The 113910-nt window shown below is 70.4% G+C and carries 100 protein-coding genes and 4 pseudogenes (1 of these 104 only partly in view); 45 read left to right on the top strand and 59 right to left on the bottom strand.

The annotated features are described in order from the left end of the window. The 5 genes in view from ACF1B9_RS25340 to ACF1B9_RS25320 are tightly spaced (at most 36 nt apart) and all read right to left on the bottom strand, a layout consistent with a single transcriptional unit that may run on beyond the window. Window positions 1–879: the 5' end (the start) of a 3-hydroxyacyl-CoA dehydrogenase NAD-binding domain-containing protein gene (locus tag ACF1B9_RS25340; RefSeq protein ID WP_391744124.1), read on the bottom strand. Its footprint begins 1329 nt before the window's first position; 879 of the gene's 2208 nt are visible here — the first part of the coding sequence; the start codon lies at window positions 877–879; the stop codon falls past the left edge of the window. 36 nt (window positions 880–915) lie between these two features. Continuing rightward, a complete protein-coding gene (locus tag ACF1B9_RS25335) occupies window positions 916–2130 on the bottom strand; it encodes an acetyl-CoA C-acetyltransferase (RefSeq protein ID WP_391744125.1) in 1215 nt (404 codons plus the stop codon). Between the two features lie 36 nt (window positions 2131–2166). Further along, on the bottom strand, window positions 2167–3309 hold the full coding sequence (locus ACF1B9_RS25330) for an acyl-CoA dehydrogenase family protein (protein WP_391744127.1): 1143 nt from the start codon (window positions 3307–3309) through the stop codon (window positions 2167–2169). 16 nt (window positions 3310–3325) lie between these two features. Then, window positions 3326–3472 (bottom strand): hypothetical protein, encoded by a 147-nt coding sequence (locus tag ACF1B9_RS25325; RefSeq protein ID WP_391744128.1) that lies wholly within the window; start codon window positions 3470–3472, stop codon window positions 3326–3328. After that, window positions 3472–4614 carry a CaiB/BaiF CoA transferase family protein gene (locus ACF1B9_RS25320; RefSeq protein WP_391744129.1) on the bottom strand — a complete coding sequence of 381 codons (1143 nt, stop codon included), beginning with the start codon at window positions 4612–4614 and terminating at the stop codon, window positions 3472–3474. The genes ACF1B9_RS25325 and ACF1B9_RS25320 overlap by 1 nt, the downstream gene beginning before the upstream one ends. A 390-nt stretch (window positions 4615–5004) precedes the next feature. Between ACF1B9_RS25320 and ACF1B9_RS25315 the strand changes: the two are divergent. Then, window positions 5005–5584: pseudogene (locus tag ACF1B9_RS25315) on the top strand (saccharopine dehydrogenase); the annotation flags it as partial. A 56-nt stretch (window positions 5585–5640) separates the two neighbouring features. Here ACF1B9_RS25315 and mmpA read toward each other — a convergent pair. Together mmpA and ACF1B9_RS25305 are read right to left on the bottom strand one after the other, a co-directional pair. After that, the gene (gene mmpA / locus ACF1B9_RS25310) at window positions 5641–5784 is read right to left on the bottom strand and encodes a morphogenic membrane protein MmpA (protein ID WP_376283779.1); all 144 of its coding nucleotides are present in this window, start codon (window positions 5782–5784) and stop codon (window positions 5641–5643) included. Between the two features lie 57 nt (window positions 5785–5841). Continuing rightward, complete coding sequence (locus tag ACF1B9_RS25305) at window positions 5842–6519, bottom strand: endonuclease V (protein WP_391744131.1); 678 nt, start codon at window positions 6517–6519, stop codon at window positions 5842–5844. A 96-nt stretch (window positions 6520–6615) separates the two neighbouring features. Here ACF1B9_RS25305 and ACF1B9_RS25300 point away from each other — a divergent pair, with 96 nt between their 5' ends. Further along, a complete protein-coding gene (locus ACF1B9_RS25300) occupies window positions 6616–6915 on the top strand; it encodes a YciI family protein (RefSeq protein ID WP_391744133.1) in 300 nt (99 codons plus the stop codon). A gap of 66 nt (window positions 6916–6981) precedes the next feature. Here ACF1B9_RS25300 and ACF1B9_RS25295 read toward each other — a convergent pair whose 3' ends face one another. After that, window positions 6982–8097, bottom strand: a complete 1116-nt coding sequence (locus ACF1B9_RS25295; RefSeq protein WP_391744135.1) for a WD40/YVTN/BNR-like repeat-containing protein — start codon at window positions 8095–8097, stop codon at window positions 6982–6984. Between the two features lie 184 nt (window positions 8098–8281). On the opposite strand from ACF1B9_RS25295, the gene ACF1B9_RS25290 reads away from it, so the two are divergent. Continuing rightward, window positions 8282–8698: an SsgA family sporulation/cell division regulator gene (locus ACF1B9_RS25290; RefSeq protein WP_391744136.1), complete on the top strand. Its 417-nt coding sequence runs from the start codon at window positions 8282–8284 to the stop codon at window positions 8696–8698. Between the two features lie 124 nt (window positions 8699–8822). Here the strand turns inward: ACF1B9_RS25290 and ACF1B9_RS25285 are convergent, their stop codons facing one another. Next, window positions 8823–9227, bottom strand: a complete 405-nt coding sequence (locus ACF1B9_RS25285; protein WP_391744138.1) for an ATP-binding protein — start codon at window positions 9225–9227, stop codon at window positions 8823–8825. A gap of 221 nt (window positions 9228–9448) precedes the next feature. Between ACF1B9_RS25285 and ACF1B9_RS25280 the strand changes: the two genes are divergently transcribed. From ACF1B9_RS25280 to ACF1B9_RS25265, 4 genes are all read left to right on the top strand, one after another. Further along, the gene (locus ACF1B9_RS25280) at window positions 9449–10300 is read left to right on the top strand and encodes a helix-turn-helix domain-containing protein (protein ID WP_391744140.1); all 852 of its coding nucleotides are present in this window, start codon (window positions 9449–9451) and stop codon (window positions 10298–10300) included. 11 nt (window positions 10301–10311) lie between these two features. Further along, a complete protein-coding gene (locus tag ACF1B9_RS25275; RefSeq protein ID WP_391744142.1) occupies window positions 10312–10503 on the top strand; it encodes a hypothetical protein in 192 nt (63 codons plus the stop codon). Between the two features lie 165 nt (window positions 10504–10668). Further along, window positions 10669–12960, top strand: a complete 2292-nt coding sequence (locus tag ACF1B9_RS25270; RefSeq protein WP_391744143.1) for an ATP-binding cassette domain-containing protein — start codon at window positions 10669–10671, stop codon at window positions 12958–12960. A gap of 237 nt (window positions 12961–13197) precedes the next feature. Continuing rightward, complete coding sequence (locus ACF1B9_RS25265) at window positions 13198–14172, top strand: acyl-ACP desaturase (protein WP_391744145.1); 975 nt, start codon at window positions 13198–13200, stop codon at window positions 14170–14172. A gap of 86 nt (window positions 14173–14258) precedes the next feature. On the opposite strand, the gene ACF1B9_RS25260 is transcribed toward ACF1B9_RS25265, so the two are convergent. The 10 genes from ACF1B9_RS25260 to ACF1B9_RS25215 all read right to left on the bottom strand — a co-directional run bounded on the left by ACF1B9_RS25260 (window position 14259) and on the right by ACF1B9_RS25215 (window position 22053). Beyond that, window positions 14259–14759: a tetratricopeptide repeat protein gene (locus ACF1B9_RS25260; RefSeq protein ID WP_391744147.1), complete on the bottom strand. Its 501-nt coding sequence runs from the start codon at window positions 14757–14759 to the stop codon at window positions 14259–14261. Between the two features lie 114 nt (window positions 14760–14873). Beyond that, window positions 14874–15128, bottom strand: a complete 255-nt coding sequence (locus ACF1B9_RS25255; RefSeq protein WP_351072723.1) for a WhiB family transcriptional regulator — start codon at window positions 15126–15128, stop codon at window positions 14874–14876. Window positions 15129–15201: 73 nt separating this feature from the next. Beyond that, window positions 15202–16002, bottom strand: a complete 801-nt coding sequence (locus ACF1B9_RS25250; RefSeq protein WP_391744149.1) for a VOC family protein — start codon at window positions 16000–16002, stop codon at window positions 15202–15204. Between the two features lie 171 nt (window positions 16003–16173). Further along, entirely contained in the window at window positions 16174–17247 is a 1074-nt protein-coding gene (locus ACF1B9_RS25245; RefSeq protein ID WP_391744151.1) for an LLM class flavin-dependent oxidoreductase, read from the bottom strand. Between the two features lie 4 nt (window positions 17248–17251). After that, window positions 17252–18139 (bottom strand): ABC transporter substrate-binding protein, encoded by an 888-nt coding sequence (locus ACF1B9_RS25240; protein WP_391744153.1) that lies wholly within the window; start codon window positions 18137–18139, stop codon window positions 17252–17254. Beyond that, complete coding sequence (locus ACF1B9_RS25235; RefSeq protein ID WP_391744154.1) at window positions 18140–18904, bottom strand: ABC transporter ATP-binding protein; 765 nt, start codon at window positions 18902–18904, stop codon at window positions 18140–18142. Continuing rightward, window positions 18901–19731 carry an ABC transporter permease gene (locus ACF1B9_RS25230; protein WP_391744155.1) on the bottom strand — a complete coding sequence of 277 codons (831 nt, stop codon included), beginning with the start codon at window positions 19729–19731 and terminating at the stop codon, window positions 18901–18903. Before ACF1B9_RS25230 ends, ACF1B9_RS25235 begins: the two co-directional genes overlap by 4 nt. After that, window positions 19728–20750 carry an NrtA/SsuA/CpmA family ABC transporter substrate-binding protein gene (locus tag ACF1B9_RS25225; protein ID WP_391744157.1) on the bottom strand — a complete coding sequence of 341 codons (1023 nt, stop codon included), beginning with the start codon at window positions 20748–20750 and terminating at the stop codon, window positions 19728–19730. The genes ACF1B9_RS25230 and ACF1B9_RS25225 overlap by 4 nt, the downstream gene beginning before the upstream one ends. Window positions 20751–20771: 21 nt before the next feature. Further along, on the bottom strand, window positions 20772–21794 hold the full coding sequence (locus tag ACF1B9_RS25220) for an ABC transporter substrate-binding protein (protein ID WP_391744158.1): 1023 nt from the start codon (window positions 21792–21794) through the stop codon (window positions 20772–20774). Between the two features lie 148 nt (window positions 21795–21942). Next, window positions 21943–22053: a putative leader peptide gene (locus ACF1B9_RS25215; RefSeq protein WP_391744159.1), complete on the bottom strand. Its 111-nt coding sequence runs from the start codon at window positions 22051–22053 to the stop codon at window positions 21943–21945. Between the two features lie 198 nt (window positions 22054–22251). On the opposite strand from ACF1B9_RS25215, the gene ACF1B9_RS25210 reads away from it, so the two are divergent. From ACF1B9_RS25210 to ACF1B9_RS25195, 4 genes are all read left to right on the top strand, one after another. Further along, window positions 22252–23034, top strand: a complete 783-nt coding sequence (locus tag ACF1B9_RS25210) for an IclR family transcriptional regulator (protein WP_391744161.1) — start codon at window positions 22252–22254, stop codon at window positions 23032–23034. Window positions 23035–23131: 97 nt separating this feature from the next. Beyond that, window positions 23132–25345: a DEAD/DEAH box helicase gene (locus tag ACF1B9_RS25205; protein WP_391744162.1), complete on the top strand. Its 2214-nt coding sequence runs from the start codon at window positions 23132–23134 to the stop codon at window positions 25343–25345. A 35-nt stretch (window positions 25346–25380) separates the two neighbouring features. Then, window positions 25381–25524, top strand: a complete 144-nt coding sequence (locus tag ACF1B9_RS25200; protein WP_391744163.1) for a hypothetical protein — start codon at window positions 25381–25383, stop codon at window positions 25522–25524. 188 nt (window positions 25525–25712) lie between these two features. Then, a complete protein-coding gene (locus ACF1B9_RS25195) occupies window positions 25713–26072 on the top strand; it encodes a DUF6204 family protein (RefSeq protein ID WP_391744165.1) in 360 nt (119 codons plus the stop codon). Between the two features lie 194 nt (window positions 26073–26266). Here ACF1B9_RS25195 and ACF1B9_RS25190 read toward each other — a convergent pair whose 3' ends face one another. Continuing rightward, the gene (locus ACF1B9_RS25190; protein WP_391744166.1) at window positions 26267–27340 is read right to left on the bottom strand and encodes a multicopper oxidase domain-containing protein; all 1074 of its coding nucleotides are present in this window, start codon (window positions 27338–27340) and stop codon (window positions 26267–26269) included. A gap of 287 nt (window positions 27341–27627) precedes the next feature. Here ACF1B9_RS25190 and ACF1B9_RS25185 point away from each other — a divergent pair, with 287 nt between their 5' ends. After that, window positions 27628–30120, top strand: a complete 2493-nt coding sequence (locus ACF1B9_RS25185) for a ThuA domain-containing protein (protein ID WP_391744168.1) — start codon at window positions 27628–27630, stop codon at window positions 30118–30120. Next, window positions 30117–32348: an OmpL47-type beta-barrel domain-containing protein gene (locus tag ACF1B9_RS25180; protein ID WP_391744170.1), complete on the top strand. Its 2232-nt coding sequence runs from the start codon at window positions 30117–30119 to the stop codon at window positions 32346–32348. The genes ACF1B9_RS25185 and ACF1B9_RS25180 overlap by 4 nt, the downstream gene beginning before the upstream one ends. A 12-nt stretch (window positions 32349–32360) precedes the next feature. On the opposite strand, the gene ACF1B9_RS25175 is transcribed toward ACF1B9_RS25180, so the two are convergent. Further along, window positions 32361–33440: an ABC transporter permease gene (locus tag ACF1B9_RS25175; protein WP_391744172.1), complete on the bottom strand. Its 1080-nt coding sequence runs from the start codon at window positions 33438–33440 to the stop codon at window positions 32361–32363. Further along, window positions 33437–34447: a non-homologous end-joining DNA ligase gene (ligD, locus tag ACF1B9_RS25170; protein WP_391744290.1), complete on the bottom strand. Its 1011-nt coding sequence runs from the start codon at window positions 34445–34447 to the stop codon at window positions 33437–33439. Before ligD ends, ACF1B9_RS25175 begins: the two co-directional genes overlap by 4 nt. A 98-nt stretch (window positions 34448–34545) precedes the next feature. Between ligD and ACF1B9_RS25165 the strand changes: the two genes are divergently transcribed. After that, window positions 34546–35613 (top strand): ATP-dependent DNA ligase, encoded by a 1068-nt coding sequence (locus ACF1B9_RS25165; protein ID WP_391744174.1) that lies wholly within the window; start codon window positions 34546–34548, stop codon window positions 35611–35613. On the opposite strand, the gene ACF1B9_RS25160 is transcribed toward ACF1B9_RS25165, so the two are convergent. From ACF1B9_RS25160 to ACF1B9_RS25080, 17 genes are all read right to left on the bottom strand, one after another. Beyond that, window positions 35596–36822, bottom strand: a complete 1227-nt coding sequence (locus ACF1B9_RS25160; RefSeq protein WP_391744176.1) for a lytic murein transglycosylase — start codon at window positions 36820–36822, stop codon at window positions 35596–35598. The genes ACF1B9_RS25165 and ACF1B9_RS25160 overlap by 18 nt on opposite strands. A 22-nt stretch (window positions 36823–36844) precedes the next feature. Beyond that, window positions 36845–37609 carry a hypothetical protein gene (locus ACF1B9_RS25155; RefSeq protein ID WP_391744178.1) on the bottom strand — a complete coding sequence of 255 codons (765 nt, stop codon included), beginning with the start codon at window positions 37607–37609 and terminating at the stop codon, window positions 36845–36847. Window positions 37610–37647: 38 nt separating this feature from the next. Then, window positions 37648–38178, bottom strand: coding sequence for a nuclear transport factor 2 family protein (locus tag ACF1B9_RS25150; RefSeq protein ID WP_376561107.1), 531 nt, complete (start codon window positions 38176–38178; stop codon window positions 37648–37650). 53 nt (window positions 38179–38231) lie between these two features. After that, window positions 38232–38876: a hypothetical protein gene (locus ACF1B9_RS25145; RefSeq protein ID WP_391744180.1), complete on the bottom strand. Its 645-nt coding sequence runs from the start codon at window positions 38874–38876 to the stop codon at window positions 38232–38234. A gap of 23 nt (window positions 38877–38899) precedes the next feature. Further along, window positions 38900–39421: a hypothetical protein gene (locus ACF1B9_RS25140; RefSeq protein WP_391744182.1), complete on the bottom strand. Its 522-nt coding sequence runs from the start codon at window positions 39419–39421 to the stop codon at window positions 38900–38902. After that, window positions 39418–40680: an MCE family protein gene (locus ACF1B9_RS25135; protein ID WP_391744184.1), complete on the bottom strand. Its 1263-nt coding sequence runs from the start codon at window positions 40678–40680 to the stop codon at window positions 39418–39420. The genes ACF1B9_RS25140 and ACF1B9_RS25135 overlap by 4 nt, the downstream gene beginning before the upstream one ends. Further along, the gene (locus ACF1B9_RS25130) at window positions 40680–41822 is read right to left on the bottom strand and encodes an MCE family protein (protein ID WP_391744186.1); all 1143 of its coding nucleotides are present in this window, start codon (window positions 41820–41822) and stop codon (window positions 40680–40682) included. Before ACF1B9_RS25130 ends, ACF1B9_RS25135 begins: the two co-directional genes overlap by 1 nt. Beyond that, window positions 41819–42940, bottom strand: a complete 1122-nt coding sequence (locus ACF1B9_RS25125; protein ID WP_391744188.1) for an MCE family protein — start codon at window positions 42938–42940, stop codon at window positions 41819–41821. The genes ACF1B9_RS25130 and ACF1B9_RS25125 overlap by 4 nt, the downstream gene beginning before the upstream one ends. A gap of 1 nt (window position 42941) precedes the next feature. Beyond that, the gene (locus tag ACF1B9_RS25120) at window positions 42942–43961 is read right to left on the bottom strand and encodes an MCE family protein (protein ID WP_391744190.1); all 1020 of its coding nucleotides are present in this window, start codon (window positions 43959–43961) and stop codon (window positions 42942–42944) included. Beyond that, window positions 43958–44989, bottom strand: coding sequence for an MCE family protein (locus ACF1B9_RS25115; RefSeq protein ID WP_391744192.1), 1032 nt, complete (start codon window positions 44987–44989; stop codon window positions 43958–43960). The genes ACF1B9_RS25120 and ACF1B9_RS25115 overlap by 4 nt, the downstream gene beginning before the upstream one ends. After that, window positions 44986–46299 (bottom strand): MCE family protein, encoded by a 1314-nt coding sequence (locus tag ACF1B9_RS25110; protein WP_391744193.1) that lies wholly within the window; start codon window positions 46297–46299, stop codon window positions 44986–44988. The genes ACF1B9_RS25115 and ACF1B9_RS25110 overlap by 4 nt, the downstream gene beginning before the upstream one ends. Then, the gene (locus tag ACF1B9_RS25105; RefSeq protein WP_376274672.1) at window positions 46299–47102 is read right to left on the bottom strand and encodes an MlaE family ABC transporter permease; all 804 of its coding nucleotides are present in this window, start codon (window positions 47100–47102) and stop codon (window positions 46299–46301) included. Before ACF1B9_RS25105 ends, ACF1B9_RS25110 begins: the two co-directional genes overlap by 1 nt. Before the next feature lie 3 nt (window positions 47103–47105). After that, window positions 47106–47966, bottom strand: coding sequence for an MlaE family ABC transporter permease (locus ACF1B9_RS25100; RefSeq protein WP_391744195.1), 861 nt, complete (start codon window positions 47964–47966; stop codon window positions 47106–47108). Further along, window positions 47963–48958, bottom strand: a complete 996-nt coding sequence (locus ACF1B9_RS25095) for an ABC transporter ATP-binding protein (RefSeq protein ID WP_391744196.1) — start codon at window positions 48956–48958, stop codon at window positions 47963–47965. The genes ACF1B9_RS25100 and ACF1B9_RS25095 overlap by 4 nt, the downstream gene beginning before the upstream one ends. 708 nt (window positions 48959–49666) lie before the next feature. Further along, a complete protein-coding gene (locus ACF1B9_RS25090) occupies window positions 49667–51148 on the bottom strand; it encodes a DUF6801 domain-containing protein (RefSeq protein WP_391744197.1) in 1482 nt (493 codons plus the stop codon). Between the two features lie 333 nt (window positions 51149–51481). After that, window positions 51482–52150 (bottom strand): hypothetical protein, encoded by a 669-nt coding sequence (locus ACF1B9_RS25085; RefSeq protein ID WP_391744199.1) that lies wholly within the window; start codon window positions 52148–52150, stop codon window positions 51482–51484. Between the two features lie 503 nt (window positions 52151–52653). Continuing rightward, window positions 52654–53586, bottom strand: coding sequence for a hypothetical protein (locus tag ACF1B9_RS25080; RefSeq protein WP_391744201.1), 933 nt, complete (start codon window positions 53584–53586; stop codon window positions 52654–52656). Between the two features lie 863 nt (window positions 53587–54449). Between ACF1B9_RS25080 and ACF1B9_RS25075 the strand changes: the two genes are divergently transcribed. The 4 genes from ACF1B9_RS25075 (at window position 54450) to ACF1B9_RS25060 (ending at window position 59436) form a co-directional block, all read left to right on the top strand. Continuing rightward, window positions 54450–55664 carry a helix-turn-helix domain-containing protein gene (locus tag ACF1B9_RS25075; protein WP_391744203.1) on the top strand — a complete coding sequence of 405 codons (1215 nt, stop codon included), beginning with the start codon at window positions 54450–54452 and terminating at the stop codon, window positions 55662–55664. Window positions 55665–55880: 216 nt separating this feature from the next. Continuing rightward, window positions 55881–56144 carry a hypothetical protein gene (locus ACF1B9_RS25070; RefSeq protein ID WP_376209000.1) on the top strand — a complete coding sequence of 88 codons (264 nt, stop codon included), beginning with the start codon at window positions 55881–55883 and terminating at the stop codon, window positions 56142–56144. A 291-nt stretch (window positions 56145–56435) separates the two neighbouring features. Then, complete coding sequence (locus tag ACF1B9_RS25065; protein ID WP_391744205.1) at window positions 56436–56966, top strand: hypothetical protein; 531 nt, start codon at window positions 56436–56438, stop codon at window positions 56964–56966. A gap of 394 nt (window positions 56967–57360) precedes the next feature. Then, complete coding sequence (locus ACF1B9_RS25060) at window positions 57361–59436, top strand: MDR family MFS transporter (protein WP_391744207.1); 2076 nt, start codon at window positions 57361–57363, stop codon at window positions 59434–59436. A 24-nt stretch (window positions 59437–59460) separates the two neighbouring features. Here ACF1B9_RS25060 and ACF1B9_RS25055 read toward each other — a convergent pair whose 3' ends face one another. Beyond that, complete coding sequence (locus tag ACF1B9_RS25055) at window positions 59461–59916, bottom strand: YchJ family protein (protein WP_391744209.1); 456 nt, start codon at window positions 59914–59916, stop codon at window positions 59461–59463. 29 nt (window positions 59917–59945) lie between these two features. Next, on the bottom strand, window positions 59946–60911 hold the full coding sequence (locus ACF1B9_RS25050; RefSeq protein WP_391744211.1) for a GlxA family transcriptional regulator: 966 nt from the start codon (window positions 60909–60911) through the stop codon (window positions 59946–59948). A gap of 52 nt (window positions 60912–60963) precedes the next feature. Here ACF1B9_RS25050 and ACF1B9_RS25045 point away from each other — a divergent pair, with 52 nt between their 5' ends. Beyond that, complete coding sequence (locus ACF1B9_RS25045) at window positions 60964–61380, top strand: cupin domain-containing protein (protein WP_391744213.1); 417 nt, start codon at window positions 60964–60966, stop codon at window positions 61378–61380. A gap of 80 nt (window positions 61381–61460) precedes the next feature. Beyond that, window positions 61461–61829 (top strand): annotated as a pseudogene (locus tag ACF1B9_RS25040) (membrane-associated oxidoreductase); the annotation flags it as partial. Between the two features lie 80 nt (window positions 61830–61909). On the opposite strand, the gene ACF1B9_RS25035 reads toward ACF1B9_RS25040, so the two are convergent. The 3 genes from ACF1B9_RS25035 to ACF1B9_RS25025 form a co-directional block, all read right to left on the bottom strand. Continuing rightward, window positions 61910–62719 carry an SAM-dependent methyltransferase gene (locus ACF1B9_RS25035; RefSeq protein ID WP_391744215.1) on the bottom strand — a complete coding sequence of 270 codons (810 nt, stop codon included), beginning with the start codon at window positions 62717–62719 and terminating at the stop codon, window positions 61910–61912. Between the two features lie 93 nt (window positions 62720–62812). Then, window positions 62813–63049: a DUF397 domain-containing protein gene (locus ACF1B9_RS25030; protein ID WP_351072796.1), complete on the bottom strand. Its 237-nt coding sequence runs from the start codon at window positions 63047–63049 to the stop codon at window positions 62813–62815. Beyond that, the gene (locus ACF1B9_RS25025) at window positions 63049–63909 is read right to left on the bottom strand and encodes a helix-turn-helix domain-containing protein (protein ID WP_376208989.1); all 861 of its coding nucleotides are present in this window, start codon (window positions 63907–63909) and stop codon (window positions 63049–63051) included. The genes ACF1B9_RS25030 and ACF1B9_RS25025 overlap by 1 nt, the downstream gene beginning before the upstream one ends. Window positions 63910–64116: 207 nt before the next feature. Between ACF1B9_RS25025 and ACF1B9_RS25020 the strand changes: the two genes are divergently transcribed. The 8 genes and pseudogenes from ACF1B9_RS25020 (at window position 64117) to ACF1B9_RS24985 (ending at window position 75790) form a co-directional block, all read left to right on the top strand. Continuing rightward, complete coding sequence (locus tag ACF1B9_RS25020) at window positions 64117–64575, top strand: ATP-binding protein (RefSeq protein ID WP_391744218.1); 459 nt, start codon at window positions 64117–64119, stop codon at window positions 64573–64575. After that, on the top strand, window positions 64569–65012 hold the full coding sequence (locus ACF1B9_RS25015) for a hypothetical protein (RefSeq protein ID WP_391744219.1): 444 nt from the start codon (window positions 64569–64571) through the stop codon (window positions 65010–65012). The genes ACF1B9_RS25020 and ACF1B9_RS25015 overlap by 7 nt, the downstream gene beginning before the upstream one ends. Before the next feature lie 68 nt (window positions 65013–65080). Further along, window positions 65081–65329, top strand: a pseudogene (locus ACF1B9_RS25010) (NAD(P)-dependent oxidoreductase); the annotation flags it as partial. Between the two features lie 124 nt (window positions 65330–65453). Continuing rightward, a complete protein-coding gene (locus ACF1B9_RS25005; RefSeq protein WP_391744221.1) occupies window positions 65454–69092 on the top strand; it encodes a DUF4132 domain-containing protein in 3639 nt (1212 codons plus the stop codon). Next, window positions 69089–70228, top strand: a complete 1140-nt coding sequence (locus ACF1B9_RS25000; RefSeq protein WP_391744223.1) for an AAA family ATPase — start codon at window positions 69089–69091, stop codon at window positions 70226–70228. Before ACF1B9_RS25005 ends, ACF1B9_RS25000 begins: the two co-directional genes overlap by 4 nt. Then, window positions 70225–72567: a DUF5682 family protein gene (locus ACF1B9_RS24995; RefSeq protein ID WP_391744225.1), complete on the top strand. Its 2343-nt coding sequence runs from the start codon at window positions 70225–70227 to the stop codon at window positions 72565–72567. The genes ACF1B9_RS25000 and ACF1B9_RS24995 overlap by 4 nt, the downstream gene beginning before the upstream one ends. Next, on the top strand, window positions 72564–73769 hold the full coding sequence (locus tag ACF1B9_RS24990; RefSeq protein ID WP_391744227.1) for a VWA domain-containing protein: 1206 nt from the start codon (window positions 72564–72566) through the stop codon (window positions 73767–73769). The genes ACF1B9_RS24995 and ACF1B9_RS24990 overlap by 4 nt, the downstream gene beginning before the upstream one ends. Further along, complete coding sequence (locus ACF1B9_RS24985) at window positions 73766–75790, top strand: hypothetical protein (RefSeq protein ID WP_391744229.1); 2025 nt, start codon at window positions 73766–73768, stop codon at window positions 75788–75790. The genes ACF1B9_RS24990 and ACF1B9_RS24985 overlap by 4 nt, the downstream gene beginning before the upstream one ends. Here ACF1B9_RS24985 and ACF1B9_RS24980 read toward each other — a convergent pair. The 6 genes from ACF1B9_RS24980 to ACF1B9_RS24955 all read right to left on the bottom strand — a co-directional run bounded on the left by ACF1B9_RS24980 (window position 75772) and on the right by ACF1B9_RS24955 (window position 81845). Then, on the bottom strand, window positions 75772–77118 hold the full coding sequence (locus ACF1B9_RS24980; RefSeq protein ID WP_391744231.1) for a 6-phospho-beta-glucosidase: 1347 nt from the start codon (window positions 77116–77118) through the stop codon (window positions 75772–75774). The two genes, ACF1B9_RS24985 and ACF1B9_RS24980, sit on opposite strands and share 19 nt — an antisense overlap. A 109-nt stretch (window positions 77119–77227) precedes the next feature. Then, a complete protein-coding gene (locus tag ACF1B9_RS24975; protein WP_391744233.1) occupies window positions 77228–78793 on the bottom strand; it encodes a cytochrome P450 in 1566 nt (521 codons plus the stop codon). A 65-nt stretch (window positions 78794–78858) separates the two neighbouring features. Then, window positions 78859–79473 carry an ATP/GTP-binding protein gene (locus ACF1B9_RS24970; RefSeq protein WP_351085927.1) on the bottom strand — a complete coding sequence of 205 codons (615 nt, stop codon included), beginning with the start codon at window positions 79471–79473 and terminating at the stop codon, window positions 78859–78861. Next, complete coding sequence (locus ACF1B9_RS24965; protein ID WP_351085929.1) at window positions 79454–79825, bottom strand: DUF742 domain-containing protein; 372 nt, start codon at window positions 79823–79825, stop codon at window positions 79454–79456. Before ACF1B9_RS24965 ends, ACF1B9_RS24970 begins: the two co-directional genes overlap by 20 nt. Then, window positions 79822–80229, bottom strand: a complete 408-nt coding sequence (locus ACF1B9_RS24960) for a roadblock/LC7 domain-containing protein (protein ID WP_093896207.1) — start codon at window positions 80227–80229, stop codon at window positions 79822–79824. Before ACF1B9_RS24960 ends, ACF1B9_RS24965 begins: the two co-directional genes overlap by 4 nt. Then, the gene (locus ACF1B9_RS24955) at window positions 80226–81845 is read right to left on the bottom strand and encodes an ATP-binding protein (RefSeq protein WP_391744236.1); all 1620 of its coding nucleotides are present in this window, start codon (window positions 81843–81845) and stop codon (window positions 80226–80228) included. Before ACF1B9_RS24955 ends, ACF1B9_RS24960 begins: the two co-directional genes overlap by 4 nt. Window positions 81846–82539: 694 nt before the next feature. On the opposite strand from ACF1B9_RS24955, the gene ACF1B9_RS24950 reads away from it, so the two are divergent. Continuing rightward, window positions 82540–83343 carry a DUF4344 domain-containing metallopeptidase gene (locus ACF1B9_RS24950; RefSeq protein WP_391744238.1) on the top strand — a complete coding sequence of 268 codons (804 nt, stop codon included), beginning with the start codon at window positions 82540–82542 and terminating at the stop codon, window positions 83341–83343. 150 nt (window positions 83344–83493) lie between these two features. Continuing rightward, complete coding sequence (locus ACF1B9_RS24945; RefSeq protein ID WP_391744240.1) at window positions 83494–83616, top strand: hypothetical protein; 123 nt, start codon at window positions 83494–83496, stop codon at window positions 83614–83616. A gap of 63 nt (window positions 83617–83679) precedes the next feature. Here ACF1B9_RS24945 and ACF1B9_RS24940 read toward each other — a convergent pair whose 3' ends face one another. Together ACF1B9_RS24940 and ACF1B9_RS24935 are read right to left on the bottom strand one after the other, a co-directional pair. Further along, window positions 83680–84186, bottom strand: coding sequence for a MarR family transcriptional regulator (locus tag ACF1B9_RS24940; RefSeq protein ID WP_351085938.1), 507 nt, complete (start codon window positions 84184–84186; stop codon window positions 83680–83682). After that, window positions 84183–85892 (bottom strand): FUSC family protein, encoded by a 1710-nt coding sequence (locus ACF1B9_RS24935; RefSeq protein ID WP_391744242.1) that lies wholly within the window; start codon window positions 85890–85892, stop codon window positions 84183–84185. The genes ACF1B9_RS24940 and ACF1B9_RS24935 overlap by 4 nt, the downstream gene beginning before the upstream one ends. 173 nt (window positions 85893–86065) lie before the next feature. Between ACF1B9_RS24935 and ACF1B9_RS24930 the strand changes: the two genes are divergently transcribed. Together ACF1B9_RS24930 and pcaB are read left to right on the top strand one after the other, a co-directional pair. After that, window positions 86066–86833: a VOC family protein gene (locus tag ACF1B9_RS24930; protein ID WP_391744244.1), complete on the top strand. Its 768-nt coding sequence runs from the start codon at window positions 86066–86068 to the stop codon at window positions 86831–86833. A 133-nt stretch (window positions 86834–86966) separates the two neighbouring features. Further along, a complete protein-coding gene (pcaB, locus tag ACF1B9_RS24925) occupies window positions 86967–88355 on the top strand; it encodes a 3-carboxy-cis,cis-muconate cycloisomerase (protein ID WP_391744246.1) in 1389 nt (462 codons plus the stop codon). 159 nt (window positions 88356–88514) lie between these two features. Here the strand turns inward: pcaB and ACF1B9_RS24920 are convergent, their stop codons facing one another. Further along, a complete protein-coding gene (locus ACF1B9_RS24920; protein ID WP_391744248.1) occupies window positions 88515–89123 on the bottom strand; it encodes a GNAT family N-acetyltransferase in 609 nt (202 codons plus the stop codon). A gap of 144 nt (window positions 89124–89267) precedes the next feature. On the opposite strand from ACF1B9_RS24920, the gene ACF1B9_RS24915 reads away from it, so the two are divergent. From ACF1B9_RS24915 to ACF1B9_RS24900, 4 genes are all read left to right on the top strand, one after another. Next, window positions 89268–89696 (top strand): hypothetical protein, encoded by a 429-nt coding sequence (locus ACF1B9_RS24915; RefSeq protein ID WP_391744250.1) that lies wholly within the window; start codon window positions 89268–89270, stop codon window positions 89694–89696. Between the two features lie 84 nt (window positions 89697–89780). Further along, a complete protein-coding gene (locus ACF1B9_RS24910; protein WP_391744252.1) occupies window positions 89781–90431 on the top strand; it encodes a DUF3105 domain-containing protein in 651 nt (216 codons plus the stop codon). Then, on the top strand, window positions 90428–91072 hold the full coding sequence (locus ACF1B9_RS24905) for a DUF305 domain-containing protein (protein WP_391744254.1): 645 nt from the start codon (window positions 90428–90430) through the stop codon (window positions 91070–91072). Before ACF1B9_RS24910 ends, ACF1B9_RS24905 begins: the two co-directional genes overlap by 4 nt. Window positions 91073–91281: 209 nt before the next feature. Continuing rightward, window positions 91282–92529: an ROK family protein gene (locus ACF1B9_RS24900; protein ID WP_391744256.1), complete on the top strand. Its 1248-nt coding sequence runs from the start codon at window positions 91282–91284 to the stop codon at window positions 92527–92529. A 116-nt stretch (window positions 92530–92645) separates the two neighbouring features. Here ACF1B9_RS24900 and xylA read toward each other — a convergent pair whose 3' ends face one another. After that, the gene (gene xylA / locus ACF1B9_RS24895) at window positions 92646–93815 is read right to left on the bottom strand and encodes a xylose isomerase (RefSeq protein WP_391744258.1); all 1170 of its coding nucleotides are present in this window, start codon (window positions 93813–93815) and stop codon (window positions 92646–92648) included. Window positions 93816–94097: 282 nt separating this feature from the next. Between xylA and xylB the strand changes: the two genes are divergently transcribed. The 5 genes from xylB (at window position 94098) to ACF1B9_RS24870 (ending at window position 100214) form a co-directional block, all read left to right on the top strand. Beyond that, window positions 94098–95579, top strand: coding sequence for a xylulokinase (xylB, locus tag ACF1B9_RS24890; RefSeq protein WP_391744260.1), 1482 nt, complete (start codon window positions 94098–94100; stop codon window positions 95577–95579). A 134-nt stretch (window positions 95580–95713) separates the two neighbouring features. After that, window positions 95714–96991: a VWA domain-containing protein gene (locus ACF1B9_RS24885; protein WP_391744262.1), complete on the top strand. Its 1278-nt coding sequence runs from the start codon at window positions 95714–95716 to the stop codon at window positions 96989–96991. Between the two features lie 2 nt (window positions 96992–96993). Next, a complete protein-coding gene (locus tag ACF1B9_RS24880) occupies window positions 96994–97848 on the top strand; it encodes a hypothetical protein (protein ID WP_391744292.1) in 855 nt (284 codons plus the stop codon). 263 nt (window positions 97849–98111) lie between these two features. Next, complete coding sequence (locus ACF1B9_RS24875) at window positions 98112–99479, top strand: cytochrome P450 (protein ID WP_391744264.1); 1368 nt, start codon at window positions 98112–98114, stop codon at window positions 99477–99479. Between the two features lie 198 nt (window positions 99480–99677). Then, window positions 99678–100214: a DUF4232 domain-containing protein gene (locus tag ACF1B9_RS24870; RefSeq protein WP_391744266.1), complete on the top strand. Its 537-nt coding sequence runs from the start codon at window positions 99678–99680 to the stop codon at window positions 100212–100214. Here ACF1B9_RS24870 and ACF1B9_RS24865 read toward each other — a convergent pair. The 4 genes and pseudogenes from ACF1B9_RS24865 to ACF1B9_RS24850 all read right to left on the bottom strand — a co-directional run. Continuing rightward, a pseudogene (locus tag ACF1B9_RS24865) lies at window positions 100214–100531 on the bottom strand (SAM-dependent methyltransferase); the annotation flags it as partial. The gene ACF1B9_RS24870 and the pseudogene ACF1B9_RS24865 sit on opposite strands and share 1 nt — an antisense overlap. A 179-nt stretch (window positions 100532–100710) precedes the next feature. Beyond that, window positions 100711–101772: an alpha/beta fold hydrolase gene (locus tag ACF1B9_RS24860; protein WP_391744268.1), complete on the bottom strand. Its 1062-nt coding sequence runs from the start codon at window positions 101770–101772 to the stop codon at window positions 100711–100713. Window positions 101773–101796: 24 nt separating this feature from the next. Further along, window positions 101797–103092 carry an esterase/lipase family protein gene (locus tag ACF1B9_RS24855; RefSeq protein ID WP_391744270.1) on the bottom strand — a complete coding sequence of 432 codons (1296 nt, stop codon included), beginning with the start codon at window positions 103090–103092 and terminating at the stop codon, window positions 101797–101799. A gap of 179 nt (window positions 103093–103271) precedes the next feature. Then, on the bottom strand, window positions 103272–104921 hold the full coding sequence (locus ACF1B9_RS24850) for a hypothetical protein (protein WP_391744272.1): 1650 nt from the start codon (window positions 104919–104921) through the stop codon (window positions 103272–103274). Window positions 104922–105393: 472 nt separating this feature from the next. Between ACF1B9_RS24850 and ACF1B9_RS24845 the strand changes: the two genes are divergently transcribed. Beyond that, the gene (locus ACF1B9_RS24845; RefSeq protein WP_391744274.1) at window positions 105394–107223 is read left to right on the top strand and encodes a hypothetical protein; all 1830 of its coding nucleotides are present in this window, start codon (window positions 105394–105396) and stop codon (window positions 107221–107223) included. Between the two features lie 28 nt (window positions 107224–107251). On the opposite strand, the gene ACF1B9_RS24840 is transcribed toward ACF1B9_RS24845, so the two are convergent. Continuing rightward, window positions 107252–109870, bottom strand: a complete 2619-nt coding sequence (locus tag ACF1B9_RS24840; protein WP_391744277.1) for a tetratricopeptide repeat protein — start codon at window positions 109868–109870, stop codon at window positions 107252–107254. 350 nt (window positions 109871–110220) lie between these two features. On the opposite strand from ACF1B9_RS24840, the gene ACF1B9_RS24835 reads away from it, so the two are divergent. From ACF1B9_RS24835 to ACF1B9_RS24825, 3 genes are all read left to right on the top strand, one after another. Beyond that, on the top strand, window positions 110221–110946 hold the full coding sequence (locus tag ACF1B9_RS24835) for a response regulator transcription factor (RefSeq protein ID WP_391744279.1): 726 nt from the start codon (window positions 110221–110223) through the stop codon (window positions 110944–110946). Next, a complete protein-coding gene (locus ACF1B9_RS24830) occupies window positions 110933–113053 on the top strand; it encodes a sensor histidine kinase (protein ID WP_391744281.1) in 2121 nt (706 codons plus the stop codon). The genes ACF1B9_RS24835 and ACF1B9_RS24830 overlap by 14 nt, the downstream gene beginning before the upstream one ends. Before the next feature lie 123 nt (window positions 113054–113176). Continuing rightward, window positions 113177–113584 carry a hypothetical protein gene (locus ACF1B9_RS24825; protein ID WP_391744283.1) on the top strand — a complete coding sequence of 136 codons (408 nt, stop codon included), beginning with the start codon at window positions 113177–113179 and terminating at the stop codon, window positions 113582–113584. Window positions 113585–113910: the final 326 nt, after the last annotated feature.

The raw sequence follows: 113910 nt of genomic DNA, 5'->3' as shown, positions 1-113910 counted from the left end.
GTTCTTCGCGACCTGGCCGGTGACCAGTTCGGTGAAGTAGCGGGCCTCGATGGTCAGCGCGGTCTCGAAGTCGACCTGCGAGCCCTCGACGGCTGCGGCCAGGATGTTGCGCGGCGCGGGCATCGGGGCGCCCGCGATCTGCTTCTTCAGATTGGCCGGGAAGGCGGGCAGATTGGCGGCGAACTTCGGGTGGGAGGGGGTGCCGCCGGGGATCTTGTATCCCTTGACGTCCCACGGCTGCTGGGACTCGGGGTTCGCATCGATGAAGGCGCGGGCCTTTTCGAGCATTTCCTCCCGGGTGGCGGCGACCTCGTGGACGAGGCCGTTCTCCTGGGCGCGCCGCGGAGTGTACTGAGTTCCCTGGAGGAGGACCTTCAGCAGCGCGTCGGCGATGCCCATGAGGCGTACGGTGCGGGTGACTCCGCCGCCTGCGGGCAGCAGGCCGAGGGTGACCTCGGGCAGACCGATCCGGGAGCCGGGGGCGTCGAGGGCGATGCGGTGGTGGGAGGCGAGCGCGATCTCGTAGCCGCCGCCGAGCGCGGCGCCGTTGATGGCGGCGACGACGGGCTTGCCGAGGGTCTCGATGCGACGCAGCGAGTTCTTGATGGCGGTACCGGTGTCGAAGGCCTGCTGGGCGTTCTCGGGACCGACCTTGATCATGTCCTTGAGGTCGCCGCCCGCGAAGAAGGTCTTCTTGGCGGAGGTGTAGATGATGCCGCGGATGGAGTCCTTCTCGGCCTCGGCGCGGTCGGCGACGGCCGCGATGGAGTCCTTGAAAGCCTGGTTCATCGTGTTGGCGGACTGGTCGGGGTCGTCGAGTACGAGGGTGACGACGCCGGTCTCGTCCCGTTCCCAGCGGATGGTCGTGCTCTCGGTCATTGCTGTTCTTCTCCGTAAGTGAGGGCCGGGGAACGGTCAGAGACGCTCGACGACGGTGGCGACGCCCATGCCGCCGCCGACGCAGAGGGTGACGAGGCCGTAGCGCCCCTCGCGCCGTTCCAGTTCGTCGATGAGGGTGCCGAGGATCATCGCGCCGGTGGCACCGAGCGGGTGGCCGAGCGCGATGGCGCCGCCATTGACGTTGATCTTGTCGAGGGGGAGCCCCATGTCCCTGGCGAAGCGGAGCACGACTCCGGCGAACGCCTCGTTGATCTCGACGAGGTCGATGTCGTCGATGGTGAGTCCGGCCTTGGCGAGGGCCTTGCGGGTGGCGGGCGCGGGGCCGGTGAGCATGATGGTGGGCTCGGAGCCGGAGACGGCGGCGGAGACGATCCGGGCGCGCGGCGTGAGTCCGTACCGCTCGCCGATCTCCTGGTTGCCGATCGCGACGAGCGCGGCGCCGTCGACGATGCCGGAGGAGTTGCCCGCGTGGTGGACGTGGTCGATCTCCTCGACCCAGTGGTACTTCTGCAGGGCCACCGCGTCGAAGCCGCCCATCTCACCGATCGCCGCGAAGGAGGGCTTGAGCGCGGCGAGCGAGTCGGCGGTCGTGCCGGGCCGCATGTGCTCGTCGTGGTCGAGGACGACGAGGCCGTTGCGGTCCTTGACGGGGACGACGGAGCGCGCGAAACGGCCGTCCTTCCATGCCTCGGCGGCGCGTTCCTGGGAGAGCGCGGCGAACTCGTCCACGTCGCGGCGGGTGAAGCCCTCGATGGTGGCGATGAGGTCGGCGCCGACACCCTGCGGCGCGAAGCCGGTGTCGAAGTTGGTCATCGGGTCCATCGCCCAGGCGCCGCCGTCGGATCCCATCGGGACACGGGACATCGACTCGACACCTCCCGCGAGGACGAGGTCCTCCCAGCCCGAACGGACCTTGGCCGCCGCCAGGTTGACGGCTTCCAGGCCCGAGGCACAGAAGCGGTTCTCCTGGACGCCCGCGACGGTGTCCGGGAGGCCCGCCGCGATGGCGGCGATCCGGGCGATGTCGGAGCCCTGGTCACCGAGCGGACTGACCACGCCGAGCACGATGTCGTCGATGGCCGCCGGGTCCAGGCCGGGGAAGCGGTCGCGGATCTCGTGGATGAGGCCGACGACGAGGTCGATCGGCTTGGTGCCGTGCAGGGCGCCATTGGCCTTGCCACGGCCGCGCGGGGTGCGGATCGCGTCGTAGACAAACGCTTCGGTACTCAAGTCAGCAGCCTTTCGAGGGTGGTTGTGCGAAAGAGGTCAGGCGAGCAGCGAGCGTCCGATGATCTCCTTCATGATCTCGGTCGTGCCGCCGTAGATGGTCTGGATACGGCCGTCGGTGAATGCCTTCGCGACCGGATACTCCGCCATGTATCCGTATCCGCCGTGGAGTTGGAGACAGCGGTCGGCGACGCGCTTCTGCAGTTCGGTGGCCCACCACTTGGCCATCGAGGCATGGACGGCGTCGAGCCCGCCGTCGGAGTGCTCGACGATGCAGCGGTCGACGAAGGTGCGGGTGACCGTGCACTCGGTGGCCATCTCGGCGATCTCGAACCGGATGTGCTGAAGCTTGGACAGCGGCCGTCCGAAGGCCTCGCGCTCCTTCACATAGCGCGTGGTGATCTCCAGCAGGTGTTCGGCGGCGGCGATCGCGGCGACGGCTATGCCCATCCGTTCCTGCGCCAGATTGGTCATCAGATGGATGAAGGCACCGTTCCGCTCGCCGAGCAGATTCTCCTTGGGGACGCGGACGTCATGGAAGAACAGTTCGGCGGTGTCCTGGGACTTCTGGCCGATCTTGTCGAGGTTGCGGCCCCGCTCGAAGCCCTCCGCGCCGCGTTCGACCACGATCAGCGACAGCCCCTTCGCACCGCCCTCGGGGGTGGTCCTGGCGACCACCACCACCAGGTCGGCGAGGATGCCGTTGGAGATGAACGTCTTGGAGCCGTTGAGCAGCCAGTGGTCGCCCTTGTCCTCGGCGGTGGTGCGGATGGCCTGCAGGTCGGAGCCCGCGCCGGGCTCGGTCATGGCGATGGCGGTGATGGTCTCGCCGCTGCAGAAGCCGGGCAGCCAGCGCCGCTTCTGCTCCTCGGTGCCGAGGCCGGTGAGGTAGGGGCCGATGATGTCGTTGTGCAGCCCGAGTGCGAGTCCGGGTGCACCGGCGCGGGTGAACTCCTCCGCGAGGACGGCGCTGTAGCGGTAGTCGGTGTTGCCGCCGCCCCCGTACTCCTCGGGGACGGCGAGGCCGAGCAGTCCCTGCCGGCCGGCCGCGAGCCACGCCTCGCGCGAGACGATGCCGTCCTTCTCCCACTGCTCGTAGTGCGGGAGGACCTCCTTGGTGAGGAAGGTGCGGACGGTCCCGCGGAACGCTTCGTGCTCTTCGGTGAAGATCTGCCGCTGCACTGCGGGCCTCCTGGAGTCAGTTCCTGACGTCGGGTCCCGCACCGGTCCGGGCGACGAGGGGCGGGGTGCGGGAGTACGGGGCACGGACGGCCGCACCGGTCGCGCCCCGGTCACAGGCTTCGCGCGGGCCGCCCGTGGGGTTCGGCGGCGAGGTGGTTGCCATCAGCCGGTGGTGTCCTTCCGGGGCTCGGCGAGGCCGGGTACGTCCCAGTCGGCGGCGACGGACCCGGTGTCCGCGCCGGGCCGCGCGGGCCCGCTGCGTACGGAGACGGGGGTGGCGGAGAAACGGGGCGCGGGGGCGGGCTGGGTGAGCCCGTCGTGCTCGACGAAGGTGGCACGGGCCGCGACATGCGGATGACCGGGCGCTTCACGGAGCGAGAGGACGGGGGCGACGCAGGCGTCCGTGCCCTCGAACACCTCGGTCCACTCGGCGCGCGTACGGGTCCTGAAGCGGTCGGCGACGAGCGTGCGCAATTCGTCCCAGCGGGCGGTGTCCCCCCGGTCCGGGGCCTCGTCCTCGATCCCGAGGAGCCTGCTGAACTCCTCGTAGAACCGCTGCTCCAGCGGGCCGACCGCCATGTACTGCCCGTCGGCGGTCTCGTACGTGCCGTAGAACGGGCAGCCGCCGTCCAGGAGATTGGAGCCGCGCCGGTCCTGCCAGCCCCCGGCCGCCAGCATCCCGTGGACCATCGTGGCGAGATGGGCGGCGCCGTCCACGATCGCCGCGTCCACGACCTGACCCCGGCCGCCCGGGGTGCGGGCGTGCTGGAGGGCGGCCAGGACACCGACGACGAGATAGAGCGAACCGCCCGCGTAGTCGCCGACCAGATTGGCCGGGACGGTGGGCGGCTCCCCGGGCCTGCCGATCATGGAGAGAGTGCCGGTGAGGGCGATGTAGGCGATGTCGTGCCCGGCCCGTTCGGCGAGCGGTCCGTCCTGGCCCCAGCCGGTCATCCGTCCGTAGACGAGTTGTGGATTGCGGGCCAGCGCGGCGTCCGGCCCGACACCGAGGCGCTCGGCGACGCCCGGCCGGTAACCCTCGATCAGGATGTCGGCGCGCTCGACCAGATCGAGCACTTTGGCCGGGCCGTCCCCGGCCTTGAGGTCGACGAGCACGGAGCGTTTGTTGCGGTTGGTCAGGTCGTACGCGGGGTCGATGCCGAGCCCCGGGCCGCCGGGCCGGTCGACTCTGACGACATCGGCGCCGAGGTCGGCCAGGAGCATCGCGGCGAACGGGCCGGGTCCGATACCTGCCAGCTCGACCACGCGCACGCCTGCGAGCGGGCCGTGCTCCGTCGTTGCCATCTAGCCCCCAGCGGTATGACACAACTGATGTAACAGCGATGATGCTAAGAACGCGTCAGGCTCCGCACAACCCCTTTGGCCGAGCAAGCGCTTAGACCGACCGGCGGACGGGGTGGGAGAGGGAGCGGGACCGGTACTCGTGATTGCAGGGCACAGCGGGGAGGCACCGCGGAGCCTCGTCGGCCGACGACAAGGCCTGAAGGGCCCACGACCCCTGGCCCTTCAGGCCCGGAGAGAGAGCGTGATCGGCCCCACGACACCGCCTCTCTGTGCCGGTCGGTCCTGGTTCCTTCTCCGGGATCCTCCCCCACGATCGCCGCCCGGCGGCACACCGCCACGAACGCCTCCGCCAAGGGCTGTCCCGTAATCCGTGGTGGATCAGCGCGCGGCTCGGTACCGCACGACCTCGGGGTGTACTTCACCGTCCGGCAACTGCCGCGGGACGTTCCGCTGACGATCGACGGATTCGTCCGCAGCAACGCCGTCTTCTCCGGCGGTACGTTCGCGTCCGCGCTCACGGCGATGGGCCGCGGCCCCCGGATGCTGCGTGCCGCGCGGGAACGCGGACTGCACGAACCCCGCCTCCGTGAAGCATCTGCCGGTGGCGCTGGGCGGTACGGCCATGCTCGCCGCTCTCCTGGGCGCGGCGAAGATTCCGGCGGCACGGTCCTGGCTGATGGACCGGTACGAGCCGGGGCGGGGGCCGGACGCGGAGCGCAGGCGGCGCAGTTGGTTCACCGTGCGCTTCGTCGGCGAAGGCGGCGGGCACCGGGTGTTCACCGAGGTGTCGGGGCGGCGACCCCGGCTACGACGAGACGGCGAAGATGCTCGCACAGTCCGCGCTCTGCCTCGCCCTGGACGAGCTCCCGTCGACATCTGGGCAGGTCACGACAAGCCGTCGCGATAGGTGACGCGCTGCTGGGGCGGCTGCGCGCGGCGACTGCGGTTCCGGGTCGCGGCGGCTCGCTGAGCGGGACGGGGCGGGGCGGTCCGGGCGGTCGGAGGGCGGCCGCGCCCAGGGGTGGCTCAGAGCGCCCAGGCCACCAGTGTGCAGATCATCGACACGGCCCACACCACTCCCGCGAGCATGCCGAGAGTCATTCCCACCGCCACCCGGCGCTGGGCGAGATAGACGGTTCCTGGTCGCGTGGACGTTCGATGTTCGGTCATGTGTACCAGTCTGCCCGTCATGATCGGTGGGCGTTATCCATACACATACTCAGATACTCAGGCGGTCGCTTCCCCGAGGGCCCGGCGGCAGAGTGCGTCGGCCCTCCGGGTGGTCTCCGGCTGGCGGAAGTCGCGGGCCAGGAGCAGGGTGTGGGCGCAGGCGTTGTCGAGGCCGATCCGGTGTCCGACGGACACGAAGACCGGCTTGACACCGTCCTGGGTGCGCAGTGCCCGGCCCACCTCCTCCTCGCCGTCGAGCAGCGGCGACCAGTCGCCCCGGCGGCTGCCCGGCTGCTCGTACGAGAAGGTGAACGGGTTCTTGGCGACGCCGATCACCGGGAGTCCGGTGAGCACCCCGAGATGGCTGGCGAGTCCGAGACGACGCGGGTGCGCCTGCCCGTAGCCGTCACAGATCACGAGTCCGGGGTCGACGGGAAGCGATTCCAACGCGTCCAGCACGGTAGGGATCTCTCGGAAGGCGAGGAGTCCGGGGACGTAGGGGAAGGTGATCCGGCCGACCGCGGTGGCCTCGGCCACCACGTCGAGCGTTGCCGCGTCGAGCACGACCGCTGCCGCCACGACGACATCGCGCGCGTCGTCGTAGGCGACATCGACCCCGGTGACCCTGCCGGCGCCGGGCGGCGGGCCCGTTTCGTCGAGCACCACCCGCGGGCGCAGGGAGTCCTGGATCGCGCGGGCTTCGACTTCGTCGGCGGGCGCCTGGAGGGTTGCCATAGTGCTGTCGAGTCTAGGGCCTCTCGTTCGGATCACGCCGGGCTCGCGTGCCTCGGGGCCGGATCGGCTTCGCGCTCGTGCCGTAGCCTGACGATCATGTTCGTACTGGAGCTGACCTACACCGCACCCGTCGAGCGCGTCGACGCGCTGCTGCCGGACCATGTCGCCTGGCTGGACGCACAGTACGCGGAGGGGGTGTTCATCGCGTCGGGCCGCAAGAACCCGCGCGACGGCGGGGTGATCCTGGCGGTCGGGGGTGATCGCGCGCGGATCGAGCGGATCGTGGCGGAGGACCCGTTCACCGCGCAGGGCGTGTGCGCCTACCGGATCATGGAGTTCATCGCGACGAAGACCTCGGACGAACTCGCTCCGTACCGCGAGCAGTTGCCCGGGTAACGGATACCCGGGCCCCGCCCTTCCCGATCACCGAACGGGTCACTGCCGCGACCCGACCGGCCCCGTTCAGCCGCCGGCGCCCCGGATCCCCCCGCGCGCCACTCGTCCCTTCTCGCCTGCGGCCCAGCAACCGCCGTCCGATGTGCAGTCGACCGTGTCGTACGACCCCGTGTCGACCGTGCGCCAGGTGTGACCACCGTCCGCGGTGAGGTCCGTACCGGTCGGACCGACCGCCAGCGCGCCCGACCTGCTGTGCGGCAGCCAGGCGACGCCCGAGCGGTAGGCGGACGGCGGGTTGGCGGACGGCTGCCAGCTGCGACCGCCGTCGCCCGTCACCGCCGAGGCGTGCGGGGACGGCAGGTCGGCCCGGTAGTCGCCGCCGACCGCGATGCCGTGGCGGCGGTCGCGGAAGGCCAGTCCGAACACACCGCGTGCCGGGTCGCCGGCGGGGATCGTCGATTCGGCCGCGGTCCAGGTCAACCCGCGGTCGGCGGAGTGCAGCACCCGTGCGGTGGCGGCGCCCCCGGTCGCCAGCCAGGCATCCTTGGGCCCCGATGCGACCAGGCACTGACCACTGGCGGCGAACGCCGCCTCACCGGCCTGGGCGTCCGGCATGCCCGCGCTGGGCAGCACCCGCCAGCTCCGGCCGCCGTCCTCGGTCGACAGGATGCGGTACTTGCCGTCCACGGGATCACTCATCGCGAGTCCGTGCCTGCTGTCGAAGAAGGTGAGGCAGTTGTAGAAGGCGCGGGCGTCGGTGTTACGGAACGACTCCGTCCAGGTGGCTCCCCCGTCGTCCGTGCGGAACACCCTGGAGGCCTCGCCCTCCCCGATGGCCAGCGCCACCGCCCGACGGGTGTCGAACGCCTCGATGTCACGGAACTCCAGCGCCTCCTGGGACGCGCCGGGCGGTGACACATCGCGCCAGTGGTGGCCGCCGTCGGTGGTGCGCAGCACCGTCCCCTTCGAGCCGGCGACCCAGGCGGTACGACGGCTGACGGCGGCGAGTCCGCGGAAGCGGGCGTCGGTCCCGGTCACGGTGAGCTTCCAGGCCGTTGGACCGCCTGGCCGGCGCCACTCCCCCGGTGTCGCCGCGGCTGCCGGCGTGGCCAGTGCGGTGGCCAGCGCCACGGCACTGAGCCCCCATGACATCAGTCGTCTCGTCTTTCCCTTGGCCCTCATGGCGCTGGAAGCTAGCCCACGAGCCGCACGCCGTCCAGCGTGCGTCGGCCGGATTCGGGCACGTGACCGGTGCGACGGCATGCGGTGATGCAACTCACGCCACCCTCCGGTGCACGGATGAGGCGATTGCGTCGTCTCCATCAGTGCCGTGAGCCGTTCGTCCGGCCGAGAAAGGGAGCAGGTCTTGTCCACCGTCATCGAGCAGTCCGTGCAGGCCCGCATGGTCGCATCCGCACCGCGGATGGAGACCCTTCCCGCCACTCTGCAGTACGACCGGAGGGATCCGTTCGCCGTGCGCATGGCGTTCCCCGCGACGGCGACCCTGGAAGGCACCGAGGTGTCGTGGGAGTTCTCCCGCGAACTGCTCGCCGCCGGAATGGACACGGCCGCCGGTGTCGGGGACGTGCGCATCAGGCCGTTCGGATACGACCGGACCGTCCTGGAGTTCCATGCCGACGAGGGAATCGCGATGGTCCACGTCCGCACCGCGGAGCTGCGTCGTTTCCTTGAGCGGGCGCAGGAACTGGTGCCGGCCGGCGACGAGCACCGGTTCCTGGACCTCGACCGGAGTCTGACCCATCTGCTCGACGGGTCCTGCTGACCGGACGTCGGGCGAGGAGGCGTTGTCATGCGGCGCCGGTGACGCTCTCACCCGGCGGGAGTGGTGGTGACATCGCGGCCGAGGGGCGCCGGGCACGCACGGTGAGAAACGGTCGGCGACGGGGTCAGTGGTGGAGTAAGGCCCAGGTCTTGCAGCCGCCGGACGGGGTCAGCGCCGGGGCCAGTCCCCAGTCCCCGCCGTGCGCATCGACCGCGGCCGCCAGCAGCCACATGCTTTCGCTCCGGCGTTCCCGGCATGTCTCGGACTTCTCGGTCGAGCCGTGGGACGGATGCTGGTCGTAGAGGGTGACGCGCAGCGCGTCGAACTGCCAGTGCACCCGTAGCAGCATCTCCCGGTCCGGGGTGAACCGATAGGCGGCCGCGACCAGTTCGGAAGCGGCGAGGACGGCTGTTTCACGGAATTCCGCGAGCCCGTGCCGGGTGAGGAGCTCACCCACGGCACCTCGTGCGAGACCGGCGCAGAAGGCGCCGCCCGGCAGTGCGAACGAATAGCTGAGGTTGTCCGCCACCGGAGGATGGGGGCCGGCCGACGTGAGGGCCGGAAGACAACGCAGTGCGCCCTTCATCAAGATGCTCACATTTCCGGTAATTGTGTTAACGATCACACATAGGCATGGTCGCCCCGTGTGAGACTTGCGCTACCGACCGTAGCGCACACCGGAGCACAGTGCTACTACTTGTGTCTTTCCGGTCGTTTCGCTCAACCCACCCCCTCGGAAGGACATTTGCCGTGCCGCCCAGAAGCACCCCGACCGCCCGGCAGCAGCGCCTCGGGCACGAACTGCGCAAGCTGCGCGAGCAGTCGGGAATGTCGGTGCAGCAGGCCGCCGCCCTGCTGGGCGTCGACCGCACCCGCATCCCGAACATCGAATCCGGCCGCTTCGGCATCAGCGCCGAGCGGGTCCGCACCCTCGCCTTCAACTACGGCTGCCCGGACACCGGCCTGGTCGACCTGCTCGCCGAGATCGCCCAGGAGCGGTCCCGGGGATGGTGGGAGGAGCATCGTGGAATGCTGCTGCCCGGACTGCTCGACATCGCCGAACTCGAATATCACGCAGTGGAGTTGACGACATCGACCACCACGCACATCCCCGGCCTGCTGCAGACCGAGGAACACGCCCGAGCGGTGTTCGACACGGCCGATCCGCAACTGCCCGGACCCGACCTGATGGCCCGGCTCTCCCTGCGGCTGCGCCGCAAGGAGGTGTTGAGGCGGGACCGGCCACCGCTGTACGAGTCGATCGTCCACGAGGCGGCGCTGCGCATGCAGTTCGGCGGGCCCAAGGTGGCCAGAGCGCAGCTGGACCACATCGTCGACCAGTCCGAGCGGGACCGGATCACGGTCCGGGTGATCCCGTTCACCGCCGGCGGCTTCCCGGGCGCCGGCCAGTCGTTCACGTATGTGGGCGCCGCGGTACCCCAGCTCGACACCGTGCAGCTCGACTCCTCACACGGTTCGATGTTGCTGGACTCGGACATGCAACTGCGGCGGTACCGGGGCCTGTTGGAGCGTTTGCGTACGCTGGCGCTGCCGGTCGAGGAATCGCGCGACTTCATCCGATCCATAGCACAGGACCTCTGAGGAGAGAGAACATGACCGACATCTGCTGGGACGATGCCTTCTGCAGCGAAGGCGCCAATTGCTTCCGCTTCGGGCTCGACGACCAGGGCAGGGCGTACATCGGCAGCACCACGGACACCGGAGCCTATGTCAGCGACTCCATGGAGGCGCTGCGGGCGCTGATCTCCGCGGTGAAGTCCGGCGCGGCGGACCATCTGCTCTGACCGTTCCGCCCCGCCGTGCCCCTGTCCCCGCACGCGTTGCTCCGAGTACGCCGACAACTCTGAGCGCTCCGCCGGCGGGGCCCGCGCGTGCGGTCCTGGAGAAGATTCCACCCGCCCGGCAAATCCGGACAGAAGCTGTCGGGTATCGCCGTTAGCTTCGGGCGCATGGATCGGAAACAGGACCGGAGCATCGTCATCACCGGGGCACGCGCGAACAATCTGCGCAATGTCTCCCTCACCGTCCCCAAGGAGCGGATCACCGTCTTCACCGGAGTCTCCGGGTCGGGTAAGTCGTCGATCGTCTTCGACACGATCGCCGTGGAGTCGCAGCGCCAACTGAACGAGGCCTTCCCCTGGTTCATCCGTAACAGGCTGCCGAAGTACGAGCGGCCCCATGCCGATTCCATCGACGACCTCTCCGTGGCGGTGGTCGTCGACCAGAAGCCGATCGGCGGCAACGCCCGCTCCACCGTCGGCACGATGACCGACATCTGGTCGGTGATCCGGGTGCTGTTCTCGCGGTATGGGACACCGAGTGCGGGCCCTGCGACCGCGTACTCCTTCAACGATCCCGCGGGAATGTGCCCGGAGTGCGACGGTGTGGGGCGCACGGTCCGTCTCGACATCGACCGGGCGATCGACCTCACGAAGTCGCTCAACGAGGGTGCGCTGCTGCTGCCGGGGCTCTCGGTGGGCAGCTGGGAATGGCAGCTGTACGCGGGCTCGGGACGCTTCGACAACGACAAGCCGCTCGCCGACTTCACCGAGGAAGAGCTCCGGCTCCTGCTCCACGGAGGAGGATTCACCGTACAGCTGCAGCTGAAGTCGAAATCCGCCGACATGCGGTTCGAGGGGATCGCCGAGCGGTTCACCCGGCTCCATCTGAAACGGGACACCGAGGCGCTCTCCGAACGGCGGCGCGAGGCCGCCCTGCGATTCACCACGGAGTCGGTGTGCGCGTCCTGCGGTGGCGCGCGGTTGAACGCCGCGGCACTCGCCACCCGTGTCGATGGGCTCACCGTGGCCGACTACGGGCACATGGAGGTGGCCGATCTGGTGGAGGTCCTGGCCCGGATCGACGATCCGGTGGCCGGTCCGATCGCTTCGGCCGCACGCGAACGGCTGGAGCGTCTGGTGGGCATCGGCCTCGGCTATCTCAGCCTGGACCGGGAGACCACCACCCTGTCGGGCGGGGAGGGACAGCGGCTCAAGATGGTCCGGCACCTGGGCAGTTCGCTGACCGGGCTGACGTACGTCTTCGACGAGCCGAGCGTGGGCCTCCATCCGCGCGACGTCGGCAGGCTGAACGATCTCCTGGTACGGCTGCGCGACCGGGGCAACACGGTCGTCGTCGTCGAGCACGACCCGGACGTGATGGCCGTCGCGGACCACATCGTCGACATGGGGCCGGGAGCGGGCAGCGACGGCGGACACGTCGTGTTCGAAGGCCCGGTGGACCGGTTGCGCGAGGCGGACACCCTCACCGGCCGGTGCCTGCGCCGCCGGATGCCGCTGAAGGAGACCGTCCGCTCCCCCACCGGGTGGCTGCCGGTGACGGGCGCCGCGCTGCACAACCTCAAAGGGGTGGACGTGGCGTTCCCCGAGGGCGTGCTGACCGTCGTGACGGGGGTCGCCGGATCCGGGAAGTCGACACTGGTCTCCCGGGTGTTCACGGCGGCGTACCCGGACGCGGTGGTGATCGACCAGGGCGCGATCACCGCGTCGTCCCGCTCCACCCCGGCCTCGTACGTCGGCGCGCTGGACTCCATCCGCAAGATCTTCGCCAGGGAGAACGGCGTCGATCCGGGTATGTTCAGCTTCAACTCCTCCGGGGCGTGCGGGCATTGCGCGGGACGCGGCATCATCTGCACCGATCTCGCCTTCATGGACCCGGTGACCACCACCTGCCAGGTCTGCGAGGGGCGGCGCTTCCACGACGACGTGCTGAAGCACCGGGTCGGTGGCGCGTCCATCGTCGATGTGCTGGAGATGACGGCTGCGCGGGCGGCCGAGCTCTTCGACGACCCGGCGCTGCTGCGGAAGCTGCGCACGCTCGACGACGTCGGCCTGACCTATCTGACGCTGGGGCAACCGCTCAGCACGCTCTCCGGCGGTGAGCGCCAGCGCATCAAGCTCGCCACCCGGCTCCACCGCACGGGCAGCGTCTACGTCCTGGACGAGCCGACGACCGGACTGCACATGGCGGACACCGGCACGCTCGTCGAACTGCTGGACCGGCTGGTCGAGGGCGGCAACAGCGTGATCTGCGTGGAGCACAACCTCGATGTGCTCAAACGCGCGGACTGGGTGATCGACCTCGGCCCGGAGGGCGGCAGGAACGGCGGCGAGCTGGTCTTCGAGGGGACCCCGACGACGCTGCTCGCCCATCGCACCTCGTTCACGGCCGAACACCTGCGCCGGGACCTGGGGTCGGCGCACCCGGGCGACGGCGGGTGAGAGCGCCTTCGCGGGTCCACCCGCCCCGGCGCGCCCCACCATCCGTGCATCCGAGGGAGATCCGGCACGCCCCACAGTCGGGCGGAGTGACAGCCTCCGCCCCTCACGACCTGCGTACATAACGATACGTAATCGGGCATCGCGGGGGCCGGCTTGGCGGTGGCCTTACTGCCGCTTTAACCTACGGTCTCGTAACCTACGTTCCCGTAGGTACTTCTCCCGTCCCCAGGAGTCCCCGTGACGATCACCGCTCCCCACCTCGGCAGTCCCCGGGCGTGGACCGACGCCCAGCTGCTCCACGCCCTGGAAGAGGTGGTGGAGAAGGAGCTCGACCGCCATCTCAAGGTCGCCAAGGACTGGATGCCCCACGAGTACGTGCCGTTCTCCGACGGGCGGAACTTCCCGGGCGTCTTCGAGGACGGTGAGGCCTGGCGGGCCGACCAGTCGAAGGTCACCGACATCGGCAAGGTCGCGCTGGTCGTGAATCTGCTGACCGAGGACAATCTCCCCAGTTACCACCACGAGATCGCCTCCCTCTTCGGCCGTGACGGCGCCTGGGGCACCTGGGTGCACCGCTGGACCGCGGAAGAGGGCCGGCACGGCATCGTGATGCGCGACTATCTGCTCACCTCGCGCGCCGTCGACCCGGACAAGCTGGAGCAGTTCCGGATGGCGCACATGGCGGATGGCTTCGAGTCCGACAACCGTCACTCGATGCTGCACTCCGTGGCGTACGTCGCCTTCCAGGAGCTGGCCACCCGCGTCTCGCACCGCAACACCGGCCATCAGTCGGGCGACCCGGTCTGCGACCGCATGCTGGCGCGGATCGCGACCGACGAGAACCTGCACATGGTCTTCTACCGCAACCTCCTCGGCGCGGCCTTCGAACTCGCCCCGGATCTGACCATGCAGGCCGTACGTGACGTCGTCGTCAACTTCCGGATGCCCGGTCACGGCATGCCGGGCTTCGAGCGGGCCGCGGCACAGATGGCGATCGGCGAGATCTACAACATGCGCATCCATCACGACGACGTGATCCAGCCGGTGCTTCGCTACCTGAAGGTCCTCAGCATCGACGGTCTGGGCCCCGAGGGGCTGCGGGCGCAGGAGGAGCTGGGCCTGTACATGGGCGGTCTGGACAGCGAGGCGGCGAAGTTCGACGAGAAGCTCGCTGCCCGCAAGGCACGGATGGCCGCGCGCGCCGGGGCCTGACGCCCCGTCCGTCGCTCCCGGGCCGCTGGACGGGCCATATGTCGGCCATCCTGTTCAGCGGCCGGGGCCGGGCGCCCGGGGCCGGCTCACATCGTCGCGTGCAGATCCTGCGCGTAGTGCTCGATAGCGCGTCGATACTGGCGCACGTGCGGGTCCTCGCTGGTGGCGGCGAGCAGTTCCAGCAGCAGCCGGCTGGATTCGTGATGCTCGCCGGTGTTGAAGAGGGCCATGGCGAGGAAGGTCCGCAACGCCCCGTCGTCGGGGAACTCCGCGACACCGCCGCGCAGCACCTCGACGGCTCTCTGATGGTGTCCGAGCACCCGATGCGTACTCCCGAGACCGAGCAGCGCGCCCCTGCGGTCCTCCTCCGACAGGCCGGTCCCGTCCAGACAGCGCTCGTAGAACGGCACAGCCTCCGCTTCCAGACCGAGCACATCGTGGGCCCAGGCGGTCTGGTAGGCCACTTCGGTATCCGTGGGGAAGGCGGCGCAGAGGACGAGCAGTCGCTGTCGCGCTTCTTCGGCACGCCCTTCGGTGCGCAGGCGTACGGCCGTCGCGAGCAGAGCGGCCCTGTCGTGATCGTTCATGCGGACATTCTCCCAGGCCGGCGCGGCCTGTCCGGCTGCGGGGACCGGCGGCCCGCACGCGTGGGTGCGGCCGGTGCCCCGGTCGCGGCGGCCCGTTGCGCGGTCGGGGCGGGTTCAGGCCCGGTCGCGACCCGTTCTGCGCAGCCGCTCCCGCTCCTTCTCGGAGAGGCCGCCCCATACGCCGAAGCGCTCGTCGTTGGCGAGGGCGTACTCCAGGCACGCCTCGCGCCCCTCGCAGGCATTGCAGAGCTGCTTGGCCTCACGTGTGGAGCTGCCGGGAGCAGGAAAGAAGAACTCGGGCCCCGCCTGCGCGCACAGCGCCGTCTCCTGCCAGGCGAGCGCGGGGTCGGCCGCGGTGTTGATCAGCATGGACCCCACCGTGCCCGGTCGCGATAAACGACTGATCAACGCTTCATCAATGCGGCGCGCCGGTGGCTTCCGGTCACTCTCCCGGCGCGGGCGCACTCTTGATCAGGGCGAATTCCGCACCCTCCGGATCGGCGACATCGGCGAAAGTGCCCACGCCTGCCACCTCCAGCGGTTCCAGTGTCGATTTGCCGCCCAGCCGCTCCACGTCCGCGACGGCGGCGTCGCAGTCCTCGACCTCGAAGTACGGCAGCCAGTGCGGTCCGGCGACCGCGCGTGTCGCAACGGTGTTGAGCGGTACCAGGCCGCCGAAACCGGCCTCCTGCCCGCCGGCCCCGGTCCGGATCACCGTATAGGACCCGCCGCCTCCCGGGAACGGTGTCAGCCCGGTCTCCCATCCGAACACGGCGCCGTAGAACGCGGCGGCCGCCGGGACGTCCGGGGTGTACAGCTCGACCCAGCACAAGGAGCCCGCGACCCCCACGGTGCCGAGGCCGGGCTTCTCCTTCGGCTGCCAGACACCGAAGAACGCCCCCGACCGGTCCTTGAAACCGGCCTTCCTGCCGAAGTCCAGAACGTCTCTCGGGGCGAACGGGACGCTGCCGCCGGCCCGCTCGACCGCCTGCGCCGTGGCATCGGCGTCCGGTGACCGGAAATACACCGACCAGGACGGCTTCGCCTGCTCCTCGGTGACCTCCCTCGCGCCCCCGACCGTCCTCCCGTCCAGGGTGAACATGCCGTAACCGCCGGTCTCCGGGCCCCCTGCCAGGAACTCCCAGCCGAACAGGCCGGTGTAGAACGCGATGGCCCCGGCGAGGTCGGGCGTGCCCAGATCGATCCAGTTGGGCGCTCCGGTGACAAAACGGGTGGTGAGCATGGTGAGCTCCTTCGATGCGGCCCGTTCTCGCGGCGCAGGCGCGTCGTTCCCGACGTTCCGAGTCTCGCACCGGGCACTGACGACCGCAGCCCGCGCCCGCCGGACGTGCCGCGGTGCCTTACGCCGTACGGTGACCCGTCGGCCACCGTACGGAGCGCAGGCCGCCGTGTCTCAGCTCTTCACCCCCAGTGCCGGAAGCACGGTCTCCGCCACCCGGTAGGCCTCCTCCAGCAGCGGGTTGCCGGAGAGGATGAAAGTGTCGACGCCCAGCTCCTCGAACTCCTTGAGGCGCTCGACCACCTGGGCCGTCGAGCCGACGACCGCGGTGCCGGGGCCGGGACGGAAGAGGCCCATGCCCGGCCACATGTTGGGGTGCGCCTCCAGTTCCCGGGCGCGGGCGGGGACCCTGCCGCCGTGCTGGCGGAACTGGCGCTGCCAGCCCACGCCGTCCTCTCCCGCGCGGTCGCCCGCCTGGCGCGCGTACGTCGCGTCGCTCGTCACGTCGAGGAGCCGGTCGGCCGCCGCCCATGCCTCGTCCTGCGTGTCGCGGACGATGAGGTGGAGACGCAGTCCGATCCTGAGCGTGCGGCCGTGGGCGGCGGCGCGTGCCCTGACCCGCTCCAGCTTCTCCCTGAGCAGGTGCGGGGGCTCGCCCCACGTCAGAAAGACGTCGACGTGTTCGGCGGCCATCTCGATACCGGGGGCGGAGGAGCCGCCGAACCAGAGCGGGACATGCGATTCCTGGACCGGTTTCAGCTCCCCGAAGGACGCACCGGCGTTCTTCAGGTCGTAGAAGCGGCCCTTGTGGTCGAAGACCTCGCCGGCGGTCAGCCGCTTCACGATCGACCAGTACTCGGCGCTCAGCTCGTACCGCTCGTCGTGCTCCACGTGGAGGCCGTACTCCTGGAGCGATTGGGTCGAGCCGTTGACGACGTTGAAGCGGAGCCGGCCGCCGAAGAGGGTGTCGAAGCTGAGGGCCATCTTGGCGAGCAGGGTGGGTGAGATCAGGCCGGGGTGGACGGCCAGCAGAGGCTTGAACCTGGTGCTGGTGGAGGCGGCGAGCGCGCTGCCGAGGGGCCAGACGTCGTACAGGTCGGTGGCGAGCAGCGCACCGCTGTAGCCGAGGCGTTCGACCGTACCGGCGAGCTGGGCGAGGTAGCCGAGATCCACCGGCCGCCGCCCTTCGGGCTCCCAGGGGTAGGCGCCTTCGCGCGGGATGATGTACCAGAGGACTTCGGTCGCCATGTGGTCACGCCGCCTTGTCGGCGAGGGCACCGGCGCGGGCGTGGGCGACGGTGACCGGCCGGTCGATGAAGCCGGTGCGGTGGAAGATGTCCGCCGCCTCCTGCTGCTCGGCGATGAAGGCGTCGGTGACGGGCTCGATCCTCCAGGGCAGGGTGCGCAGCGCGGTCTCCCAGTCGTCGGCGGATCCGCCGAGGTCGGCGGCGGCGATCTCGGCGGCCTGTCGGGGATGGGCCGCCGCCCAGTCGTCGGCGCGCCGCAGGGCGCGGGTGAGCGCCTCGATGATCTCGGGCCGGCTTTCGGCCAGGTCCCGGCGGGCGAAGAAGACGGAACGGTCGGTGATGACGTCGCCGGTACGGATCAGGGTGCGCAGCCCTCCGGTGCGGCGGGCCGCGGCGAGCCGGCCGCCCTGCGCGACCCAGGCGGCGATGGCACCGGTGCGCAGCAGCTCCTCGCTGTCGTCGCCGCTGCGGGCGGCGGTGATGTCGTCGGCGTACGAGAGCCCGGCGTCGTCGAGCGCCTTGGCGATCAGATGGGTCTGCCAGGAGCCGATCGCGAGGTGGACGGTGGCGCCCTCGAGGTCGGCGACGGTCCGTACGGGGCTGTCCTCGGGGACGAGGAGCGCGCCGTGTTCGGGGCGCGGGGCGGAGACGGCGGTGTACACGATGTCGTGGCCCGCCGCCTGGGCGGTGACCGGCGGGGTGGAGCCGGTGCCGCCGAAGTCGATGACGCCCTGGCTGAGGAGCTCGCCGGTGCGGACGCCGTTGGTGTACGGGTGGAAGACGACGCTCTCGCCGAGCGGGGCCAGTTCCTCCTGGGCCGGGCCCAGCCGGGAGAGGTGGTACAGGTGGTAGAGGGACGGATTGCTGCTGTGCACTCCGATGGTGATGGTCATTCAGATCACTCCGGCTTCGGTGCGTTCGGGTGGGGTCGAGGGATGTGAGGGGCGCGGGGTCGTCTCGACCCCGAGATCGTCGAGGAGTCGTCGGCGCAGGGCCGAGAACCCGGGTTCGCCGGGGTCGCGCGGCCGGTCGACGGTGACGGGCTCGTCGGTGACGAGCCGGCCGTCGCGCAGGACGGCGACCCGGTCGGCGAGCCGTACCGCTTCGTCGACGTCATGGGTGACGAGGAGGACGGCGGGCCGGTGTCTGCGGCACAGCTCCCCCACCAGGTCCTGCATCCTCAGCCGGGTCAAGGCGTCGAGTGCGGCGAACGGCTCGTCCAGCAGGAGCAGTTCGGGTTCACGGGCCAGGGCGCGGGCGAGTGCGACCCGCTGGGCCTCACCGCCGGAGAGGGTGGCGGGCCAGGCGTCGGCGTGCCGTTCCAGACCGACTTCGGCCAGGGCCCGCAGCCCGTGCCCAAAACGGCCGCGCGGCAGCGCCACCGTCACATTGGCGAGGACCTTCTTCGACGGCACGAGCCGGGGCTCCTGGAAGACGACGGTGCGTGCCCGGGGGACGAGGACCTCTCCCTCGTCGGCGCCGTCGAGTGCGCCCAGGATGCGCAGCAGCGTCGTCTTGCCGCTACCGCTGGCGCCGAGCAGGGCGACGAACTCGCCCCGTGCGATGTCCAGTCCAAGGCCGTCGAGCACGGCGCGGTCGCCGAACACGCGGCGCAGTCCGCGTACCCGTACCGCCGGTGCAGGGGTCAAGTCGGTCATCGGCGGGCTCCTTGCGGGGTGCGCCAGGGCATCAGCACACACTCCAGCAGCCGCACGACGATGTCGGCGGTGAGGCCGAGCAGCCCGTAGAGGAGGATGCAGACGGCGAGGATGTCGGTGCGGGCGTAACTCTGTGCCTGGGACATCAGGTAGCCGATGCCGGCCGTCGCGTTGATCTCCTCGGCGGCGATCAACGCGATGACACTGAGCGTCATGGAGAGCCGCAGTCCGGCGAGCAGGGAGGGCAGGGCTCCGGGAAGGACGACTTCGCGTACGAGGGCGAGCCGGCCCATGCCGAAGCTGCGCATGGCTTCGACGAGCTTGGGGTCGGTGTTGCGCACTCCGCTCGATGTCGACACGTACATCGGGAAGGTGGTGGCGACGGCGATGAGCAGGACCTTCGCCGTCTCGTTGATCCCGAACCAGACCATGAACAGGGGAACCAGGGAGAGGAAGGGAATGGTGCGCAGGGTCTGGAGGGAGGAGTCGAGGAGTTCGTCGCCGAGGCGGGTGAATCCGGTGGTGATCCCGAGGGCCAGCCCGGCGGCGAGCCCGATGAGGAGTCCGAGTCCGGAGCGGGTGAGGGAGGTGGTGAGCGCGTCGGGCAGCTGCTCGTTGCCCCACAACTCGCCCACGGCGTGCAGCACTTCGACGGGGGATGCCAGTACGTCGGGGGTGAGGAGCCCGGTGGCTGATGCCACCCACCAGAGTGCGAGGAGGGCGACCGGGCCGAGTACCCGGACGGTCAGGGAGCAGGTCCGGCTGCGTGCCCGGCGCCGCTGGGGGCGCGGTCGGACGAGGCCCGGATGCAGGGCGGCGTCGCTCATTTCAGCTTCTCGATGTCGAGGAGGTGGGCGGCGATGTCGACCTTGGTCGTGGTGACCTTCTGTTCGGCGCAGAAGGCGGCGACGGCCTCGAAGCGCTTGATGTCCTCGGGGCCGATGGGCCCGACCGTGCCGCCCTTGCGGGTGAAGTCGGTCTGGACCTGCTTCGCCCTGCCGGTGACGGCGGTCGGTCCCACGTCCGTGAAGACATTGAGGTACGCGTCCGGGTCCTGTTTCTCCTTGGCACTGGCGTCGTGGAGGTACTGGTAGAGCGCCTTCACGACCTTCGGGTGCTGCTCCGCGAAGCCCGTGCGTACGGCGTTGAGGCTGTAGTTGTCGGAGCCGATCGCGGCGCCGTCGGCGACGAAGTGCGCCTTGCCGGTGCCGATTTCGGCGACGGCGTAGGTCGCCCAGACGGCCCAGGCGTCGACCTTGCCCGCGTTGAAGACGGCGGCGGTCTGGTCGGGGCGCAGATGGACCCGCTCGACCTTGTCGGCGGGGACACCGGCCTCGGCGAGCGCCTTCAGCAGCAGGTATTCGCCGGTTCCCCCCTGGTTGACGGCGACCTTCCTGCCGACCAGGTCGGCGACCGATGCGATGCCGGAGCCGTTCTTGACGAGGATGCCCTCGCCCGCCGCATCCGGGTCGACGGCGGTGAAGAACTTGAATCCGGGGCGCTGGGCGAGCGAGGTGATGCCCGAGGTGATGGAGCCGGTGGCGATGTCGAGCTGGTCGGCGTTCATCGCCTGGGCGGCCGGGGCGAAGGGCCCGGCGCTGCCGGTCCACCGCACCTTGGCACCGACCTCGGCGAGCGCCTTGTCGAGGCTGCCGTCCTTCTTGCCGAGGGCGAGCACGCCGGAGTTGCCGGGGTCGGGGATGCGAATGTCCACCGTGCCCCCGGCACCGGATCCTCCGCTGCCGCTGTCGGCCCCGGAGGTTCCGCACGCGGTCAGGGCGAGGAGTGCGGTGGTGGCGAGGAGCGCGCGGGCGACGGCCGTACGCAGTGGTCGGGGAAGCTTCATGGCGTTGGGGGTCCTCGTGGCTCAGGGGGCGGGACGTGCGCAGGCGGCGGGGTGCCTGCGGGCGAGTGCGGTGGCACGGCGCAGCGGTTCGGGGTCGGCCCAGTCCGTGACGTCGACGGGTTCGGGCAGGAAGCCGTGGGCGCGCAGCCCGGCCTCCTGTCCGGCGAGGAGGGCGAGGCGTTCCGGGGAGAGATCGGGATGGAGGGTCAGGTGGGTGCCCGGCCGGTAGGCCCCGGCGACACCGTCGGCGCCCGCCCCGGTCTCGGCGCCGAGGATCCGGGCGACCTCGCGGGGCTGTCCGGCGGCCCAGTCGGCAGCCCGGAGCAGGACGGCGAGGAAGCGGTCGACGAGATCGGGGTGGTCGTCGAGGAGCTGCTGATGGACGGTGACGGGGCGCGGGGTGCCGTTGTTGATCCGGAACCGGCGGTCGGGCAGTTCGTCGAGCTCGACGGCGATCTCGGCGCCCGCCCGCCGTGCGGCCTCGACGGCCAGTGCGCCCTTCACGTACACGGCGTCGACGTCACCGCGTCGCAGCGCCGCCAGCTCGGCCGCCCACTGACCCTGGTGTTCCGCCGCGGGGACGTCGACGAGTGTGGCGTCGTCCAGTGCGAGTCCGGCACCGGCGAGCGCGCCCTCGAATCCACGCAGGGCCATGGCCCGCCAGAAGTCGATGGCGATGTCGTGCGCGGGAACGGCGAGCCGTAGCCCGCGCAGGGCCTCGACGCCCCTGATGCCGGAGCCGGGCCCGACGAGTACGGTCTGCCGTTCCTCGATCCAGGTGAGACCGATCAGCCGTGTCCGCTCGCCGCGCGAACGGGCCCACAGGGCGGGAACGTTGCCGCCCTCGCGGAAGAGGCCCGGCAGGGCATGGGTGAAGTGGGCGGCCCGGTCGGCGTCGGGTGCGGAGTCCTGGAGGGAGCGCACCGTGATGCCTTCGGGGGCGAACTCCTCGGTGAGCCACTGCCGGTCGGCGGCGATGCCGGTCGCGGTGGGGACGGGACAGCGGGTGAACCAGAGCGTCCTGGGCAGGACGGCATGCGTCATGGAGTCTTCCCGAGAGGTCGGTGAAGGGGATGGAGTCAGGGCGTGCGGAGGTACTTCGGGGATGTGGCACCGCGTACGGCGACAGGACCCGGGCCGCGTCGAGGACGCGGCGGGGCATGGGAGAAGAAGCGCGGGGAAGGGAGGAGGGTCAGCGACAGACGGCGCTGGAGACCCGCGCCAGGTCGATGTGACGGCGCAGCGTGAGGGCGAGCAGGACCAGAGCGGCGGGCGCGGAGGTCGCGGTTCGGCGGCCGGTCATGGCACTGCTCCCTTCTGCTCGTCGGTGGTGACGGGCAGCAGCCTGCCACGGACGCGCGTCGGCCTACAACATGCTTCCCATGATGTGGGATTGAGTATGAACGGAGTGTTTCATGGCAGCGTTGTTCGGGCTCTCAACTCCCGTAATGTGGCAACCATATGTCCCACCATCCTCCTCACGAGCGGAGAGTGACCCGATATGACCGAGGCCGCGACGGCGCGTGCTCCCGGCGGAGCGCAGGCGGTTCGGCGTGCTCTGGACGTACTGCACTGTTTCCACGACAACGGCCCCGACCTCAGCGCGTCCGACCTCGCCCGCCGCCTCGAACTCTCGGTCTCCACGGCGCACCGGCTGGCCCGGACACTGGTCGGCGCCGGCTTCCTGGAACAGGACGCCCGCACGTCCCGCTACCGGCTCGGCCCCGCCGTGACCGAGCTGGGCCGGCTCTCGTACCACCAGCGCGGTCTGCATCTGGCCGCCCCGGAGCTGGCGGATCTCGCCGAACGCACGGGGGCCACCGCGGACCTGGCGCTGCGCAGCGGGCCCCATGCGGTGATCGTCGCCGGTGGTTCGGTCACCCCGAGGACCGGGCTGCGCAGGCCGCTGCACTCCACGGCTCTCGGCAAGGTACTGCTGGCCTGGGCCCGGCCGGGCGAGGGCGGGCCCTCCTCCCTTCCCCCGCTGCCCGCGTTCACCGACCGCACGATCGTCGAACCTGCCGCGCTGGAGGACGAATTGGCGAAGGTCAGGTCCGACTGCTACGCACTCAACGACGGCGAGTCGGCGTACGGGGTGCGGACCCTGGCGGTCCCGGTGCTGGACGGGTCCGGGTACGCGCGCTTCGCCCTCGCGGTCCGGGCCACGCCGTCCGTGATCACGGACGCGCGCACCGAGTGGTTCCTGTCGCAGGCCCGCTCCTGTGCGCGAGCCCTGGAGATCCTGCTGCTGTCCCCGGCGGAACGCCGTCCTCCGGCGCCCTGACCCGAAGGCGCTGTCGGTACCGCGTGGCACGATATGAATCGCCCGGGGCAGGTGCCGGGCGGGACGGCAGCCGGGCTGCGCGGACAGAGGAACGTACATGACAGAGGCCGGACCGACGGAGGCCGGGGCACCCACGGGAAAGGCGGCCCGGGAGCTGCTGGCGCAGGCCGAGCGTCTGCTGGACACGGCGCGCACGGTTCGGGCCGATCACGCCCGCGCCGTCGAAGCCGTGCACACGGCGCTGGCTCCGCTGCTCGACTCCCTCATCCGTCGCGAACTGTCGGCGATCCCCGTCTCCCGGCTCAAGGACGTCACCGAGGGCCGACTGCGCCTCGGCGCGGTCGAGCAGGCCGGCTTCACGAACGTCGGCCAGGTCCACGAGGCCAATCGCTACGAACTCCGCCAGATCCCGGGAGTCGGCGCGCAGACCGCCGACCAGGCACTGGCAGCGGCCGGGCAGATCGCCCACGCGGTACGGGACACGGTCGCGCTCCGGATAGACGTGGAAACCCCGGACGACTCCACGACCGCACTGGTCACCGCGTTGCACCGGCTGGTCGAGGCCGGCCCCGACGTCCGCCGGGCGGTGGACGCGGCGGTCCGGCTCATCGGGACTCTTGAGCCGCTGCTGACCGCGGCGGGACCGGCTCGGGGACGGCTGCGCATGCTGTTCGCCCGGCGTCCGGCCCGCGCCGAGGCACTGGCGGCCATCGCCTCGGTACGGACCGTCGTCGCCGAAGCTGTCGCGCGCGAGCTTCTCCTGCTGTTCGGGCAGGTGTCCGTCGATCTGCTGCGGGAGGCGGAGTCGGACGTCACGGCATGGGTCGACTTCGAACTGCGGTCCGCCGAGTACTACAGCCTGCTCGCCGAGCTGTCGGGCACCGGCCCCGACCGGGCCGCGGCCGAGGGGTTCCTCCCGACCGGGATCGCGGACCGAGTGCGCGGCCTGCGGCTCGACGATGCCCATCTGCGTGTCTCCCTGCGTGGCTACCAGTCGTTCGGCGCACGGTTCGCGCTCGCGCAGAAGCGGGTGATCCTCGGCGACGAGATGGGGCTCGGCAAGACCGTCCAGGCCATTGCCGCGCTCGCGCATCTCTCCGCACGGGGCGAGACCCACTTCCTTGTGGTCTGCCCGGCGAGCGTACTGATCAACTGGGCGCGCGAGGTCCGCGCCCGGTCCACCCTGCGCGCGCTGCCGGTGCACGGCCCCGAGCGGCAGGGCGCGTTCACCGAGTGGCGGGAGTCCGGCGGGGTCGCCGTCACCACGTTCGACGCGCTGCACACCCTTCCGGCCGCCCGGGACTGCGGAATATCACCCGGCATGCTCGTGGTCGACGAGGCCCACTATGTGAAGAACCCCGCCACCCGCCGATCCCGGGCGGTGTCCGGCTGGACGCAACGCACCGAACGCGTGCTGTTCCTGACGGGCACGCCGATGGAGAACCGTGTCGAGGAGTTCCGCAGCCTCGTCCGCCACCTCCAGCCCGAACTGGCGCCCTCGATCCACACCACCCATGGAGCCGCGGGTTCGCACGCCTTCCGCAAGGCCGTCGCCCCGGCCTATCTGCGGCGCAATCAGCAGGACGTCCTGACGGAACTCCCGGCGCTGGTGCAGGTGGACGAGTCGGTGGAGTTCAGCGAGGGCGATCTCGACGCCTACCGCGAGGCGGTGGGCGCCGGGCACTTCATGCGGATGCGTCGGGCCGCGTACGCCCGGCCCGCCACGTCCGCCAAGCTGCACCGGCTGCGCGAACTCGTCGCGGAGGCCGCGGACAACGGCCTCAAGGTCGTCGTGTTCTCGTACTTCCGGGAGGTGCTCCTCACTGTCGAACAGGCCCTGGGAAAAAGTGCGTTCGGGCCTCTGGCGGGGGGTCTCCCGGCGGCGCGGCGCCAGGAGATCATCGACGACTTCGCCGCCGTGGAGGGCCATGCCGTCCTGCTGAGTCAGATCCAGGCCGGCGGTGTCGGGCTGAACATGCAGGCCGCCTCGGTCGTCATCATCTGCGAACCGCAGATCAAGCCGACGATGGAGCACCAGGCGGTCGCCCGCGCCCATCGGATGGGGCAGATACGGACCGTCCGGGTGCACCGGCTCCTCGCCGCCGACAGCGTCGACGAGCGGATGCTCAACATCCTGGCCCGCAAGGAGCGGCTGTTCGACCTGTACGCACGGCGCAGCGCCGTCGCCGAGACGACGCCGGACGCCGTGGACGTGTCGGACGGGGCTCTCGCCCGACGCATCGTCGAGGAGGAACAGCTGCGCCTGGCCACCGGAGCGGAGGGAACGGTCGCGGCGGCACCGGACAACTGACCGGTCAGGAGCCGGCGCCACGTGACGGCGGCTTCGTGAAGCGGACGCTCGCCGACCGGGCTGTGGAGCAGGGTGCGGCCGTGGGCGTTCTCGGCGCGACGGACGCCGGGCGCGCACGGTACGAGGCGCTGGGCTGGAAGAAGCACTCGACCCTGGCGGAGTGCATCTACCGGCCCTGATGAAGGAAATATGGGCCGCGCGAGAGGTTGGCGCGCCGCCCACCACTCGCGCTCCCCCGGCGGGCGTCCGGAACCGTCTCCCATCACTCCGGCCGGCCCGGTTCTCCCGGATGAACCGGGTCCGCCCCCACCGTGCGCCGCGGGAATCGCGGTGGAGCCGAGCCGATCATGCTGGTTAGGGTCGTGGGATGCGTACTCATACCTTCCGTATCACCGTCCGCGGCGTCTTCGACGGACTCGGCACCGATCAGCGCGCCGAACTCCTGGCCCGCGCCGCGGAGCATGACATCCTGCGCGCGGCCTTCACCCCTGAGGGGCACCTCAGCTACGACCTGGCCGCGCGCTCCGCCTTCACCTTCCGCTTCCTGGACTCGGGGGAAGAGGAAGAGGACATCCTGGAAGCGACCGAACGCGCTGAGGACGCGGCGAAAGCGTGGCTGGCCGAACGCGGCTACGGCTACAAGAACCTCAGGAGCAACGCCGAGGACCTCTCCCAGGCACCACTGGGCAAACGACAGCGCCGCGCCGCAGCCCAGCAGAACGGCTGACCCCGCAGCGACACCCCTCCACCCGTCCGCCGGGGATTCCTCTCCGCGCGATCCGTCCCGGAAATCACCTCATCGGCGATCTTCGGCCTGGTCTCGTCCCTCTTGGCCGTCCCGGTCGTGTGACGGGGCGGCCGAGTGGATTCGCCGACAGTCCGGCACCGCTCAGCCGCTACCCACCGGCCGACCCGATCGCCTCACCCCGAAGCGGCCTTGTCCGTACCGGTCTCGCCCATACCGGCCATGCCCTTACCGGTCGTTTCCTTGCCGGTCTTGTCCGGAGCGGCCTTGTCCGGAGCGGCCGTGTGGGTCGTCATGTCGTGCGGGTCGTACCCCGGCACGGTGCCGTCCGGCTTGGCGACCAGCAGCAGTCCGGCCATGCCCATGTCGGAGTGGCTCTGCACATGGCAGTGATACATCCAGGCACCGGCGCCCACGTGTTCGCCCGCGATGACCTGGAAACCGAAGGAGTCCGCCGGGCCCACGATCTTCGTGTCGATGACCCGGCTCGGATCGTCGGGGCCGGTGAGCAGTCCGGTCCGGTTGTCCGCCCAGCGATGGCCGTGGATGTGGAACGTGTGGTAGTACTCGCCGTGTGTGATCATGACCACTTCGAGCCGGTCCCCCACCGTGGCCTCGAAGTTGGGGCTCTCATGGGCCGCCTTGTTGTTGATCGTCATGTCGTTGAAGACGATCGTGATCGTCTTGTCCGGCAGGATGTCTCCCTTGCGCCGGACGATCACCGGACCGTACAGGCCCTTCCGGATGCCGCCGGTGCCGTGGTCCGTGCCGACGACATGGTCGTGGTAGTGCCAGTAGCCTGCACTGCCCGGCTGCCAGGTGCCGTCCTTGCGCCGGCCCGGCGCATGGGTGCGCCAGGTGTAGGTGCGGGTGTCGCCCGGCTCGACGATGCTCTTGTTCATCCGGGTGCCGTCGCTCGCGATGTCGTAGTCGACGCCGTGCGCGTGAAGACTGGCCGGCACGTCCATCGCGTTCTCGAACTCGATGTGCAGGGTGTCGCCCTCGTTGATCTCGATGAGGGGTCCGGGCACCGACGCCTTGCCCTTCTCCAGGCCGTACCCCATCCGGCCGTCCGCCAGCTTCTCCGCGTACAGCTTGAGATGGCGGACGACGCCGCCCGCCGGGGCGGTCTTCGGTGGAGGCTCTGCCGAACTGGCCTCGATCGCACCGAGCGACAACGATGTCAAGCCGGTCGCGGCCGCCACCCCACCGCCTACCAGCAATCGCCGATTGAAGCTCCTTCTGTCCATGTCGAACTCCCCACTGCACTAAGGAATTTACGGAGTCTTTGCGAACGCGCCCGGCTCTCGGGGACTGCGGAGATACGGAGGTTACGGGGATCGCGGCGGCTTCAGCGGGCGCCGGGGTGGGCGGGGCGCGGGCGCCCCCCGGACGGCCCACACCGTAGCCGGGGGATCTTCGTTTATCCACACCCAGGACAAAGTTCGTGCCATTACTGCCATAGCTATTGGCGAGTCGCGAAAAGAGGTCTAGCTTCATCCGCTGTTGCAGTGACCAAAGAGGGGTGGGTGACCACATGCAGCGCACACCACATCACAGGTCCAGATCGCGACGCGGACTTGCGGCGGCCCTGGCGGCCGGCGCACTGACCGCCTCCTTGCTCGGCGCCAACACCGCCGCCGCCAGGCCCTATCCGGAGCCGCCGCGAAATATGGCGACAACGTTGTCCCTCCCGTCGCCGCCGGGCGGCGCCAACGTCAAGGTGCTGGTGTTCCACGCCTCCGCCACCGAGGAGTCCCCGACCGTCGACGCCGGAATCGCGGCGATCGAGAAGATCGGGCTCACCGGGCCCGAGGCGGGCCGGTTCCGCACCGTCGCCACCGACGACCCGGCCGTCTTCACCAACGGCAAGCAGCTCGGCAAGTACAACGCCGTCGTCTTCCTCACGGGTGGCGGCGATGTGCTCGACCCGGAGCAGGAGGCCGGTCTGGAGGCGTACATGGAGGCCGGCGGCGGCTTCCTCGGCATCCATGACGCGGCACGCACCGAGCCGTACTCGGACTGGTTCACCGGTCTGATCGGAGCCCGGCCGGCCGCCGGCAGCCCAACCGGCGTACAGCGTGCGACGGTTGAGATCGGAGACCGGCAGCATCCGGCGACCAAGAACCTGCCGCTGGAATGGAAGCGCCCGGACAAGTGGCTGAACTGGACGAAGAACCCGTCCGGCGATGTGCACACCGTGGCCCGCGTCCGGGAGATCACGTACAAGCCCGGCGCGAGCGCCAACGGCTGGGACCATCCGGTCTCCTGGTGCCGGGACTACGACGGCGGCAGGTCCTTCTACACGGCGATGGGCGGTACGGTCGACAGCTTCGCGGAGACCGATTTCCGCGACCATCTGCGCGGCGCGCTGAACTGGACGACGCGGATCTCGCAGGCCGACTGCAGGGCGACGATCACCTCCAACTACAAGGCGGAGCGCGTCACCCAGCCCAATCAGCCGGGCCAGAACGACCAGATCGGTGAACCGCACGGCCTGGTCGTCGCCCCTGACGGGCGGGTGCTGTACATCGGTCGCGGCGGCGCCGACAGCAGCAAGCCGGTCGTCACCGACTGGAACAACCCCGACATCGGCAAGGGTCTCGGAGAGATCCATGTCTACGACCCGAAGAGCGGGAAGGTCACCCTCGCCGGCGCGCTGACGATCTTCGGCAACAAGGGCGGCGGCGACGAGCTGATCAAGGTCGAGGAGGGCTTGCTCGGGATCGAGCTGGACCCGGACTTCGAGAAGAACGGCTGGGTGTATCTGCATTACACACCCCATTCGAAGATCGACCGCGACAAGCAGATGGCGGTGCGTCAGGTCTCCCGCTTCACCCTGGACCTGGCCACCAACAAGCTCGATCTGTCCTCCGAGAAGGTGCTGTTGCACTGGCCGGTCCAGATCCACAGCTGCTGCCACGCCGGCGGCGGGATGGCCTGGGACTCCAAGGGCAACCTGTACATCGCCACCGGTGACAACAACTCCTCGGGCTTCAGCGACGGTTACTCCGGCAACAACCCGGCACCCAGCTACAAGGGCGTCTCGTTCGCCGATGCCCGACGCACCGCGGGCAACACCAACAACCTCAACGGCAAGATCCTGCGGATCCACCCCGAGGACGACGGTACGTACACGCTGCCCGAGGGCAATCTGTTCACCGGCAAGGAGCCGGACGAGGGCGGCGGCAAGACCCGCGGCGAGATCTATGTGATGGGGGTCCGCAACCCGGCCCGCATCTCCGTCGACAAGGCGACCGACACGCTGTACGCGGGCTGGGTCGGCCCCGACGCGGGCTCGCCGTCCACCACCTGGGGTCCGGCCAAGTACGACACGTTCGCCGCGATCACCAAGGCGGGGAATCACGGCTGGCCGTACTGCATGGGCAACAAGCAGCCCTACCGGGACCGCAATCTGCCCGACCCGAGCAAGCCGCTCAACTGGTACGACTGCGACCACCCCAAGAACGAGTCCCCGAACAACGACGGCCTGGTGAATCTGCCGCCGATCACCTCCAACACCATCTGGTACTCGCCGCAGGGCGGTGGCGTGGACTACCCGCGCGACGCGAACGGCGTCCCGAGCTACAAGGCGGAGGAGCAGAAGCAGTTGCTGCCGTGGCTCAAGGGCGGCGGTCAGGCCACGATGAACGGTCCGGTCTACCGGTACGACGCGGCGAGCACCAGCGCCGACAAGTGGCCCTCCTACTGGGACGGCAAGTGGTTCGTCGGAGATTTCTACGACGACACCCAGCCGCGGCACGCCGTTCTCACCGACCCGAAGACGGCCGGCAAGGGCGGTCTGCCCACGCACGCAGAATCCCTGAAGAAGATCATCCCGGTCGGGGCCGACGGCATCCGCAACCTGATGGACTGGAAGTTCGCCCCGGACGGTTCCCTGTACGTCCTGGACTACGGGCGAGGCTTCTTCACCTCCGACTCCAAGTCCGCGCTGTGGCGCGTGACGTACAAGGGCGGCGGTCCGACCCCGGCCGCCGCGGACCTGGCCAGGAAGGCGGCAGTGGGATGAGACACCGTTCGGTCTTCTCGCGACGGCGCCACCGGCCCGTCCGGTTGTGGCTCGCCCTGCTCGGTTCGCTCCTGATGGTCCTGGGGCTGACCTCGACGGCGGCGTACGGCCGCACCGCGGCTCCCGACACCGCTGCGGCCGACCAGGTCCTCACCTGGACGGCGGGCGACCCCATCGACCACTATCTGTCCGCTCCGAAGACCGCGGTGGCCGGCAAGGCGACCATCGTCTTCGAGAACAGCGCGGCGACCGGGAACACCACGGGGATGCCTCACACCCTCACCTTCAGCGTCTCGGACCCGGAGTTCAACAACGACGTCTCGCTGAACATCCTCGCCAACCCCGCCGACGACCAGGGCGGCAAGCACACCGCCGAGGTCACGCTCTCCCCCGGCCGGTACTTCTACCACTGCACCATGCCGGGGCACGAGGCGATGCAGGGCATCCTCGTCGTGACGGACGGCGGCGGTGCGGACACCACCGCGCCCGAGACCTCGGCGAAGGTCGACGGCGACAAGAACGCCGACGGCGCCTACGTCGGTCAGGCGACGGTCACCGTCTCGGCGACCGACGACGGTTCGGGTGTGGACACCGTCGAGTACGCGGTCGGGGCGGACGGCGCCTGGCAGCCGTACACCACACCGATCGTGGTGAGCGAGGTCGGAACGCACACCATCCGGTACCGCGCCACCGACAAGGCGGGCAACACGGCCGCCGAGAAGTCCGTCGACTTCGCGGTCGCCGCACCGCCGACGGACGACAGGACGCCGCCGGAGACCTCGGCGACCGTCTCCGGGGAGCAGGACGACCAGGGGCGTTACCTCGGGATGGCGACGGTCACCGTGACCGCCTCCGACACCGGGTCCGGCGTCAACACCATCGAGTACGCGATCGGGGCGGACGGTGCCTGGAAGCCGTACACCGCACCGGTGATGGTGCATGAGACCGGGACTCACCAGGTCCGCTACCGGGCCACCGACCGGGCGGGCAACACGGCCGCCGAGAAGTCGGTCGACTTCACCATTGTGGCGCCGCCGACGCAGGACAAGACGCCGCCGGAGACCTCGGCCAAGGTGGAGGGCGACAAGAACTCGGACAACGCCTACATCACCAGCGCCAAGGTGACCATCACCGCGACCGACACCGAATCGGGCGTGGACAGGATCGAGTACTCGCTCGACGGCGGTCCGTACCTCGCCTACACCGGCACCGTCATCGTCGACCGCGTCGGCTATCACACCGTCGCCCACCGCGCGACGGACAAGGCCGGCAACACCTCCCCGGCGAAGCAGGTGTCGTTCACCGTCGCGGAGAGCGGGGGCGTACCGGCACCGAACTGCCCGGAGTTCGACGAGCGGCTCACCGTCATCGTCGGCACGGTGGACACCGGGGTTCCCAACCGGATCACCGGCAATCGCTGCACGATCAACGAACTGATCGAGGACGAGAAGGACTGGTCGTCGCACGCGCTGTTCCTCAAGCACGTCGACACCGTCCTGGACAAGCTGCTCACGGCCGGTGTGATCGACGCCCGCGAGCACAAGAAGATCTACCGGGCGGCCGAGCAGTCCGGGATCGGCAAGCCGGGCCAGGACGAGGGCTACAAGAAGCTCTTCGACGGCACGGCGGCGTCCTTCGCCAAGTGGCAGCAGGTCGGTGGCGGCAGGTTCGGGCTCAACGCCGACGGCACGATCACCAGCTCCACGTCGGTGGACGGCATGGGCATGCTCTGGTTCCCGGGCCGGCAGTACGGCGACTTCTCGCTCAAGCTCCAGTGGCGGGACGACGCCCCCGGCACCGGCAACGCCAACAGCGGTGTGTTCGTCCGCTTCCCGAACGTCCATGACAACCCGGAGGAGTCGCGCCCGGAGTGGGTCGCCATCAAGTACGGCCACGAGGTGCAGATCCTCGACCGTCCGGACGGCGACATGTACAAGACCGGCTCGATCTACGGCTTCGACCGGATCGGTCTGGCCGGCGCCGGGGTCACCCCCAAGGGCACCTGGAACGATTACGAGATCCGGGTGGTCGACCAGCACTACTCGGTCTACCGCAACGGCGTCCTGCTGAACGAGTTCGACAACAACGGCGGTCAGGTCTTCGAGCCGCCGCGGGGTGACGACCCGGGAACCGACGGCCGGCGGTACGCCTCCGGCTACATCGGACTCCAGGTCCACAGCACCACGGACGTGGTCTCGTACCGCGACATCCGGATCAAGGAGCTGTAGCCCGAACGGGTGTCAAGTGGCCGTGACCGCGTGCTGGGGCATGTGGTCACGGCCTCCCGGGTGCCGGTGGCGCCACACCCAGAACACCGTGCAGGAGACCAGCAGCCACCCGGCGAGCACCAGGTACGGGAAGACCCGCTGATGGCCCTGGTAGTAGACGGCGGCGTGCTGGGCGTTGACCGAGGCACCCGGGGGGAGCCAGCGGCCGATGAAGCCGAGCACCGACGGCAGCAGCGGCCAGGACACCGCGCCGCCGGACGACGGGTTGCCGAGCATCACCATGAGTCCCCAGGTGGGGAGCATCGCCCAGCGCCCGATCAGGGTGTTGAACATGGTGAAGACCATGCCCGTGGTGAACATGGTGAAGGCGAGGATCAACCACGACTGGACGAACGGCAGGTCGACGGAGCCGAGCAGCCAGTCGACCACGGCGGCGATGGCGAACCCGCCGAGCAGGGAGTAGGCGATGGTGAACCCGATCCGCTCCAGAGGCCGCAGCGCCTTGGCGTGCACGCTCAGCTGGATCGCTCCGACGAAGCCGACGATCACCGCCGCGAGCGAGATGTAGAAGAGCGCGAGGCCGCGCGGGTCGCCCCGCTGCAGGGGCTTCACGTCCATGACCTTCACCGGCACATGGGTCGCTTGCCCCACCTTCAGCGTGGACTCGGTGAGCAACTGGGCGACCGAGGCCCCGGACGCGCTCGCGACGTCCAGGCCGACCCCGTCGTCCTTCGACCGCAGGACGGCGAAGACCTTCTGTTCCTCCAGCGCGGTGCGGGCCCCGGCACCGTTCGCGTACTCGTACAGCACCAGCGAGGTGTTGAGCGCGCCCTCCAGCCGGTCGAGGAAGACCGCGTCACGCGGTGTGTCGAGCCGGCCGACCACGGCGACCGGGATGTTGCGCGGGGTCGGATTGGCCATCGCATACGTGTAGGAGCCCGCGAAGAGACCGGCCGAGGCCGCGATGATGAACAGAAGCACGACGGCGGGCAGATACGGGGACGCCTTGAACGCCGCCCACCGGTCACCGCGGCCCGGCGGGCGGCCGTGTGCTCCGTGCGGGGCGGAGGGCTCCAGGTCGGGTGCGCTCATTCATCGCCGTCCTCGTCGCGCCGGGCCCGGCTCGGCTGGACCCGTTTCGGCTCGCCGGGCATCTTCGGGTACTCCGGCGGGTACGGCAGTTCGCCGAGCCCGTGCTCCCGCTCGTCCCGGTCGGCCAGCTCCAGCAGCCCGTCGAGCCGGAACTCGTGCTCGTCCATGTCCGCGTGCACGTCACCCGCCTCGGCGTAGCGTCCGGGCATGGTCCGGATGTCGAAGTCGCGGGGTTCGGCGTCGTCGATCTCCTCCCAGCGCAGCGGGGCGGAGACCGGGGCGTGCGGGAAGGGGCGTACGGAATAGGCGGAGGCGATCGTGCGGTCGCGGGCGGTCTGGTTGTAGTCGACGAAGATCCGCTCGCCGCGTTCCTCCTTCCACCAGGCGGTGGTCACCCGGTCCGGCATCCGGCGTTCCAGTTCCCGCCCGGTGGCGATGGCGGCGCGCCGGACCGCGGTGAAGGTCCACTTCGGCTCGATGGGGACGAAGACATGGATGCCCCGACCGCCGGAGGTCTTGGGCCAGCCGCGCAGACCGTGCTCGTCAAGGACGGACCGCAGCTCGTGGGCGGCCCTCACCGCGTCCGCGTAGTCCGTTCCGGGCTGTGGGTCGAGGTCGATGCGCAGTTCGTCCGGGTGGTCGGTGTCGGCCCTGCGGACGGGCCAGGGGTGGAAGGTGAGCGTGCCGAGGTTGGCCGCCCAGATGACGGCGGCGAGTTCCGTGGGGCAGATCTCGTCGGCGGAACGGCCGCTGGGGAAGTCGATCCTGGCGGTGGGGATCCAGTCGGGGAGGTTCTTCGGGGCCCGTTTCTGGTAGAAGAACTCGCCCTCGACACCTTCGACGAAGCGCTGGAGCGTGGTCGGCCGTTCGCGCAGGGCGCGTGTGATGCCGGGGCCCACGGCCAGGAAGTACTCGGCCACGTCCCTCTTCGTATAGCCCTTCGCCGGGAAGTAGACCTTGTCCGGACTGGACAGCCGTACGGCCCGTCCGTCCGCTTCCAGCTCCACCGCTTTTCCCGCTGCGCCCATGGAGGTCACGGTAGGCCGGGCTCACATATGCCGCATATCGGGAGACTTACGGGCACCCATGGACAAGAATCGGAGCCATGGATCTGCCGGTGATGCCGCCTGTGAAGCCGATGCTCGCCAAGTCCGTCTCGAAGATCCCGCCCGGTATGCAGTACGAGGCCAAGTGGGACGGCTTCCGTGCGATCGTGCACCGGGACGGCGAGGAGGTGGTGATCGGCAGTCGCACCGGAAAGCCGCTCACCCGCTACTTCCCCGAGCTGGTCACCGCCGTCCGGGAGAATCTGCCGCCGCGCTGTGTGATCGACGGCGAGATCGTGATCGCGTACGAGGGCCGGCTCGACTTCGACCGGCTCAGCGAGCGCATCCACCCCGCCGAATCCCGGGTCCGGCTGCTCGCCGAACGGACCCCGGCCAGTCTGGTCGCCTTCGACATCCTGGCGATGGGCGACGATTCACTGCTCTCCACCCGGCAGTCCGACCGCCGTGCCGTGCTGGAGGCGGCCCTGTCCGGCGCGTCGGCCCCGGTGCATCTCGCACCTGCGACCACGGACCCGGCGGTCGCCCGGGAGTGGTTCGACCGGTACGAGGGTGCGGGGCTCGACGGTGTGGTCGCCAAACCGCTCGACCTGCCGTACCGCCCCGACACCAGGGCGATGTACAAGATCAAGCACGAGCGGACCGCGGACTGCGTGGTGGCGGGCTACCGCTTCCACAAGAGCGGTCCGGTCGTGGGCTCGCTGCTGCTCGGCCTGTACGACGCCGAGGGCGTCCTGCAGCACGTCGGGGTCTGTGCGGCCTTCTCGATGAAACGGCGTGCCGAGCTCCTGGAGGAGCTGGAACCACTACGCATCGAGCCGGCCGACCACCCGTGGGCGGCCTGGACGGACGCGGCGGCGCACGAGGGGTCACGACTCCCCGGGGCACCGAGCCGCTGGTCGGGCAGGAAGGACCTGTCCTGGGTGGCACTGCGCCCGGAGCGGGTCTGCGAGGTGGCGTACGACCACATGGAGGGCGACCGTTTCCGGCACACCACCCGGTTCCGCCGGTGGCGGCCGGACCGCACCGCTGACAGCTGCACCTACGCGCAGCTGGAGGAGGTGGTGCGGTACGACCTGGCCGAGGTGCTGTCAGCCGGCGGAGGCTGAACCCGACGGCGTGGTACACGGGTCCTCGCTCGCACTCGGGTCGGGCGACGGGGACTCGGTGGCTGCGGTCGAGCCGCTCGGGTCCGGTGACGCGGAGTCCGTCGGACAACCGGGGCTCGTGCCGGGTTCGGGGGCCGAGGTGCTGGGGTCGGGACTCGTCCCGGGGCCCGGGGTGGCCGACCCGTTGTCGGTCGGATCCGGGGAACCGCTGCCCGGATCGGTGGGGTGCGGGGAGCTGCTCGGAAGCGGCGAACCGGTCGGTGAGCCGGAGGGCTTCGGCGACGTCGACGGCGAGGGGCCGGGCGAACCGCCGGGCTGCGGACCGATGACGATACCGCCGCCCGGGGCGCCGGGACCGCCCACCGGATGCGTCGGCCTGTTCGGTCCGCCCGCGCCGGGGCTCTTCGGCACGATGCCCTTGCCGTCGGCCACCGGGTGGATGCCCTTGCGGTAGAACTCCAGCCAGGACAGCACGGTGCGCAGATAGGTGTCGGAGTGGTTGTAGCTGAGAATCGCCCGGTCCAGATCGCCCTTCACGGACAGATCGCGCGCACCGGCACAGAGGTAGTACCCGGCGGCCAGGGCCGCGTCGTAGACGTTGTTCGGATCGCGGCGGCCGTCGCCGTTCCCGTCCCTGCCCCAATGCGCCCAGGTGGACGGGATGAACTGCATCGGGCCGACCGCCCGGTCGTAGGTGGTGTCACCGTCGTACACGCCGTTGTCGGTGTCCGGGATGTTGGCGAAGCCCGCGCCGTCGAGCACCGGTCCGAGGATCGGGCTGAGCGTCGTGCCGTGGGCGTCGACCCGTCCCCCGCCGGCCTGGCCGGACTCGACCTTACCGATCGCGGCGAGCAACTGCCACGGCAGGTGGCATCCGGGGTCGGTGCGCCCCAGGACGCCCTCCGCCCTGCGGTAGGCGGCGAGCACCGTGGCGGGGATGCCCGCCTCGGCCCACGAGCGGGCGGCGGCCGGACTCTGTTTCACACCGCGCTGCGGCGGTTCGGGCGAGACCAGCGGTGGCAGTTCGGTGTGGTACGAGTCGTCGTTGGGCACGTGCGTCCAGATGACCTCGTCGGCCTCCTGTCGTTCCTTCGCGGTCTGTTCGTGGCGGACGTGTCCGGGCGCCTGGGACGCGGTGAGCGCGGCCATCGCGGCGACCGCGGCCGCCGTGCCGCCGAGTCCGCGGCGCATGGTGCCGATGAACCTCATGCGTGCTCCCCTCTCGCCCGGGTCAGTGGGTGAACGTGTCGATGGCGGAGATCCGCCAGGTGTCACTGCGGCGAACGGCGTCCACGGCGAACATGGCGGCCGCGTAGGTCGTCTCGTCCGACTTACCGGTACGGGTGTTGCTCTGGTCGGCGAAGATCAGCAGCCGGGCCCGGTCGCCGTCGAGGAGTTCCACACCGCTGTCCGTGACGGTCGTGGTCAGCACGAGCTTCTGCTTCTGCCCCTCGGCCCGTACCTGGGCGAGCATGTCCGCGTGCTGCCTGACCGCCTTGCCGACGAGATAACTCCGCACCGCGCGCTCGGACTTGCCAGGTGCGGCGTAGTTGTACGAGAACACCGCACCGACGGCCTCGGAGATCTGTCCCTTCACCTCACTGGTGCGACCGATGTCGGTGAGGGCTGTGTTCCGGCGGGCCGGGTCGTCGCGCAGGCCGGCGGCCGAGCTGAACGCCCAGGCCGCGAAGGCGCCGAGCAGCACGGTGAGTGCGCAGAGGACGGCGGGCAGCCGGACAAGCGGGCGGGATGTCCGCCTGCCTCGCGGTTCCGCCTCCTTCTCCTTCCTCCTCTCCTTCTCCGGCTCCGGTGCACCGGTGTCGTCCGTGGCCGCGTCGTCCGTGGGCGTCCGCTCCGCGGCCGGGGTCTTCCCGGGCGCCTCGGACGAAGGGTCCGGTGCCGTGGGCTCGTGCGGTGGGGCGGTGGCGGTGGCGCGTTCCGCGGCGACGGTGGCCAGTCGGCGCTGACGGTTGACGAGGTGACGGGTCGTCGACATGTCCGGGGTCCTCTCGGTGGCGGGGTGGTGTCGGTGGCTCAGCCGGCCGTGTTGCCGACGGGCGCCTGGCCGAGGGCGCTGAGCTTCCACCCCTCGGAGGTACGAGTGAGCTGCCCCAGCATCCGGCTCTCCTTCACCGCGGGCTTGCCCTTCGGCGCGGTCACGGTGACCCGGAGCGCCACCATGACCCCGGCCTTGCCGGCCCGGTCGTCGAGTTCCGTCACCGCCCCGGACAGGACCTGGGCCGTGCTGACGGTCTTCGCCTGCTCGATCTGCTTCACGAACGCGTCCCGCCCGTCGACGAGTTGCTTGTGCAGATCACCGGTGGTGGAGTCCTCCCAGCTGTCGAGGCCCTTCGCCAGCTTCCGGTGGTCGAGCGTGTTCATGTTCTGCACGGCCTGCTCGCCCGCGGCCAGTGCGTCGTCGCGGGCCTGCGCGTACGCCGCCGATTCGTCGTGCGCGGCGTCGTACCGGGCCACTGCGCCCCAGCCGGCCGCGCCGGCCGCCGCGACGGTCAGCACGATCGCCACCGCCACCAGCGGGTTGCTCGTCATCCGTACCCGTGCCATTGCTGTCTCTCCCCTACCGGCCGATCCGTGCCGATTCGCGCGTGTGGGCTCTGCTATCTGGAGGTGATCTCGACGACGGTCCAGTGGCCGTCCCTCAACCGGGCCGTGACGGAGAGCTGTGCCGCCGCCGTGGTGGCCGGCTTGCCCTCGCGTTCGTAGACCTGGTCGAGGAAGACCAGCAGATGAGCGCTGTCGCCCGTCAGCCGGGTCACTCCGGCGCGTACGACATGGGTGGTGAGCGTCAGCTTCTGGTCGGCGGCCTGCTTCTCGACCTGGCCGAAGAGGGTCGCGTACTGCTGGAGCGCCTTGCCTGCCAGGAGTTGCTTCGCCGACTCCTTGGTGACGGCGGTGGCCTGCGGGCTGTACGAGAAGACCTTGCCGAGCGCGTTGCTGACGTCGCCGGCGACCCGGGTGGTGGCCCCGCTGTCGGTCAGCGCGCGGTTCGAGGTGGCCGGAGTGTCCCTCAACTGCCTGCCCTCGGCGAAGAGTGTGCCTCCGACCGCGAGGAGCACGACGACCAGTGCCGCGGCCACGACGCGCGGCCAACGGCTGCCCGTCCCGGGCGGTTCCGTGCCGTCCTCGTCCGAGGCCCTTTCGAGTCCGTCGGATCCGTCAGATCCGTCGGATCCATCGACGGACTCGGCCTCGTCGACCTTCTTGACGTCCTCGGAGTTCTGCGCCTCCACGTGCGTGCTCACGACCGCCGTCCCTCCGCGCTGTCTCATGCGCCGCCCCCGACCGGTATGGCGGTGAGCGCCTTGACCTTCCAGCCGTCCGGGGTCCGTTCGAGCGTGGCCCCGAAGCGTTTGCGCTCGGTGCCGCCCCTGCCGGTGCGCGGGGTGACCTCGACGTCGACGGTGGCGATCAGCTCCGCCGTGCCGGTCCGCTCGTCGAGCGCGGTGAGCGCCGCGTCGGTGACCTTGCCGCGTGCCGTGGATCCGGACTTCGTCAGTTCGCCCGCGTCCTTCGCGCGGGTGCGCCTCAACTGGTCGTGCAGTGGCCCGGTCGAGGAGTCGAGCCAAGCGCCGAGGCCCGCCTCGACGCTCTTGGCACTCTTGCCGTCCAGGCTGTTCAGCCGGGCGAGGCGGTGCTTTCCGTCGGTCAGCGCGGCATCGCGCGCCTTCGCGTACGCCAGGTCCTCGTCACCGCGCGCGTCGGCGTAGGACCAGCCGCCGAGGGCGCAGACCAGCGCGGCGGCGACCAGCGCCGCCCAGACGCTCAGGCTCTTCGTACGGGACGTCATGCGCCGCCTCCCGCTCCGAGTCCGAGCAGACCGGCCATGCCGCCGTCGGTGGTCGAGGTGTTTCCGGCGACGCCGAGCGCTCCGGGCAGCCGGTCCGCCGAGCCGTGCCCGAGGAGCATCGAGCCGGGCTTGGCGGGCGCGGGCACGGCGCCGCCCTTCGGCGCGTTGGCGCTGCCTCGGACGTTGATCCCGGTACCGGGCGACGAGGTGCAGCGGGCCTTGCTGTTGAACGGTGGGCCGGCCGAGGTGTCGAGGCCGCTCCGGTAGAGCGTGGAGCCGTATCCGGCGGTGCAGGGCAGCGGTTCGAAGAAGGTGACCGACATGCCGAACCGGGCGCCGTTCCCGTCCACCGCGCTCGATCCCGCCGCTGCCACCGCGGGCAGTTTCACCAGGAGTTCCTCCAGTCCGCGCTGCCGGGTGACGGCGACGTCGGAGGTGGTGAGGAGATTGGCGACGACGACGCCGAAGCTCGGGTCCAGGTCCCGCAGCAGTCCACTGATCTGGCCGGTGGCGTCGGGGGCGACCGCGATCAGCCTGCGCAGGTCGTTGTCGGATCCCTTGAGTTCGGCGGCCAGTTGCTCGGCGCCCGAGGCGAAGCCCTTGAGCGCGTCGCCCTGTTCGGCCTGGGTGCGCAGCACGGTCTCGCCGTCGGCCATCAGCCGGGTGTTGACGGGCAGCGCGTCGTCGGCCGCCTGCACGAAGTCGCTCCCGGTGTCCAGCAGCACCTGGAGGTCGTCGCCGCGCCCCTCGAACGCCGTACCGAACTCGTCGACGACGATGCGCAGGGATTCCGGATCGACGGAGCCCGCCAGGTCGTTGACGCTGGTGAGGACGTTGGTGACGGGGGCCGGGACGGTGGTGTCGGCCTGGTCGATCACCGAGCCGTTCGCGAGGTACGGGCCCTCGGTGCGGGTGGGCCGCAGATCCACGTACTGCTCGCCGACCGCGGAGAGGTTGGCGACGACGGCTTTGAGGCTGTCCGGGATGGGCGGGGCGTCGTTCTCGATGCGCAGTTCGGCCTCGACCCCGTCGTCGGTGAGCTCGATCGGCCCGACCCGGCCCACCGACACGCCTCGGTAGGTGACGTTGGAGTGGGTGTACAGCCCGCCGGTCCGTGGGAGTTGCACCGTGACGGTGTAGTAGCCCCGCATGCCGATGTAGCGGCCGAGGTCGGCGTAGCGCACCCCGAGACAGCCGAGGACGAGCACCGCGATGATCAGGAAGGCGATGTTCTTCAACCGGATGGCGAGGGTGATCATCAGTTGGTCCCCTTCGTGCCCGACGGGGCGACCGAGGGCAGCGGCAGCGGCAGCGCCGAGCCGGATTTCGCGTTCGTGGGTGCCGGGGTGGCGTCCGGGTCCAGTGCGGGGATGACCTGGGTGCCGGGCATGGCCGTCACATCCAGGTAGACATTGAGGTAGTCGCCCTTCACGCCGCGCAGCACCTCGTCCGTGAACGGGTAGGTGAGCAGCACCTGGAGGGAATCCGGCAGGTCCCTGCCGGAGTCGGCGAGCGCCTTGAGGCTGGGGGCGATGGCCTTGAGGTCGGCGATCATGTCGGCCTTGCTCTTGTTGATCGTGTCGACGGCGACGGTCGAGAGGGTGTCGAGCGAGCGCAGCATGGTGAGGAGCGAACCGCGCTGCTTCTCCAGGACCTTCAGGCCGGGGCTGAGCCCGGTGAGGACCGTGCCGACGTCCTGTTTGCGGGTGGCGAGGGTGGCGGCCAGCCGGTTGACGCTGTCGAGTGCGTCGGTGATGTCCTGCTTGTGACCGTCCAGGTTCGTGACGAGGGTGTCGACCCGGTTCAGCATGGAGCGGACCTGGGGTTCCTGTCCGGCGAGTGCCTTGTTGAGTTCGGTGGTGATGGTCTTGAGCTGGTTGATGCCACCGCCGTTGAGGAGCATCGACAGGGCGCCGAAGACCTCTTCGACCTCGGGGTTGCGGTTGGTCCGGGTCAGCGGGATCCGGTCTCCGTCGGTGAGCCGGCCGCGGGCGGTACCGGTCGCGGGCGGCGAGAGCTGGATGTACTTCTCGCCCAGGAGGCTGGACTGTTCGAGATGTGCGTAGGCGTTCCGGGGCAGTTCGACCTTGCCGTTGACCCGCATGGTGACCTTGGCGTTCCAGCTGTCCGAGCCCAGCGAGATCTTGGTGACGCGGCCGACGGCGACGTCGTTGACCTTGACCGAGGACTGCGGGGAGAGGCTGAGCACATCCGCGAATTCCGCGGTGATCTCGTAGGGATGGTCACCGAGGTCGGCGCCACCGGGCAGCGGCAGCTGGTCGATGCCGGTGAACGCCGGCAGGCCGGCGCCGGTGACGACCAGGGCGAGGCCGACCCCCACGGCCAGCACCGCGACGACGCCGGTCGTGCGGGGTCCGGGTCTGCGCAGGGCCGGGCTCATCGGTTCGCCCCCTTCTTCTTGTCCGTGGTGGTCTTGGCCGGGGTTCCGTAGACGGTGCCGACGGTCGGCAGCGGCAGGGCGGGCAGCGCCTTCTGCCGTGTGGCGTCCACCGGTGCGAGGCCCGCGAGTCCGGTGGCCGGGCCCTCGGTGAGCGGTCCGCCCATGGAGAGCTCATTGAGGTTCGTGCGGCCGTTGAGGGTGCGGTTCACCGGGTCGTAGGCGTTGACGACGTTGGCCGCGGCGAGAGGCAGTGTGTCCATCGACTCGGCGAGCGAGGCACGCTGGTCCACCAGGGTCTGGGTGAGCGGCACCAGGGCGTCCACGTTCGCCTTCAGGGCGCCGCGGTTCTTCTGGATGAAGGTCTTGACCTGGCCCAGGGCGGTGCCCAGCTCCTTCAGGGCGGCGCTGAGGTTCTCCTTGTCGTCGGCGAGGAATCCGGTGACCGAGTTGAGCTGCTGTTCGGCGGCGCGCACATCGCCGTCGTTCTCCTTCAGCACGGTGGTGAAGGTCTGCAGGTAGGACAGCGTGTCGAAGAGGTTTCCGCTGCTCCGGTCGAGGGTCTTGGTCGCCTTGCCGAACTGCTCGATGGAGTTCCCGATGGCCTTTCCGTTGCCGTCGAGGTTCTTGGCACCGGTGTCCAGAAGTCCGGAGAGCGCTCCGTCGGCGTTGGCCCCCTCGGGGCCGAGGGCCTTGGACAGCTTCGTGATGGAGTCGTACAGCTGGTCGACCTCCACCGGCGTGGCGTTGTTCGCGGCGGGGAGCACGGCGTGGTCCGCGATCAGCGGTCCCCCGTTGTACGCGGGAGCGAGCTGGACGTAGCGGTCGGCGACGAGGCTGGGGGCGACGACCACGGCGTGAGCGCCCTTGGGAACCTTGACGCCCTTGTCGACCCGCAGGGTGACCCTGACCTCTTCGCCGCGCGGTGTGACCGCCTCGACCCTGCCGACCTTGACGCCGAGGATCCGCAGGTCCGATCCGGCGTACACACCGGTGGCCTGGTCGAAGTAGGCGGTGATGGTCGTCGTTCCTTCGTCGTCCATGGCCCTCACCCCGGTGGTGGCCGCGACGGCCACCACGACGAGTCCGGCGCCGATGCCGACGATGCGCGTCATTCTCATCTCATCGGCCGCCTTGCTGCTTGGGTGGCTTGCATTCGGGTCCTGCGGGTGTGCCGGCGGGCAGGTAGTTCTTCGGGACGACCCCGCAGACGTAGTTGTCGAACCACCGTCCGCTGCCGAGGGTGTTGCCGACGAGGCGGTTGTACGAACCGGCGAGCGACAGCACCTTGTCGAGGCTCTTGCGGTTCTTCACCAGCACCGCCGTGACCCGGCCGAGCGAGGCCAGAGTGGGCCCCAGCTGCTTGTTGTTGTCCTCGACGAGGCCGGTGAGCTGGGTTCCCAGATTCCGGGTGCCGGTGAGCAGCAGATGGATGGAGTCGCGGCGCGCCTGGATCTCGCCGAGCAGCAGATTGCCGTCCTCCAGCAGGGTTTCGAAGCTGCTCTTCTTGTCGGCGAGCGTCTTGGTGAGCTGCTTGCTGCCCTTGAGGAGAGCGGCGAGCTGGGCGTCCCGTTCGGAGACCGTCTTCGACAGGGCGGACAGCCCGTCGGCGGCGCTCTTCACGTCCGGCGGAGAGTCCTTGAAGGTGGCGGAGATCGTCTCGAAGCTCTTGGCGAGCTGCTGGGTGTCGATCTCCCCGATGGTCTCGCCGAGTCCGTTGAACGCCTGGGTGACGTCGTACGGGGAGGTGGTGCGGCTCACGGTGATGCGCTCGTGCGGGTCCTGCGGGGCGTCGCCCAGCGGGTCGACGGCGAGATACTTCTCGCCCAGCAGCGTCTTGATGGCGATGCCCACGGTCGAGGAGTTGCCGATCCAGACGTCCTTCACCCTGAAGCCGACCTTCACCTTGGCGCCGTCGAGCGAGACTCCGGTGACCTCGCCGACCTTCACTCCGGCGACCCGTACCTCGTCGCCCTCGCTGAGTCCGGCGGACTCGGTGAAGTCGGCGTGGTAGGTGGTTCCGCCGCCGATGAAGGGCAGCGAGTCGGCGCGGTAGGCGGCCAGGCCGACGAGGGCGAGGACGATCAGTCCGACGACGGCCACGGCGACGGGGTTGCGTTCCCGTACGGGTTTGATCCTCATGCCCGGCACCTCGGTTTCGTGACCACGATGCCGGTGGGCGGTGCGCTGCCGTCCGAGGTCGTCACACCGCTGACCCTGGCCTCGCAGAGGTAGAGGTTGAGCCACGAGCCGTACGAGGCGAGGCGGCCGATCGCTTCCATCTTGGCCGGGGTCTTCCGCAGGAAGTTCTCGATCTGCGGTGTTCCCTTGTCCAACTGGTCGGACAGACGGCCGAGTTGCTTGATGTCATCCTTGAGCGGCTTGCGGCCGTCGTCGAGGAGGTCCGCGGTGACGGTGGTGAGCGCCCCCATCGCGGTCACCGCCTGACCGAGCGGTTTGCGGTCGCCGGAGAATCCGGTGACGAGTTTCTGCAGAGTGTCGACGAGGTCGTCGAAGCCTGCCTCGCGGTCGTTGACGGTCTTCAGGACCGTGTTGAGGTTCTTGATCACCTCGCCGATCACCTTGTCCTTGGCGGCGACCGTTCCGGTCAGCGAGCCCACGTGCTGGAGGATGCTGTCGACGGTGCCGCCCTCGCCCTGGAGCACCTGGACGATGGAGCCCGCGAGCTGGTTGACATCCGGCGGGGAGAGTCCTTCGAAGAGCGGCTGGAAGCCGTTGAAGAGCTGGGTGAGATCGAGCGCCGGGGTCGTGCGGGAGAGCGGAATGGTCGCTCCGGCCGCGAAGCTGCGGCCGACCGGTCCCGCGCCCTGGTCGAGGTCGACGTACCGCTGACCGACCATGTTGAGGTACTTGATCGAGGCGGTCACCGAGGCGGGGAGCCTGCGTCCCTTGCGGACGGCGAAGCCGACCTCGGCCAGCCGTTTGTCGGCCACCTCGATGGACTCGACCTGCCCGACCTTGACCCCGGCGATCCGCACGCTGTCACCGACGATCAGACCGGTGACGTCGGTGAACCTGGCCTTGTACGTGGTGGTGTCGCCGACCCCCGTGTTGGCGATGGACAGCGCCAGGACGGTGGTGGCCAGCACGGTCACCAGAATGAAGACGATCGATTTCGCGAGCGGCCTGGCGAGAGAGCGGCGCTTCACTTGAGCTTCACCTCCGCACCGCGGAAGGCCGGACCGATGAGCACGCTGCTCCAGTCGGGCAGGGTCTGCGGCTGGACTTTCAGTGAGGGAGCGACCAGTTCGTTGACGAGTCGGCTCTCCTGCGGGGAGTTGGGCATGCCGAGGGCGGTGTCCCGGTCCGAGGGTGCGGTGACGGCGGGTTCGCCGCCGCGCCGGCCGGCGGCCGGTTCGACCACTCCGGTCGTACGGGCGTCGGCGGTCGGAACGGTCCGGCCCACGTACGGCACGGAGTAGCAGTGCGGTCCGCCGGTCGCGTCGTAGACCGGGGTGTCCCGGCCGGGCACGTACGTGCCCTTGGACTTCACGCTCTTGACGGTGACGTGGAGTCCGGGCCGGTCGGTGCCCTTGCCGAGGGCCTTGTCCATGGCCGGGACGAAGCCGGCCATGGTCCGCAGGGTGCAGGGGAATTCGTCGGAGTACCGCGCGAGCAGTTCCAGTGTCGGCCTGCTCGTGGCGGAGAGCCGGATCAGGTTGTCCTTGTTCTCCCGCAGGAAGGAGGTGAGGTCCTGCGCGGAGGCGGTGGTGGCCCCGTACAGGTCGGCCAGTTCCGCTTGTTGTTCGGCGATCGTGCCGCTGGTGGTGGTGAAGTCGGTGAGTGCGTCGAGAACATCGGGAGCGGCGTCCCCGTACACCTTGCTCACCTTGACGAGTTGCTTGATGTCGGCGTTGAGCGTGGGGAGTTGGGGGTTGAACCTGGCCAGGTGGGCGTCGAGGGTGCGCAGTGTGTCGCCGAGCTTCTGGCCACGCCCTTCGAGCGCCTGGGAGACCGCGCCCAGGGTGGCGGCGAGCTTCTCCGGCTTCACCGCGGTCAGCAGCGGCAGGACGTTGTCCAGGACTTCCTCCAGCTCGATGGCGTTGCTGGAGCGGTCCTGCGGGATGACGGCCCCGGCCCGCAGTGTCTGTGCGGACGGCACCGCGGGCGGTACGAGTGCCACGAACCGTTCCCCGAAGAGGGTGGTGGGCAGCATCTGGGCGGTCACGTCGGCCGGGATGCGGTCGAGCTTGTCGGGTTCGATGGCGAGGGTGAGCCGGGCCCCGTCCCCGTCGGCCGAGATGGCGCGGACCTGTCCGACGACGACGCCGCGGAGCTTCACCTCCGCGTTGTCGTGCATCTCGTTGCCGACGCTCCCGGTGCGTACGGTCACGGTGGCGTCATGGGTGAAGTCCTTCCTGTACACCGAGACCGACACCCACACGAGCACGGCGGGTACGAGGAGGAAGGCGACTCCGGCGAGTCTGCGGCGGACGGCCTGCGTGCGGTGAGCGTTCATCAGCCGGCCACCTTCACCGTCGTCGTGGCGCCCCAGATGGCGAGGGAGAGGAAGAAGTCGGTGAGGCTGATCAGCACGATGGCGTTGCGCACCGACCGGCCGACCGCCACGCCCACCCCTGCGGGCCCGCCCGTGGCGTGGAAGCCGTAGTAGCAATGGGCGAGGATCACCATCACGCTGAATATCAGCACCTTGAGCACCGAAAGCAGCACATCGTCCGGGGAGAGGAAGAGATTGAAGTAGTGGTCGTAGGTGCCCGCGGACTGTCCGTTGAACAGGACGGTGACGTAGCGGGACGCGAGATACGAGGAGAGCAGCCCGATCGCGTACAGCGGGATGATCGCGACGACGCCGGCGATGATCCGGGTGGTGACGAGGTAGGGCATGGACCGCACGCCCATCGCCTCCAGCGCGTCGACCTCCTCGTTGATCCGCATCGCGCCGAGCTGGGCGGTGAAACCGGCGCCGACGGTCGCGGAGAGCGCGAGTCCGGCCACGAGGGGTGCGATCTCGCGGGTGTTGAAGTAGGCGGAGATGAAGCCCGTGAAGGCGGAGGTGCCGATCTGGTTGAGGGCCGCGTACCCCTGGAGGCCGACGACCGTGCCGGTGGCGAGGGTCATCGCGATCATCACACCGATGGTTCCGCCGACGACGCCGAGACCGCCGCTGCCGAAGGCCACCTCGGCCAGCAGCCGCTGGACCTCACGCAGATAGCGGCGCAGCGTCCGCGGGATCCAGATCAATGCCCTTACGTAGAAGATGAGTTGCTCGCCCGAGCGGTCGAGCCGGCTGAGCATCGACATCGGTCAGCTCCCCTTCGCGGGGACGATCTGGAGGTAGATCGCCGTGAGAACCATGTTCACGAAGAACAGCAGCATGAAGGTGATGACGACGGACTGGTTGACCGCGTCACCGACACCCTTGGGGCCGCCGCGCGGGTTGAGCCCGCGGTAGGCGGCGACGATGCCCGCGATGAAGCCGAAGATCAGCGCCTTGACCTCGCTGATGTACAGGTCGGGGAGCTGGGCGAGGGCGGAGAAGCTGGCGAGATAGGCCCCGGGGGTGCCGTGCTGCAGCATCACGTTGAAGAAGTAGCCGCCGAGCGTCCCGACGACGGAGACCAGGCCGTTGAGCAGGACGGCCACCAGCATCGTGGCCAGGACGCGCGGAACGACGAGCCGCTGGACGGGCGAGACGCCCATGACCTCCATCGCGTCGAGTTCCTCGCGGATCTTCCGCGAACCGAGGTCCGCGCAGATGGCCGAGCCCGCCGCACCGGAGATCAGCAGTGCCACGATGATCGGGCTGGCCTGCTGGATGACGGCGAGGACGCTGGCGCCGCCGGTGAACGACTGGGCGCCGAGCTGCTGGGTCAGCGAGCCGACCTGGAGGGCGATGACCGCGCCGAACGGGATGGAGACGAGCGCGGCGGGCAGGATGGTGACGCTGGCGACGAACCAGAACTGTTCGATGAGCTCCCGTACCTGGAAGGGCCTGCGGAAGATCTCCCGGCTCACGGTCCCGGCGAGGGAGAACAGCTTCCCGGTCTCGCGCAGCGGCGCGAGCAGCCGTGCCGGAGACCGCCGCTCCGGTGTCTTCGGCCCGGCCGCGCCGGCCGTGTCGGCCCCGGGCGGCTCGGGGGGTCTCACCGGCATGGGCGCCGTCATGGGCGTCCACCGCCCGCGGCCGGGGCGTAGCTGTTCATGATGGCCGTGCGAGCGGCCTCGGGCAGCTGGCCCATCATCGACAGGACCCGTTCCCGGCGGCGCAGGGCGGCCTGCCGCACGGGCATGCCGGGCGACGGCTCCAGCTGCGGTACGACGGTGCGCGGGCCGTTGGCGGAACTGATGCCGACGCCGTAGCCGTTCACCTCTTCGGCGGCGAGCGTCGCGGCGTCCTTCTCCTCGGCCATCCCTATGGGGCCCTCGCGGCGTCCTGCGAGGAACTGCGAGACGACCGGCACATCGCTGGTGAGCAGCACCTCGCGCGGCCCGAAGGTGACGAGATTGCGGCAGAAGAGCATGCCCATGTTGTCCGGGACGGTGGCCGCGATGTCGAGATTGTGGGTGACGATGAGCATCGTCGCGTCGATCTGCGCATTGAGATCGATGAGCAGCTGGGAGATATAGGCGGTGCGGACCGGGTCCAGCCCGGAGTCGGGTTCGTCGCAGAGAATGATCTGCGGGTCCAGGACGAGCGCTCGGGCCAGCCCGGCGCGTTTGCGCATACCGCCGGATATCTCGCCGGGGAGTTTTTCCTCGGCACCGAGCAGACCGACGATGTCGATCCGTTCCATGACGATCCGGCGGATTTCTGATTCCTTCTTGCGGGTGTGCTCGCGCAGCGGGAAGGCGATGTTGTCGAAGAGCGACATCGAGCCGAAGAGTGCGCCGTCCTGGAACATGAGCCCGAAGAGTTTCCGGGTCTCCATGATGTCGCGCTCGGGACTGCTCACCATGTCCACGCCGTTGATGAGGACGCGCCCCTGCTCGGGCTTCAGCAGACCGATGATGGATTTCAGGAACACGGTCTTTCCGGTGCCGGAAGGACCGAGCATGACGCTCACCTCGCCGGCGGGCAGTGTGAGGGTGACGTCCTGCCAGATGTTCTGCTTGCCGAAGGACTTCGTGAGGCCCTCGACGACTACTTCGATTCCCATCGGCCCTCCTTCGAAGTTGTGGTGAACGAAGTCATCTGTCAGCGCTCCGGCTCTGAGAAATCCAATGGCGGCTCGTCACCCATGCACCAGGAGGCGCACGGTATGTCCGTCGAAACCGCCAGGACAAGCCGTTGAACAGCGGAAAACGACGAAGCATGTGCTGGGAGTGGATCACTTGTCACTCGTTGACAAAACAGTCGCCCGACCTTGTCGAAAACTGCGCAAGCACTCCTGTGCGCGGACCGGCGCCCGGACCGCGATCCCGACGAGGGGCGCACCACCCCGGAACCGAGGGTTCGGGCGACGGGCCGCCCGGTGGGAATCGCGGGCCGCAAAAGGGCGCGACCAGGACTCCGGGTGCATCGAACAACCAGGTGCAAACGCGTTTCCGACCTGCTCAGGTGGGACGCTACGGCTCGGTAACCTGACTTCGCAATACTGGACACGGAACTTTCTTCGCGTCGGTCGCACGAACCCGATTCCTTGTTTCCAGGTGAGTAACTGCCGCGATAAACCTGTCGGAAAGTGAGGAATTCCGCCGACGGTGAAGCAGGGACAGGCTCCCGGTCGCCCCGGCCGCGGACCACCCTTCCAAATGGCCTGCGCCGGCTCGGCCACGGGGTCGCGGATGCCACAAGCACATGGGCTCTTCCGGTCCCGTGGGACCGGAAGAGCCCATGTGCCGACGCGAAACGCCTCAGGTGCCGCTCACCGTTCGGGGGTGGGGATCTTCGGCGGGCAGTCGGGGCCGTCCGGGTTCGTCGCCACGCACAGCGCGGCCTGCGTCATCTTCGTGTAGTTGTCGGCCGCCTTCCCCGCGCTGGAGATCGCGGAGGTGAAGACCGCGTCCAGGTTCTCCTCCACCCCGCAGCCCTTGAACGGCGGTATGTGCGCGTAGCCGGACAGGGTCCCGCCGTAGGCGACGAGATAGCCGGAGCGCGGATAGCTCTGGCCCCATGCCTTGAGGACCTGCTCGAAGGGCTCGGCCGTCCGGCAGTTGTCGCCCACGTCCAGCGGTACGCCGTTCACCTTGACGTCGTGTATCCGCATGGAGAGTTGTGTGGTGACCGTCGTGCTCTCCGGGTACTCGGGCGTGTTGGTGACCGTGTGCGTCTGCACGACGGCCGGCGGGCCCACCTGCTCCAGTTCCACGATGGCCGTGGTGGGCATGAACCCGTACGTCAGAAAGGTGGATCTGGCCGGCGGCAGCTGTCGTCGGCCCTGGTACTCGAATTCCGCCTCGGATGTCACATCGACCGTGGAGGCGCACGAGTCGTTGATGTAGACCTTGTTCAGCGTCACCTTCATGTGCGCGGGCCCCAGGGCCACGGCACCGTCCATCTTGACGGCGTTGGCATAGCCCGCCACATAGGTGTCCGCCGTCGTCATGACCCATTCGGGCGGGATCACGATGGGACAGCTGCCGCCCGGGTCGTCCTCGCCGTCCAGCGTCCTGTCGGTGAGGGCCTTGATCCTCTTACGGGTGTCCGAGGAGAATCCGGCTCCCGGCCCGGTGCCCGTCGTGGCCGGCTTCGGGGTGCTCACCTCGGGCTCGGGGGTGGAACCGGAGCGGGAACCCTCGACGAGCACGGTCGCGAGCGTGGTGTCCTGGTCCGGTGCGGGCTCGCAGACGACCTGGAGACTCGGAGGCGACGTCGGGGAGTTGTCGGCCTTGCGGGGAGCGAGCGCCAGGGCGAGACCGGCGGGCGAGAGGGTGGCCTTCCCCGGGGAGCCGAATGTCGCCGTGGGCACGTCGCCGGTCGCGGTCAGCTCCAGTCCGCCCTCGGCGGTGATCGGCACCGGCGGCGCGTCGAGATTCGCCCAGGCGGCATCGGCCGACCGGTCACCGCTGCGGTGCCGCACGGTGAGCTGCGCGTCGGCCGACAGACTCGTCGCCTCCTGGCCGGTGAACTGTTCGAGGGCCGCCTGAGGCAGTTTCACCACGACCGAGACATGGTCCGGCCGAACCGCCTCACCCGTTCCCACCGACGCGGGCAGCGAGGCAGAAACGGTGACATCGATTCCCACGGCACCCGAGGGGAATTCGCATGCGTAGGCGAGCGTGATCTCGGAATTCTGGTCGGCCGCCATCGATTCAGCACCCGGAATGAATGCGGTGGCGACGACGAGTGCCCCACCCACGGCAAAGTGGAGCGGTCGCCGTGCTGAGACGCGTGCGTCGACGGTCATGCGCATGAGTCCTTCCAGCATGCGTGGACATGAATGCCACATGGTTGCGGATGTGGGTCCACTGATGGGTAGCGGGCCTTCGAACAGCCGAAATCGGTCCCTACCGATGGGTACGCTACGCACACCGGTCGCGGCTGGGAAGAGTCGGGTTTCGATTCGAGCGACAGCAGAGGATTCTTGTCATTCGATGACAAAGCGGCGCCGTGGAATTGTCGCCTCCTGCGCGAAAGGACATCGGGGGCCGGGGCCGGATGTCATGCGTCGCACGGGTGCCCAGTCACAAGGAGTGTGACTGGGCACCCGTACACGTTCTCCGGTCCCACCAGGAGATCGTCAGCCGACGATGACCGGCGAGGGCGTGCCGGTGGCCGTGCTCTTGATCGTGTACAGACCCGCGAAGCTCGCCGTGGTGCCGACGATTCCGCAGCCGCCGCCGACCTTGTTGACGATGGTCAGCGTGAGGCCGCCGCCCGAGGTGTCGAGGGTGCCGTTGGAGCCGCCCGCGCTCGGGTTGTTGTACTTCGCGGCGACGCTGCCGGTCACGTCGAAGGTGCAGGGTCCGAGAACGCTGCTGCCGCTCACCGTCGCGTTGATCACCTTGATCTGACCGGTGGTCTGGCCGGTGGAGTTGGTGCCGGCGCCCGCCGCGTAGGTGTTGCCCCAGATCTCCCACGGGGGCGTGACCTTGGTGGTGACGGTCCAGGTGGAGCTGAACGGTCCGGTGCAGGGCGAGTTGAACGAGATGGACGTGATGTTCGCCAGCTTGGCCGGGCTGCCGCTGACCGGGGACGTCGGGGCGTTCCCCGCCGCGGCGGACGTGGCGCACTGGATCTTGTTGCCGTTGTTGTCCGTCAGCACCGTGACACTGGCGGTCCCGTTGAAGTTGCCGGTCGGCGTAATGGTCCACGGGGCGGTCGGACCGGCGAACGCCGACGGGGTGGCGAGGGCCACCGCGGCGGCCGCGGCACCGACTGCGGTCAGGATTCTCGTCTTCTTACGCATGGAACTTCTCCCTTTTCCTGTCCCGTTGGGGAATGAGTTGGACTCGGACGAAACGACCGTCACGATCCAACAGCGGATTTCTTTCGGGGAAGTACTCCCGCCGACGTACGGGGCGGGTTGCAACTGGGCCCGTGAATCTTTCGAGCGCGGAATTCACGCGATGCGATCCGGGCGTGGTGCTGATCCTTGTGGCGTATGGGAGACCGCCGAACGTACGCTACTACCTCGATTCGGAATCGAGAAGAGCCCGCGCTTCCATTCATCTGCTTTCCGAATTCTGCGGCGCCCGGCAATACTCGAAGGGTGAATTCAGGCGCACGGAACCGAAGTGCGGTCGCAGGGCGGCGGATTCCGTGTCGTCCGTACACGGTTGGGCGTACGGACGCCCAACCGCCGTCGGGCCCTTCAGGGCAATCGTCCCGGCCGGCCGTCACCACGCCCCGTTGTGCCGCCGCCGGGTCGTTCGCCAGGACGACCGGAAGTCTGTGGCAATGCGCCTTCTCCTACCGGACGGCGGAGTGCCAGTACTGCGAAAAGGCCTTGCCTTCGTTCGGGGCCAGACCCGCAGGGTCGTAGGGGCTCGCGAAGTATGTGGAGGCTTGATTCAGGACCACGTTGTTCTTGCCCGAGGCCGAGGGAAGACCGGTCTTCAGATTGACCGCCCAGTCCAGCAGGCCGGCGCCGCAGCCGCTGGCTCCCGGGACCGCGTAGGTGGAGTCCCCCTGATCGGCGCCGCCGAAGGTGTAGCGCCCCATCTCGCCCGAGTCATTGGGCGTCCCATTGCCGTCGAACTGCTGCAGCGAGAGAGAGGGAACGGCGTTGTTCTGGGGCTTCAGCACAATCGGGTTCGAGGCGGTTCCGATGTAACACTTGTCGCCGAGGAACGGGTTCCGCAGGTGGATACGGACAGGAATCGACAGGATCGGCTGGCCGGTGCCGAAGCTCGCCGCCATGTTGAAGTCCCGCGGGGCACCAGCCGGTTCGATCGTCGCGGTCACCTTGTTGAGGGTGCTGTTGGTGATCTGGTTGCAGATTCCCGAGACGACCGGGATACCGCTCGGGCACATGAGACCGAGCAGGCCACCCGGGAGGTCCGCGGAGTCGGCCACGAGCGCACCCTCCGCAGGGGCGACCAGCGACGTGGTGCCGTCGCTGTGCTGGATCACTCCGAGCTGGAGGTCGGTGTTGCCGGTCGGCACCTGCGTATTACCGAGCTTGATCGACCCGCCGGCCGAATGCGAGGAGATGCAGGTCGCGATGTTCGTCATGCCGTCGGCCGCCAGCATGGCGGGCGCGTCCACCGGGCACCGGTTGAACGGCGCCCAGTGCCCGTTCAGTTGAGTGGCCGCGGTGGCCGTTCCGGTGGACAGCACAGCGACGAACGCGGTACAGGCTGACAGCAGCCCCACGCGCGCTCCGGTCGAAGCGATTCTCATGTCGTCCCCTCTTGACTGCCGCCCCTGGACGGCGTCGTACATGGAGTTGGCCGGTTTCAACGCAGGCGGTATCGGCGCCAAGAGTGACTGCATGCGTTGTGTGCGGGACTTTCTGGGCACGGCCACGTCAGGTGAACGCCGAGGGCCCGGTTTCAGTAGTGCGTCGCGGGTGGATCCGGAGCCCGGAGACCGAGCAGTCATTTACCGGCGAATTGCATGCCTTAATTGGCCGAGCCGTGATGTTACTTGCGAGAAACACGGCGACACAATCCTGCCGGTTAAGATCTTTTGCGACAGCCGATTTTTGATCCAGAAATGAGCAGACGGAGCCTGAAGGCTTGTCAACGGATGCGCATGTGAAGGCGCGACGGCTGGGCTCGCGGGGTGCGGGACCCCTCCAGCACCAAGGGCCGTCCCGGTCGGCGGCGGGCGCCCGAACGCGATGAACGCGCCACTGGGCACGGCGAGACCCCTGCCGGTCCGGCGCGCCGGCGCGGCCTGCACGCAGGCGGGACCGCGTCAGGAGACCACCCCGGAGGCGTCTGCCCACAGCAGGACGTCGTCGACCGCCCCGCTCCCGCCGGCCCACCGCGCCGCTTCACCGACGTCGGTTTTTTTGTCGTCGAGAAACAAGCGGCCGAAATACGTTGTCCGGAAGTGAGCATTGCCGCCCCACCTGCACGGAAGCCCCACAATGCGGCCGAGATACGTGCCCCTTGCACTCCGATCTTGCACAAGTAGTGGGCACAGCAGCCGACTTGGTCTATCTTCATCGCGAACTTGGTACGCACCTGCCGGTTGATGGGAGCGCTTTCCCCCCACCGCCTCACCCCCACCGGGCGCCGGAAAGCAAGGGGACAGTCATGCCAGAACGTGTACAGCCGTCGGACACCGGAGACCCCCTGGGCCCGCTCCCCCAGGAATTCGCCGCAATCATGCGGCCCGAACTGCCGAGCCTGATCAAGGAAATCGGCGTCGAGGTCACCCGGGCCTATCCGGAATACGCGCGTCTGCTCAACGGCCCGAATGGTCAGGCCATTCGTGTCGGCGTGGAACAGAGCCTCGCGTCGTTCGTCGATCTGGTCGCCGAACCCTCCACCCCCACCACCCTTCGCGACGACATGTGCCGTCGTTTCGGGCGGTTCGAGGCCTATGAGGGGCGAAGCATGGAGACGCTGCAGGGGGCCTATCGGCTCGGCGCCCGGGTGGCGCTGCGCCGGGCCAAGAAGGTCGGCCGGAGCTACAGCTTCTCCCCCACGCTGATGCTCAGTTTCGCCGACGCGCTGTTCGCGTACATCGACGAACTGGAGTCGCTCTCCCGCGAGGGTTTCCTGGAGGTACAGTCGCAGTCCGGCGAGCAGAGCGAGGCCATGCGCCGCCGTCTGCTGCATCTGGTCCTCGCCGGGCGGCCGGTGCCCCGGACCGCCATCGCCGAGCTCTGCGAGCACGCCGGCTGGACGCTGCCGGAACAGGTGACCCTGGTCGCCGCCCGAGCCCCGGCCGGGCTCGACCGGGCCGGCCTGGACCGCGACGTCCTGCTCGACCTCAGTGATCCGCAGCCCCACTTACTCGTCCCGGGGCCGCTCGACGAGGCGCGAAGACAGATGCTTGAGCGCGCCCTCCTCGGCACCCGGGTCGCCATCGGCCTGACCGTCCCCACAGCACTCGCCTCGGACTCGATCCGCTGGGCCCGCCGGGTCCTCGAACTCGTCGACGCCGGGATCATCGCGGACGCGCCGCTCGTACTGTGCGAGGACCACCTCATCACGCTGTGGCTCCTCTCCGACACCGCCCTCCTCGATCAACTCGCCCGGCGCGAACTGGCTCCGATCGCGGGGATCAGCGTCAACCGGCGCGAGCGGCTGATCGAAACGCTCCGCGTCTGGCTCGAAACCAGGGGGACCGCGGCCCACATGGGCGAGCTGCTGGATGTGCATCCTCAGACCGTCCGGTACCGGATGCGTAATCTGGAGACCATCTTCGGTGCACAACTGGTCGATCCGGAAAGCCGGTTCTCGACCGAGGCCGTACTACGGGCACTCCAGCTGCGCGAACGCGGCACCGACGTGTCCCTCTAGGGACTCTCGTCCGGATCGCGCAGCACGTACGTGGCGATGGGTCAACTTACTTACGAGTAAGGGGAAATACCCGATCACTCTCAAACGGTTGCCACACGGAGACGTTCTCAACAAGAAACCCGGAACTGCGTCCCGTACACATGGAGGAGTCGGCCGCCCACCCGGTGGCCACACCGAGAACCACCTCCTGGCCAACCATCCGAGAGGGCACCCCTCATGACCGCCTCACACCTCCTCGTCCCCGTGCCGATCCCGGACCGGGTCGCCGCGCTGATCGGATCCTGCATCCCGCCGCACATCCTGCAGGCGGAGTTCGACGCCGAATGCGCCGCGCGCGAGGTGCGCAGGTTCCGTGGCCCACGGCTCTGCGCCGAGGACCAGGCCGACCGCGAGCAGGCACTCTCCGAGCTGGCACGCGCGAACAAGATCCTCGCCGCCCACCACCCACGGCTGCCGGTGCGTCCCGGCAGCTCCTGGTGACACGCCTCGCCCACCACCGCACGCATGCCTTGCGAAGGGTCGATGCGGCGAGCGAGATCCAGCGGCTGGTGATCGCGCGGGCGATCTCCGGGCGCCACATCCGCTGATCGCTCCCGCGCGGGTTCCGGGCGCGGCCCTGTCCGCACCTCCGGCAACTCCGGCAACTCCGGCCGCACGCACCCCTTATACGACCGCGCTCGGCCAGGGCATGATCAGCCGGGTGAGAGTGCGGCCGGCCCACGGGGGCACGTCGGCCGCAGCATCTTCCGCGAGCCCCCGCAGGGAGCATCCATGCGACGGACCACCTTCTCCTCACTCACGGTCGCCATGTCACTCGCCGCGGCGCTGTCGGCCGCCGCGCCCGCGTCCGCCGTGACCACGGCACCCGGAAGGACGGACTGGGTGCCGGCCCCCACCCCGCCGTTCGACCAGCCGGCCGGTGCTCGATGTGACTTCCCCATCCACAGCGAACCGATCGTCGACAAGGTCGTGCAGAAGGTGCTGGCGACCCATGCGGACGGAACGACGAAGGAGGTCGTGTACAAGGGTGATCTCGTCGTCCGGGTCACCAACACCGACACTGGTGCCTTCTACGACGTCGACGCCGGTGGCAGCGCGCTTGTCGAGATCTCGACCGACGGTTCGCAGCTCTGGCACGTGATCGGCCCGGTGCTCGCCGGTGTCGGCGAGCACAACGGCAATCTGGCGCGCGGCCAGTACCGCATCGACGGGGTCTACAGCCTTGCCATCAGCCCCACCGGATACAAGACTCTGCGCATGGTCCACGGATCCACGGACGATATCTGCCGGCGCATCGGCTGACTGTCGCTCCGGCCGGAGACCCGCACCGACCGCACGTGCCGCCGTCGCGTCCGGGTCGAGGGCCCGGACGGTGATCCGCCGCGTCGGTGCCGGAGAATCCCGGGCAGTGGCGGCGCGCACGACGCGGTCGACTCGTGCGGGGCGGACTGTCCGACCGCCCCTGGTCGTCGGCGGGCGACGCCGTCCAGATCGTCGAACCACCGTCCGCCGACACACTCCTGGGGAGCACACCATGCCCGCCGGCTCTCGCCCGTCCGTCCTCTTCGTCACCGACCTCTCCTACGAGGCTCGTGGCCGCCGCTACTGAAGGCGTCCCTGCGGGATCTGTCGGCCTGACGACACGTCCGGCCGTCCCCCACATGCGGCGGACGGGGCCCGGTGTGAGGGTGCAAGCGTGACCACTGCCAGCGAGACAGCCCCCGCCGCGCAGAGTGCCGCCGCGCCGTCCGTACTCGATCCGCGCCGCCGGAACATCGTCTTCGCGACGATCGTGCTGGGGCTTCTGCTGGCCGCTCTGGACCAGACGATCGTCGGCACCGCACTGCCGACGATCGTCTCGGATCTGGGCGGCGCCGCCCACATGTCCTGGGTCGTCACGGCCTATCTGCTCGCCGAGACGGTGGCGACGGTCCTGGTGGGCAAGTTCGGCGATCTGTTCGGCCGGAAGATCATCTTTCAGCTGTCCGCCATCATCTTCATCACCGGCTCCTTCCTGTGCGGCCTCGCGACCGATATGACGTTGCTGATCGTCTGGCGAGGACTGCAGGGCATCGGCGCCGGCGGGCTGATGGTCACCTCGATGGCACTGATCGCCGATGTGATCCCGTTGCGCGAGCGCGGCAAGTACCAGGGTGCGCTGGGTGCCGTCTTCGGGGTGTCGACGGTGGTCGGGCCGCTGCTCGGCGGGCTCTTCACCGATCATCTCAGCTGGCGCTGGGCGTTCTACGTCAATGTGCCGATCGCGATCGTCGTGGTCATCGCCGCCGCCCGCACGATTCCGTCGGTGAGGGCCGTGGGGCGGCCCGTGATCGACTATCTGGGCATCGCCCTGGTCACGGTCGGCGCGAGCGCGCTGATCCTGGCGACCAGCTGGGGCGGCAACGCGTACGCGTGGGGCTCGCCCGTCATCATCGCTCTCTTCGCGGGCGGCGTCGTGGCGCTGGCGCTCTTCTGCCTGGTGGAGTTCCGGGCGAAGGAACCGATGCTGCCGATGCGGCTGTTCCGGAACCCGGTGTTCACCGTCTGCTCGATCCTGAGCTTCGTCGTGGGATTCGCGATGCTCGGCGCGATGACCTTCCTGCCGACGTATCTGCAGTACGTGGACGGCGACTCGGCGACCCTGTCGGGGGTACGGACGCTGCCGATGGTCGTCGGGCTGCTCGTCGCCTCGGTCTTCAGCGGCAACGTGGTCTCCAAGACGGGCCGGTACCGGATCTTCCCCATCGTGGGCTCGCTGGTCATGGCGGTCGGGCTGTATCTGCTCTCCCGGATGGGCCCGGACAGCGGGGTCTGGCTGGAATCGCTCTACATGCTGGTGCTCGGCGTCGGTATCGGGCTGTCCATGCAGGTGCTGACCATCGCCGTGCAGAACACGGTCGATTACTCGGACCTGGGTACGGCGACGTCGGGCGTGACGTTCTTCCGTACGCTCGGCAGTTCCTTCGGCACCGCGGTCTTCGGCACGATCTACGCCAACGCGCTGAAACCGAATCTGACCGACGGCATCGCCGCGGCGGCTCGGGCGGGCGGCGACCCCGCGGTGCTGGCGAAGGCCGCTCAGAGCCCGCAGGGGCTGCACCGTCTGCCCGCCGCGCAGTCCGCGCCGCTGGCCCAGGCGTATGCCGACACACTGCACACCGTGTTCCTGTGGACGGTGCCGGTCGCGGTCCTGGGGTTCGTCGTGGCGCTCTTCCTGAAGGAGGTGAAGCTGCGGGACACCGCGCGGGTCGGCTCGACGGACATGGGCGAGGGCTTCGCCCAGCCCGGCGCGGGCGACTCGGCCCGGCTCCTGGAATTCTCCGTGGCCAAGATCCTTCGCGGCGCGGGTCCGGACACGGCACGGCGGATCGTCGCGGAGTCCGACACCCGGCTGGACATGGCGGGGGCCTGGGCGGTGATGCAGGTCGAGCTGTTCACCCGGATGGTCGGTCACGCGGGACTCGGCCTGATCGCGACCCGGCACCGGGTACCGCCGGAGGTGCTGGTCCCGGTCTTCGACCGGATGATCGAGGAGGGCTACCTCACCGGCGACGGCCACCTGTTCACGCATACGGCCGCCGGGAGCCGGGAGGCCGCGGCGATCGGTGTCGCGTGGGCGCGGTGGCTCAACGAACGCCTGGACGAGCACGGGTCACGCCCCGACGACCGGCAACTGCGGGCCGCGGTGGACGTGATCGCCAAACGGCTGCTGGCGGAGGATCTGACGCAGGAGCTCTCGCCGGAGAAGGCCCGGGTCGGGGCCGCTCTGTGAAGGACCCGTCACCGGCCTGCCGGTTCAGCCGGCGAAGTCCGCCGTCGAGTACACCCAGGCGCCCCCGGAACGCACGAAACGGCTCTTCTCGTGGAGGGAGTCCGGCCGCCCGCGGTCCATGTAGTGCGCGCGGAAGGTGACCGTACCGGTCGTGTGGAACGGGCTGCCGTCCGTCGTTTCCAGGATCTCCAGGCGCACCCATCGCATCCCGGGGTCGAAGTCGACGGCCGGCGGCCGGGTGTCCGGGTGCCAGGTGCGCAGCAGGTACGCCTCGTCCCGGACGACGAACGCGGCGTACCGGGAGCGCATGAGTGCCTCACAGGTCGGTGCGGCGGCGGTCCCGGCGTGCAGGCGACCGCAACAGTCTCCGTACACGGCGGGCAGGCCGCAGGGGCACGGCGAGTCCGCGGGGAACGCGGACTTCCGTGCGCCGGCGGTGGTGGGCGTGGGCCGTCCCGGTCGTCCGGTGCGTCGTGACATGCCTCCATTGTCACCCGGGGACCGGAGGCTCAGCGGGTCGGGGTGAAGCGGCGACGGTACTCGCCGGGGGTCAGTCCGGTACGGCGGCGTAGCTGGGTCCGCAGGTTCGTCGCCGTACCCAGCCCGCTGGCACGGGCGACCACGTCGAGGCGTTCCTCGCCGCGCTCCATCAGCCGGCAGGCGAGGGTGATCCGGCGTTCGGTCAGCCAGCCGTGCGGGGTCGTGCCGAGCTGGGCGCGGAAACGGCGGTGCAGGGTAGCCGGGCTGACGGCGGCGCGGGCGGCGAGGCCGGTCACGGTGAGTCCGGTGCCGAGGTGCTCCTCGGCCCAGGCCAGGAGCGGGCCGAGCGAGGTGTCGGGGACGTCGGGCAGGGGGTGCTCGACGAACTGGCGCTGGCCGCCGTCGCGGTGGGCGGCGAAGACCAGACGGCGGCTCACGGCGGCTGCGATCTCGGCGCCGTGGTCGGAGCGGATGATGTGGAGGCCGGTGTCGAGGGCGGCGGCGCTGCCGGCCGCGGTGATCACCCGGCCGTCGTCGACGAACAGCACATCGGGGTCGAGGTGGACCTGCGGATGGCGGGCGGTGAAGGCGTCGGCCCAGCGCCAGTGGGTGGTGACCCGCCGGCCGTCCAGCACCCCCGCCGCGGCCAGTGTGAACGTCCCCGTGCAGAAGCTGACCAGTCTGGCTCCGCGGGCGTGTGCGCGCCTGATCGCGTCGAGGACGGCCGGATCGGGTTCGGTCTCCGGGTCGGGGCGGTTCGGCACGACGACGGTGTCGGCCCGGTCGACGGCATCGAGCCCGGCGACGCCGGAGAGCTGGAAGAAACCGTGGTGCATGCGCACGGTCGGGGTCTCGGCGCAGAGCTCGAACTCGTACCAGGGCACCGGAAGTTCGGGGCGGCGCAGCCCGAAGAGTTCGGTGGCCACGCCCATCTCGAAGGGGTTGGAGCCCGCGGAGACGATCATTGCGACCCGGTGCGAGGATTCTTTCGCCATGTGCGATTCCTAGCACTCGCCGGGACGGGAGCCAAGGCCGAGGATGGGGATCATGAGTGATCAGACGACCAAGACCGCGCCCGGCCCGATTCTGCTGAGCGATGCGCTGAAGACGTTCGAGGCGCTGTGGAGCCCCCGGATCGTGACCCGCGTCAACGACTACGACGTGCGGATCTCGAAGGTCCGCGGGGAGCACGTGTGGCACGTCCACGAGGACACCGACGAGTTCTTCCTGGTCCTCGACGGCACCCTGGACATCCGGCTGCGCGAGTCGGACGGGGAACGTTCGGTCACCCTCACCCCCGGCGCCGTGTTCGTCGTGCCGCGCGGGACGTGGCACAAGCCGTCCGCCACCGGCGATGCCTCGGTGCTGTTCTTCGAGCCTTCCGGTACACCGTCGGTGGGTGACCGGCACGACGAGGTCCCCGAGCACGTGGACGCGACGACGGGACACGCACTGGGAAGCTGAACACGCCGCTGGGCCAGCGGGGTTGACACAACGACGGACCGCAGGTCGGAGTCCCGGCGATGGAGATCACCGAGCTGACCCCTGCCGAACGCCGCGTCGGATACGATCCGTCCGCCTACGAGCAGCTGACGGCAGCGTACCGGCGGATCGGTGACGACGACGCGGCACGGACCGTGCAGCTCGCCAAGCAGCGCACGCACCGATACCCCCCACCCTCGCGTGCCCCGGCAGGTGCACCGTCCACCGCCGTTGAAGGCCGACGAGGCCCCGCCGTTCAGCGCGTTGTTCCACACCCTGGATCTGCTGCTGCCGATCACCGACTTCGGGCAGGAGAAGGCGTTCAACCCGCAGGGCTGGTACCAGTGGCTGTCGTACCTACTGATCGGGCCGGGTGGCTGCTCGCCACGACGATCGCCGCCGGCATCACTCGGTCGGTCAGCCGTGAGTGACGGCCGGCGCAGGAGGGTCGGCCGTCGGCGACCGGTCGACGCCGACCGGTCGGTCGCAGATCACGGGCCGGCGCGGGTGGTCAGGGCTTGCGGGCGACGCCCGCGTAGCCCGGGATCGGCTCGTCGCCCGGCACCTCGATGACCTCGCCGAGCTCCGGGTGCCAGTCCGCGGAGAGCGCGACACCCGGCTCGACGAGTTCGAGTCCGTCGAAGAATGTGGTGACTTCGGCGTGGGAACGCAGCCGTAGCGTCATCCCGCGCGCCTTGTACATGGCGGATGCCTGCGCCGCGCCCTCGGGATCGAAGTCCCCGGTGGTGTGCGAGAGCACCAGATAGCTGCCGGAGGGGAGCCGTTCGACCAGTCGGTCGACGAGTTCGGCGGCGCCGTCCTCGTCACCCAGGAAGTGCAGCAGGGCCAGCAGCGACAGTGCGATCGGCTTGTCGAAGTCGAGGACCGTGCCGGCCTCTTCCAGGATGACCTCGGGTTTGCGGGCGTCGGCCTGGATGTACTCCGTGGCGCCCTGGGGGGTGGAGCGCAGCAGGGCCGCCGCGTGCGCGAGAACGATCGGGTCGTTGTCGCAGTAGACGACGCGTGATTCGGGGGCGGTCCGCTGGGCGATCTGATGGAGGTTCGGCTCGGTGGGTATGCCGGTGCCGATGTCGAGGAACTGACGGACCCCGTTCTCGGCCAGCCACCGGGTGGCCCGGTGCATGAAGGCCCGGTTGACCCGGGCCATGTCGCGCCCCCTGGCATCAACGGCCAGCAACTGCCGGGCCATCTGTTCGTCGACCGGGTAGTTGTCCTTGCCGCCGAGGAACCAGTCGTACATCCGGGCGGGATGCGGCTTGCTGGTGTCGATCTCGACGGCTCGGGGATCCTGCCCGGTCATAGCACGCTCCATGGGTCCATAGGTCGGCGAACAACAACAGTGTGGGACGGGGACGGGCTCCGGAAAGGCGGATCCGGCGAGAAGGCCGTGGAATCAGGTGAGGAGGAAATCCGCCTGGCCGGACTTGGCACCTTGGATGAAGGCGGCGATCTCACCGTGGGAATAGATCAGGGCGGGGCCGTCGGGATCCGCGGACTGGCGTACGGCGACTCTCCCGTCGGACAGCTTCATGGCTTCGACGCAATTGCCTCCGTTCCCGCCGCTCCACGGCTTGTACCAGCCCTCGGAGCCGAGTTCGGCGGCCGGCATGCCGTTGTATATGGGATCCATCACAGCTCCTTGCGGAAGTCCCGGAGGATTTCCTTCGTGCGTTGTGCAGTTGCGGCCTGAGCCGCCATGCGGTCCATGACTTCGAGGTAGGAGGCCACCTCGGGGCGCGCGTCGAAGTAGACGGCACCGGTCAGGTACTCGCTGTAAACCATGTCGGGGAGTTCGGGGACGCCGAAACGGAAGAGGACGAAGGGTCCGTAGGTTCCCGGGTGGTGTCCGGTCGAGAATTCCGCGACCTGCAGCGTCACATGCGGCATCTCGGTCGCTTCCAGCAGCCGGTCGATCTGCCCCCGCATGGCGTCGACGCTGCCGACCGGGCGGCGCAGCACCGTCTCGTCCATCACCACCCAGAGCTTCGGGGCGTCCGGCCGGGAGAGCAGGGACTGGCGCTGCATCCGCAGCGCCACATGGCGCTCAATGTCCTCGGGCCTGGTCTGGCCCACGGCTCCGGTGCGCATCACCGAGCGCGCGTAGTCCTCGGTCTGCAGCAGACCGGGGACGAAGTGCGGCTCGTACATGCGCAGGAGGCTGGCGGCGCCCTCCAGGCTGACGTACATGCTGAACCAGTCGGGCAGCACATCGTGGTAGCGCTGCCACCAGCCCGGCTTGTTCGCCTCCTCGGCGAGCTCCACGAACGCGTCGGCCTCGTCGTCTGCGATCCCGTACGCCTTCAGCAACAGCTGTACATAGGGGATCTTGAGAGCGACCTCGGCGGTCTCCATCCTGCGTATCGTCGCAGGTGCGACCCGCAGCACCTTCGCAGCCTGGTCACGGCTCAGGCCGACCCGCTCCCGCAGATCCTGCAGGCGCTTGCCGAGAACGACCTGACCCACGGTCGGGGCGGACCGCGGTTCGCTCACTTCAGACCTCCCGATGCGCTGTTTGCCAGCAGTGTGCCATGCGCGGGGCTCCCAAGACACAGCCACTCTGAAATTTTCAGAGTGCCCCTTGCCAAGTGTTCTCGACAGGGGGAGAGTTGGTGAGTGAACCAGTTCACTTAGTCACGACCGTGCTCATTCGCGTGAGATCGCGGATTGTGACGCAGCCCCCACTGTGAGGAATCGGTTGTGGCACCTGGCAGTGCGCTTATCCCCCGGTACATGGATCTCAGCCCCGGGACGGAAGCGCTCCGGTACTGCTTCGCGCTGCCGGCGCACCCCGAATCGGTGGCCGGTGCACGGCGGCTGACACGAGCCCGGCTCGACGAGTGGCGGCTGAACGAGGACACGCACGAGGCGGCCATCCTGATCGTCTCGGAACTGGTCACCAACGCGGTGGTGCACACCGTGAGCGCTCGCGTCGTGTGCGAACTGCACTGCCTCGACAGACGGCTGCGCATAGCGGTGCAGGACCAGGGACACCAGCCCGGCGGACCGCGGCTCTGCCGCACCTCGGACGACGAGCACGGACGCGGCCTGCTGCTCGTCGACGCGATGAGCAGTTCCTGGGGCTCCCGCGACGCGGGCAACGGCTCGGGCCGCATCGTCTGGGCGGAACTGCCGCACGGCTCGGAGCGGTCATGCTGAAGAACGCGATGTCCCATCTGCTCGGCGCGCAACGCACCCGTGAGCCCCGGCCGCCCGTCGGCGCGGCGGGCACGGTGCGGTTGCCGCTGCCGCCCACGCTGTCGGCGAGTCTGGGCTGTGACGCGGTGGGAGTACCGGCCCGGTACGGCTTCCGCCTGATGTCTCATCTGCCACGTACCGGTTGTGTCTTCGCGGACGCCGAGCGCTGGTGGTGGATCGTGCCGGCGGGTTCCGATCTCGATCTGGACTGGCCCGCGCAGGTCGCCTACGCGAAGGGGGCCTTCGTTCCTGCCGTACGGCCACGGCTCATCCACCAGCCCGACAGCCGCACGCCGTACACTCCGCCCATCCCGCTCTTCCTGATGGTATGTCAGGTAACTGGTGTAGCGCCGTCGTGGGCACCGTCCGGCGACGCGCGCGCCGTCTCCGCTCCCTGACGTGAGCGGGTGAGGGGGCGGAATTTCCCTCAGGAATCCCCGCTTCCTGCCCCTCTCACCACACGTCGGCGTTGACGGACGCGGTGGCGGCCGGCCGGATCGGCGCCGTACTCGACGTCACCGATCCGGAACCCTCGCCGCCGGACAGTCTGCTGCTCGACCTGCCGGGCGTCTTCCTGACACCGCATCCGGCGGGCTCGCTCGGCAATGAACTGGAACGCCTCGGGAGCGCGGCGGTGGACGAGGTGGAACGGCTGGTCCCGGGGCTGCCCCTCGCTCGCCCCGTGCGCAGGGACGAGCTCTCGCACAGCGACTGACCTGCTGTTTCCTTCTCCGGACATCCTGGTCACGCTGCGTTGTCAGTGGTCCGTTCTACTGTGGCACCACTGATCGAAAAGCCCGCCGCAGCGCGGGCTGTCCGGGTGTGAAGGGGGCGGGACCGTGCGCCGCTGGGAGTACGTCGAGGGCAGTGCGTCGAAGTTCTGGGAGACCGAGGCCGAGGGCGTCGTGGTGACGGTGCGCTACGGGCGGTGCGGGAGCGACGGGCGTACGCAGACGAAGGAGTACGCGTCGACCGAGGCCGCGGCGGCACAGGTCCGCAAGACGATCGCGGAGAAGGAGAAGAAGGGGTACCGCGAGGTGGGGGCGGGGGCCGCGGGCGCCGGAGAGGCTGTCGCATCGGCCGGGGCCGCGCCGGGCGCGACGCCGGAAGCGGGCCCTTCGGCGGCGCCCGAGGCCGAGGCACTTGTCCTGCCCGACGAGGACACCTTCGTGCTCCCCGCCAACTGGCGGCGCACGCTCCACCCCCGGCGCGGCGGCGTGATCCGGGCGCCCGGCAAGGCGCCACGGAAGACGCTCGACCTGGTCGAGGCCAGGATCGCCGAAGAGGCTGCCTGGATCCAGGAGTTCGTGGACGCGCCACGTTCGGATGCCGGGCTGGCCGACCATCTGCGGTCGCATGTCGCCGGCAGCCCCTCACCGGTGGGAGCGGCCACTCTCGCCGCGATCGTCGGGCTTCCCGTGCCCGACTCCGCGTGGGCGGACCACTGGGCCGAGCGCTACGGTCTGCCGTTCGCCGCGCGGGCCGCGGTCGAGATGTTCTCGGTCGACGCCAACTGGCAGCAGATCGGCGGTCGGCGGAGCGAGCCCAGGCTGGAGACCCTCACGGGGCCGCGCTACACGTACTGGGCGAGGGATCGGCGACCGCCGATGGACCGGGTCCGTGCGCTGCTCGCCGCGGCCGACGAAGAGACGTACCGGCAGACGGTCGAGGTGCTGGCCGGATGCCGCACCGATGCCCTGCGCAAGATCGTCGTCTCCTATCTGGTACCGAGTGAGACCGACTGGGTCGAGGACCTCTGCGCGGATCCCGGAGTGGGTGCGGAACGGGACCACACCCTGCGCGCCATGGTGTTCAGCTCTCTGAACTCGGCCGCCCAGATGGAGCGGTTCCCCCACCGGCCGGACTTCACCGACGGCGTCGCGTTCATCGCGACGGTCGCCGAGGGCATCGGACCGGCCGTCGCCACCCCGCTGGCCGAATCCCTCGACGGCCATCACTACTACTCCGACAGGGTGAAGCTCGCCGCCAACTCCCTGGTGGAGCTTCCCACCGACGAGGCGTTCCTCGGCCTGCTGGCCCATGCGGACTCGAAGCATGTCCGTCCCGCTCTCCTCGACGCCATGCGCCGCTACCCGGTGCGTGCGGCGCGGCTCCTGGCCGCCGAGCTGCACGGCGCTTCGACCACCTCGTCCGACCGGACGCTGCAACTGCTCCGCGGTCACATCGGCGCCCACCACGAACTGGTCGCGCTCGCACTCGGGGGCCTGAGCGCCGAAGTCGTGGAGATCATCGAGCCTCTGCTCAACCCGGAGGATCTGATCGCCGACGCGCCCGTGGACGCCCTGCCCACCGTGCTGACGGCGCCGCCGTGGTCCCGGCCCCGCGCCACGGTGAAGGAAATGGTCGTGACAGGTCCGGCCGTCGTGTCCGAGCCCTCGCTGGAGTGGCTGCCCGAGGAGCGGGCCGCGTGGGCGGCCACCTCCACCTGGTTCACGACCGAACACGCCCACGACGACTGGGAGAAGGACACCGCGGCCCTGCGCCACGAAGTGAGCATGGGTGATCTGCGGTCGGCCCGGGTCTTCGTCCACGGGCCCGAGGAGGTGGTCGCGCCGCTCCTGCCCGCCTGGGATCCGACCGACCTGTGGGAGGGCCTGGACACCCTCAAGCCGGTCGCCGCACGGTTCGGCCTCGCCGCCTTGCCGCTGCTGTTGCGCGCCGTGCCGCGGCAGCCCAGCGCGCTCGCCCCGCTGCTGCTCCCGTTCGTCGACGTGCAGGTCGCCCGGCACATGGCGGACTGGGCGGTACGGCTCAAGTCCACGGCGACGACGGCTCGTTCCTGGTTCACCCGGCACGGCGTCGCGGCCGCGCCGCTCCTGGTGCCGGACGCCGTGGGCAGGAAGGGCGCCGCGCGGCGCGCCGCCGAGCAGGCACTGACGCTGATCGCCACGGTGCACGGCGACACCGTGGTGCGCGATGCCGCGCGGGTGTACGGAGCCCCGACGGAGGCCGCGGTGGAGGTGTTGCTGTCCGTGGACCCGCTGGAGCGGGGGCTGCCGGCCAGGATGCCGGTGCTGCCGGGCTGGGCGGAGCCCGCCGTGCTGCCCCAGATCATGGTCCGGTCCGGCGGTGCGCTGCCGGTGCAGTCGGTGCGCCATGTCCTGACGATGCTGGCGCTGTCGAAGCCCGGGGAGGTGTACCCGGGGGTCGCCCGACTCGTGGAGACGGCCGATGCCGCCTCGCTCGCCGGATTCGCCTGGGCCCTGTTCGAGCAGTGGCAGCTGGCCGGTCTGCCCGCGAAGGAGTCGTGGGCGCTGCACGCGCTGGGACTGCTGGGCGATGACGGGACGGTCCGCCGGCTCACCCCCGTGATCCGGTCCTGGCCCGGTGAAGGCGCGCATCATCGGGCCGTGGAGGGACTCGATGTGCTGGCGTCCATCGGCACCGATGTCGCTCTCCTGCATCTGCACGGCATCTCGCAGCGGGTGAAGTTCAAGGCGCTGAAGGCACGGGCCCAGGAGAAGATCGCCGAGGTGGCCGCGGGGCTGGGGCTGACCGGAGAACAGCTCTCCGACCGCCTGGTGCCGGACCTCGGTCTCGACGAGAACGGTTCGACGGTCCTCGACTACGGCACCCGTTCGTTCACGGTCGGCTTCGACGAGCAATTGCGGCCCTATGTGCTGGACGGTGACGGCAAGCGTCGCAAGGACGTGCCGCAGCCGGGCGCCCGGGACGACGCGGAACTCGCCCCGGCCGAGCGCAAGCGGTTCATGGCGCTCAAGAAGGACGTCCGGACGATCGCCTCCGACCAGGTGCGCAGGCTGGAGGCCGCGATGGTCTCCGGGCGCCCCTGGACGGCCCAGGAGTTCCAGGAGTTGTTTGTCGGTCATCCGCTGCTGTGGCATCTGGTGCGCCGGCTGGTGTGGCTCAGCGAGGCCGACGACGGTGTGCGCACCGCGTTCCGGGTCGCCGAGGACCGTACGTTCGCCGACGCACAGGACGATGCCTTCGCCCTGGCCGACGACGCGACGGTGCGGCTCGCGCACCCGCTTGATCTCGGGGATGAACTGACCGTCTGGTCGGAGGTGTTCGCCGACTACGAGATACTGCAGCCGTTCGCGCAGCTCGGGCGCGCCGTGTACGAGCTGCCCGAGGAGGAGGGCGCGGGGTACCGGCTCACCCGGTTCGAGGGGCTCAAGGTGCCGACCGGAAAGGTCCTCGGGCTGCAGCGGCGCGGCTGGGAGCGCGGAGTACCGCAGGACGCCGGAGTGGAACGCTGGATCTCCAAGCGGCTGGCCGACGACTGCTATCTGGTGATCGCGCTGCACGAAGGCATCGCGGTCGGGGTGGTCGACATGTTCCCCGACCAGCTCCTCGAAACGGTCTGGCTCGACAACCGGCCCAATGATCACTGGGCCCGCCACACCCACTCGCACCGATTCACCGATCTGGACGCCGTGACCGTGTCCGAGCTCCTCGCCGACCTGGAGGAACTCACCGAGGGCGTCGCCTCATGACCGTACGGAACGAAACACGTGCCGAGACGCCGGACGACGGCCCGGCCGCGGTGCAGCGGCCACCGGCCGAGGTGCGGTACGCCGAGGAGCTGGCCGCGCTGCGGTCCGACGACCGCGATCCGCGACCGCCGGGCTGGGAGCTGAGCCTGCGCGCGGCCCGCCGTTTCGTCATCGGCGACGCGGAGGCGGGGGTCAGCCGGAAGTTCGTCGGCAACCCCTCGCTGGTGGACCGGGCGCTGGTGACGCTGGCGACGAGCCGTGGGCTGATGCTGGTCGGGGAGCCGGGCACCGCCAAGTCGCTGCTTTCCGAACTGATCGCGGCCGCCGTCAGCGGCGACTCGACGCTGACGGTGCAGGGCGGTGCGGCCACCACCGAGGACCAGATCAAGTACGGCTGGAACTACGCGCTGCTGGTCGCCGAGGGGCCCTCCACCCGGTCGCTGGTTCCGGCGCCGATGCTGCGTGGCATGGCCGAGGGCAGGCTCGTACGGTTCGAGGAGATCACCCGCTGTCCGCTGGAGGTGCAGGACTCGCTGCTGTCGCTGCTCTCCGAACGGGTGGTGGCCATCCCCGAGCTCACCGGACCGGACGGCATGGTCTTCGCACGGCAGGGCTTCAACGTCATAGCCACGGCCAACACCCGCGACCGGGGAGTCAACGAGATGAGCGCGGCGCTCAAGCGGCGGTTCAATTTCGAGACGGTGTTCCCGATCCCCGACCTGGACGCCGAACTGGCGCTCGTCGAGGCGGAGGTGACGACCCTGCTGCGACGATCGGGGGTGGAACCGCCGCCGGACCGGGATGTGCTGGAGGTCCTGGTCGGTACGTTCCGGGAGCTCCGGGCGGGGGCCGGTGAGAAGGGCGGGCCAGGTGGCGGATCGGGCGTTCCTTCGGCGGTGATGAGCACCGCGGAGGCGGTCTCGGTCGCCCATGCCGTGGGTGTGCGCGGCTGGTTCCTGCGGGGTGAGCCGGGCAGTGCAGCCGATGTCGTGGCCTGTCTGGCAGGGACGGCGGCGAAGGACAGCCCGGAGGACCTGGCCCGGCTGCGCCGCTATCTGGAGCAGCAAGTGCCGCGTCGTCGGGGTCCGGCATGGCAGGCCCTGTACGACGCACGCCATCTGCTGGCCGACAGATGACGGCGGTGCTCCTGGGGGTGCGTCACCACTCCCCCGCCTGTGCACGGCTCGTCGAGCGGAGCGTCGAGGAGCTCCGGCCGGCCCACGTGCTGATCGAGGGTCCGGCCGATATGAACGCACGGCTGGACGAGCTGCTGCTCGGCCACGAACTGCCGGTCGCGGTGTTCAGCCACTACCGCGACGCAGAACGGGCCGCGACATCCTGGGCACCGCTCTGCGACTACTCGCCGGAGTGGGTCGCCCTGCGGGCGGGGCGGGCTGTCGGTGCCGAGGTCCGTTTCATCGATCTGCCCGCCTGGCATCCGGCGTTCGCCGAGCGCACCAACCGCTATGCCGACGCGGAGGTCCGCTACGCGGAGGCGACGGAACGGCTGTGCCGGCATTTCTCGGTGGATTCCTCCGACGCGCTCTGGGACCGGCTGTTCGAGGTCGAGCCCGACAACGGTCTCGCGGAACGGCTCGACGCCTACTTCGCTCTGGTGCGCGGCGACGCGGAGGCCGACGCGGGCGACCGGGCACGCGAAACGTACATGGCGGCGTGGGTGCGGACGGCGGTCGCCGCGGCCGGGGACCGGCCGGTGCTGGTGGTGACCGGCGGTTTCCACCAGCCCGCGCTCCGTGCGCTCATAGCGTCCGGTGGCGAGGCGGGCGACGGCTGGGGGCGGGGTGCCGACGGGTGGCCGGAGGTGCCCGCCCCACCGGTCGGGGCCCTGGCGGGGAGTTTTCTCGTGCCGTACTCCTTCCGGCAGCTGGACGCCTTTGCCGGCTACCAGTCGGGGATGCCGTCGCCGGGCTACTACCAGGAGGTGTGGGAAGCGGGCCCCGAGGCCGCGGCGGACGGTCTGCTGCGCACGGTCGTCGAACGGCTGCGGGCGCGTGGGTTCCCGGTGTCCACCGCCGATCTGATCGCCGCACGGAGCCTGGCGCAGGGACTCACGGCGCTGCGCGGCCACTCGCGTCCCGCCAGGATCGATGTGCTGGACGGTCTCGCGGGCGCGCTGATCACGGACGACCTGGACCACCCGCTCCCGTGGACGAGCCGGGGCGTACTGCCGGGCGGAGGCCATCCCGCCGTGGTCGAGATGGTGGCCGCCTGCAGCGGCGACCGTACCGGGCGCCTCGACCCCGGCACCCCCGCGCCACCGTTGGTTCACGACGTGGCGGCTCAGCTTGCCGGGCAGGCGCTGGACGGTGGTCCAGGGACCTCGTACCGTCTCGAACTCACCGATGCCGCCGAGCTGGAGCGCAGCCGGGTGCTGCACCGGCTGCGGGTGCTGGGGGTTCCCGGTCACGTGAGGAGGTCGGGCCCCCGGCACGGAATCGATCCGGTCTTCACCGAACGATGGGAGTCGCAGTCCGCCCCGGGACGCGAGGCGGCACTGGTGGAGGCGGGGGCGTACGGCGCGACCCTGGCGCAGGCCGCGGCGGCCGCGCTCGCCGAGCGGACCCGGGACGCCACGGCCGAGGCCGATGACCTGGCGCGGGCACTGTTCGACGCCGTGCTGTGCGGGACGGACGGGCACTGCGAGCAGCTCCTCGGAGAACTCGCCTCCCGGGTGGGCGGGTTGAAGAGCGTCGGCGCACTCGGGGAGATCCTCTCCACAGCCCTGGGGCTGTGGCGGCACGACCGGGTGTTCGGGGTGGCGCACGGCCCGCTGCTCGCCGCGGTGATCGACGGGGCGACGACACGACTGCTGTGGCTTCTGGAGGGTGCGCGCGGTGGGCAGGGCGTGGACTTCCCTCGTCTGCGGGCCGTGGTCGCGGCGCGGGACGCGGTGCTGCACGCGCCTCGGGTGCTCTCCGTCCCGCCGGAGACGGTGTGCGCGATCGCGTGGCGGATCAGCGGCGACCCCGAGGCGCCGATCGATCTGCGCGGGGCCGCGTTCGGACTGCACCGGGCCCTGACGCGCGACCCGGGCACCTCCGGGGATCCGGCCGAGGCGGTGCGTCCGGTGGCGAAGACCGGCGCGGATGCGCTCGGCGACTGGCTGGCCGGGCTGTTCGCGCTCGCCCGCGACGAGGTGACGGGCACCGTGGGAGACGGGCGCGGGCACGGTGGCGCGGAGTCGCTGATCGATGTGCTGGACACCCTGGTGTGTGCGCTGCCCGACGACGCGTTCCTGTCGGGTCTGCCCGCGCTGCGTCAGGCCTTCGCGTTCTTCCCGCCGAGCGAACGCGAACGGATCGCCGGTCGGCTGTTGGAACGGCGCGGGGTGCGTGGCTCCTCGCGTTCCCTGCTGCGGACCGCCGCGGACCCGCTGCTGATCGCCCGTGCCCGCGATCTGGAGGAGTCCGTGTCGCGGCTGCTGGCCCGTTATGACCTGGGAGCCACCCCATGACCCTGCCCGAACACCTGCCCGACCCGGCGCCCGTGCCCGGGAAGGTCCGCGAGACCGCGGCCGAAGCCGCTCCCGACGAGGGGCTGGAGCGCTGGCGGCTGGTCCTCGGCTCCGCCGCCGAACGGCACACCGGACCGCTGGGGCCGGGCAACGCGGGCCGGGACGCCGCACTCGACTGGCTCTACGGCCGCGACCCCGACCTCGCCCGACGCGGCGTGCGCCGCTCCGGTACCGCCCCGCGCACCGGTGGTGACGGCCCGTCCCCCGTGACCGCGGTCGACTGGCTCGACGACGTCCACCGGCTCTTCCCGAGGGAGACCGTCGAGCGCCTGGAGCGGGACGCCGTCGAGCGGTACGGCATCCAGGAGATCGTGACCGACCCCGCCGTACTGGAACGGGTCGAGCCCAGCCCGACATTGCTGCGAGCCGTGCTGCGCACCAAGCACCTGATGAACCCGCAGGTGCTGCGGCTGGCCCGGCGCATCGTCGAGTCGGTGGTGAGACAGCTCCTGGCCAAACTCCGGCCGGAGATCCGCCGTGCCTTCCACGGCACCCGCTCCCGCAGGCCCAGCAGGGTGGCGGTGGCGAGGGACTTCGACTTCCGGCAGACCGTACGGGCCAACCTCGCCCATTACCAGCCGGCCGAACGACGTCTTCTCATCGAGCGCGCCCACTTCCACTCCCGTACGCAACGTCATGTGACGCAGTGGCAGTTGATCCTGCTGGTCGACCAGTCGGGTTCGATGGCCGGATCGGTCATCCACTCCGCGGTGACCGCCGCGTGTCTGTGGGGCCTGCCCGGTCTCAAGACGCACCTGATCGCCTTCGACACCCAGGTGGTGGACCTGACCTCCGATGTGGCCGACCCGGTGGAGCTGCTGATGCGGGTGCAACTGGGCGGCGGCACCGACATCGCGCGGGCCGTGGAGTACGGCGCGGGCCTGGTGGAGAATCCGCGGCGCACGATCGTCGCGCTGGTCACCGACTTCTACGAGGGCGGTGACCCCTACCGGCTGTTGCGCACGGTGCGGGCCCTGGTGGAGCAGGGCAGCACCGTGCTGGGGCTGGCCGCGCTCGACGAGGACGCCAACCCCGACTACGACCGTCAGCTGGCCGGACGGCTCGCCGCGGCCGGGGCGCACATCGGGGCGATGACACCGGGTCACCTCGCCGAGTTCGTCGCCGAGAGGCTGGGCCGATGACCGGGACGCCGGGCGGCGTCACCCGCCCCGATCTGCTCGCCCTGACCCCGGACACGCTCGCGGCACTGGCCAACCGGGGACTCGTCAAGCGAGCCACGAAGGAATTGGACGCGGGCACGGTGCCCGCTCTCACCACGGACCCGGACGCCACGGTGCGGGCCCGCTTCGACGACGGCACCACCACCTCGCTGCCGCCCGGAACCGGTCTGGACGACGGCGACTGCACTTGTGCCGCACCGGGCGTGTGCCGCCATCTCATCGCCCTGGTGCTGGCCTATCAGCGCGGCGACGGGGTCGCGTCGGCCGGTGCCGCTCCCTTCACCGACTGGTCGCCGGGCGCCGCCGACGACGTGGCCCTCGCGGATGCCGTGGGTGCGCGTCCGCTCGCCTCGGCCCGCCGTACCTTCGAGCGGGGTTACGCCGCCCTGGTGCACCGTCCGTCCCCGGAGCACCCCGAACCCCGGGTCGAACTCCCCACCTGCACGGTGCGCTTCCCGGTCCCCGACGAGATCGCGTACGCGCTGACGGACGCGGCCGCCGCGCTGCGCGGCGAGGCGGTGGCGCTCGCTGTCTGGGCGTTCCGCTCTGCCGACGCGGCGGGCAGTGACGGGAGCTCCGTCCCCGTCCAGGTCGGCGGGCGCACCACGACACCGCCGACGGCCGGACCCGCACTCGACGCGGCCGTCGAGCTGGCGGACGAGCTGCTGGCGGAGGGCGTGGCCCATGTCGGCCCCGTCCTCGGCGGGTCCCTGGCACGGGCCGGTGCCCGCCTGGCCGCCGCGTCGATGCACTGGCCGGCGGGCACGTTCGCCGAGTTGACCGACCAGCTCACGGCGTACGCCGACCGCAACGCCCACTACCGCCCGGAGCTGGTCGCCGCCCTGCTCACCGAAGTGCATGCCCGGCGGCGGGCCGCCGCGCTCCCCGGCGTGCTGGGCACCCGCGAGGCCGGCGACACCCCGTTGCGCCGGGTCCGGCTCGTCTCGCTCGGCTGCCGTGTGCACGGCACGCCGCAGTCCCTCGTCTCCGAGGTGTATTTCGCCCATCCCGGCGCGGGCACCGTCCTCGTCCTCCGCAAGGCCTGGACGGCGGTCGAGGGCCAGGAACTGAGCGGCCACCGGTTGTCCACGCGACGCGTGCTCGCCACGTCGCTGGCTTCGCTGGCCGCCGGAAGCCTGGTGAGCGAGAGCGTGCGACGCACGGCGAGCCGCGCGCTGACGATTTCCCGCGGCCGGCTCGGCACGACGACCATCACCCCGGTCGGTGCCGCCTGGGCGGAGCTGCCCGAACCGTTGCTCGTGCGGGACCTGTCCGCGCTGACCGCGGACTGGGAGGGAAGGCCGCCCCGATTGATCCGCCCGCGGGTCGAGGCGGAGTCGGTCCGTGTCGTCGCGCTGTCGGCGGTGGAGAGCGTCGGTTACGACCCCGCCGAGCAGCGCCTCGAAGCCGTCGTGCGCGACGCCTCGGGAACCTCTGCGTTGGTGACGTCGCGGTACCGGCCGGAGTGCCCCGGGGCGTTGGACGCCCTGGCCGATGCGCTGGAGGGCGGCGCCACGCATGTCAGTGGTGCGGTGCACCGCTTTGGCGGTGGGATCGGGATCGACCCGGTGGCGGTGCTCACCCCGGCCGGAGTGGTCGTGCCCGATCTCGCCGCCGGTGACGGTTCGGCGGCCCTGACGGCGGCGGTGCGCCGCCCGTCCGATCCGCTGTCCACGGTGCTGGACGAGGCGATGTCCGCCATGTCGGCCGTGCCGCACTCCGGGCTGCGCCATCTGTCGGCCCCTGCCCGCTCCCGTATCGACGAGGCGGCGACGGCACTCTCACGCACCGGTCTGACCCGTGCGGCAACGTTGTTGCGCGTCTTCCTCGACACCCTGGACGGCAAAGCCGCGGTGGGCGGGGAGGACCTCGCCGCCCCTTCCGGCGCCTGGCTGGACGCCCAGCTCCACCTCCTGGTCAGCAGCGAAGTGCGGTCCTCCCGGCCCGGCTTCGCAAACGGCACTCAGGCCCGGTTGAGATAGGCGAGGCCGGGATGCACCTTCAGGTACCCGTCGAGGAGACGTTCGGCCAACGCCACGGAGTCGACCAGCGGGTGGAGCGCGAACGCCTTCACGGCGGTGGCGCGCGAGCCGCTTTCCGCCGCGTCCAGCACCGCGCGTTCGACGGCCTTGACCGCGGTCACCAGTGCGACGGCATGGTACGGAAGGGGGTCGACGGCAACAGGTCGGGCGCCGTTGGCGTCGACCAGGCACGGCACCTCGATGACGGCGTCCGCGTCGAGCACGGAAAGCGTCGTGCGGTTACGGACGTTGAGGATGAGCGAGGTCCGTTCGTTCCGGGCCACGGCCCGCATGAGGGCGAGCGCCACCTTCTCGTAGCCACCGGATTCCAGATCGCTCTCGTCCCGCTCGCCGACCCCGGCGACCTCCCGGTTCTCCGACATGTAGGTGGCTTCGCGTTCGGCGCGAGTGCGGTCCCAGGACTGCAGGGCGGGCGCGGCCGGGTCCTTCATCCGGGTGTAGAAACCCTCCTGCTGCTCGCGGAGGAAGGCGCCACGGGTCTGCTCGGCCTCCTGGTAGGCGCGTACGGCCTCCCGGTTGAAGTAGTAGTAGTGCAGGTACTCGTTGGGGATGGCGCCGAGCGACCGCAGCCAGTCGGCTCCGAAGAGCCGGCCTTCCTCGAAGGAGCTGAGCAGGGCCGGGTCCGCCAGCAGGCGGGGGAGTTCGTCCCGGCCGTCGACGTGCAGTGCACGGACCCAGCCCAGGTGGTTGAGGCCGACGTAGTCGATCCGGGCGCGGTCGGGGTCGGCGCCCAGCACTCCGGCGATACGGCGGCCGAGGCCCACCGGGGAGTCGCAGATGCCGATCACCCGGTCGCCCAGGTGGCGGGACATGGCCTCGGTGACCAGGCCGGCCGGATTGGTGAAGTTGATGACCCAGGCCCGCGGGGCGAGACGGGCGATGCGCTGTGCGAGGTCGACGGCGACGGGTACGGTGCGCAGCCCGTACGCGATGCCGCCCGCCCCGACCGTCTCCTGGCCGAGCACACCTGCGTCGAGAGCGACCCGTTCGTCGGCGGCCCGGCCTTCGAGACCGCCGACGCGGATCGCCGAGAAGACGAAGTCGGCGCCGCTCAGTGCCTCGTCGAGCTCGGTGGTGGCGGTGACGGCGGGGGCGTCCGGCACGTTCTCGGCCTGTTCGCCGAGCACGCGGGCGACGGCGCTGAGCCGGTCCACATCGGTGTCGTACAGGGTGACCGCGGACACGCGGCCCTCGGCGTGATCGGCGAGCAGTGCTCCGTACACGAGGGGAACCCGGAATCCGCCGCCGCCCAGAATTGTCAGCTTCACGCTTCCGCATGGTACGGGGACCGGCCGGGGCAGGGTCCGAGCGACTCCGCACGGCCGGTCCCGCCGGGCCGTCGGCCGGTCCCGTCTTCGCGCCGACGAGCGAGTCGGGTCAGTCGCCGCTCCACCAGCGCGAGACGGCGCGCCACAGCCTCGCGGGCGCGGTCCTGCCGCGCTGCTGCGGGATCCGGCCGACGGCGGACGGCTCGGCGAGGGTCCCCCGGGACTCCTCGGTGGTCGTCGCCATGGACATCGCGCCGGTCGTGGCGGGGACCGGGGCCGGACCGGGTGCGCGTCCGGGCGTGGGGGCGGTGTGCCGGACCGTCGACTGCACATCCCGGTCCTGACGCTGCGGGTTCGGCCTCCCCATGGACGGCGGTTCCTTGTCGTCCTGCGGCAGGCGCGCGGCGAAGTCCGCCGGGAGCTGCACCAGATGCCGGCTCATGATGTTTCCGATCCAGCTCAGTTCGCTCTCGTCGACGGCGAGTTCGAGGTCGGGCAGCCGCATCAGCAGGGCATCGACGCCGACGTCCGCGATGGCGCGTCCGATGTCCTGCCCGGGGCATTCATGGGGGCCGCCGCTGAAGGCGAGGTGGGCCCGGTTGCCCGCCATGTCGGCGCCCAGGTCGGGACGTACGACCGGATCGCTGTTGGCCGGCGCGATGCCCACGATCAGGGCGTCACCCGCCTTGATCTGCTTGCCCCCCAGTTCCGTGTCGCCGACCGCCCAGCGGCCGAAGACCGCGGTGAACGGCGGCTCGTCCCACAGCGTCTGCTCGACCGCCTCCGGCACCGTCATGTGGCCGCCGCTGAGCCTGGCCCGGAAGCGGGGGTCGGTGAGCACCATGCGCAGGACGTTGGCGATCAGGTTGGCGGTCGACTCGTAGGCGGCGATGAGGAGCAGCCTCAGATGCTCACTGACCTCCTGGTCGTTCAACGCCGCGGGGTGCTCGACGAGCCAGGTGGCGAAGTCGTCCGCCGGTTCGCGGCGGCGGCGGCGGACGAGTCGGGTCAGCGCTTCGAGGACATAGGCGTTGCTCGCGACGGCGGTCGCCGTGCCCCGGGTCATGTCGCGGGCGGCCTGGACCATCCGGTCGTTGTACTCCTCCGGCATGCCGAGGATCGCGCACATCACCATCATCGGCAGCCGCTCGGCGAACTGGCTGACCAGGTCGACGCGGCCTTCCTGGCAGAAGTCGTTGACGAGCCGGTTGCTGTAGCGGTTGACGTGGCGGCGCACCCCGCGGGTGTCGATGCGGGCCATGCTGTCGGTGACAGCGCCGCGCTGGCGTTCATGGGTGGCGCCGTCGGCGAAGGCACAGATCGGCTGCCAGGTGAAGATCGGTGCCAGGGGGTGGTCGGGGGCGACGGTGCCGTCCTGCAGGGCCCACCACCGCCGGGAGTCGCGGGAGAACTGCGAGGGGGTACGGGTCATGTGCAGGTTCTCGCTGTGCCCGAGGACCAGCCAGGCGGGTACGTCGCCGTGCAGCAGTACGGGAGCCACGGTGCCGTGCTCGGCACGCAGTTTGTCGTACAGCCCGTGGGGGTCGCGCTCGGCCTCCGGGCCGTAGAGGCGGCGCACGCCGCCGGGGCCGGTACCGAGACCGTGGGCCGGGCACTCGGGGGGTGGAACCGGCCCCCGGGCCGGTCCGGGCTCGTAGGGGAATGGGGTTGTCACGATCGCTCCAGGATGAGGATTCCAAGGACCAGACGGATGGGACGCGCGGGGGGTGTGTACTGCGGTCAGGCGAGCGGCAGGGCCAGACTGTGCAGATAGCGCATCAGGGTCATCAGTACGTCGCGGCTGGAGGCGCGCAGCCGGGCGTCGCAGTCGATCATCGGAACCTCTTCGGGGAGGTCCAGGGCGCTGCGGAGCGCCTCGACAGGGTGTTTCGGTGCGTCGGGAAAGGTGTTGACGGCGACGACGAACGGCACGCCGCGCTCCTCCAGCCGCCCGATGACGTCGAAGCTGACTTCGAGGCGGCGGGTGTCGATGAGGACCACCGCGCCGAGGGCGCCTTCGAACAGGCCGTTCCACAGGAACCAGAACCGCTCCTGGCCCGGAGTGCCGAACAGGTAGAGGATCAGTTCCTCACTGACGGAGATCCGGCCGAAGTCCATGGCGACGGTGGTGGCGGTCTTGCTCTCCACCCCGAAGTTGTCGTCCACGCCGACACCGGCCTGGGTCATGGTCTCTTCGGTGGTCAGCGGCCGGATCTCGCTGACGGATCCGACCATGGTCGTCTTGCCGACCCCGAAGCCACCGACGATCACGACCTTCACCGCGGCGGTCGCCGTGGTGGGCAGGACGTCCTCGCGCCGGGGGCCGGTGATCGTGTCAGAGTTTCTGAAGTCCATGCATCACCGCTTCGAGAAGGGACCTGTCCGGAAGAGTGGCGCGGGCGACGGGCGCGCGCGATTCGATGAGTTCGGTCGCGAGGAGCTCTGTGAGGAGCGACGTCACCACGCTGAAGGGCAGACCCAGGTACGCCGAGATCTCGGCGACGGATAACGGCGCCTGGCAGAGCCTCAGGATCACTGCCTGCTCGGGCTGGACCGTCGGCGACGGCTGCGCCTTCGCGACGACCATGGTCACCAGGTCGAGCGGCGCCCGCTCGCTGCCGTCGGGATCGCCGGTGATCACGTACAGCCGTTCCGGATCGTTCAGCGCCGGATCGGCTTCTCGGCGTTCTCGTCGGGGAGAATTCATCCGGCCTGCCCGTCGTGGCGGGGCGGACTCGTCAGATGGGCGCCGATCCTGACGACCATGTCCCGCATCCGTGACCCGACGAGCCCCGCGTCGACCGTCTCACCGGCCAGGACCGCGAGGTACGCGCCGGTTCCGGCGGCCATCAAGTAGAAGAACCCGCCGGTGACTTCGATGACGACCAGCCGCATGAGGCCGTCGCTGTACGGGATCTCGGAGGCGACGGCGGCGGCCAGGCTCTGCAGTCCGGCACAGGCAGCCGCGAGACGGTCGGCGACATCGGGGTCGCCGCCGTGCCGGGCGATGCGCAGACCGTCGGCGGAAAGCACCACGATCTGATGGATGTCCGGCACGTCGTCGGCCAGTTCCTTGAGCATCCAGTCCATGTTTCCCCGCTGCTGGATCACTTCAGGTCTCCCTTGTCCCACGCGTCATCAGAGTCTTCGTCCGTCTTCGGCTCCTGCGGCACCCCGTTGACGGCGTTGGTGAAGGCCTCCAGCCAGAGACCCGGGGGCTGCTCCCTTCCGCTGTCGTGCCCCTGGCCGTGGCCGGCGGGGTGGCCGTTGGTGTAGCCGTTGCGCTGTCCCGCGGCGGGGGCGGCGGGCTGTGCGGGAAGGTTGTGCGATCCCAAGGGTGCGCGGCCGCGGCTGCGGCGTTGCGGCAGCCCGCCCGCGGTCCACTCGGTCACCACGGGGACGTCGTCCTCCATGGCTGCCGCGGGGAGTACCGGCCGGGTGACGGGTGCGACCGGTCCGGTGGCGGGGCGCTCGGCCACGGGGCGGGGCTTGCGGCGTGCGGGCACGACGTGCTTCATCGCCTCCTGGTCGATGTCGCTGGTGGGCCTCGACGTGGCACCGATGCCGTGGGCGATGCCGGGAGCGGGTCCGGTGGTGATCATGGCGCGGGGCACGATGAGTACGGCACGGACGCCGCCGTACGCGGACTGCCGCAACGAGACTTGGAGGTCGTACATCCGCGAGAGCCGTCCGACGACGGCCATGCCCAGACGTGGGGACTCGCCGAGGTCGTTCATGCTGGAGCCGGCCTGGGCCCTGGCCAGCATGTTCTCGGCCCGAGCGCGAGCCTCCTCGCTGAGCGAGACGCCGCCGTCCTCGATCTCGATGGCGATGCCGGTCTGCACCTCGACGGCGGTGACGTGCACCCGGGTCTGTGGCGGGGAGTAGCGCGTGGCGTTGTCGAGGAGTTCGGCGCAGGCGTGGATGAGCGGTTCGACGGCCGTGCCGATGATGGCGACCTTGGCGATCGAGTGCAGATCGACCCGCGGGTACTCCAGGATCCGCGACATGGCGCCGCGCAGGACGCTGAACAGCGGTACGGGCTTCGGCCACTGGCGACTGGGCCGGGCGCCGCCGAGTACCGCGATGGAGTCGGCGAGCCGGCCGATCAGCGCGGTGCCGTGGTCGATGCGGAGCAGGTCGTCGAAGACGTCGGGGTTGCGCCCGTGGTGCTCCTCCATCTCCCGCAGTTCGCTCGCCTGTCGGTGGACGATCGCCTGGACGCGCCGGGCGACGTTGACGAAGGCGCGCTGCGCGGAGTCACGCATCGCCTCTTCGTTGTCGATGATGTTCAGCACGGTGTAGACGAGGGTGCGCTGGGCGTCCGGCAGGTCGCGGTACATCTCGTCCGCGTCCACCACGTCCCGGAGCACCTCTTCGGGCGAATTGCCCACGCGCAGCCGGTGGATGGCGGCAGGCAGGAGCTCCTTGCTGATCCGCACGGTCTCGTCGTCGTGGGTGGCGATGCGCCGTTCCAGGTCGGCGAAGCGCCGTTCGTACACCGTGCGCTGGGTACGCAGGTCGCGTGCCCTGCGGGCGAGTTGAACGGTGAGTGCGACGACGACGACGGTGGCGAGGGCGCCGCACCAGACGACTGGTATCCGCGCGGCCGGGGAGACCAGTGCCACCGCGGCTGCGGTCGCTCCGCCCGTCAGCAGCATGGGCAGCAACATGGCCCGAACGACGGGGATTCCTCGTTCGATCGGCGGTGATTCAACACGAACCATCTAGAACCTCTGGCGGTTGATTCGGGAGGTATACGCGCGTACAAGACACTCTGGAACAAGCGCTCGAATTCATATCAACTCGACTGCGCTGCGCGTGAGCTTAGTCAGATCGAATCAGCGCTTCGGCACATTCACCCAACCCCCTGCGCGAGCGATCCCGCGGAGATACACTCACGAGTTTTTGCACGCACCGCCTCCAAGCGTGCACAAGGAGTAACGATCAAGGGGAATGGGTGACCCGGCCCCTCTGGTGTACCGCAGAGAGGTACACCACTACAGCCACCGAGAGCGGCACGCTTCGCCCCCGCTCACTCGAAGAGGGCCGTAGTCCAAGCAGAATCTGACAGGTCAGCACCGAGCGATACTTGTTCCACCCGGCAGAATGCCCCTCAGAACGGAACACGCGCACATGCGATCGAAGTGGATCGCAAGGCGCACATTCATGACTGAAGGGCGGGTGTACGGCAAGGTCGCGTCGGCGACGCGGCACTCCTCGCCGCCCCCGGTATCACCGCGGACCCCACCCATCGGGGCCGCTCACGGCGTCTTCGGCAGCCGCACGCGGTCCTGGCCAGCACCCTGGATCCGTTCCGTTGGTCCCCAACGTCGGGGCAGGATGGTGGTCACGGCGATATACAGGGAAGCAGGTGGAGTGATGCGGTCGGCGGGCCGGTTCGGCGCGTGCCTCGGGGGGATGGTGCTGGTAGCGGTCGCCGGTGTGTCCGGCTGCCAGAAGCAAGATGCCTCCCTTACCGAAGCGGAACGTTCGGGCATCGAGATCCGGTATGCGGCGCCGACGGACTCCGACCGGGACGACGCCGCCTTCCTGCGAAGGCGGAAGGTGGTGGAGGAGGCCGCGTCGGCGGTCACCGCTCTGGTCGAGGTGGACCGGCCGATATCCGTCGGCGTGGTCTCGTGTCACGGCGAAGGGTCCTCCTACGATCCTGAGCTCACCCACGTGGAGGTCTGCTACGACGAGGTCTCCGAAACCCGGGAGCTTTTCCGGCGGGCCGGGCCCCGGCGGGCGGACGACGACGTGACGGCCGTCATGCTGGAAACGCTGTTCCACGAGACGGCGCATGCCCTCGTGGACGTCTTCGACCTGCGCGTGCACGGCCGGGAAGAGGATTTCGCCGACCAGTTCGCCGCCCTGATGCTGCTGCGCAAGGGCGCCGCCGGCGAACAGCAATTGCTCGCGGCCGCCGAGGCCTGGCACTTGTCCGAGGTCACGAACGAGGATGTCGACGACGGGCCCGACGAGCACTCCTCGGACGGCCGGCGTGCGGTCAACCACCGCTGCTACGTCTACGGCGCCGCTTCCGGCCGCCACCGGGAGTTGGTGGGCCCTGACGCCCTGCCTGCCGAGCGGGCGAAGGGGTGCGCCAACGAATGGAACGCCGTACGCGCCTCGTGGACGACAGCACTCGCACCGCACCTGCGGGAGGGCCGAGCCCTCCGTGCGACCCCGATGCGGCCGCCTTGGTCGGTGTCCATGTAGTTGGACACCTCGCCGTCGGTCCACACCAGAGCCTTGATGTCCTTGCCGAAGTACGAGCTGTAGGACGTGTCATCAGTGGCTCCGCCGGTCTTGTATCCGCCGATCACGCCGACGACGTCACCGGTCTTGGTCGTCTCGTTGAAGTTCGCGATGAACGGACCACCGGAGGGGGCGACCATTCGGCAGGACGCGGGCCCCGGACGGTACGACGTGACGGTGCTGGTCCATTTCGGCTGCGGCAGGATCACGGGGTCCGTCGAGGTCAGCAACTGAACCCCGGCTCGCGTACGGGCAGCGGGGACGGGGCGGTTCCGCCGGAGGCGCCCCGGTCCCGGTTCAGTGCCGGGCGCCGCCGATACGGCCCTCCAGCTGCACCAGCAACTCGCTGAGCTGAGCGCTGAGTCGCGTGCGGGACTGCTCGTCGAGGCCGGACAGCACCGCGCGTTCGTACGCCAGCTGCCTCGGCAGCAGCCGGTCGACCAGCTCACGGCCCTCCTCGGTCAGGCGGACATGGGCGACACGACGGTCGCGGTCGTCGCTGCGGCGGTCGACCAGACCGCGTTCCTGAAGGACCCGCAGGCGCTTGGTGACGGCGGCACCGGAGGAGAAGGTCTCCCTGGCCAGCTCGCCGGGGGTGAGCTCGCGGTCGGTGCGGCGCACGGCACCGAGCAGGTCGAACTCGGCGCGGGTCAGGCCGGCGGCTCTCAGGGGCGCGTCCTCCGCCTGCTGGAGCAGGGCCGCGCAGCGGTTGATGCGGCCGATGAGTTCCATCGGGCCGGTGTCCAGTTCCGGGTTGACGGCCTGCCACTGCCGTACCACCGAGGCGACGATGTCGTCGGTCACACCGCTCCGTTCTCCTGGGCGGAGGCGATCAGCCCCTGCCGTTTCGCTGTCGCCGCGAGCGTACGGTGTCCGGCCTGCTCGGCCGCGAGGACCTGCTCCTGGGGCAGGGCGCGCTGCCACCATTCGCCCGCCGCGGTGTCATCGGCCTCGCGCAGCTCGACGAGTGATCCCGTCAGCCTGCGACGCGCGGCGTCGAGGGCGGCGGGGGTGGGGTGCGGTGCGGCGAGCGCGTGTACGGCGTGCGCGCGGGCCCGGTCGGTGGCGTCCAGGGCCTTTTCGAGGCGTCCGGCGGCCCGCCGGTTGGTGACCACCATGGCGGCGAGCATGCCCACCCCGGCACCGATGAGGGTGTCCAGGACGCGGTCACCGATGAGTTCACCGGCCGGATGGGTGCCGCCGAACTCCAGGACCAGCAGGGCCATCGGGGTAACCGCGATGGAGCCGAGCCAGTAGTTGCGGGTGATCAGGGCCTCGGCCGCGAAACCGAAGAAGAGACAGAAGCCGATCAGGGCCAGTGGCCCCGTACGGCTGACCGGGAGGACCGCGGCGAAGACGAGGACGCCGATCAGATTGCCCAGGGTGCGCTGGAGAGCCCGGTTCCAGGACAAGGTCACATTGGCCTGGTAGAGGGAGGCCGCGGTGACGATCGCCCAGTAGGGGCGGCCGACGCCGACTGCCTGGGAGGCGTATCCGGCCAGGGCGCAGCCGATGAGAGCGCGGGCGCCGATGGGCAGGAGCGGGGAGCCGGGGGCGAAGCCGCGCAGGAGTGCGCGGCGGCCGTCGCGACGGCTCACCGTGCGCCGGGCGGCCCGTTCGGCGTCGATGCCGAACAGCTCGTCGGACGTGCCCGGAGCGGGCGGCGGGGTGGGGACGGGGCCGCGGGCACGGGCCTGCCGGGCCCAGGCACGGAGCCGTTCGGGCTCGGCAGCGGCGGAGGCGGCCGAAGAGGTGCCGTGGGCGCCCCCGGCAAGGACGGCTTCGGCGTGGACGACGAGGCGTTCGAGCGCCGCCCGTGCGGGGGTGGGGCGCCCCGCGGCGAGCAGGGTCTGCCAGGCCGCGTGCACGGCGGCGACCGCGGCGTGCCGGGTGCGGTGACCGGGGGCGTCGGCGTAGGCCGCGGCCGCGTCGAGCGCGCGGGCCGTCGCCCGGCGCTCGGGGCCCTCCCTGCGGATCACCACGGGACCGACCGTGACCAGCCAGGAGATCACGCCCGCTGCCAGCGTCAGCGCGAGATGGCCGGGCACCTGGCCCAGGTGCTGCGGGGCGAAGAGCGCGGCCGAGGTGACGAACGTGAAGATCACCGGTCCGGGCGGGCCGATGCGGGTGGCGTCGCACAGCGTCTTCTGCCCTGCGGCGAGCAGGGCGCCCACCGCGATCAGAACGGCGGTCGAGCCGGTGAGCGAGGCCGCGACCAGGGATATCGCCATGCCGATGACCATGGAGACGACGACTCCGGCAACAGCTCGGGCACGGCGGACGTACGGCAGATTGTGGCCGTACAGCGCGCAGAGCGAACCGGCCATCGTGTACATCACGAGGTCCAGCCGGTCCATGGCGAACAGCACGAGATCCGGTATCGCGGTGGCGACGACGACGCTCAGTGCCGGCTTGAACCACATGTCCGAGGGCCGGGCGAGACGCAGCGGCGCTGCCAACGGGAGTCTGCGGACGGAGGGCTGCCTGGACAGGATGGTTGTATCACTCACTCAAACACTTTAGCAGGTATTACACCCGTAAAACAATTCCTCTCCGCCCGCCCCCTCGTCGCGGCACGGATGGCCGCCCCGGCCACGAGGACATAGCGTGCGACTGCACGAGGACGCACCGACCGACGGACAGACATGCGCCCACGTGACCCCGCGTCCACGGAGGAAACCGAATGAAGCTCACCCAACCGGTGCCCAGCGGTCCCTGCTGGATCGAGCTGAGCACCCCCGACATTCCGGCCGCCAAATCGTTCTACGCGGCGCTCTTCGGCTGGCGCTGCGAGACCGATCCGCGAGAGGAGGCGGGCGGCTACACCATGGCGCACCTAGGCGACGCTCGCGTGGCCGCACTCAGTCCGATCTACCAGCCGGGCCGGCCGCCCGCCTGGACGGTCTCGTTCGCCGCCCCGGACACGGACGCGACGGTCGAGAAGGTGAAGTCGGCAGGTGGCTCGCTCCTGGTCGGGCCGATGGACGTGTTCGACCAGGGCAGGTTCGCGGTGGTCGCGGATCCCTCGGGTGCGGTGTTCTCGCTGTGGCAGGGGCGCGCCTTCGCCGGTGTGGAGCGGCTGAACGAACCGGGCGCGCTCGGCTGGGTCGAACTCGTCACCCGCGAGGCCGATCCCGCGCTCGCTTTCTATCCCGCGGTCTTCGGGTGGACGGTGAACGCCGCGTCGGAGAGCTACACGCAGTGGGGCGTGGCGGGCGAGGACTTCGGCGGCATGCTGATCATGGACGAGAAGTTCCCGCCGGACGCGCCGCCGAACTGGCTGCCGTACTTCGCCGTGACGGACGTGGACGCGACGGCGGCCACCGCGCAGGGGGCGGGGGGCGAACTGCTGATGCCGCCGACGAGCATTCCGGACGGGCCGCGTATCGCGGTGGTACGTGATCCGCAGGGCGCGGTGTTCGGCATCCACCGGGCGACCGACGAGGGGTAAGTGTCACGGGACAGCCCTTGGTCAGTGCCGCTCGTCCGGATCACACCGATCGCGACACCCACGAGCCCGCGTGTCCAGCGTTTCGACAGCCGCCCTCGGGGGGACGGCGAACGGTCTTCCTGGAGTTCAGCTGATGCACGAGAGCGATGCCGGCCTGCTCGCCCCCGGGCGGGCAGGCTCCCCCGCCGAGACGGCCGGCGGCGACAGCGCCTTTCTGCAGGCGATGCTCGACGCCGAAGCCGCGCTGACCCGTGCCCAGTCGGACTGCGGGCTCGCCCCCGCCGAGGCCGGGCGGGCGGTGACCGCGTCGGCCGACGCACGCCGATTCGACGTACGGGACCTGGCGCTGCGCGCACGCGCGAGCGGTAATCCGGTCACCCCGTTGGTCTCCGACCTGGTCGCCCTCGTGGAACCGAACGCCCGGCCCTATGTCCACCGGGGCGCCAGCAGCCAGGACATCCTCGACACCGCCGCCATGCTGGTCGCCGCGCGGACCCTGGCCCCGGTGCTCGACGACCTGGTGCGGGCCGCGGACGCGGTGGCACGGCTCGCCGTCGCGCATCGCAGCACCCCGATGGCCGGCCGCACACTCACCCAGCACGCCGTGCCGACCACCTTCGGGCTGAAGGCAGCCGGCTGGCGGGCGCTCATCCTCGACGCACGGGACCGGTTGTCGGCCGTACGGGAGTCGCTGCCCGTACAACTCGGCGGCGCGGCGGGGACGCTGGCAGCCTTCAACGCCTTGCCCCCGGTCGACGAGGCCGACGAGGCCGACGACTCCGTCGCCGGCACCGACGGCGACCGCCGTGGGCTGGCCGTGCTCCAGGCGTTCGCGAACGAACTGGGTCTGGCCGAACCTCTGTTGCCGTGGCTCAGCCTGCGTACCCCGGTCGCCGACCTGGCGGGTGCGCTGGCCTTCACCGCGGGCGCGCTCGGCAAGCTGGCGGCCGATGTGCTCATTCTGTCCCGCACCGAGATCGGCGAGGTCACCGAGGGCCAGGGCGGCGGTTCGTCCACCATGCCGCAGAAGGCCAACCCGGTGCGCGCCACGCTGATCGCGGCGGCGGCCCGTCGCGCCCCCGGCCTGGCGGCGACGCTGTACGGCTCGCTCGCCGCCGGGGACGAGCGGCCGGCCGGGGCGTGGCACGCCGAGTGGGAGCCGCTGCGTGAACTGCTGCGGCTCGTCGGCGGGGCGGCGCGCGATGCCGCCGAACTCACCGAGGGACTGCGCGTCGTCCCGTACGCCATGCGGGAGAACCTCCAGCTCACGGACGGGCTGATCGTCTCGGAACGGCTCGCCGCCGTGTTCGCCGAGCGGATCGGTCGCAAGCGTGCCAAGGAGGTCCTGGTGAACGCGGCCGCTCGGGCTCGTGCGGAGACCACGGATCTGGCCGACGTACTCGCCGATGTGCTCGACGAGGAGCCCGAACTCTCCGGTCTCGATCTGTCCGAACTGACCGAGCCCGCCCGGTACACCGGCTGCGCGGGCCCCCTCACCGACCGTGCGCTGGACCGCGGATGACCTCACGCGCGGCCCGTGACGAGGTGACGCCGCGCCTTCGCCGCACGGGGTCCGGGCCGCTCGGGGACGGATGCGGAACGGGTCCGTTCGTCGGGCATCGTCGGCCCCGAGGTGGAGAAAGGGGCGGGCGGAGGTGCGAACGGCCTACCGCGACCGGGGTCACCCCGGGGCGCCGTCCCCGCGGATCCGGGCATGGACGTGCATATCGTGCCAGCCGTCGGCGTGCAGGTGGCCCCGGCGCCGGGTGCCCTCCAGGGCGAAGCCCGCTTTGGCCGCCACCCGGCAGGACGCCTCGTTCAGCACGGAGTGGTGGAGTTCGAGGCGCTCGAACCCGATCGCGTCGAAGGACCAGCGTGTCAGCGTCGAGAGGGCCCGGGGCGCGATGCCCCGTCCCCGGGCCGCCGGCAGCATCCAGTAGGCGCATTCGGCCTGACCGATGGCCGGTGTCAGTGAACGGAGCGAGATCCGGCCGAGCAGTTCCTCGGCACCGTCGGCCGTGCCCCCGGGGCGGACGACGGCCCAATGGGCCCCGGTCTCGCAGTACCAGGCGTTGCGCCACTGATCGATCCAGTCGCGTGCCTCGTCCTCGGTATCCGCGCGGCGCAGATGCCAGCGCTGGATGGCCGGGTCGGCGAAGGCGGCGAGAACGGTCGGCGCGTCCCCGTACCGCCACGGTCGCAGGAGCAGGTCTTCGGCGACGGGGAGAGCGGGTTGCACGGAGTCCGCGAGGCGCCCGGGAGGAATATGGGGCGGCACCAGGTACGGCATGGGCGCATCATCGCACGGTGCGGGGAGCCGCCCCGCGCTTGGTCGCGGCGTGCGAGTGCCGTCCACCGACCGGGGTGGCGCACTCCCCCGTCCGGCACCCTCCCACCCCTCATTGAAACTTCACACACCACGTACGATGGCGGGATGAACACGCCGAGCGAAGGGACGCGCCGACGACGGCAGGGCGCCCACGCGTCGGCCGTTCTCGGCTGGCTGTTCGTACTGCTGGCCATGGTCTCGTGCTGCTCGACGGAGGCCCTGGGCTCGGCGGTCCACGGCTCCGGCACACACGCCGCCGCCGGCGCCCTGGGCATGACACCGATCCATCCGGTGGCCGTTCAGTCCGTGATCGCCCATGCCCCGGACGACCGGGGCACGGGCAGTTCCTGCCACGGGACCTCCGAGCACGCGACACCGGTCGTACTGCCCGGCCAGAGCGCACCCGTGGCCCTTCCCCGCATGACGGCCACCGCCCCCGTCGCCCCGCTCACCGGCGCCGCCGCGATCCGCGGTCCGTCCAACGACGCCGTACGGGAAGTCGACCATCTCCGTCTGCAGGTTCAACGGATCTAGAGGCAGGGCCCGTTCCTCGGGACACCGAGGACGTACTCCCGCATGCCCTCGACCCCATCGATCACGTCGAACCGAAGGACTTCCATGGCTACCGCCAAGAAGCAGAACACCCCTGCCGCCGCGCGCCGCGCCAAACTGGAGGAGGCCCGCCGCAAGGAGCGGGCCCGCGAGCGGCGCAGCCGCGTCATCGTCCTCACCGCCTCCGTCGCCGTGGTGGCCGCACTGGTCGCAGGCGGTGGCTATCTCATGTCCGCCGCCGACAAGAAGGAAAAGGCCGACGTCGAGGCCAAGTCCTCGCCCGTGAGCGGCGAGCGGACCTGGGACAAGCTCTCGCAGAACCATGTCGACAAGAAGGTCGCCTATCCGATGAACCCGCCGGTCGGCGGCGATCACAATCCGGTGTGGATGAACTGCGACGCCGATGTCTACACCAAGGCGATACCGAAGGAGAACGCCGTGCACTCCCTTGAGCACGGCGCGGTCTGGGTCACGTACACGAGCAGGGCGAAGCCTGCCGACATCGAGAAGTTCGGTGAGCGGGTCAGGAGGACGCCCTACTCGCTGATGAGCCCGGTCGAGGACCAGGCCGCCCCGCTCATGCTCAGCGCGTGGGGCAAGCAGATGACGGTGACGAGTGCCACCGACCCACGCGTGGCGCAGTTCTTCACCACGTACGTGCAGGGGCCGCAGACCCCGGAGCCGGGCGCGGCCTGCACCGGCGGAGTCGCCCAGTGACGTCGGCGACCCGCTCCTCGCGCCCGATGGTGGCGGCGGGCGGGGTGGTGCTGCTGCTGGCCCTCGGCCTGGTCGCGCTGATGCTCGTACGGCCGTCCTCGTCCGCGGGCTCCGCCTCACCGGCGTCCGCCCCCTCGGACGCGTCGGTCGACGTCGGGTTCGCCCGGGACATGTCGATCCACCATCAGCAGGCGGTCGAGATGTCGTTCATCGTGCGGGACCGTACGTCCGACGTGGCGGTGCGCCGGCTCGCGTACGACATCATCAACACCCAGGCCAACCAGCGCGGCATGATGCTCGGCTGGCTGGAGATGTGGGGCCGGGCGAAGTCGTCCGCTGCTCCTCCCATGAAGTGGATGGGTCACAGCTTCACGCCCAGGGGTGACGGTTCACTGATGCCGGGCATGGCGACCGAGACCGAGCTCGACGCATTGCGGGCGGCGAAGGGCAGGGCCGCCGAGGTGCTGTATCTGAAGCTGATGACCACCCATCACCGCGCCGGTGCGCAGATGGCACAGGCGGCGGCCGACGCGGCCGGCACCGATGAGATCAGGAATCTGGCCGCGGGCATGGTCCGGGGCCAGCAGTCGGAGATCGGGCTGATGGCGGACATGCTCAAGGAGCGTGGTTCGACGGCCTGAGCATCCGACGTTCCGACGCCCCGTGCGGCCATGTGCGCTCACAAGGTCGGCGACGGCCCGTTCGCGGTGGTTTCTCTCCCCCGCGGTCGGGCCGTCCCCGGTCGGGGGACGCGGCGGGCGGCCGCCGGGACCGGAGGGCCCTGGAGGCGCACCGGCTCCCCGGCTCACCGGACGGATCGCACGGCCCATCGCATAGGCTCGGATCCGATATGACGAGCAACCTCACTCCGCTGGGGCCCAAGGCCGACAAGGACACCGTGCGTCGGAGCAATCTCAGCCTGGTGCTGCGGGCCGTCCGCGACGAGGGCGAGGGCGAGGCGACCAGGGCCGGGGTCGCCGCGCGAGTGGGGCTGACCCGGGCCGCCGTGTCCTCGCTCGTCGAGCAGCTCCTCGGCATCGGATTCCTCACCGAGTCCGGCAAGACCTTCAGTGGACAGGCCGGGCGCCCCGGGACCGCGCTCAAGGTGGCGCGCACGGGGCCCGCCGGGCTCGGCGTAGAGGTCAACATCGACTACGTGTCGGTGTGTGTCGTCGATCTGGCGGGCACCGGCCGGGTGCGGCTCACCGAGCACCTGGACAACCGCGGCGCGCCCCCCGCGGAGGTGCTGGCGCGGGCGGCCAAAATCGCCGCGCGCACCCTGGAGTCAGCACGCGAACAGGAGCTGTTCCCGGTCGGAGTGGCCCTCGCGCTTCCCGGTCTGGTCTCCGGCGGTACGGTGCGTCAGGCACCCAACCTGGGCTGGAACCGGGTTCCGGCCGAGGAGCTCTTCGCCGCGTCGCTCGCCGCCGAACGCCCCGGTCACCGGGCGCTGCCGGTGGGTTCGGAGAACGAGGCAAATCTGGCGGCGCTGGCCGAGCTCTGGTTCGGCGGGCTCGACACCGTCCGCAGCTTCCTCTATCTGACGGGCGAGATCGGTGTCGGTGGCGCACTGGTCATCGACGGTGAACTCCTGCGCGGGGCACACGGATTCGCCGGGGAGATCGGGCATGTGGTGGTGGACGCGGCGGGCCCGGAGTGCCGGTGCGGCTCGCGCGGCTGCCTGGAACAGTACGCGGGGCAGGCGGCGCTCCTGCGGGCCGCCGGGATCGCGGAGTCGGGCAATGGAGGCGGCGTCGCCGAGCTGGAGCGACGCGCCCGCGCCGGGGACGAGCGGGCGGTGGCCGCTGTCGCGGGGGCCGGCCGGATGCTGGGGCGGGTGCTGTCCGGGGCGGTGAATCTGCTCGACCCCGACGCGGTGGTGCTCGGCGGTGTCTACCGGAACCTGATGCCGTGGCTGTCACCGCCCGCCGACGAGGAGCTGACCGGCCGTGTGGTGTCGGGGCTCTGGTCTCCCGGGAGCGGCCGGCTGCGCGCCTCGTCCGTCGCGGGCGACGCGGCGCGGGGCGCTGCGGCGCTGGTGATGACGGGGGTACTGGCCGACCCGGTGGCACATGCGAGGAGCCGGGAACCCGGCTGATCCACCTTCGACCGCAGACGCGCGGCGCGTACGGCCACCACCGAGCGGACGGGCCGGCCGGACCCGCCCGGCGGAGTCCGGCCCACCCCCATCGACCCGCGTCGCTGCGGCGGAGCTCAGCGGACCCCGAGCAGGTGGTCCATCGCCAGCTGGTCCAGGGCCTCGAACGCCATCCCTCGTTCCGCCGCCGCGTTCACGTCGAACTCCTCGAACACCGACCGGTCGGCCAGCAGCCCGGCCACGCCGTCCTCCGCGGTCGGACGGGCCAGCTCGTCGAGCCGGGACGCGCGAAGCGCCTCCCGCACCTCGGGGTCGGCCCGGAAGGCGGCGGCACGCTCCTTGAGGATCAGGTAGTTGCGCATGCAGCCCGCGGCGGACGCCCAGACGCCGTCGTAGTCCTCGGTCCGCGGCGGCTTGAAGTCGAAGTGCCGCGGTCCCTGGTAACCGGCCGTCTCCAGCAGGTCGACCAGCCAGAACGCCTGGCGCAGATCGCCCGCGCCGAAGCGCAGGTCCTGGTCGTACTTGATGCCGGACTGGCCGTTCAGGTCGATGTGGAAGAGCTTTCCCGCCCAGAGCGCCTGCGCGATGCCGTGCGGGAAGTTCAGCCCGGCCATCTGCTCATGCCCGGTCTCCGGGTTGACGCCGACCAGCTCCGGACGCTCAAGACGCTCGATGAAGGCGAGGGCGTGTCCGATGGTCGGCAGCAGGATGTCGCCGCGCGGCTCGTTCGGCTTGGGCTCGATGGCGAACCTCAGGTCGTACCCCTGCTCGGTGACGTGGTCGCCGAGCAGGTCGAAGGCTTCCTTCATACGGTCGAGAGCGACCCGGATGTCCTTGGCGGCGCCGGATTCGGAGCCCTCGCGACCGCCCCAGGCCACATAGGTGGTCGCGCCGAGCTCGACGGCGAGGTCGATGTTGCGCAGGGTCTTGCGCAGGGCGTAGCGGCGCACGTCCCGGTCGTTGGCGGTGAACGCGCCGTCCTTGAACACCGGGTGGGTGAAGAGGTTCGTCGTCGCCATGGGGACGACGAGTCCGGCCGCGTCCAGCGCCTGCCGGAACCGCTTCACGATCCCTTCGCGCTCGGTGTCCGTCGAGCCGAACGGAATCAGGTCGTCGTCGTGGAATGTCACACCGTACGCACCGAGCTCCGCGAGCCGCCGGACGGAGTCGACCGGGTCGATCGCCGCACGGGTCGCGTCACCGAAGGGGTCACGGCCCTGCCAGCCCACGGTCCACAGTCCGAAGGTGAACTTGTCGTCAGGGGTGGGCGTGAAGCGTTCCGTCATCGTCTCCGCCTTCGGTGCTGAGGGGTTCCATGGCTGGTCGAGGTGATCAAGCCCTATTTGTTCATACGCATGACTAATCATGCATGCGACCCCCTCCACACGTAACCCCTCATCAGCGAAATCGCCGATCGATCACTGTTCCCGGCGGGACCGATCGCGTAATTTGTTTTCCGTACGATCAAATCAAGGGGCGGGCTCCAGCAGCCGCCCCCGGAGCGATGTACCCACCGCAGCCGCCACCCCCGCGTCCCCGTCACCCGCAGCACAGGAATGAGGTCGCCCATGCCGCCCCACACCGTCGTCATCGGCGTGGACAGCTCCACGCAGTCCACCAAGGCCGCCTTCGTCGACGCCGGGACCGGCCGGCTGCTCTCCGTCGGCCGCGCACCGCACGTCGTCACCGGCGAGGCGGGGGCCCGGGAGAGCGACCCGGAGGTGTGGTGGCGGGCGCTGTGCGACGCGGTCGCCGCCGGCCTGAAGGAGTCCGGTGTCGCCGCCTCCGCCGTGACCGGCATCGCGGTCGCCGGACAGCAGCACGGCCTTGTGGTCCTCGGCCCCGGCGGACGCCCCCTGCGCCCCGCCATGCTCTGGAACGACACCCGCTCCGCCCCGCAGGCCGCCGCCCTCACCGCGGCACTGGGCGGGGCCGCGGCCTGGACCGCACGGACCGGGTCGGTGCCGGTGGCCGCCATCACCGCGTCCAAGTGGCAGTGGCTGCGGGAGAACGAGCCGGAGAACGCCGCCGGAGCCGTGGCCGTCCGTCTCCCCCACGACTTCCTGACCGAACGACTCACGGGCGCCGCCGTCACCGACCCCGGTGACGCCTCGGGCACCGGCTGGTACTCCACGGCGATCGGCGCCTACGACCCCGGGCTGCTCGAACTCCTCGGTCTGGACGCCTCATTGCTGCCAGAGGTGGCGCAGACGGGAGCGACCCGCATCGGCTCGCTGACGGCCGAGGCCGCCGACGCGCTCGGCCTGCCCGCCTCGATCGCCGTGGCAGCGGGCACCGGGGACAACATGAGTGCCGCCGTCGGTCTCGGACTCGGCGGCGCCGGACTGCTGGACCACCCCGTCCTCAGCCTCGGCACCTCGGGAACGGTCTTCGCCGCCTCCCGGACCCGGCCCACCTCGACGGCGCTCTCCGGTTTCGCCGCCACTGACGGTACGTATCTCCCGCTGGCCTGCACCCTCAACTGCACTCTCGCCGTGGACAAGATCGCCGCGCTGCTCGGCCTGGACCGCGAGGACGCGGTCCCCGGCGGCGAAGCGGTGATCCTCCCCTACCTCGACGGTGAACGGACCCCCGATCTGCCCAGCGCCGCCGGGCTGCTCACCGGACTCCGGCACGACACCACCCCGCAGCAACTCCTCGGCGCCGCCTACGAGGGCGCGGTGGTCACCGCGCTGCGGACCCTCGACGAACTTCTCCGGGCCTGCGGTCTCGACCCCGCCGATCCCGAGACCGCAGCCCGGCCGCTGCGCCTGATCGGCGGCGGCGCCCGGGGGCGCGCCTGGGTGGAGACGGTACGGCGGCTCTCCGGGCGCCCGGTGATCGTGCCGGGCAGCGGCGAACTGGTGGCCCTGGGCGCGGCCGCACTCGCCGCCGCCGCGGCCACCGGTGACGACCCGGTCGCGATCGCTACCGACTGGGGCACCGGCAAGGAGGCTCAACTCCCCGCTACGCAAAGGGACTCGGTCACCTGGGAGCGGGTCGGATCGGTTCTGGATCGGGCCATGACCCCCCTGTTGGGCGGAGCCTGAGTCCCGTACACCCGACACACCCGGCAAGGTGCGCTGACCGGTTGTCACTTCGTCCGAGCCGCCCCGGGCGGCGGCCCCGCGGTCACCGTCGGACCGGTTTGGGGAAGCGAGGCGATCTTCAATAGTATCCGGCGATGATCATAAGAAGAAGGCTGACGGTCGGGGTGGGTATTCTGCTCGCCACCCTGACCGCCGGGCTCGGTACGGCACTTCCCGCCGCAGCCGATGAGACCCCCACCAAAGCCGCCCCCAAGGTCGAGCTGGTGCTCGACGTCAGTGGTTCGATGCGGACCCGTGACATCGACGGCCAGTCCCGGATGGCCGCGGCGAAGCACGCGTTCAACGAGGTCCTGGACGCGGTGCCCGAGCAGGTGGAGCTCGGCATCCGGACGCTCGGCGCCGACTACCCGGGCAATGACCGGAAGGTCGGCTGCAAGGACACCAAGCAGCTGTACCCGGTCGGTCCGCTGGACCGCACCGAGGCGAAGACCGCGGTCGCCACCCTGGCACCCACCGGCTGGACCCCGATCGGTCCGGCCCTGCTGGGCGCCGCCGACGACCTCGAAGGCGGTGACTCCACCCGCCGGATCGTGCTGATCAGCGACGGCGAGGACACCTGCGGCCCGCTCGACCCGTGCGAGGTGGCACGTGACATCGCGGCCCGCGGCATCCACCTCGTCATCGACACGCTGGGCCTGGTGCCGAACGCGAAGATCCGTGAGCAGCTGACCTGCATCGCCGAGGCCACCGGCGGCACCTACACCGCCGTCCAGCACGCCGATGAACTCTCCGGGCGCGTCAAGCAGTTGGTCGACCGGGCGGCCGAGCCCGTCGTCACGCCGGTGGCGACCGAGGGCGCGGACCGCTGCTCCAAGGCTCCCGAGCTCAAGGCCGGCCTGTACACCGACCGGGAGAAGATCGGCGAGCACCGTTGGTACCGGGTGGACGTGCGCCCCGGTCAGGAGCTGCGCGCCTCGGTCAGCGTCTCGGCGGACCGTGCCGTGAACGACGACTACGGTGTGCTGCTGCGCGCGGTGACCGTGCACGGGCGGGAGATCGTCCGGGGCTCGGAGTCGGGCACCGGCCGCACCGACGCGATCTCCTCCGGCCTGCGCTACCCGAAGCCGGAACAGGACGCCGCGGACGACGGCACCGAACCTCCCGCCGAGACCGTGTGCCTCCAGCTGAGCAACTCCTTCTCGGCACCGGCCTCGGTGAAGACGGAGCCCGGCATGCCGGTCGAGCTGACCGTGGACCTGGTGGACGCCCCGCACGACGCGGCCGATGTCGCCGCGTTCGGTCTCGGCCACGGCTGGTGGCTGCTCGGCGTACTGGTGCTCACCGGGCTGGTCGCGGGCCTGCTGACCGGCTGGATCTCGCGCTGGCGCGTCGCCGTCTGGAGGACCAACTGATGATGCGTACGACACGTGTGCTCGCGGGCGCGCTGCTGACCGGCCTCGCCCTGCTGACGTCGGCGGGCGCCGCCTCGGCCGACGACCCGTCGGCGAGCCCGGACCCGAGCGCCTCGGACAGCGCGTCCGGCCCCACCGAGGCCGGCACCACTTTCCGGACGGCCACGGCGGTCCAGCAGAACCAGCGCGCCACCGCCGGTGCCTCCACGGGTGATTACCTGTACTGGGTGTTCCCCGCCGACGCGGGCCAGCGCGCCACCGTCAAGGCCAAGATCACCCTGCCGGAGACCGCCACCCGGCACGGCGCGTCGACCTGGCAGGTCGATGTGTACGACGGGCTGCGGCGCCGTCAGGCCTGCATGTACGGCCGTCAGACCGGGAAGGCGGCCGCCGACGCGTCGACCGTCGAGCTGACCTGTGTGCTGCGGACCGTCCGCGCCTGGTCCGAGCCGTGGGCCGACGACCCACTGCCGGGCAGCTACTACGTGCGCCTCACGGTCGTCGATCTGCCCTCGACGGACCTCGGTCTCCCGGTGCAGACCGAGGTCGAGGTCACGTCGGCCGACAAGGGCGGCGCCGCGGACGTCGACGGCACCCTCGCCCGGCCGCTGGTCCCCGGTACGTCCGTCGTCTCACCGGCCTCGGACGCGTCGGACTCACCGGCCACCGGTGGTGAAGACACGTCGGCCAAGGTCTCGCTCGGCAGCGAGCCCGAGGACGGCTGGGCCTCCGGCTGGTGGACCGACCGCTGGCTGTGGACGGTCGGCGGCGGCGTCCTGGGGGCGCTCGCGGCGGTCTTCGGCTACTCCCTCACCCGCGGCAGCGGCCGCCCGTCCCGGGTTCCGCCGGGCGTCTGACCCCACGCGTCGCGGGACGGGCTCCTGGCCGGGAGCCCCCCGACAGGTGTCGCCGGACGGGCTCAGGAACCGAGCCCGTCCGGCGACGGCGTAGAGATCCCCCTCCGCTGCCCCATCACCCGCGCGCTCCGGGCCCCACGACGGCTACCCTCGACAACTCACGTACCGCGCAAGGTCGATGGCACCTTCCACGCCGTGCGATACAGCTGACGTCAGGTCGCTGCGCACCCCGCCGGGTGCGCCACAAGGGAGCGGAGACTTTCATGTCCACGGAGACCGGCCCGGCCGTCGGCGCCGAACCGCGAGGCCACACGATCGCGCCCGGCCCGAAGGGGTTACCGTTCCTCGGCAACCTGCCGTGGTTCGCGAAGAACCCCCTCGCCTTCTTCGAGCGGCTGCGCGGTCACGGGGACATGGTCGGCTGGCGATTCGGCCCCAACTCGTGTGTGTACATAGCCGATCCCGAGTGCATCGGCGAACTGCTCACCGAGACGGAACGCACCTTCGACCAGCCCGCACTCGGCATCGCCTTCCGCACGGTGATGGGCAACGGCGTGGTGGTGGCCCGCGGTACGGACTGGCGACGGAAGCGGTCGCTGGTGCAGCCCTCCGTACGGCCCAAGCAGGTGCGCTCGTACGCGGCGACGATGGCGAGCAGCGCGGTGGAGCTGGCGGACACCTGGTCCGTCGGTGAACGCGTGGACGTCAAGCGGGAGATGGCGGCGCTGACGCAGAGGATCGCGGTCCGCACGATCTTCGGTGTGGACACCCCGGCCGACGCCGAAGCGATGGGCCGGGCCATGGATGTGGCACAGCAGGAGATCGGCAAGGAGTTCGCCGGCATCGGCGCGCTGTTGCCGGACTGGGTACCGACGCCGGGCCGGGCCAGGATCAGGAGGGCCGCCGCGGTCATCGACGCCGAGGTGGGCCGGGTGGTCGCCCGGCACCGCGACGGCGGGGACGACCGCCCCGACCTGCTGAGCCGGCTCCTGACCGCGGTGGACGAGACGGGCGCGCACCTCACGGACCAGGAGATACGCGACGAGACGGTCACCTTGTACATCGGCGGACACGAGACGACCAGTTCCACGCTGGTGTGGGCCTGGTATCTGCTGTCCCGCGATCCCCGGGTGCGCGCCGCGCTCGACGAGGAGCTGGACCGGGTCCTCGGCGACCGAGAGCCGGAGTTCGACGACTACGCCCGGCTGACGTACACCCAGTGCGTGGTCAAGGAGACCCTGCGGCTCTACCCGACGATCTGGCTGGTCACCGGCGTCGCCAAGGAGGGCGCGCGGATCGGCGGTGTCCCGATGCCGCGCGGCACCAGGGTGTGGACGAGCCAGTGGGCGACGCACCGTGATGAGCGCTGGTTTCCCGAGCCGGAGGAGTTCCGCCCCGAGCGTTGGGATCCGGAGGCGGGCGACGAGATCGCGGAGTACGCCTGGTTCCCGTTCGGCGGCGGCCCCAGGGTCTGCCTGGGGACGCGGTTCGCGATGGTCGAGGCGGTGCTGATCCTGGCCGTGCTGGCCCGCCGGTTCCGACTGGACGTGGACCCGGGCGTCGTCAACCCCGTACCGGCGCTGACGCTCCAGCCCGACCGCGAGGTGAGGGCGACGCTCCGGGCACGGTAGCGGTGCACGGGGCAGGACGGCCGGGGAGGGCGCGGGCTCCGAGATCGTCTCCGTCGCCGACATCCAGAGACATCGAACCGATAGGTCCGATCTGTCGCGGGGTGCGAGAGACACAGGTCACACTGTCCATGGCGGTCCACCCGGCCGCCGGGCCGTCCGGCCGCATCCGCAGGCTGTCGATCCCACAGGAGAAACACCATGCGTCTCTGCTCCCCTCTCGCCCCCGCATTCACCGTCGCGGCCGCCCTGACGCTGACCGCCGCCGCGGCGTCGGCCACGACCGGTACGGCCCTCGCCCAGGCCGTCAGCCGTCCCGGGATCTGCCCTGAGCGGGCCCTGGAGGTGCGTGCCGCACCCGGCGGACAGCGGAATGTCGCCCGTATCAGCGTCACCAACCACAGCGGCCGGACCTGTGTCGTGGACCGGATCCCGACGGTCACCTTCAAAAGCCTGGACGGTTCCGCCGAGCCCGTGCCACCCGCCGGGAGCGGCGCCTACGTACTCTCCGTGGACGAGCGCGCGTACGCCGCCGTACGCACGGCGGACCCCGAGGCCACCGAAGGACATGTGGTCGGCAGCCTGTCCGTGGCGGCCGACCCCTCCCACCAGGGAGTCACCTTCCGCGCGGCCACCGTGGGCATGCCCACGGGAGTCCATGTATGGATCCCGGTCACCACTCTGTGGCACGAGTCGCGCGCCACGGCGGACAATGCCTTGGCGGACGCGCTGGGCTGACGGGCGTGGGCCAGGACCAGCGGGTCGTTGTCGACGTGGACAATCCGCGCATCGGGGGCGATGCCCTGGGCGACCTCGTGCGTGTTGTCCGCGGTCGGCAGGCCGGTGCCGATGTCGAGGAACTGCCGGATGCTCCTCTCCTCCACCAGGTGGCTCACCGAGCGTTGCAGGAACTGCCGCCCCGCCACGGCGACATCGACGAGCCCGGGGAAGAGCGCCTTGATCTGATCGCCGATCTCGCGGTCGACCTCGTAGTTGTCCTTGCCGCCCACGAAGTAGTTCCAGAAACGGGCGGAGTGAGGCCGCGTGGTGTCGATGCGCCCGGAGACCGGCGTGGCGGGAGGTGTGACGGATGACTACTGCTCACTCATGGAGACCTCCGAGCGCAAAGTGATCAAATAGTGGCCTCAACCTGCCTGGGGATCAGGACAGTTGTGGTCGAATACGGTCACTGGCGCTTCTGGCATCAACCGGGCCAACTCCTCCACCCGCCACTTCACCGGCCCGCGGTGAGGGTGTCGAGGAGGGCGGCGGTGAACTCCTTGGATTTGTCGATGTGGACGGCGTGGCCGGCGTCGGGGATGGCCGTTTCGCGGACGGGGCCGCCGGCGGCGGCGTAGTGATCGAGTGCGTGGCGGGTCTGGGCGACCATGGGCTGGGCGGGGCAGTGCTCGGCGCCGGGCCAGCCGGGGACGGCGCCCAGGGCCCCGAGGTGCGCGAGGTCGAAGAGGGAGGTGTCGGAGACGATGAGGTCGTCGGTGCCGCGGATCCAGCCGATGGGCGGTTTGGGGTCGATCCGGTGCAGGTCGTCGATGCGGAAGTGGGTGGGGGCCATGGCGTTGAGGACACCTCGGGAGCCGGGGGCGGTGCCGGGCCAGTGGTCGCTGGGACGGGTGTCGCCGGGGTAGTGGTCGTCTCCGGTGCGGGTGGAGAGCATGGCGTCGACGAAGGCGTCCTCCAGTGCGGGGCGGAGCGGCGGTTTGACGTAGCTGGAGGCGAGGACGGCGCGGGGGGAGAGTGGTGAGTCCTCGCTGCGGTCGCCGTCGTCGAGGCGCTGGACGAATTCGGGGTTGACGGTGCCTGCGCCGGAGCCGGCGCCGTCGGGGTGATTGAGCCGGCCGTCCGGACCGTGGGTGCCGCCGAAGCCGTAGGGGGAGACAGGGTTGACGAGGCTGAGGCTGCGGACGGCTGTGGGGTGATCGCGGAGGTGCTGGAGGGCGATGCCGCCGCCCATGCTCCAGCCGACGAGGTGGACGCGGTCGAGCGCGAGGGTGTCACGCAACGCGCTGAGGTCGTCGCTGTAGTCCCGGAGGCCGCGGGTGGCGTCGACGGGGAGGGAATCGGTGTCACCGAAGCCGCGGAGGTCGACGGCGAGGGGGCGGTAGGCGTCGGGCAGGTCGAGCATGGTCTGCTGCCAGAAGGTGGCGGCGGAGACGTTGCCGTGGACGAAGAGGACGGGTTCACCGGTCCGGTCGGCCAGTTCGAGGAGGTTGAGGGTGAGCCGCGGCGTGGTGATGCGTCGAGCGTGGATGCCGGGCAGGAGTGCGGGCGGGGTCATGGTCCGTCCTTCGGTGTGGCGGGCTCAGCCGAGCCAGGAGGCGATCTGGGCGCAGGCGGAGGAGTGCCAGCCGAGTTGGAGGTGGTTGGCGGTGGAGATGAGGGCAGTGCCGGCGACGTTGGCGATGCCGGTGCGGTCGAGCGCGCTGTCGACGAAGACCACGCCGTCGCTGGGTCCGCGGTTCTCGTTGTAGATGCCGAGGACGCTGGGAGAGCCACCGGCGAGAAGGTAGGTGGCGACGGTGCCGGGGATGCCTGCCTTGTGGAGGGGGGCGATGAGGGAGCCGGCGTCGATCGCGGTCTGAATACCGGTGCCGGAGGTGTAGAAGCCCTGGCCGCCGTGGTAGGTGGTGTACCAGTCCTGTTGGGTCATGTCGATGCCGTAGGTGGCGTCCCAGCGGGCGAGCATCTGCCGCTGTCCCGGATAGACGTCGTAGCCGTCGGTGGGGGTGAAGGCGAACTCTGGGTGGGCGGTGTAGGTGCCGTAGCAGGTCATGTAGAGGTGGGGCGAGGGGGCATTGACGCTGCCGCCGCACTGCGGCCAGATGCTGAAGTCGTGGGCCCAGCCGTGGGCGTAGGGGTAGTCGTAGCCGCCGTTGGGACCGCCGAGGGTGATGAGGCGGCGTACGTCTCCGGCGTAGGGACGTCCCCAGGTGGGGCGCAGTGAGGAGACGTAGGCGCGGGTGGACATCTCCCCCTTGCTCCAGCCGACGAGGTCCACCTGGCCGACGCCGAGCCGGTCCTTGATGACGGCGATGGCGTCGCCGACCTGCTGGGCCTGCATCAGGTTGTCGCCCTGTTTGTGGGCGAAGTTGACGGCGAAGACGCGGTAGCCGCGGGCGGCGAGGTACTGCATGAGTCCGGTGCCGGGGCAAGAGGCCGCACCGCAGCCGTAGCCACCGGATTCGCCGGGGTTGGCCCAGGCGCGGTCGGCGTTGTCGTTGGCGCCGTGGACGAGGAGGACGGGGGTCTGGTGGCTGCCGCTGTTCCAGCCGGGGGCGGAGTAGAGGAGGAAGCGGCCGGAGTAGGGCTGCTTGACGCCGCCGAAGAAGGTGCGTCGCTGACCGTCCTGGTCGCCGCGGCCGTCCTGGGGGTACTGCTCGGCGTGGAAGCCGCTGGTGGTGTCGAGGTAGCGGTCGACGCGGTCCCAGCCGTTGGCGACAGTGGTGTAGGTGGCTTCGAGGCTGAGGTAGCCGGGTGGGGCGGCGTGGGCCGGTGTGGTGGCTGCTCCGAGGGTCAGCAGTGTGAGGAGCATGCCGAGCAAGGTGCTCGTTGCTCTGCGCATCGCGGCTCTCCCGTCCGGGGTGGGCTCGGTGGTCAAGATCCGCCACGGTAGGACGGTGCGGCGGACCTTCCCATGGGGTGAGCAGCCATAGCTACGGGGCGCAGGGGTGTGTCGTGTCGCCATGTGCCGGGTCTCGGGACCCGGGTTTCGAGACCCGGGTCCTCGTGGAGGGCCGGCCCGGTCCGAAGACGGACCGGGCCGGTCGGCATCGGGTCTCAGGTCAGAGTGTTACGCAGATGAGGGCCGATGTACCCGACGTACACCAGGCCGGTCTGGGGCCCGTCGTCGTAGAAGTGCAGCCGGGGCGCGATGGTGTTGCCGGAGCCTATACGCAGGTGCGCCTGCATGAAGACCACCTCGTCGGGATGTACCTCCTTCGGCACGGGAAGCATGCGCTCACGCCGGAGTTTGTCCTTGCGGGCGACGGTGTCCGACTCCCGCATCGCCACCTTGGCCGCCGGGAAGGGGTGGTCACGCGACTCCTCCCCCTTGCACCAGCTGAGAAAGTCGCCGCCTGCCGAACCGTTCGCAGACGCTTCGGCGTAGCAGTTCAGGGCGCACAGAGCGTCCCATGCCACGCGAAGCCAGCTGTCCACGGACTGGCTGTCCAGATCACGGGTGATCTTCGCCTTACCGGTGAAGGAGAGATACGGCAGCTCGCCGAGCCGGTCGAGCAGGTCGGAGAAGGTCCCCGGATAGTCGAGGTCAGGAGTCTCGGGGGTGGAGTAGGCAGCCTCGTACTGACCGGCTTCCGCAAGCCTGTCCTGGAGGAACCGGACCTGGCGCTGTGCGGACCGGAACTGTTCGTACAGTTCCTCGTTCTCACCGCGAAGCTCGTGCGCGGTACGGTCCGCCTTGCCCAGGTCCGATTTGAGTTCGCTGATCTTCTGCGCCTGCGAACTCTCCGTCTCCTCGGCCTCGGCAAGCATCGCGTTCAGGGTCGCGTTCTCGCCGGTGAGCTTCTCGACGCTCGTGCCGTGCTCCTGGGGGCGCGGCCTCGTCCGCTGGATGGGCAGCGAATCCAGGGCACCCGGCAACGGCTGGTACAGGGCCAGACGCTGCGGGAGCGAGGCGAGCGTGGAGGCGGCTCGGCGTATATCGGCCTCGATGGTCCGCCGGGACATCACGGGGTGCCGCTGTGCGTCGGGTTTCCAGGCGGGGTCGATTCCCGGGACGTACGTGCGGATGCCACCGCCGAACACCGGGTGGAACTCCAGGGCTTGGTTGAAGGCGGGTTGGGCCTCGGGAGACAGGACGTACAGCACGGCGAGACCGGAGAGATGGCCGTACGCCTTCTCCACCGTCGAATCGGCCCAGACGTCGGGGTCGGCGCCGTAGGGAACGCTGGCGACGACGATCGGCAGCCGACGCTCCGCATCGCAGAGTTCCTCGATGACCTCGGGGACGTCCTCGGGTTCGATGAAGGCGGGCTTGGCCTTCACCTCGGCGAGGCCGTCCCGGGCGTCGAGCGAGTCCAGAAGCAGACGCGCGATGCCGGGGGTCTTCGCACGTGTGGGGTGCTGGTCCGCAGCGGTGGGCCGGTGCTCGACATCGACCTGGATCCAGGTGCGGCGCTCGTCGTCCTGTGGGTCGTCCCGGACGACGAGAGTGGACTGCCACGTACCGATCTGCGGCGAGGGGGTCTCGCGCATCCGCCAACGGGTGTACGCACCGTGCCGGCCGGACGACGAATCCCGGTCCAGGGTGACGTCGGGGGCGATGTCGTTGCGGCCCTCGTCCAGCGCCGAGGCGTCGTAGCGCTTCTGCTTCTCGAGCCAGGTGTAGAGCTGGCGCTCGGCGTGGGCGGAGGTGGTGACGAAGTCCTGCCGGGTCGATATCACCATGCGGTAGCCGCGAGGCTCCATCGGCAATCCTTTCGTGGCGGCCGATCGCCTTCGACGGGCCGCCTGGGCTCTGAGCTGTGAGGTTCGGTGGGTCGGGTTCTCGGGGCGGTGGCGGGCGCCGTGGCCCGGGGCGGTGAGGGTGGAGATCCGGGGCTTCTCGTTCGGACCGTGCCGGGCTCGATCCGAACGAAAGACCCTGGCTCTCGCCGTCGGCCAGGGGGTTGTCCAGGGTAAGCCCGGCGGCAGCCGTACGTCGTACTCGCCGAGGACCAAGTTCCCTGTGCGGTAGGCGACTTACGCCTCGGCGTCCTGGCCGCGAGTGACATCGAAGATGTACCGCGGGACAACTTCGAGCAGGGACTCGTGGACGGAGCGGCGCTCCACCGCGTCCAGATGGCGGCGGGCGAGGCGCAGCCAGGCGTTGTGCCCGGTGGTCGCACCGGTTGACTATCGTGATCCCGCGAGCGGGCCGGGGCGGGCAGGGAGTGGACGAATGGGGTACGGACGGGCGGAGTGGGTGCGCGTGCCGGTGGGGGACGACGCGGCGCGGTGGACTACCCGGGCCAAGTGCCTGCGGGTCCTCGTCGTCGTGCACAACGTGACTGCCGCGACCCGGTTGCTCGATGTGCTTCCGCTGTTCGACGACGACCTGCGTGTCCAGCTGCTGGTGACCTGTACGGGCTCCTCGGCGTTCGCGGCCGGCACGGCCGAGTTGCTGGCCGAGACCGGGGTGCCGGTCCTGCCGTGGGAACAGGCGGTCCAGACTCCGGTGGATCTGGTCGTCTCCGCGAGCTTCGGCGGTCAACTGGAGCTGTTCTCCGGGAAGTTGGTCATTCTCTCGCACGGCGTCGGATACACTAAGAGGCTGGCAGCACCGGACACCGGACACCGGACACCGGACACCGGGTCGGGGGCGGGGGCGGCGCCTGCGCCCGTCTTCGGGCTTGCGCCGGAGTGGCTTCTGTCGCGGGGCACTCCTGTCGCGGACGCGCTCGTCCTCTCCCACCCCGAGCAGTACGAACGCTTGAGCGCCGCGTGCCCCGAGGCGGCACCGACCGCCGTTCTCGCGGGGGACCCCTGCTTCGACCGGATGCTCGCCGCGCGGCCTTACCGCGAGCGCTTCCGCCGTGCGCTGGCCGTGCGGCCGGGACAGCGGCTCGTCCTGCTCAATTCGACCTGGAACTCCGATTCGCTTCTCGGTGACGGCGCAGAAGGCAGGGGCGGCAACGGGAGTGATGCCGTGGCTGCGCTACTGGATCGGGTGGCTGCCGAGTTCCCCGTGGACGAGTATCGATTCGCCGCCGTACTGCACCCCAATGTCTGGCACGGCCACGGGCCCGGTCAGATCCGCGCCTGGCTGGATCGCGCGCGGCGCGGCGGGCTGACGCTGATCGATCCGCTGAAGGGGTGGCGGCAGGCCTTGCTGGCGGCCGATGCCGTGATCGGGGACCACGGTTCCGTCACCTACTACGCGGCCGCCCTCGGCACCCCTGTGCTCCTGGGAGCCGCGCCGCTCGACGCCCTCGATCCCGATGCGCCGATCTCCACGTTCATGCGGCAGGCGCCGCGACTCGATCCCACTGCCTCACTGGCGGCACAGATCGAGGAACTCATCGTCCGTCACCGGCCGTTGGCCGGGCCTGCCGTGTTCACCACCTCCGTGCCGGGCGAATCCGCAGTCCGATTGCGCAGACTCTTCTACTCGATGATGGGCGCGCCAGAACCCGGCCGGGCTGCCTCGCTCAAACCGCTCCCGCTTCCCGATTACGAGCCCGGCACGGTCACCGTCCCCCTGCACGTTCTGTCGCAGGTACTCGGACCGGGAAGGATCGCGCTCGGCCGCTGGACGGAGCCGCCGGGAGCGCGCTCGGACGAGGGCGGGGAAGCGCACGTCGCCGTGCACGAGGACACCCGTGACGTGGAGCAGCTGGATCTGGCCGATGTCATCTTCCGGGACGGGGCACCCGACGATCCCCGTTTCGGATCCCCGTCGGTCTGGACCGCCGAGGTCCTCCGCCGCCATCACGGCTGTTCCCTGGCGGCCTACGTGAGCGGGCCGTCCGAGTGCGTGGTCCGGGTGCGAGGTGAAGAACCGCTCCGATTGGTGGCCGTGCCCGCCGCCGGCACGGAAGGGGTGTCCGGTGTGGACCCCGCCGCCTTCGCCTCCGCCCTGTACGCGTGGCTCGCCACCGGCAGCCACGACACGGTCGCGGCCGACGAGCGGCTCGCACGGGCGGTGACCGACGGGCTCTGCGTGCGGACGGGCAGCGGCCTGCACGACGTGCGGGTCGTTCCTCTGGCCCCTCCGGAATCGGCGAGGTGAAGGGGGCGAACGGGCCGGGAATGAGGACTTACGGGGTGACGCAGCGCTCCCGCATGCGCAGCAGGTGCGACAGGTGATAATCCGCACGCTGGCCATCGAGCGTCGTGATCGCCTCGTCGATCAGGGGCAGCGCCGCCTCGGTGTCCTCACCGTCCAGCCAGGTCTCGGCCAGATCAGTGAGCGTCCGGGCCGTGTTGTACGTGTCGCCGCTCGCCCGGAAGTGACGCAGTGCGGTCCCCAGCCTTTCCCGGGCCTCCTCCAGCTCACCCAGGCCGCGTAGGGCCCGCCCGCGATGGCGTTGCAGCAGCGCCTGGGCGCGCGGCAGGTCAGCGGTCCCGTCCTCGTGTGCGCCCATGGTGTTCAGGATGCCGTCCGCTTCGTCGAAGCACTCGTAAGCCTCCCGGTATCGCCACTGCCGCAGCCTGAGCAGGCCCAGGAACTCCACGGCCGAGGCGTGGCCTCGTGTGTGGTCGGCCGACTCCTCGGCCCGCGCCGACGCGAGGGACTCCGTCCCCGCTTCTTCCCAGCTCCCCAACTCCGTCAAGGAATGCGCAAGTTGGGCGTGGAGCGCTCCGGCGTCGCGGCTTCCCGGAAGATGGGCGTCGGCGAGGCGGACTCCGATCCGGAGCGCCGGCAGCAGCATCTCGTGGTGCCCCGCCTTGAGCTGCAACGGCCACAGGGAGCGGCACAGGCGCAGAGCGATGTCGGGGTCGCCCGACTCCTCGGCGCAGCGAACGGCCTCGACGAGGTTGCCGGACTCCGCGAGCAGCGCCTCCAGGGCCGCGCCCCGGCCCTCGTAGCTCTGCCCGGTGCGGTCGTCGGCGGGTGCCGGGACGCGCCAGCTCTCCGGGAGCGCCTGATGCGCCGCCGAAGTCGCCAGGTCCGCGTAGGCGAGCAGGGTGCGGGTGAGAGCCGCGGAACAGGCCGCGATTCCGTCCTCGCGGATCGCTGTCGCCTCGGCGTGTGCGCGGACGGCGGGGCGGTAGTGGTAGCGCCTGTCGCCGGTCCCGTCACCGCCGCGTTCCAGGAGCATCAGGTCGGCGAGGCCCGCGAGCAGCCCGGTGACGACCGACGGGTCCTGGCCCGTGGTCCGCCCGGCCGTCGCGGCGTCGAAGGCGGGCCAGTCGCGCAGCGCCATCAGCCGGTACAGCCGGGCGGCTTCCGGCTCCAGGAGCCGGTAGTTGTCCTCCGCCGCCCCGCGTACCGGGTCGTCCTCCGCCCCGGTCCGGTGGAGCGCGGGCGGCGGGGCGGACAGCCGGTCCGCCGCTGCGCGCAGGGCATACGGCGAACCGCCACAGCGTGCGAGCAGCGACGGCAGCGTGGCACGGGCCGCGGCAACAGTTGATTTGTCGGTGATGTCGGTGAGCAGACGCACCGCGTCCCGGTCCGCGAGCGGCCCCACCGGGACCCGTACGGCGTCGAGACCGGGGAACGGGGTCCGGGCGACGACGATGGTGAACACCCCCGGCGCCGACGTGAGGAACGGCCTCACCTGGGCTGCCGAATGCGCGTGGTCGAGCACGACCAGGAGCCGACGGTCCGACACGCACTGCCGGAAGAACTCACCGAGGCGGTCGGTGGCGGGCGGCATCTCCTCGTCCCGCACTCCGAGTTGGCGGAGCAGTGCCCGAAGCACGGTTCCGGCGTCGCGTGCGCTCCCGGCGCCCCGACCGCCGAGGTCGGCGTAGATCCGGCCGTCGGGGAAGAGACGGGTGGGCGTGGATCCGAAGTGCACGGCGAGGGTGCTGGAACCCATGCCGTCGGGGCCGTGCACCAGGGCCAGCCGGGGTCGCCCGTCCGGGCGCCGGGATGCCTCGCGCCGCAGCCGCCTCATCGCCTCCCTGCGGTCCGTGAAGAACCTTATGGAGGCGGGGAGGTGTGACTGCACGGCTCGGGCAGGAGCCGGTCCGCCTGGCAATCGTGCCGCGAACGCACTCCAGTAGGCGGCGAGTTGGGGGTTCGCACGGAGCTGCTCATGGACCATGCGGGCCAGGTCGTCCTGTTCACCCGGACCGACGGGCGCGGGAACCTCCCGGCCGACGATGCGCCGTACGACACCGCCGGTCGATTCCCAGGCCCACTTTCCGGCCTCGTTGGCCATCCCCGAACCAACCGCGCCGAGTACCGCCGAAATGGCCGCCACCGAAGTGGGATCCAGCATGTCGCGCACTCCTCGTTCCCGGTGTTCCGCGCGGTGCGCCCTCCCCGGCACCGCCGCTGCCACCGTGCGGATCAACGTTAGCGTCAGACAGGTCAATATCCCCTGAACACGGGGAGGATGACCATCTCGATCCGACGTGCACCGGTCCACCGCCGAGAGGTACGCTTCGGCGTGCGTCACGATCAACCCGGCCAGCGGATCCGCGTCCCGTTCCCCGAAGGCGGCGAGAGCGCGCTCGTTGGCCGCGGCCAGACTCTGCGGCGTTCCGTCCCCGTAGCTGCGCTCCTGTCCGGCCGCGATGTCCGCCATCAGCTCGTTGGCCTGCGCCAGATGTGCCGCCGCCTGCCCGACGGTCCACTCCGAGCGGGGCACGGGAACGCTCGTGTCGGCAACCCCGTGCAGCAGTGCGGCGATGTCCTCGGCGGTGCCGCGTATCGCCTCGCGAAGCCCCTCGGACACCGTGCCCCGTGCATCGCGTCCGGTCACCGACTCACCACTTCTCCCCCGCCGGACCGCGTCTGCGCGCCTGCCACCGGTGGACCTCGTTGTCACGGACACCCCAAGGCGCCCGCGGTACACAAGACCAGTCGGCGGGGCCCACGGCAAGATCGGAGCCACCGTGCCCCTCCGCGTCTCCACAACCCGGACGGCAGCGGGCCCGGAACCGGACGCGCCCCGGAGCGCCCCTCGCCCTCGGCACCGCAGTTGCTGCTCACCCGTGCTCCCTCCCCGGTCCGGTGTCCGCGGGTCCAGCCCATGGGCCGGTGGCCCCCTCCACGGTGAACCCGGCGGTCCGGCGCCACGAGCGGCGCGCGGCCTCCTCTACGATCGTCCGCGTGTGCGCAAACGTCATAGTCGCCGAAGACGACGAGAAACAGGCCGAACTCGTTCGCCGTTACCTCGAACACGAGGGTCACACGGTCACGGTCGTCGGGGACGGCCTCGCGGTTCTCGCCGAGGTCCGGCACCGGGAGCCCGATCTGCTGGTGCTCGATGTGATGATGCCGCGGGCCGACGGCCTGGACGTGATACGGGTGCTGCGTGCCGAGCAGCGGGAGGTGCCGGTGCTGATGCTGACGGCCCGCAGCACCGAGGACGATCTGCTGCTCGGTCTGGATCTGGGCGCGGACGACTACATGACGAAGCCGTACAGTCCACGCGAGTTGATGGCGCGTGTGCGGACGCTGCTGCGCCGCACCCGGCGGGTCGCGACCGCCGAACCTGCCGTGGACCAGGCGCTGAGGGTCGGCGCGTTGACGGTCGACCCGGTACGGCACGAGGTGGCGGTCGAGGGCCGGTCCGTGGAGTGCACCCCCGGTGAGTTCCGCATTCTCGCCGCCATGGCGGCCGAGCCCGAGCGGGTCTTCACGCGGCAGCGGCTGCTGGAGGAGCTGCACGGCTTCGACCGGTACGTCAGTTTCCGCACCGTCGACGTACACATCATGAACCTGCGGAAGAAGATCGAGCCCGCGCCGCGTCGGCCCGCCCGGCTCCTCACCGTCTTCGGTGTGGGTTACAAGCTGACGGACCCGGCGAGGAACGCCGCGCGTGCGTCGTCGTAGCGGGGTGGACGACGTGTCCCCTCGCCGTGAACGGCGGGCGCGGCTTCGCGGTCAGCATCAACCCGATCGTCAGGAGCGGGCTCGGCTGCCGCTCCGCAAGAGTCTGTTCGGCCGCCTGCTCGCGGTGTCGGCGCTGGTGGCGGCATGTTCGGTGGCCGCGACCGCCTGGCTCGCCGTGCAGACCACCTCCGGCGCCATCAAACAGGAACAGGGGCAGAATCTCACCGCCGACGCCCGGATCTACAACACGCTGCTCGGATACGCGGCGACCCATCCCACCTGGGACGGCGTCGACAGCACCGTGCGCGATCTGGCGCGGCGGTCCGGCCGTCGGATCGCCCTCACCACCGAGCAGCGGCGGCCCCTTGCCGATTCCGCCGACCGGCCGTCCCCGCCCGCACCCGCGCTGCCGCCCGAGGCGTCGGCGATCGTCGATCCGCTGTCCATGGACACGGCGCTGTCCCAGACGGTGGGCCGCACGGGTGCGACGGCCGACCGTGTCGACCCGCGCGCGGTCGGTCCGTTCCGGCTGCCCCCGGCCGAACGTACGGCGTTGCGGCGTGCCGCCCAGCTGAGTGTGGCGTGTCTGAGCCGGTCCGGGGTGGCGGCGGACGCGGTCGAGGGACCGAGCGGTCGCCCGCGCATCGAAGTCGTCGGCAATGATCCCGACCGTATGGACGGCACCCGGTGCGCGGGCGACGACCTGGCCCAACCGACAGCGACCGAGCGCAAGGCGCTGGGGGAACTCAACCAGTTGGCCAACGCCTGCCTGAAACGACAGCACCGCGCGGGCGTGCAGCTCAATCTGGATCTGTCCTGGGGTGCGCGCCCCGAACCGGTGCCGGCCGCGCGTGCGCGTGCCCGGGTGGTCACCCCCGTGCCGAGCGTCCGGACCGGCGACGACGACCGGGCCACCGCCTCCTGTGTGGGCACGGCCCGTCGCGAACAGCTCAGCTCCTATGTCGCCTCGCCCGCGCTGCTGTTCATCGGCGACGAGAGCAGTACAACCGTGCCCGGCTTCGATCTTTCCCCGGCGAACACCGCGAAGATCGCGGGTGCAGCGGCGCTCGTCCTTGCGCTCACGGTCGGGGCCACGGTGCTGGCCGGGGCCCGGCTGGTGCGGCCACTGCACGCCCTCACCGGTGCGGCACAGCGGATGCGGGACGGGGACGACTCCGCACCCGTACGGGTCACCGACGACAACGAGATCGGGCGGCTCGCCGCGGCCTTCAACGACATGGCCGCCCACCGTGCCCGTCTCGAAGGACAGCGCAAGGACATGGTCAGCGATGTCGCCCATGAACTGCGCACCCCGCTGAGCAACATCCGCGGCTGGCTGGAGGCGGCGCAGGACGGACTGGCTGAACCCGACCCGGCGTTCATCTCGTCGCTGCACACGGAGGCCGTGCAGTTGCAGCACATCATCGACGACCTCCAGGATCTGGCCGCGGCCGACGCGGGTGCGTTGCGGCTGCATCCCGAGCCGGTGCGTGCCGAGGAGGTGCTGGGCCAGGTCGCCGCGGCTCATCAGGCGCGGGCCGAGACCGCGGGAGTCACGCTGACGGTCCTCACGCCGGAACCGGGTGCGCCCACTGTCGAGCTGACGGCCGACCCGGTCCGGCTGCGTCAGGCCATCGGCAATCTGGTCTCCAACGCGATACGTCACACCCCGGCGGGTGGAAATGTCACCTTGCACGCCTACGTCTCCGGATCCGCGAGGGACGAGGTGACGGCGCGTGAAGGCGCAGCGGGCGAAGTCGTAACGGCGGACGACGCGGTGAGCTACGCGGTGACCCGCGACGTGATCGTGGACGTGACCGATACGGGCAGCGGCATCTCGGCCGATGATCTGCCCCATGTGTTCGACCGCTTCTGGCGTGCCGAGAAATCCCGCAGCCGCCGCACCGGTGGCAGCGGGCTGGGCCTGGCGATCGTGCGGAAACTGGTCGAGGCACATGGCGGCTCGGTGAGCGCGGTGAGTGTCGTGGACGGGGGCTCGGTGTTCACACTCCGGCTGCCGATGGGTCCCGTGCGTACGAGGCCGGAAGACTTCGGCCCGGCAATCGTGTCGGGGGGCACGGCGGAGCGCGGACCGGACTCGACCTGATGCGATGACCACAGCGTTCTGACAGCTTCTTCATAACTTCACGCCAGCCTGTCGGCATGCCTCGCGCCCGGTGCGAACCGATGACCGGGCACCTCCGAGGCCGACCTGGAATGGAGCCATCCCATGTCCCACCGTCTGTCCCTGCGTACCGCAGTCCTCGCCGCCGTGGCGGCCGGCGCGGTTCTCGTCCCGTCCGCCGCGGCCTTCGCCGACAGCACTCCTACGCCGTCGGCCCCGTCCGTCGAGCGGTCCGCCGCGGCCGCGCGGGCGGCTCAGCCGTCGGCGGTGCCCCGTGGCGGCGTCGCCGCGGGTGACCGTCCCACTCCGGTTCCGGCCGTGGAGCGAGCCGGCGCCGCCAAGGGTTCGGCCGCCGTCACTCCGCGCGGTGGCGTCGCCGCGGGCGAGCGGCCGGCCGGTACCTCGGGCGACAGCACCACCGCCCTCGCCGGTTCGGCCGCCGCCGCTCTGCTCGTCGCGGGAGCGGGCACGGTGGTGCTGCGCCGACGCTCCGCCGCGCAGCGCAACGGCTGAATCCGCCTGCACCGCACCGTGCTTCACGGCAACCGACCGCGAAGCACGGCGGTTGACGACGTGCGGTTGACGACGTGCGGCAGTTGACCACACGTCAATCGGCCGCACATCGATCGACCGTCGGCAACGGCCGCACCTCCCCCTGGTGGGGGGGGCGCCCCCCCCCCGGCGCCCCCCCCCCCCCCCCCCCCCCGCGGGGCCCCCCCCCCCCCCCCCCCCCCCCCCCCCCCGCCCCCCCCCCCCCCCCCCCGCGGGGGGGCGCCCCCCCCCCCCGGGCGGTGGGCCGCGAGGTGGTCAGACGGGATGTCAGACCTCCTCGGTGCCAC

It is taken from the genome of Streptomyces sp. NPDC014727 (assembly GCF_043083485.1).
Lineage (GTDB): Bacteria > Actinomycetota > Actinomycetes > Streptomycetales > Streptomycetaceae > Streptomyces.
The sequence above is the reverse complement of the archived record's forward strand: the minus strand, read 5'-3'. Positions and strand labels throughout refer to the sequence as shown.

Bases quoted from the DNA above. Each gene is read 5' to 3' on its own strand.
- pcaB (WP_391744246.1), top strand. From the start codon at position 86,967: ATGCACGAGAGCGATGCCGGCCTGCTCGCCCCCGGGCGGGCAGGCTCC.
- ACF1B9_RS25150 (WP_376561107.1), bottom strand. From the start codon at position 38,178: ATGGCACGGGTACGGATGACGAGCAACCCGCTGGTGGCGGTGGCGATC.
- ACF1B9_RS24995 (WP_391744225.1), top strand. From the start codon at position 70,225: ATGACGGCGGTGCTCCTGGGGGTGCGTCACCACTCCCCCGCCTGTGCA.
- ACF1B9_RS25210 (WP_391744161.1), top strand. From the start codon at position 22,252: ATGACCGAGGCCGCGACGGCGCGTGCTCCCGGCGGAGCGCAGGCGGTT.
- ACF1B9_RS25305 (WP_391744131.1), bottom strand. From the start codon at position 6,519: ATGGCAACCCTCCAGGCGCCCGCCGACGAAGTCGAAGCCCGCGCGATC.
- ACF1B9_RS25225 (WP_391744157.1), bottom strand. From the start codon at position 20,750: ATGAAGCTTCCCCGACCACTGCGTACGGCCGTCGCCCGCGCGCTCCTC.
- ACF1B9_RS24845 (WP_391744274.1), top strand. From the start codon at position 105,394: ATGGGGTACGGACGGGCGGAGTGGGTGCGCGTGCCGGTGGGGGACGAC.
- ACF1B9_RS25155 (WP_391744178.1), bottom strand. From the start codon at position 37,609: ATGTCGACGACCCGTCACCTCGTCAACCGTCAGCGCCGACTGGCCACC.
- ACF1B9_RS25205 (WP_391744162.1), top strand. From the start codon at position 23,132: ATGACAGAGGCCGGACCGACGGAGGCCGGGGCACCCACGGGAAAGGCG.
- ACF1B9_RS25260 (WP_391744147.1), bottom strand. From the start codon at position 14,759: ATGAACGATCACGACAGGGCCGCTCTGCTCGCGACGGCCGTACGCCTG.
- ACF1B9_RS24825 (WP_391744283.1), top strand. From the start codon at position 113,177: ATGTCCCACCGTCTGTCCCTGCGTACCGCAGTCCTCGCCGCCGTGGCG.
- ACF1B9_RS25195 (WP_391744165.1), top strand. From the start codon at position 25,713: ATGCGTACTCATACCTTCCGTATCACCGTCCGCGGCGTCTTCGACGGA.
- xylA (WP_391744258.1), bottom strand. From the start codon at position 93,815: ATGACGGAACGCTTCACGCCCACCCCTGACGACAAGTTCACCTTCGGA.
- ACF1B9_RS25320 (WP_391744129.1), bottom strand. From the start codon at position 4,614: ATGGCAACGACGGAGCACGGCCCGCTCGCAGGCGTGCGCGTGGTCGAG.
- ACF1B9_RS25140 (WP_391744182.1), bottom strand. From the start codon at position 39,421: ATGACGTCCCGTACGAAGAGCCTGAGCGTCTGGGCGGCGCTGGTCGCC.
- ACF1B9_RS25080 (WP_391744201.1), bottom strand. From the start codon at position 53,586: ATGAGAATCGCTTCGACCGGAGCGCGCGTGGGGCTGCTGTCAGCCTGT.
- ACF1B9_RS25085 (WP_391744199.1), bottom strand. From the start codon at position 52,150: ATGCGTAAGAAGACGAGAATCCTGACCGCAGTCGGTGCCGCGGCCGCC.
- ACF1B9_RS24990 (WP_391744227.1), top strand. From the start codon at position 72,564: ATGACCCTGCCCGAACACCTGCCCGACCCGGCGCCCGTGCCCGGGAAG.
- ACF1B9_RS25095 (WP_391744196.1), bottom strand. From the start codon at position 48,958: ATGGGAATCGAAGTAGTCGTCGAGGGCCTCACGAAGTCCTTCGGCAAG.
- ACF1B9_RS24900 (WP_391744256.1), top strand. From the start codon at position 91,282: ATGACGAGCAACCTCACTCCGCTGGGGCCCAAGGCCGACAAGGACACC.
- ACF1B9_RS25075 (WP_391744203.1), top strand. From the start codon at position 54,450: ATGCCAGAACGTGTACAGCCGTCGGACACCGGAGACCCCCTGGGCCCG.
- ACF1B9_RS24910 (WP_391744252.1), top strand. From the start codon at position 89,781: ATGGCTACCGCCAAGAAGCAGAACACCCCTGCCGCCGCGCGCCGCGCC.
- ACF1B9_RS25125 (WP_391744188.1), bottom strand. From the start codon at position 42,940: ATGAGAATGACGCGCATCGTCGGCATCGGCGCCGGACTCGTCGTGGTG.
- ACF1B9_RS25090 (WP_391744197.1), bottom strand. From the start codon at position 51,148: ATGACCGTCGACGCACGCGTCTCAGCACGGCGACCGCTCCACTTTGCC.
- ACF1B9_RS24870 (WP_391744266.1), top strand. From the start codon at position 99,678: ATGCGTCTCTGCTCCCCTCTCGCCCCCGCATTCACCGTCGCGGCCGCC.
- ACF1B9_RS25185 (WP_391744168.1), top strand. From the start codon at position 27,628: ATGCAGCGCACACCACATCACAGGTCCAGATCGCGACGCGGACTTGCG.
- ACF1B9_RS25110 (WP_391744193.1), bottom strand. From the start codon at position 46,299: ATGAACGCTCACCGCACGCAGGCCGTCCGCCGCAGACTCGCCGGAGTC.
- ACF1B9_RS25220 (WP_391744158.1), bottom strand. From the start codon at position 21,794: ATGACGCATGCCGTCCTGCCCAGGACGCTCTGGTTCACCCGCTGTCCC.
- ACF1B9_RS24885 (WP_391744262.1), top strand. From the start codon at position 95,714: ATGATCATAAGAAGAAGGCTGACGGTCGGGGTGGGTATTCTGCTCGCC.
- ACF1B9_RS24950 (WP_391744238.1), top strand. From the start codon at position 82,540: ATGGTGCTGGTAGCGGTCGCCGGTGTGTCCGGCTGCCAGAAGCAAGAT.
- ACF1B9_RS25015 (WP_391744219.1), top strand. From the start codon at position 64,569: ATGCTGAAGAACGCGATGTCCCATCTGCTCGGCGCGCAACGCACCCGT.
- ACF1B9_RS24860 (WP_391744268.1), bottom strand. From the start codon at position 101,772: ATGACCCCGCCCGCACTCCTGCCCGGCATCCACGCTCGACGCATCACC.
- ACF1B9_RS25105 (WP_376274672.1), bottom strand. From the start codon at position 47,102: ATGTCGATGCTCAGCCGGCTCGACCGCTCGGGCGAGCAACTCATCTTC.
- ACF1B9_RS25175 (WP_391744172.1), bottom strand. From the start codon at position 33,440: ATGAGCGCACCCGACCTGGAGCCCTCCGCCCCGCACGGAGCACACGGC.
- ACF1B9_RS25035 (WP_391744215.1), bottom strand. From the start codon at position 62,719: ATGACCGGGCAGGATCCCCGAGCCGTCGAGATCGACACCAGCAAGCCG.
- ACF1B9_RS24920 (WP_391744248.1), bottom strand. From the start codon at position 89,123: ATGCCGTACCTGGTGCCGCCCCATATTCCTCCCGGGCGCCTCGCGGAC.
- ACF1B9_RS24965 (WP_351085929.1), bottom strand. From the start codon at position 79,825: ATGAATTCTCCCCGACGAGAACGCCGAGAAGCCGATCCGGCGCTGAAC.
- ACF1B9_RS25295 (WP_391744135.1), bottom strand. From the start codon at position 8,097: ATGAGGGCCAAGGGAAAGACGAGACGACTGATGTCATGGGGGCTCAGT.
- ACF1B9_RS25255 (WP_351072723.1), bottom strand. From the start codon at position 15,128: ATGCTGATCAACACCGCGGCCGACCCCGCGCTCGCCTGGCAGGAGACG.
- ACF1B9_RS24970 (WP_351085927.1), bottom strand. From the start codon at position 79,473: ATGGACTTCAGAAACTCTGACACGATCACCGGCCCCCGGCGCGAGGAC.
- ACF1B9_RS25275 (WP_391744142.1), top strand. From the start codon at position 10,312: ATGACCGACATCTGCTGGGACGATGCCTTCTGCAGCGAAGGCGCCAAT.
- mmpA (WP_376283779.1), bottom strand. From the start codon at position 5,784: ATGACCGAACATCGAACGTCCACGCGACCAGGAACCGTCTATCTCGCC.
- ACF1B9_RS25245 (WP_391744151.1), bottom strand. From the start codon at position 17,247: ATGGCGACCGAAGTCCTCTGGTACATCATCCCGCGCGAAGGCGCCTAC.
- ACF1B9_RS25070 (WP_376209000.1), top strand. From the start codon at position 55,881: ATGACCGCCTCACACCTCCTCGTCCCCGTGCCGATCCCGGACCGGGTC.
- ACF1B9_RS25135 (WP_391744184.1), bottom strand. From the start codon at position 40,680: ATGATCACCCTCGCCATCCGGTTGAAGAACATCGCCTTCCTGATCATC.
- ACF1B9_RS25250 (WP_391744149.1), bottom strand. From the start codon at position 16,002: ATGCTCACCACCCGTTTTGTCACCGGAGCGCCCAACTGGATCGATCTG.
- ACF1B9_RS25120 (WP_391744190.1), bottom strand. From the start codon at position 43,961: ATGAGGATCAAACCCGTACGGGAACGCAACCCCGTCGCCGTGGCCGTC.
- ACF1B9_RS25300 (WP_391744133.1), top strand. From the start codon at position 6,616: ATGTTCGTACTGGAGCTGACCTACACCGCACCCGTCGAGCGCGTCGAC.
- ACF1B9_RS24955 (WP_391744236.1), bottom strand. From the start codon at position 81,845: ATGGTTCGTGTTGAATCACCGCCGATCGAACGAGGAATCCCCGTCGTT.
- ACF1B9_RS24880 (WP_391744292.1), top strand. From the start codon at position 96,994: ATGCGTACGACACGTGTGCTCGCGGGCGCGCTGCTGACCGGCCTCGCC.
- ACF1B9_RS25100 (WP_391744195.1), bottom strand. From the start codon at position 47,966: ATGACGGCGCCCATGCCGGTGAGACCCCCCGAGCCGCCCGGGGCCGAC.
- ACF1B9_RS25190 (WP_391744166.1), bottom strand. From the start codon at position 27,340: ATGGACAGAAGGAGCTTCAATCGGCGATTGCTGGTAGGCGGTGGGGTG.
- ACF1B9_RS25130 (WP_391744186.1), bottom strand. From the start codon at position 41,822: ATGAGCCCGGCCCTGCGCAGACCCGGACCCCGCACGACCGGCGTCGTC.
- ACF1B9_RS25270 (WP_391744143.1), top strand. From the start codon at position 10,669: ATGGATCGGAAACAGGACCGGAGCATCGTCATCACCGGGGCACGCGCG.
- ACF1B9_RS25325 (WP_391744128.1), bottom strand. From the start codon at position 3,472: ATGGCAACCACCTCGCCGCCGAACCCCACGGGCGGCCCGCGCGAAGCC.
- ACF1B9_RS25215 (WP_391744159.1), bottom strand. From the start codon at position 22,053: ATGACCGGCCGCCGAACCGCGACCTCCGCGCCCGCCGCTCTGGTCCTG.
- ACF1B9_RS25235 (WP_391744154.1), bottom strand. From the start codon at position 18,904: ATGACCGACTTGACCCCTGCACCGGCGGTACGGGTACGCGGACTGCGC.
- ACF1B9_RS25165 (WP_391744174.1), top strand. From the start codon at position 34,546: ATGGATCTGCCGGTGATGCCGCCTGTGAAGCCGATGCTCGCCAAGTCC.
- ACF1B9_RS25240 (WP_391744153.1), bottom strand. From the start codon at position 18,139: ATGACCATCACCATCGGAGTGCACAGCAGCAATCCGTCCCTCTACCAC.
- ACF1B9_RS24945 (WP_391744240.1), top strand. From the start codon at position 83,494: ATGAACGGACCACCGGAGGGGGCGACCATTCGGCAGGACGCGGGCCCC.
- xylB (WP_391744260.1), top strand. From the start codon at position 94,098: ATGCCGCCCCACACCGTCGTCATCGGCGTGGACAGCTCCACGCAGTCC.
- ACF1B9_RS24930 (WP_391744244.1), top strand. From the start codon at position 86,066: ATGAAGCTCACCCAACCGGTGCCCAGCGGTCCCTGCTGGATCGAGCTG.
- ACF1B9_RS25050 (WP_391744211.1), bottom strand. From the start codon at position 60,911: ATGGCGAAAGAATCCTCGCACCGGGTCGCAATGATCGTCTCCGCGGGC.
- ACF1B9_RS25160 (WP_391744176.1), bottom strand. From the start codon at position 36,822: ATGAGGTTCATCGGCACCATGCGCCGCGGACTCGGCGGCACGGCGGCC.
- ACF1B9_RS25045 (WP_391744213.1), top strand. From the start codon at position 60,964: ATGAGTGATCAGACGACCAAGACCGCGCCCGGCCCGATTCTGCTGAGC.
- ACF1B9_RS25065 (WP_391744205.1), top strand. From the start codon at position 56,436: ATGCGACGGACCACCTTCTCCTCACTCACGGTCGCCATGTCACTCGCC.
- ACF1B9_RS25000 (WP_391744223.1), top strand. From the start codon at position 69,089: ATGACCGTACGGAACGAAACACGTGCCGAGACGCCGGACGACGGCCCG.
- ACF1B9_RS25055 (WP_391744209.1), bottom strand. From the start codon at position 59,916: ATGTCACGACGCACCGGACGACCGGGACGGCCCACGCCCACCACCGCC.
- ACF1B9_RS25030 (WP_351072796.1), bottom strand. From the start codon at position 63,049: ATGGATCCCATATACAACGGCATGCCGGCCGCCGAACTCGGCTCCGAG.
- ACF1B9_RS25180 (WP_391744170.1), top strand. From the start codon at position 30,117: ATGAGACACCGTTCGGTCTTCTCGCGACGGCGCCACCGGCCCGTCCGG.
- ACF1B9_RS24850 (WP_391744272.1), bottom strand. From the start codon at position 104,921: ATGGAGCCTCGCGGCTACCGCATGGTGATATCGACCCGGCAGGACTTC.
- ACF1B9_RS24915 (WP_391744250.1), top strand. From the start codon at position 89,268: ATGAACACGCCGAGCGAAGGGACGCGCCGACGACGGCAGGGCGCCCAC.
- ACF1B9_RS24985 (WP_391744229.1), top strand. From the start codon at position 73,766: ATGACCGGGACGCCGGGCGGCGTCACCCGCCCCGATCTGCTCGCCCTG.
- ACF1B9_RS24875 (WP_391744264.1), top strand. From the start codon at position 98,112: ATGTCCACGGAGACCGGCCCGGCCGTCGGCGCCGAACCGCGAGGCCAC.
- ACF1B9_RS25230 (WP_391744155.1), bottom strand. From the start codon at position 19,731: ATGAGCGACGCCGCCCTGCATCCGGGCCTCGTCCGACCGCGCCCCCAG.